Source organism: Gilliamella apicola (assembly GCF_003202655.1).
Lineage (GTDB): Bacteria > Pseudomonadota > Gammaproteobacteria > Enterobacterales > Orbaceae > Gilliamella > Gilliamella apicola_R.
In genome coordinates, this window is the sequence record NZ_QGLR01000007.1 from 115,343 (window position 1) to 230,685 (window position 115,343).

The window sequence follows — 115,343 nt, forward strand, 5'->3', positions numbered from 1 at the left end:
CAATTGCTTTCTCTAATGTTTTGGTTTGATCAAGTAACTGTTCTATTCTTGATAAAACAGCTGATTTATCACTTTTAACCAATAAGCCAATTTGGTTTAATAAATTGGATTCATGGTGGATATATTCCATCGCATTTTGACCTGATGTAGCTTCAATACGACGTACTCCTGATGCAATACTTGACTCAGAAATAATTTTAAATAAACCTATATCTCCAGTTCTATCAACATGGGTACCACCACAAAGCTCTATAGAGAAATCGCCCATGGTTAATACTCTAACAATATCTTCGTATTTTTCACCAAATAGTGCCATAGCACCTCTGTTTTTAGCCTCATCAATAGGCATTAATTCTATGTCTACTGGTAAGTTTCGTCGAATTTGCTGATTAACTAAATTTTCTATTTCGACAATTTGTTCTGGTGTAATGGCTTGATTGTGTGAAAAGTCAAACCGAAGATAACTGTCGTTTACTAAAGAACCTTTTTGATGTACATGGTTACCTAAAATAGTTTGTAAAGCTGCTTGTAATAGATGTGTTGCTGAATGATTACGACGAATACGTTCGCGTATTTCAACATCAATTGCAGCGGTTACTACATCTCCAACTTTTAATGTACCTTTGGTAACTTTACCTATGTGACCAATACTTTTGCCATATTTTTGGCTGTCAGTGACGTCAAATACTAAATCAGCAGAAGTTAGAACACCTTTATCACCAACTTGGCCACCAGACTCACCATAAAATGGTGTTTTATCTAGAATAACAACAGCGTCGTCACCCGCATTGATCGCCTCTACTTTATTGCCATTTTGGAAAATAGCAATCACTTTTCCTGAGGCTTCATTAGATTGATAACCTAAAAATTCAGTTTTATCATCAAGTTTAATCATATTGCTATAATCAACACTAAATGAACTGGATTCACGAGCTCGTTTTCGTTGTTCTTCCATGCATTGATTAAAACCATTTTCATCAATAGTGATATTTTTCTCACGGCAGACATCAGCGGTTAAATCTAATGGAAAGCCATAAGTATCATAAAGTTTAAATGCAATATCACCTGGTAATACGTTGTCAGTAATTTTACTTAACTCTTGATCAAGTAAGAATAGACCTCGTTCCAATGTTTTTAAGAACTGCTCTTCTTCAATCTTAAGCGTATCTTCAACTAATTTTTGGTTAGTTGCTAATTCATTAGCGGCACTTCCCATTACTTCAATTAATGGTTTAACCAATTTATAGAAGAATATATCTTTAGCGCCTAACATATGTCCATGACGTACTGCGCGACGAATAATTCGACGTAATACATAACCTCGTCCTTCGTTTGAAGGTAGGACGCCGTCAGCCACTAAAAAAGCACAAGAACGAATATGGTCAGCAATAACTCTCAATGATTTACTTTCTAAATCTTTGGTTTGAATGATTTCAGCAGCATTTTTTATTAGTTTCTTAAATAGGTCAATATCATAGTTAGAATTGACGTGTTGTAAGACTGCTGCTATCCGTTCAAGCCCCATACCCGTATCAACAGACGGTTTAGGTAAAGGTTCCATTGTACCATCAGCGAGACGATTAAATTGCATAAAGACGAGGTTCCAAATTTCAATAAATCGATCGCCATCTTCCTCGGCACTTCCTGGAGGCCCACCCCAAATATGATCGCCATGGTCATAAAAAATTTCTGTACAAGGCCCACAAGGTCCAGTATCACCCATTTGCCAAAAATTATCAGAGGCATATGGGGCTCCTTTATTATCACCTATGCGGATAATACGCTCTTTAGGAATACCAATTTCATTTTCCCAAATAGCGAAAGCCTCATCATCTGTTGCATAAACAGTAACCGTTAATCGATCTTTAGGAAGATTAAACCATTTTTCACTGGTTAATAATTCCCAAGCAAAATGAATCGCATCACGTTTAAAATAGTCGCCAAAACTGAAATTACCTAACATTTCGAAAAAGGTATGATGCCGAGCAGTATAACCTACATTGTCAAGGTCATTGTGTTTTCCACCAGCTCTCACACAACGTTGAGATGTGGTTGCTCTGGTATAAGGTCTTTTATCAATACCAAGAAACACATCTTTAAACTGATTCATCCCTGCATTTGTAAATAAAAGTGTTGGATCATTATGTGGAACAAGGGAACTACTGGCAACGATTTCGTGTCCTTTGCTATGGAAAAAGTCAAGAAAACTTTGACGAATTTCTGTAGTGCTTTTCATTTATGCTTCCATATTAAACGATAAATTTTTAGACATAGTAATATACCCGTTACAACTTAAGTTGAAAAGTAAATATTCTTAAAACAGCGATTGATCTAGTTACTATTAATAAAGTAATAAGGAATAAAATTAAAAGATCTTGAGAGCTTATTATATAATGGGCATTTTTAATTCATATTGTAGGGACTATAGTAGTTTAAGTCAACATACTATATACAGTTTTTATGTCAAATTGTGTAAATCCTTTGGCAATCAAAAATTGTTTTACTTTTTGTTTTTGTTGATTATCACAAGGGTCGATAAATTTAAACTTTTTTAACAATTGTTGATGCGCAATTTCTGACCAATTGATATCCGCTGTATTTAATAGTTCTCGACTAAGATCAGATGACAATCCTCGTTGCTTTAATTCTAAACTAATTTTGTATTTTCCATAACCTTTATTAGCACGCATAGCAATATATTTTTCAATATATTGTTTATCATCCATCCAACGTTGATTAGTACAATAGGTGATGACATCTGCTATTTCTGTTTTTAATTGGCTTAATTGCTCTGGAAAATCATCTTCTGAGCAGGTTATTTTTTTGCTGAAAAACAAAGTTAGTTTTCTGGTTAGCTCACATGATGAGTGATCACGCTGTGCAAGTAATTGCACAGCTTTATTTAAGATTAATTTATTTAGTTTTTTTTCCATTACTCAAAACTTTCATCTTCTGTTGAAATATCTTCATCATCAGCAGAGAAAACCGCAGGACTATTTAATAATAAATCGCGTAATTTAGTTTCAAGCTCTTTGGCGATTTCTGGATGTTCTTGTAAAAACTTAATTGAATTCGCTTTACCTTGACCTACTTTTTCGCCATTGTAGCTGTACCATGCTCCGGCTTTATCTACTAATTTATGTTTAACACCTAAATCGATCAATTCGCTTTCTTTAGAGATACCGCATCCGTAAAGAATTTGGAATTCTGCTTGTCTAAATGGTGCGGCTACTTTGTTTTTAACTACTTTAACTCGAGTATCGCTTCCAATAACATCTTCACCTTCTTTTACTGCACCAATACGACGGATATCTAAACGCACAGATGCATAGAATTTTAAGGCGTTACCACCGGTAGTTGTTTCTGGATTACCAAACATCACACCTATTTTCATACGAATTTGGTTAATGAAAACAACAAGGCAATTGGCATTTTTGATATTAGCGGTTAATTTACGTAAAGCTTGGGACATTAAACGTGCTTGTAATCCCATATGAGAATCGCCCATTTCTCCTTCAATTTCTGCTTTTGGTGTTAATGCCGCAACCGAATCGACAATAATCACATCAACAGCACCAGAACGAACTAATGCATCACAAATTTCAAGTGCTTGTTCACCAGTATCAGGCTGAGAAACTAATAAATCATCAACTTGTACGCCTAACTTGGCTGCATAGATTGGATCTAAGGCATGTTCAGCATCGATAAATGCACAGGTTTTACCTTCTTTTTGTGCTTGCGCAATAACTGATAATGTTAATGTTGTTTTACCTGATGACTCTGGTCCAAAGATTTCAACGATTCTTCCCATTGGTAAGCCACCGATACCTAAAGCAATGTCTAACCCTAAAGAACCTGTTGAAACTGCGTCAACATCTAACGTTTGAGTATCGCCTAAACGCATGATTGAACCTTTACCAAATTGTTTTTCGATTTGGCTTAATGCTGCAGAAAGTGCTCGTTGTTTGTTTTCATTCATATAATAAAATTCCAATAAGTAAGGATATTGGATGACATTATACTGTATTGTTATACAGTATCAAGTTTTTTTTATAAACATTTATAAAATTGTTAATTCTGTGAAATTGTTCACAAAATTTATTAATTCTTTTCAGTAATTCCTTATTATCCAGAAGAAAAAACTATTTTCTTATTTAAAAAAAAAGGATTATAAAAGAACTGCTTTAAGAGGAGAGCTTAATCAAATTAAGCTAATTTAAAGAGGTAATACTTTCATAAAAAAAGACCATTTGATATGATGAACATCAAAAGTAAATTATAGTCATTATTGGTGTATCAAATTAATTGCCTCACAATATAACTTTACCATCATTGACAGTTTTCGATATCAAAATATTATGCTAATCATAAATATCTTTACCGCTTAGAATATAATCAAACGAAGGAATATAATGATCACCGATAAACAAGATTATGTACTATGTTCTCATTGTGATTTGGTCATCGAATTAGCTGATGTGGCAATCGGCCACAAAGCTATTTGTCCTCGCTGTAATACGACATTATTTAAAAATAATATCAATATGAAGTTTAGAGCAGCAATGTATGCGTGTTGCTCGATAATTATGTTGATTGTTGCTTGTGGTGTGGTTTTTATTGATATTAATTTAGTGGGTAATGTCAATGGGGTAAGTGTGTTAGATATCCCCAAAATCCTTTTTTTTGATAATTATAGTTATATTTCGGCGCTATTTGTTTTATTTGTACTAATCTTTCCATTGCTCAATTTGTCTATTATTGCTTTACTCTGTTCAAAGATTAAGTTAACCAAATACCGAAAACGAGATTTACTGATTGTTTATGAAAAATTTCAACATTGGTGTATGCCTGAAATATTCTTAACCGGTGTATTAGTTAGTTTCGTAAAACTAATGAGTTATGGCAGTATTGGTGTGACTAGCACATTTTGGGCATTTTGTTTATTCGTATTCTTCTATATTAAAGCCTTAGTTATATTTACACCTGGCAAAATTTGGAATGAAATTCATCGAAATAATTTTGCACTAAAACCATTAGAAGTTGCCATGACGGGGATTAGTCAAAATATAAAATTATGTCATTGTTGCCATGCAATTGTTCCCGTTGAGTATACTAAATGCCCAAGATGTAAACAAAAAAGTCAAGTAAGAGAGCGGGATAAAATACAGTGGACCATTGCACTTTTAGTGACGTCATTAATTATTTATATTCCAGCTAATTTATTTGGAATCATGATAACAGTGGTATTTGGCTCAGCGTCAACTTCGACTATTATGGATGGCGTTATTTATATGTGGCAAGCAGGTGATGTACCAGTCGCGTTAGTTATTTTTGCAGCAAGTGTAGTTATCCCAATTTTAAAAATAATTTCACTTAGCTGGCTGTGTTATTTTGCGTTAGCTGTAAAAGATAAGAATAAACATAATTGTTTAAAAATGAAGAAATTATATAATGCGGTAGAATTTATTGGTAAATGGTCAATGATAGATATCTTTGTGGTTTCTGTAGTTTGTTCTTTAGTTAGAAATCAACAAATGATGGGAGTTTACCCAGATATTGGCGTGTGTTTTTTTGCCACTGTCGTTATCATTACGATGATTGCATCCCAAAAATTTGATCCACGATTGCTTTGGGACAGAACGCCAACTCGAAAATGAAATATAGGAATATTATGGCAAACTCAAGTAAAATAGCAAAAATAATTAAAATCAGAGCAATCTCTGCAATATGGATTATTCCTATAATTACAGCTATTGTTGGCTTATGGATAATCTATGCCCATTTTGCAGATCGCGGCACTACCTTTACTTTAATTGCCAATGATGCAAATGGCATTATTGCGGGTAAAACAGTAATAAAAAATCGTAGCGTAGATGTCGGTATTGTTGATGAAGTGACATTATCTGATGATTACCAAAAAGTTGTCATAAAAGGTCGTATCTATAATGATATGGAACCATTATTAAAAAATGATTCAATATTTTGGGTGGTTAAACCCGAAATTGGCCGGGATGGCGTAACTGGTCTTGGTACCATTTTATCTGGGGTATATATTGAATTGGCCTCAGGCAATGATACCCATAGTTTTAAAAACAATCCATTTATTCTATCTGATAATCCTCCGTTATCTGATCCGAGTATCAAAGGAATTCGTTTAAACTTAGAAAGTGATCAAAGTGGTGTTGTTCCTCGTGGCGCCAAAGTGATGTTTCGTGGTTATCATGTAGGTAATGTTGAAACATCGCAATTTAATGTTGATGCTCGTAAAATGAAGTATCAAGTTTTTATTACCAAACCTTATGATGCTTTAGTTACCGAAAATGTGCGGTTTTGGAAAGAGGGGGGGATCAATTTATCATTATCTTCGCGGGGTGCAAGCCTTGATGTTCCTTCTTTAGATGTCTTAATGTCAGGAGGAATAAGTTTTGATTTACCGGATGGCGCTAAATTAGGTCAACCAGCCAAGCAACATGATGTCTATAAATTATATGAAGATAAAAAATCGATTCAAGATTCACAATATACTGAATATAAAGAATTCTTAATTATGATTACTGACTCAATTTCGGGATTAATCGAAGGAGCACCAGTTGAATATCATGGCATAAGATTAGGTACAGTAAGTAAAGTACCGTTTTACACTGCCGAAATGTTAAAAGAAAAATCAATACTAAATCAAAAAGTACCAATATTAATTAGAATTGAGCCTGACCGTTTATCTGAATTAGTTGACGATAAGATCGATATCGCGGCTTTAATAATGGAAGAGCAAAAAAATGGCTTAAGGGCATCATTAAAAACATCAAATCTGTTTACTGGGGCGTTATTTATTGATTTAGATTTCTATCCGGAATTAAAGTCTAAATATGATAAAAAATTGGCTAATCAATACGGTTATAATATTATCCAAACTACATCAACAGGATTTGCACAAATACAAGCAAAAATCCTGCAGTTATTAGATAATTTTAATAATCTGCCGTTGAATAGTACTATAACCCAATTTAATAAATCTTTAGAATCAAGTGAACGATTAATGCAATCTTTAAATCAAATTATGGCAAGTAAAGAGATGCAAAATATGCCCAAAGATTTACAGAAAGCTATTCGTTCTTTAAACGAGACTATGAAAGGATTACAACCGGGTTCACAACTGAATACTCAAATGAATGAAAGCTTACAAAAAATTCAGCAAATGATGGATGAATTGACCCCTTTACTTAATACACTAAATAATAAGAGTAATGCATTGATCTTTTCAGCGCCAAATAAAAAAGATCAAGAACCAAAAGCCAGAGGTAATAAATAATGTTTAAATTAATTCAAAGCCTACAAATTATGCTATTGATGACATTATTCAGTGCAATAATTGGTTGTTCATCTGATGTACCGAATAAAAGCTATTTTCAATTGACCAGTAATTTGGCTAACCATGGTTCAACGATGACGCAATCTACTCATTATTTTATTTGGATTGAGTCGATTGAAGTGGCCGATTTTTTAAATAAATCAGGAATTGTTTTGCAAACCGATGATATAAAATATACCACGGCAACTAATCATCTATGGGTATCGGCATTATCTCAACAACTTGCCGAACGATTATCACAAGATTTAACGCAAATTATGCCTAATTATCTGGTATCGACAAATTCAATTACCACGCCATCATTAACGGTTAAACTTTTTATTGATGGTTTCCATGGCAATTATAATGGTGATGCGATAATAACCGGTCGTTGGGTTATGACAGATAAGAGCGGTAAAATTGTTACTAAAGTTATTAAACGGCAAATTCCGCTTACAACAAATGGTTATGATGCTTTGGTAAAAGCCCTGTCCCAAGGCTGGCAAGATGAAGAGCTAGACTTTGCAAATTCAATTAAACATTAATTGTTATTAAACATTCCGTCAAAAGAGTGACGGAATGTTCTCGGTGCTCAATTGCAGATCACAATAACTGTTGTTTCAATTTATTCAATAACTGATTTTCAATCTCAACCCAACCTCGTACACTATTAATAAACGCTATTTTATCGGCTTGTAAAATATCTTTTTTGATAATCTTTTTCTCGATGAGTTGGTGATTATTCAAATAATGCTGTCGCATCGTACCAGCAAGCAATCCAGAGGTAATCGCTGGTGTTAGCCACTTATCATTAATGAGTAATGCAATATTACCATTTACAAACTCGGTAATTTCATCATATTGATTATAATTGATATATTCTTGACCTGCGGCTAATTGAGGAAAATGTTGGCGATTAGTTGTTTTATGATAAAGAAAAACATTTTCCTTATCGACACATGTTGCTGCCCAAGCAAGTTTATCAATTACTATTGGATTGGTAAGTAAATCGATACTAATTTCCGGTTGTCCATTTTTAGGTTGTAGCAATCTAATTTTATATTTTCCTGAAAAATGAGTTTTTGCCAAATCGGTTAACTTCTGTTTGATGGCTTGAACATTACATGCAAAATCAAAATAGGTTGCTGAAGCCAATAATCTGTCTAAATGCATATCCAGTAGAACCAACTTGCCATCTTCAAGTAATAACGTTTCAATAATATATTTAGGTATAGATAACGTTCTATTTAAGATAGCTGTTTTGGCTATAATCTCATTATATTCATCATCGGCGGTTGAATCCCATGTAATGCCACCCCCGACGCCATAATTCAACTGTTGATTATGGATAGTCAAAGTACGTATTGGAATATTAAAAACTGCCTTTTTCATAGATGGTTCAACATAACCAATTGTGCCACAATAAACACCGCGCGTTGAGTTTTCAATATTACTAATAATTTGCATGGTACTTGATTTAGGAGCACCAGTAATTGAACCGCATGGAAAAAGCGCTTGAAATATTTGATATAAATTCACATTTTCTTTTAAGTTTCCTTGAATAGTCGAGGTGAGCTGCCAAACTGTTGGATATTTTTCTGCGGTAAATAAATGTGGAACAGTTACCGAACCGGGCTTTGAAATTTTGCTTAAATCATTACGAAGTAAATCAACAATCATCATATTTTCAGCCAGATTTTTCTCTGACATTAACAACTTTATTTGTTGTTTATCTTGGTTGGTATTTAAGCCTCGAGTTACTGTTCCTTTCATCGGTTTAGTCGAGATAGTTCTATCTTCTAATTTAAAAAATAATTCCGGAGAGATAGATAAAATATGATAATTTTCAAATTCAATATAAGCACAGTAATTAGCTCGATTATTTTTTTGTAGAAAATGATAATAATCTTTAGGATTGCCATTAAATGGTGCATTGAATTGAATGGTAAAGTTGGTTTGATAAGTATTACCTGATTCGATTTGGGCGCGAATATAACTAATTTTTTGTTGATATTCATCAATATTGGTGTCGCTAGACAACTTCAAAGATTGCGGTATATATTGTTCATTATTGGATATCGTCGTATAGTCTTCAAAAATACCAAATAACAGCAAAGGTAAATCCTGATTTGACGTTGGGAGTATTTTGGTTTTATTTGACTCGTTAAAGCCCATAGCGCTTTCATAAGCAAGGTAACCGCAAGCGTAGTAACCTTGTTGTATGAATGCTTCTATCTCCTCAATATCTTTTTTTATTGTGCAATGATCAGATGACTTTATAATTTTTATTGGATCACAAAAATATTTATGTTGCCCTTCAAAATCAAAATAAATTTTCATGTTCACTACTCGCTAACAAAATTGCTAATCATTTTTAAACCAAACTCTGTTTTAATTGCTTCAGGATGGAATTGCACTGATTCAATCGGAAGTGTCATATGACGCAATCCCATAATTAATCCTTGCTTATTAGTCGCGGTGACTATTAATGGTGATTGCTTTGCTGAATTTTCTACAATTAACGAATGATATCTTACAACCGACAAAGGATTTTTAATTCCAGCAAATAATCCTTGCTCATCATGAATAATTTCATCAACTTTGCCATGCATTGGTATAGGTGCTTTAACTATTTTGCAGCCAAAATATTGCGCAATCGCTTGATGGCCTAAACAGATCCCTAGTATTGGACAATGCTTCGCAAAGGTTTGAATCGCTGACAACGATATTCCAGCATTTTCTGGCCGGCCTGGTCCCGGAGAAATTACCATTTTAGAGAATGATAATTGCTTTAGTTCATCAATAGATTTTTCATCATTTTTGATGACCATAACATCGGCACCAGTACGGCAAAGGTAGTCATAGATATTAAAAGTAAAAGAATCGTAATTATCAATTAGTAGAATCAAAATTATATCCAATCTTATTCTTTAAAAGCAGTCTAGATGAGAAATGTGACCGATGATTCTATTATAAAAAGGCATAGCACATAAAGTAATTTATACCTAGGGTGTCAAAAACCTTACTCCCCAACTTTTTTAAATTTTGCGAAATTGGCTTTTTGAAGATAAGTTAAGCAAAAAATTTAATTTTAGGGATCGAAATTATAAATAAAACTGGATATACTTGTATGGCAGATTAATTATAATTATTTTTTGTTACCTAATATATAAGAGAAATTCAATGAAAATCGTAAAAGCGGAAGTTTTCGTGTGTAGTCCAGGAAGGAACTTTGTCACATTAAAAATCACTACAGATTCAGGCGTATATGGAGTTGGTGATGCGACACTCAACGGACGAGAGTTATCTGTCGCATCATACCTCAAAGATCATCTTTGCCCACAACTAATCGGTCGAGATGCTAGTCAAATAGAAGATATCTTTCAATATTTTTATAAAGGAGCTTATTGGCGTCGTGGGCCGGTGACTATGTCGGCGATATCGGCCATCGATATGGCGCTATGGGATATCAAAGGCAAAGTCGCCAATATGCCACTTTATCAATTATTGGGTGGAGCTTCACGTACAGGTGTGATGGTTTATTGCCATACTACCGGTAAGGATATTGAAGAAGCGCTAGATGATTATGCTAAACATAAAGAGATGGGCTTCAAAGCCATTCGCGTTCAATGTGGTATACCGGGAATGAAGACCACATACGGTCAAAGTAAAGGTAAAAATTTAGCTTATGAGCCGGCTACTCGAGGTAACTATCCAGAAGAGCAATTTTGGGCAACCGACAAATATCTTGATTTCACACCAAAATTATTTGAGGCAGTAAGAAATAAATTTGGTTTTAACGAGCATTTATTACATGACATGCACCACCGTTTAACGCCAATTGAAGCTGCGCGTTTTGGTAAAAGTATCGAAGATTATCGTCTATTTTGGATGGAAGACCCAACACCAGCGGAAAACCAAGAGTGCTTCCGTTTAATTCGCCAACATACCGTCACGCCAATAGCGGTTGGTGAAGTATTTAACAGTATTTGGGACTGTAAACAGTTAATTGAAGAGCAACTTATTGATTACATCCGAACCACCATAACCCATGCAGGTGGCATCACGCATATGCGTCGAATTGCCGATTTTGCCGCACTTTATCAAGTTAGAACCGGCTCACACGGGCCATCAGATTTATCACCAATCTGTCATGCAGCGGCACTTCACTTTGATATGTGGGTACCTAACTTCGGGGTGCAAGAGTTTATGGGTTATTCCGAACAGATGTTAGAAGTTTTCTCGCCTAACTGGACCTTCACTGATGGTTATATGCATCCAAGTGATAAACCAGGTTTAGGAATCGATTTTGATGAAAAACTGGCAGCAAAATATCCATATAACCCTGCTTATTTGCCAATCGCGCGTTTAGAAGATGGCACTTTGTGGAATTGGTAAAATTTGCTAAAACAAATATTGCTTTAAACTAATAGATATAGATAACCGTTTTACATGTGTAATGTAAAACGGTTATTTTTTTCACTTGATCATTGTTTTCTTAATCTTGTGGTAGATTAAAACTACCTGAGGGAATAAACAATTATATCCAATGTTGGTGTAACTATTTATAACTATGGACGATATCAAACTGTCAGCTGTTTTTATGTCCATTATCTACTTTTAACTCTCTAGTGATCAACAACATATAAGCTTACTGCAAATTAAGTAATTTATACGATTTTATTTTTAATTCTACAATTATTAATACCTTTTCTAGTAAAAGTGTCGTGTTGATTCAATACGACACTTTTTTATCTATAACCGTCACATCAATATTAATCTTGATAAATTTATTTAAGGTTAATTCAATAACATTATGATAATTATTAATTTTATTAGATTGTTTGTCATTTTTGCCATCTATGTCGAGAACATCGGCTAATCCGTAATTTTTTGCGATATTTTTTGGTAATGTGATCTTACTCACAAAAACATACTAATCTACTTGTATGGTAGTATTTAATCGTTTAATTTGATGCCGCATAAATCATAAATGAGGTATTCAATGAAAATCGTAAAAGCAGAAGTTTTTGTGTGTAGTCCAGGAAGGAACTTTGTCACATTAAAAATCACTACAGATTCAGGCGTATATGGAGTTGGTGATGCGACACTCAACGGACGAGAGTTATCTGTCGCATCATATCTCAAAGATCATCTTTGCCCACAACTAATCGGTCGAGATGCTAGTCAAATAGAAGATATCTTTCAATATTTTTATAAAGGAGCTTATTGGCGTCGTGGCCCGGTGACCATGTCGGCGATATCGGCCATCGATATGGCGCTATGGGATATCAAAGGCAAAGTCGCCAATATGCCACTTTATCAATTATTGGGTGGAGCTTCACGTACCGGTGTGATGGTTTATTGCCATACTACCGGTAAGGATATTGAAGAAGCGCTAGATGATTATGCTAAACATAAAGAGATGGGCTTCAAAGCCATTCGCGTTCAATGTGGTATACCGGGAATGAAGACCACATACGGTCAAAGTAAAGGTAAAAATTTAGCTTACGAACCGGCTACTCGAGGTAACTATCCAGAAGAGCAATTTTGGGCAACGGATAAATATCTTGATTTCACACCCAAATTATTTGAGGCAGTAAGAAATAAATTTGGTTTTAACGAGCATTTATTGCATGACATGCACCACCGTTTAACGCCAATTGAAGCAGCGCGTTTTGGTAAAAGTATCGAAGATTATCGCCTATTTTGGATGGAAGACCCAACACCAGCGGAAAACCAAGAGTGCTTCCGTTTAATTCGCCAACATACCGTCACGCCAATAGCGGTTGGTGAAGTATTTAACAGTATTTGGGACTGTAAACAGTTAATTGAAGAGCAACTTATTGATTACATCCGAACCACCATAACCCATGCAGGTGGCATCACGCATATGCGTCGAATTGCCGATTTTGCCGCACTTTATCAAGTTAGAACCGGCTCACACGGGCCATCAGATTTATCACCAATCTGTCATGCAGCGGCACTTCACTTTGATATGTGGGTACCTAACTTTGGGGTGCAAGAGTTTATGGGTTATTCCGAACAGATGTTAGAAGTTTTCTCGCCTAACTGGACCTTCACTGATGGTTATATGCATCCAAGTGATAAACCAGGTTTAGGAATCGATTTTGATGAAAAACTGGCAGCAAAATATCCATATAACCCTGCTTATTTGCCAATCGCGCGTTTAGAAGATGGCACTTTGTGGAATTGGTAAATTATTAAAGGAGCATATATGAAAAGTATCGTTGTTAAAAAACCAAATGAACTAGTAATCGAAGAACGTGAAGTTCCTCAACCAGCCAAAGGCGAAGTCAGAGTCAAAGTAAAACTAGCTGGTATATGTGGTTCAGATAGTCATATCTATCGTGGACATAATCCATTTGCAAAATATCCAAGAGTAATTGGACATGAATTTTTTGGCATTATTGACGAGGTTGGTGAAGGCGTCGATCGTTCAAGAATTGGTGAACGGGTTTCGATTGATCCGGTAATTAGCTGTGGATGTTGTTACCCTTGTTCGGTGGGTCGACCTAATGTTTGTTCATCGCTAACTGTTTTGGGGGTTCATCGTGATGGTGGCTTTAGTCAATATACAACAGTCCCAAGTAACAATGCCTATACAATTCCTGATGACATCTGTGATGAATTTGCTGTAATGATTGAACCATTCACTATCGCCGCTAATGCAACAGGTCACCTAAAACCGACAACAGATGATATTGCATTAATTTATGGTGCAGGTCCAATGGGGCTAACGTCGGTACAAGCACTAAAAGGTGTTTATCAAGTAAAACAAGTTATTGTTGTCGATCGGATTGATGAGCGTTTAGCTATGGCACAAACAAGCGGTGCAGATCTCGTCATCAATAATTCACAACTTTCATTAAAGGATGAATTAGAAAAACGCAATATTAAACCAACGATTATTATCGATGCGGCATGTCATCCAACAATTTTATCAGAAGCAATTGCTATTGCCTCTCCGGCGGCAAGAATCCTGATAATGGGCTTTTCTAGTGATCCTTGTCAAATTACCCAACAAGGAATAACCAGTAAAGAGTTATCTATTTTTTCTTCCCGATTAAATGCCAATAAATTTCCAGTGGTTATCGAATGGTTGAAGAAAAAAATGATCGACCCACAAAAGTTAATCACACATCAATTTGATTATACACAAGTAGTTCAAGCCATTGAAACCTTTGAAAAAGATCAGAAACAGTGTTGTAAGGTTCTATTAACCTTTAGTTAACACAGAATAAATCTGGTGAATAACTTTTTAGATAAAATATTAAAAGAGAGAAAAGTATGAATGTTATAGGAAATAAGAATGAAAGGGATACTTCGGATTTAGTTAAAGCCGCAGTATCTGGCTGGCTGGGAACCGCTTTAGAATTTATGGATTTTCAATTGTACTCTTTAGGGGCGGCATTAGTTTTCCATGAAATTTTCTTTCCAGAACAATCAGCAATTATGGCATTGATTTTAGCTATGGGGACTTATGGTGCCGGTTATGTGGCTCGAATCGTTGGCGCTTTTGTTTTTGGTCGCATGGGTGATGCAATTGGTCGTAAAAAAGTACTATTTATTACTATCACTATGATGGGGATATGTACCACGCTTATTGGTGTATTACCAACTTATGCGCAAGTAGGAATTTTGGCACCATTGATGTTGGTTGTTTTACGTATCATCCAAGGATTAGGAGCTGGTGCTGAAATTTCAGGGGCAGGAACGATGCTTGCTGAATATGCACCAAAAGGCAAAAGGGGAATAATTTCTTCATTAGTCGCAATGGGGACTAACTGTGGCACACTAAGTGCAACAGCAATATGGGCATTTATGTTCTTTTTATTAGATAAAGATCAATTAGTTGCCTGGGGATGGCGTGTTCCATTTATTGCAAGCGTGGTGGTTATGATTTTTGCAATTTGGTTACGAATGAATTTAAAAGAAAGCCCAGTATTTGATGAAGTCAATGATACGGATGAGCCAAAAAATAATAATAAAGCCACAAAACATATCTCATTAATTGAAATGTTTAAAAGTAAATCATTTTGGTTAGCCACCGGATTACGGTTTGGTCAAGCTGGAAACTCTGGTTTAATCCAAACTTTTTTAGCGGGATATTTAGTACAAGCATTATTATTCAATAAAAGTATTCCGACCGATGCAATCATGTTTAGCTCAATTGTTGGGTTCTTAACAATTCCTTTTTTAGGTTGGTTATCTGATAAGATCGGTCGAAGAATTCCTTATATTGTATTGACTTTGTCGGCAATTGTACTTGCCTATCCAATGTTATCTATCATTGTCGATATAAATCATTCTGTAAATACTATTACATTATGTTTGATTCTCATTCATAATATTGCCGTTTTAGGTTTATTTGCCCTTGAAAACATTACTATGGCCGAAATGTTCGGTGCTCGTAATCGATTCACGCAAATGGCAATATCTAAAGAAGCAGGAGGTTTAATTGCAGTAGGATTTGGCCCAATTTTGGCTGGAATTTTCTGTAAAATGGTTGATGATTGGTGGCCAATTGTGGCTATGATTATTGTTTACTCTTGTATTGGTCTTGTTTCGGCGATTCTTATGCCGGAGGTAAAAGACCGTGATTTAGCTGACCTAAATGACGCAGCAGATAGTAAAAATTAAACGGAAAAAATAATGAGATTATCAAATCAAACTTTATCACAACTACCTAAAGAGGTAGTTGTTCCAACTTATGATAGAAGCAAAATTAAAACCAAAATTGTCCATCTTGGTTTTGGGGCATTTCATCGTGCTCATCAAGCAGTCTTTGCAGATGTATTGGCTGAAGAGCATGATAGCGATTGGGGATATTGTGAAGTTAATTTGATTGGTGGTGAAGCACAAATCCAAGATTTAAAAGAACAAGATTGTTTATTCAGTGTATGTGAAATGTCCTATGATAACTGGAATACTCGTGTTGTAGGCGTTGCAAAAGAAGCATTACATGCAGATATTGATGGAATACAAAAAGTCTTAGATGTGATGACCCGTCCAGAAATTGCGATTGTGTCAATAACGGTAACCGAAAAAGGCTATTGTTATCTGCCATCGACTGCATCAATTGATACCAATAATCCATTAATTAGTCATGATATTGCCAATCCTCATGCGCCTAAATCCGTTCCGGGTGTCATTGTTGAGGCGTTACGTTTACGTAAAGAGCAGGGATTAAAACCTTTCACGGTTATGTCTTGTGACAATATGCCTGAAAATGGCCATGTTACTCGTAATGTTGTTTTAGCACTGGCTAAACAGCGAGATCCTAATCTAGCTCAATGGATTGAAGATAATGTGACTTTTCCATCAACGATGGTTGATCGAATTGTCCCTGCGGCAACGCCTGAAACGATGGTTAAAATAAAAAAACAACTTGGTGGAATTGATGATCCAGCAGGTATTGCCGGTGAACCATTTAGACAATGGGTGATTGAAGACAATTTTGTGGCTGGTCGACCTCAATGGCAGAAAGCTGGGGCAGAACTCGTTGGTGATGTTTTGCCTTATGAAGAGATGAAATTACGCATGTTAAATGGTAGTCATTCATTTTTTGCTTATTTAGGTTATTTAGCCGGTTATTTGCATATTGATGAATGTATGCAGGATCCCAATTATGTTAAAGCAGCTAGACATTTAATGTTAAATGAACAAGCAACTACCTTACGAGTAAAAGATGTTGATTTGTCTGCTTATGCAGATTCATTACTCGATCGTTATCGAAACACCGGTTTAAAACATCGTACATGGCAAATCGCCATGGATGGTACTTTAAAATTGCCACAACGTATGCTTGATTCTATTCGTTATCACTTAGCTGACAATACCTCATTTGATTGTCTTGCTTTAGGGGTAGCTGCTTGGATGCGTTATGTTAGTGGGGTAGATGACGCGGGTAATTCAATTGATGTTAGCGATCCATCAATCAGCAAAATAAAAGAGCTGGTTGCTAATAGTGCCGATGACGAAAATAGAGTAAAAGCACTATTATCTCTAACTCATGTATTTGGTAATGAGTTAGCAAATAATCCGCTTTTCGTTGAAAAGGTTACGACAGCGTATCTTTCTTTACGAGATGTCGGCGCTAAAAAGACAGTTGAAAAATTAATTCAACTTTTTTAAAGCTATCAAGATAATTTAGTATAGTTAATAACCAAGGTGTAATAGTGCTATTTAGCAATTACACCTTTTATACGCCCTATTGACGTTATTTGATATATAGACTATTTTTTAAAAATACTTTTCTTATATTTAAAAATCACCTACTATTCACATCAATACAATTGATTATACAAGAATAGGATATGTTTAAACTTATCGAATTAAATATTTCAGAGCCCGTTAATCAACAAGTTTATCGTACATTAAGAAGAGCGATTATTACTTGTCAGGTTTTGCCTGGCATTTTACTTTCTGAAAAAGATATTTCTACGCAATTTAATGTATCACGCCAACCAGTTCGTGAAGCCTTTATCAAATTAGCTGAAGCCGGGTTGGTTAAAATTCTTCCGCAACGAGGGACATTTGTAACCAAAATATCGGTTAAAAAAGTGATTGATGGTCAGTTTATTCGTGAAGCAGTTGAATGTGCAATTATTAAACGTGCTGCACAAGAAATTAGTGATGCTGATCTGTTATTGCTCGAACAAAATCTCAAAGAACAGATTGATGCTAATAAGCGTAAAGATATTCGTTATTTTCTAGAAAAAGATGATGAATTCCACCAAATTTTAATGAATGTTGTTGATTGTCCAATGGCGTGGGAAACCGTCGAAAATATTAAAGCAATGATGGATAGAGTGAGATATTTAACTTTAGAAGATATTTCTCCTCCCGAAGACTTGGTTAAACAACATGAAAAAATCGTTATCGCACTAAAAAAACATGATCCTGAAATGGCTGCTCTTGCGCTTCATGAGCATTTATCGACAATTTTAAAAACGATAAAATTAGTCTCTCAGCAACATAATGAGTGGTTTGTTGATTAACTTATAACCAATCAAAGCAAACTTATTAACGAATTTATTTTGTAACATCAAATTTAATCAATTTAAATCAATTAATTGCGTTTTTAATTTGAATAAACAAAATAAAGGGGCGAAAAACAGGCTATTTTCAAGGTCGAGACTTTCGTTTTTTTGCCATCAACATGCTGATAAACAAGCATCAATAAGTAATGTTAAAAATAAAAATGATGTTGAGGTTAAGTTAGTCGTTAAGCAGAAAATTGATTAAATTATTTATATACAATATGTTAGTAGATTATTGTTTATATAATCACAAATCATTTCTAACATTACTTTTAATAGCAAAGTTAAGGGAATAAGATAATTAATTTGTTAATTTGCAACTGATTCAATTTTTCATCAAATTTAATTAATTCTTTTTTATATTCATCTAGCCTTGTATTGCAAAAAAATTTAATCGATTAAAGTGAAACTACATTTTTTAGTTGATAGTTATTCCTTTACAGTACAGGTAAAAAATAATAGTAAATAGTGATTTGTAGTTGTAGGCGTTTCAGTTTTATTGAATTTATTAGAGCACATCAAACTTTTTAAATGTCATAACAAATTTTAAATGTAACCATTTATCACTAATCAAGCATTTTTATAATTGAGCTATTGTCATTTAATTTTAGCGAAATTATTTACTCACCCAAAATAGTTACTTCGACTCTCAAAAAATCAATTTGACTTAACGAATCTTTACAGACTAAATCCTATAATTGAACTACTATATAGCTGTTTAGAAGTTCAATATAATAATGGTAAATAAAATGATGTATGTCAGAAGGTTATCAGTTATTGTAGTAAGCTTTATCATTCCAGTAAAAGTAATCGCAAGCGGATTACAACCTACTGAGCAGGACAAAAAAATCAGTAATCAACAATTGATTTATCAACAAGAACGACTAAAAGCAACTGAAGATGTGTTATCGTCTAAAATGCCTAATGTTAGTTTATGGTCAGCAACTAAAAAAATAAAAAATATTGAATTTCCTCAAGAAGAGATTTGTTTTCCAATTTATAAAGTGGATTTATTAAAAAGAGAGGATTTTCCTTTTTTTGTGCCACTCAATTCATTGGCTAAGCAAGCTGAAGGACTTTGTTTAGGGAGTCAAGGTTTAAATTTATTAATGATTGAATTGCAAAATCAATTAATAAGTTTTGGATATATTACATCTAGAGTAGTTGCCCCAGATCAGGACCTTTCAACTGGAATATTTTCTTTAGTATTACTGAAAGGTACAGTCGGTAAGATTTGTTATTCACAAGATAGTGATACCCATTCAAGCCTCGCGACTAACATACCGTTAAAAAAAGGAGATTTATTAAATTTACGTTCTTTAGAACAGGGGCTCGAAAATTTACAACGTGTTTCAAGTTCTGTTGCCAATATCGAGTTAGTTGCTACGGAAAAAGAAGGGGAAACCGATGTTATCATTAAACGACAACAATCGAAGTATTGGCGTTTATCGGCTTCTATTGATGATTCAGGTACTAAAGATACTGGACGGTACCAAGGTGGATTGACCTTTTTTTTAGACAATCCACTAGGCTTGAGTGATTCATTTTATCTTTCTGGTGGCCATGATTTAGAAGGTAAATCAAAATACGGATCTAGAAACTATCTTTTCTCCTATTCAGTTCCATATGGTTACTGGCTAGTTAATGCGTCAATCTACGGAAATACTTATCATCAAAAGATAGCCGGTATTTATGACTATCAATATAAGGGGCGCAGTAAATATTATAATTTCCAAGTAAGTCGAGTGATACATCGCAATGAATCACAAAAAACGCTACTGAGTTATGGTATTAATACTCGAGAATCACGTAACTACTTAAATGATATCGAACTTGAAATACAACATAGAAAAACAACTAATTGGCAGCTTGGCTTACAACATAGCCACAACATTAATGATACAAACCTTGATATTGGTATTTGGTATCAAAAAGGAGTGCGTTGGTTTAATGCTGAAAAAGCTCCTGAAGAACATGCGAATATTGGAAGTGCCTTGACGGATATTTTTAATTTTGATCTATCTCTTTATGCACCATTTAATTTAAAAGAACAGAATTTTGCTTATAGTTTTGATCTTCGAGGACAATTAACACGTAAAAATAAATTAACCGCTCCTGACCGTTTTTCTATTGGTAGTCGTTGGACTGTTCGTGGATTCGATGGTGAGGAGATGCTAAGTGCCGATAATGGCTGGTACATACGTAATGAATTAGATTGGCAAATACCGACAAATCAACAATTATATCTCGGATTAGATGCCGGACAGGTTTCAGGAGGAAATTCAGAAATGCTATTGGGCAAAAGATTAATAGGTTCAGCTTTGGGAATACGAGGTAAGCAACTTGGCATTTACTATGATTTATTTGCCGGTGTACCTTTACATAAACCCGATAAATTCGAAACAAATCATTTAACATTAGGTTTTTATTTAAATTGGACTTATTAGTTACTTGATAAATAAAGTCAAATAGATATTAGGTAATGGAGATTCTATCTATTTGTTTTACTCTAGTTTTTATAATAATAGTTATATTTTTATTTAAAAATATACATTATTCGCAAAAATTTATAGGAAAAGTAACATTTTATATTCAATAATTGATGATTAATAATTAATCCTGTCATTGAATTAAAGTTTAATAGTAAGTGGCTTTTGGTAGTTTTTAATATTTATTAGTATCGCGAAGTTTATACAATTGAACAGAATGATTTTTATATTATAAATGATATAAAAAGGGCGCTATTAAGTTCAAACATATCTGTATTAACAATATGTTTAAATTAATAAACCAAAAAAGGAAGCTATGTTTTATCTTTATTCTGACAGGAAGTTAAGTATATTTAATTATACATCACGCCTTTTTATTATTATTCAAATCATTAGCAAAAAACTTCACCTTAAATATAAATGCCAAGTCATGACAGTGAATCAACAATAATCTATCAAAATGAGCATAATAATATCGGTATAAAGCATTACGATTATTTTATTAATTAGCAATCAATTTTGAATTTTATTAATGATTTTAATTTGTTGTAAATCAGTAGTGGTATTAAATGAAGTAATTAATAAGTATTGAACTTTACTCCTTAAAGAGTAAGAACTAATGAAAGGTAAAAACTATGAATAAAAATTTATATCGAATTATATTTAATAAAGCTCGTGGGTTATTAGTTGTTGTTTCAGAAAAAGCTAAATCTCATCATATGATTTCTAGTAGTAATCAAAAAATAAAAGGTGATAAGGTTTTACATAGCAAGAAGACAGGCACATTAAAGCAGTTAGTTTTTCTAACCTATGTTGCTCTAGGTATGATTAGTGTAGTTGAAACCAGTTTTGCTGGTGGAATAGTTGTTGATCAAAGTAGCAATCAAAATCAACGCCCGACTATTCATGAGTTAGGAAACGGTACAACCCAAGTTGATATTGCCTCACCAACCAGAGGTGGTGTTTCTCATAATAAATTTACCCAATTTGATGTTGCAAAAGATGGCGTTATTCTTAACAACTCCGCTTCAAGCTCAAACACTCAGCTAGCAGGCAACATTAAAGGTAACCAATACCTGCAAAGTAGTGCTAAAGTCATTTTGAATGAAGTTAACTCTAAAAATCCAAGCCAATTAAATGGTTATATTGAAGTTGCCGGACAAAAAGCTCAAGTTGTTGTCGCTAATGCAGCTGGCATCACTTGTAATGGCTGTGGGTTTATTAATGCCAATCGTGCCACATTAACGACCGGTAAACCGATTATTGAAAATGGTGAGTTAAAAGGTTATGAAGTACAGAATGGAAAGATCGAAATTGCAGGTAGAGGTTACCGCAGTTCTGAACAAAATTATACCGATTTAATTGCTCGTACTGTATCGATTAATGCCGGTTTATGGACAGATAATGATTTAAATATTGTAACAGGTAAAAATAAAGTCAATGTTGATTTAACCAGAATTGAAAAAAACGGTGCGGATAGTGTTTCTGGTCGCCCCGAATTTGGTTTAGATGTATCTGCGTTAGGTGGTATGTATGCAGGAAAAATAAAAATGGTTGGTACGGAATTAGGCGTAGGTGTTCGTAACCAAGGAAAGATATGGACAAATGCTGGAGCAATTCAAATTTCATCTGAAGGGAAAATTTCTAACCACAATTCAATAAGTTCTGTAAATGATATTGTGATTAAAAGTGAAAACGGTATTGAAAATCACGGCAATATTGAAAGCAAAAAAAATATTACATTTACAAGCCGAAAAGAAACGAAAAATGTTGGATCGATAAAAGCTAAAGATGATATTAGTTTTAGTGCTGGTGAGTGGACAGGTAATGATGGCCAAATCACGGCTGATAAAACTATTTATGCTACAGGTGAAAATTTTACCAATGGCGCAACAGGTAAAGTTTATGCTCGTGATATGAATTTAAAAACGAACTTAGTTCGAAACCAAGGTAATTTAACCGCAACTAATAATATTGATATTAAATCTAGAACAGTTTCTAATTTATCGACCATGTCTGCCGGTGAAAATATCAAAATTCAAAGTGAGTTATTAGATAATAGTTTTAATCCAGGCACAATTATTGAAGCTAAAAATATTACTTTAGACGGTGATTATTTTAAAAATTATGGTGAGGTAAATGCAACAGATAATTTAATTGTTCGTCAAACTAAGGTTGCAAACTACAATCGTCTTGCAAGTGTTAATAAACTGGAAGTTAATGCTAAAGAAATTTACAACAGTTATGGTTCTAATGATGGAAGTCGAAAAGGCGGTGTCATTAGTAGTAATGATGTCAGCGTTAAAACCGATAAGCTAGAAAATGGCAATATTATAAATGCAAATAAACAACTAGATATTGTTTCTCACTATGTTGAAAACTATAAGAATCTAACTGCTGGAGAACAATTAAATTTAAATGTTGAATCATTAAATAATGATTGGAATGGAGAAATCATAGCTAAAGATATTAATATTCAATCTATTGATATTAAAAATGATGGGAAATTGCATAGTCGTAATCAACAAAAAATTGATGCTGGTAAGCTTATAAATCAAGGAATAGTAACATCTGATAATAATTTTATTGCTAACATTGATAATCTTGAAAATCGTAATAACGCTATTATTCAAGCTAAAAATGTTTCCTTAAAAGGCGATAACTTAATCAATACGGCAGAAATTTCTGCCAACGATTTACTCAGTATAAATGTCAAATTAATATCGAACCAAAAGACATTGTCAAGTTCTCGCACTGTTGATATCAACAGTGATACCTTAAAAAATGACCTAAGTGCAGAAATTCTTTCTGATAATTTAATCGTTCTTAGAGGTAATTACATTACTAATTTAGGTGATATAAAATCTAAAAATGTTATCAAAATTAATGCTGACAAGGAATTTTATAATCGTGGTTGGAATGTAGTAAATAGTGTAGTTACTGGCCTAGTGCAAGGTGAAGATGTGAATATTATTGCTGCCAAAGTAAGTAATGAAGGACAGCTAACTGGTTGGAATTACATTAGAATAAAGGATGATTATTTTATCAATAATTGGAATGGTAAAATAAATGGTAATAACATTAATATAAATAGTTACAGTTTTGATAATTATGGTTTGGTCAAAGCTAAAGATAATGTGAATATTGATGCAACTAACGTATATAATGCTACTTCAATGATATCTGATTATCTTTTTACATTAAACGCTCTTGGTACTTTCAAGAACGATACCAATGCGCAAATAGTTGCTAATTGGCAAGCTGATTTTAGTGGTACCAATATTGATAATTTTGGCAAAATAACAACAGGTCACGCGATAAATATCAATGCTACGAAAATCTATAATAATGGGCTATTGTCGTCAAACATACATTTAAGATTAACTGGTGATAAATTTACTAATGATTATGCTGGTACCGTATCTACTGAAACCGTGACGGCCAATGTTGGTTATTTTAACAATTTAGGAAATATTCGTGGCACGATAGTAAATCCATAATAATAAATATTGTTATATTAATTTAAACATTAATTGTTAATAACTATTTGTACTGTTAAAAGATTCTAACTTTTATCATGATCAGTGATGAAATGTTTAGAATCTTTTTTATTTTTAAATTTATCATCATTAATTTGATTCTTTTAATTAAGCATTTAATGTACTATTAATTTAATTATAGAATAAATGAAGGTATTAAATATGCTAAAGCAGCTGCAAATCAATGTTAGTGGCGTTGTACAAGGTGTAGGTTTTCGTTTTTTTACCTATCAGCAGGCAAATAAATTAGGTTTAGTCGGTACGGTAAAAAATTTGTCTAATGGTGATGTTGAAATTATTGTTCAAGGTGAAGATATTGCGTTAGAGAAAATGTTGCACTGGTTAGAAGCGGGAGGACCGCGATCTGCAACTATTACTCATATTCGCGTTAATCAAGTAGTTATTGATACTAATTTAACCTCTTTCAATATTGGATATTGATCTAAACAATAGATTAATTTCAGCAAAATTATCATAATAAAGCTAAGCTATTCAAACTAAAATTGAACTGGCAGGTTAATATCTATCTATAATATTAGTTAAATGAAAATTTAACGTTTACGCAAATAACCTAACACCCGAAAAGAATCGATTTTCCATCCTCCATCTCTAAATATTAATGGAAAGGTCGCGCGACTTCTGGCTGTTGGACCAGGATTTTGCTGGATGATCTCAATTTCATTGTCAGTAACTTTACTGATAATGGCAACGTGGCCATATTTAGACCAATCAAAAACAATAATATCATCAACTTGAGGTTTGGTGGGGGATCCATTATGAAACTGAAGTAAATTTCGTTTAGGATTGAGACTTCCATCTGGTATTGAATCATCAAAAAAATCTTTAGCATGCCCATAACTGTCAGGCATTTTATGATTAAAACGTTCATAGTAATAACGTTTAATAAATTCAACACATTGATACTTTAGCCCTAAATTATAACCATCTTTTGCAACATTCCTACCACTTACATTACTTATTGAACCATTATAATAAACTTTAACACCATTAAACTCATCAACAACCATGCCAATTTTACTTTTATCAACATCTAAAGCAGCATAAACAAAATGACAAAAACCATAACCTAATAATATTAATGAAATAATTATTGAGAAAATAATCCTTCTAGAGCTTAAAAACATTTGGGGATCCTACTACATATCTTTTTTCATTAATCTGATTAGATAATTTTGATTAAATCTATATCTTAAAAGCAAAGAGTGTTTTAATTCGTAAAACTATTGTTTATATTAATCAATAAATGTTATCTATTTTATAGTAAAGAGGAAAATTTTTAAGTAAATTATTGATGTTTTCAATTATTATTTTATCGTTACTTAACTTCTTTTAATGTCAGATATTAATTTATTAAAAAATAAAGTAAAATAAGATAATTTTTGGGTGATTAGTAATAAAGGTCCATTTTATTAATGATTAATCTTACTCACGTAATTAACGTAAACTATGAATAAAAAAAATTTAATCTGTATCATTCTGCTTATTTTGATAATTGGTATTTATTACCGTTACCAAATAGACGATAACGCTTCTATCGCGTCATCAAACACAAATTCGCCTGATACACCTATTTATCAAAGTGATGATATGATAACCAATGTTTATGATTTATCAGGCAACATGGTATATAAGATTGAATCAAGCAAAGTAAGACATTTTGATAATACGGAAAATACTGATTTTGATTTACCTAATGTGACACTTTACGATCAGGATCATGTGGCTACTTGGCATATTAAAGCAAAACGTGCAACCTTGACTAATGATAAATTAATCTACCTTTATCAAGATGTTGTGTTAACAAATTTAACCCCTGATTCGCAATTACAACAAGTGTTAACCGATAATGCTGTAGTTGATTTAAAAACACAACTGGTAACGTCTGATGATCCAGTAAAAATTAAAGGAGTAGGCTTTTTTTCGACGGGCATCGGTTTAATCGGTGATTTAAGAGAAAAAACGGCAAATATACTTGAAAATATAAAAACCTTCTATAATACTGAGGCGCAATAAAAAATGAAATTAAAAAAACAAGCAACTTATCTATTGTATTTTTTATTCTGTTTATCATTTGCTTGTTTTGCAGATGAAGCCACTTTGGAATCTTCTTCCTCGCAAAAAGACCAGAAGATGTTTGCTAGTGACAAGCCTATTATGATTGATGCTGACAATCAGCAAATTGATATTGAAAAAAATATTATCACCTTCACTGGTAATGTTCAGATTGTTCAAGAAGGTTTAACAATATGGGCTGATAAAGTTGTTATGACCGATATGCAAGACTCAACAAAACAAAAAATTACCGGATATGGTAATCCGGTAAAATATAAACAGATTATGCCGCAAAATAACAAAATTGTGACCGGGCACTCATCGCAGGTTATCTATGATGTGAAGGATAGCAACATCATATTGCAAGGGGATGCGGAGCTAGTTCAGGATGATAATCGCATTAAAAGTTCGCTTATTACTTATGATTTAAAAAGACAACGAATATTTGCACAACCGGGTAGAAATGAACGAGTAAAAACTACTATCATCCCAAATCAAGTTAAAGAGATGAACAAATAATATGTCAATTTTAAAAGCCGAAAACCTCGCTAAAGTTTATAAAAAGCGACGTGTTGTTGAAGATGTAAGTTTAACAGTCAATTCTGGTGAAATAGTTGGTCTGCTTGGTCCTAATGGTGCGGGTAAAACCACGACTTTTTATATGGTAGTTGGCATAGTCACTTTAAATGCCGGAAAAATCTATCTCGATGATCATGATATTAGTATCTTACCATTACATGAGCGCGCTCAAAAAGGTATTGGCTATTTACCGCAAGAAGCCTCGATATTTAGAAAATTATCGGTTATTGATAATATTTTGGCTATATTAGAAACGCGTAAAGATATTGATAAAAATGAAAAATTAAATCGAGCAGAAGAGCTACTTGAAGAATTCCATATTACGCATATACGAAACAATATTGGTCAATCTTTATCAGGTGGTGAAAGACGAAGAGTTGAAATTGCTAGAGCCTTAGCTGCTAATCCAAAATTTATTTTACTCGATGAACCTTTTGCTGGGGTCGATCCGATCTCAGTTATTGATATCAAAAATATCATTAAACATCTACGCGATCGTGGATTAGGTGTACTAATTACCGATCATAATGTCCGTGAAACGCTTGATGTTTGTGAACGCGCCTATATAGTAAATAAAGGACATTTAATTGCTGAAGGTACACCTGATAGTATATTAAATAATGAATATGTTAAACGCGTTTATTTAGGACATGAATTCAGATTATAGATTATGATGAAACAAGGCTTACAACTGAAGATTTCTCAACAGTTGTCAATGACGCCACAATTGCAACTCGCAATTCGCATGTTGCAATTGTCGACTCTAGAGTTAAGACAAGAAATTCAAACTGCACTTGAAAATAATCCACTATTGGAAATTGCTGATCAATATGATGAAATTAATGTTGAGCAGCAAGATCTTGGCGAAAATATTGATACGCGTGAAGCATTAGATAGTCAAGAAATTCCAGAGGATATCCCTTTAGATGCATCTTTAGATGATATTTATACTGCGGGTACACCATCAGGAACCTATTCAGATTATCGTACTGATGAATTACCCATCTATCAAGGTGAAACACACGAAACCTTACATGACTATTTAAATTGGCAATTGGATTTAACGCCTTTTAGTGATATTGATCGTGCAATTGCGTTATCGATTATTGAAGCAATTGATGATAGAGGTTACCTAACCGTTTCTAGTGAAGAAATTTTAGATGAACAAGGTAATAATGAAATTGAACTCGACGAAGTTGAAGCGGTATTAAAGCGAATTTGGCATTTTGATCCAATTGGCGTTGGAGCAAGAACTTTACAAGAATGTTTGACTATTCAAATTCAACACTTAACGCCACCAGCGTTAGTCAAAGAGATCATCGATAACTATCTAGATTTATTAGCAAGCCACGATTATAGAACTCTTAAAAAACGGTTAAATGCTTCTGATGAGCAGTTAAAAGAGGCGATTGATTTTATTCAGCATTTACAACCTTATCCTGGTGACTCGGTTAATACTACGCCACCGGATTATGTTATTCCAGACGTTGTGGTTAAAAAAATTGCCGGTAAATGGATAGCGGAATTGAACAGTGATACAGTTCCAACGCTACGCATCAATCAACAATATGCAGCGATGGAAAAGATAAGTAATGAAAGTGATAGCCAATATATTCGCTCAAATTTACAAGAAGCCAATTGGTTTATTAAAAGCGTCGAAAATCGTAACGAGACTTTATTAAAAGTTAGTCAATTTATTGTTGAGCACCAACAAGCTTTTTTTGAAAATGGTGCTGAATATATGAAACCAATGATTTTGTCTGATATTGCCGCTGCGATTGATATGCATGAATCGACTATCTCGCGAGTGACTACACAAAAGTATTTACAATGCCCAACCGGCATCTTCGAGTTAAAATTCTTTTTCTCAAGCCATGTTAATACGGAATCAGGTGGAGAAGCCTCGTCCACTGCCATTCGGGCATTAATTAAAAAATATATTTCAGAGGAAGATGCTAAAAAGCCTTTGAGTGATAGCAAATTAGTTTCAATCCTTGAAAATCAGGGCATCATTATTGCTCGGCGAACGGTTGCAAAATATCGTGAGGCATTGTCGATACCACCTTCAAATCAACGAAAACAGCTTTGATATTGGATTGCTGTTTTCGTTTTTTGCTATTAATTTCTAAATCACTTTTTGCGTTTCAATAATCATCATATCAGAGGTAAAAGATCCATCTGATTGTAATTCGAAGTAAGATTTTGTATCTTGAGATGCACTTATTTGATAAATCCTTATCGCATCCACTAAATTATTCGGTGTACGCATACGTTTTATCCAACTATCAAAAATCAAGGGTAAACGATGGCGTTGAATCTTATCAATAGTAAATCCAGCTTCGCTTAAAAATGTCAGCCATTCGCCAGGCGTATAGTCGCGTACGTGAGAAGTATCACGTAGTGCTTCAATCGTTTGTAACCAAATATCTAAAACAGGTTGACCAGGCGAAACGACATCCATAATAATTAATTTACCATTTGGTTTGGTAATTCGATGCAGTTCACGCAAACTTTTACCCACATCCTGCCAATGATGGGCAGAATAACGACTTACGACAATATCAAAATAGTTATCGTCAAATGGTTGATGCTCAGCATAACCTTGTACGGTGGTAATATTTTTTAAGTTACGTTCATCCGCAGTTTGTTCAACCACTGCTAACATTTGCTCCGATAGATCGTAAGCTGTGACATGTTTAACCTGTTTTGCTGCAATAAAACTGACATGGCCTGCGCCACATCCCATATCTAAAAATTCAGCATTAGGATAATTAGTTAAAAAGCTGGCTAGATATTCAAGATCAGCACCTTGAGCATGAACTTTACTGGTTAAGTAGGCGTTAGCTTGCTGGCCGAACTGTTGATTTACTTTATCGTGATGGGTTGTCATTAATTATTCCTATACAAGGCGCTTGCGCGCCTAAATAAATTAATTTAAGAATGTAGGAATTTTATGCTCAAAAGAGCTGATAGCATCTTCATGTTGCAGGGTTAAGCCAATATTGTCTAAACCATTTAATAAACAGTGGCGTTTGAAGGCATCAATTTTAAATGAATATTGTTTATCACCGGCGATCACGACTTCATTTACTAAGTCGATAGTGAATTCAATTCCCTCATTGGCTTCAACCAATTTAAACAACTCATCTACTTCTTCTTCTGATAAGTTAACTAATAATAGTTGATTATTAAATGAGTTATTATAGAAAATATCAGCAAAGCTTGAACCAATGATAGTTTTAAAACCATAGTCGGTTAATGCCCATGGCGCGTGTTCACGCGATGATCCACAACCAAAGTTTTCACGAGCTAATAAAATACTCGCGCCTTTATAACGAGGTTTATTTAATACAAATTCTGGATTAGGTTGTTTGCCAGCATCATCTAAAAATCGCCATTCATGAAATGCATGTTGCCCAAATCCGGTACGAGTAACTTTCTGTAAAAATTGTTTAGGAATAATCGCATCGGTATCGACGTTCGCGGCATCTAAAGGCACGACTAATCCAGTATGTGTAGTAAATTTTGCCATGACAAGTCTCCTTAAAATGGTTTGCGAATATCAGTAAAATGACCAGTAATGGCCGCCGCAGCTGCCATTGCCGGGCTAACTAAATGCGTTCTGGCATCACGGCCTTGGCGTCCTTCAAAATTACGGTTACTGGTTGATGCACAGCGATCACCTGGTGCTAATTTATCATCATTCATCGCTAGACACATTGAACATCCTGGTAAACGCCACTCAAAACCGGCATCGATAAAAATCTTATCTAATCCTTCAGCCTCTGCCTGTTCACGCACCGGACCGGAACCCGGAACGACTAAAGCTTGAACACCATCGGCGACTTTACGACCTTTGGCAACTTCAGCAGCGGCACGCAGATCTTCGATACGGGAATTAGTACAAGATCCTATAAACACTTTATTGATCTTAATATCAGACATTTTAGTTCCCGCGGTTAACCCCATATAGGCTAATGCGCGTTCAGCTGAATGTTTTTCAATTGGATCGGAAAAATCTTGAGGATTTGGTACTTGAGAATCAATAGCGGTTACTTGACCAGGATTAGTTCCCCAAGTTACTTGCGGAGCAATATCTTTTGCTTCTAAAGTCACAATCGTATCGAAATGTGCTCCTTCATCTGTTTTTAAGGTTTTCCAGTAAGCAACAGCTTGCTCAAAATCTTCTCCTTTAGGTGAGAATTGACGACCTTTTAAATATTCAAATGTGGTTTCATCTGGTGCAACTAATCCAGCTTTGGCACCCATTTCAATGGCCATATTACATAATGTCATTCGGCCTTCCATTGACAAAGAAGTAATGGCTTCGCCACAAAACTCAACTACATGACCTGTACCACCAGCACTGGTTGTTTTACCAATGATCGCTAGAATAATATCTTTGGCGGTAATGCCATCAGCGACTTTGCCTTTGACCTCGATTTTCATCGTTTTAGCGCGACCTTGTTTCAATGTTTGGGTGGCTAAAACGTGTTCAACTTCCGATGTCCCAATCCCAAAAGCTAATGCACCAAAAGCGCCATGTGTTGCGGTGTGTGAGTCACCACAAACTATTGTCATACCCGGTAATGTCATCCCTTGCTCAGGGCCAACAACATGAACGATACCACGTAATGGACTTTGTAAACCGTATAAAGAGACGCCAAACTCTTCTGCATTTTTAGCTAATTCGGTTAGCTGAATTCGTGCCATCTCACTACAAGCGCTTAAATCATTACTTTTTGTTGAGGTGTTGTGATCCATTGTGGCGAAGGTTTTATGCGGTTGTCGGACTTTACGATTCATTGCGCGTAAACCATCAAAGGCTTGAGGAGAGGTGACTTCATGAACCAAATGGCGGTCGATATACAAAATAGGGGTTTCATTTGGAGCTTCATAGACAACATGTGCATCATATAATTTTTGATACAATGTTTTTGGTTTTGTAGACATTGCTTATATTCCTTTAATATTCTTTAAAAGGGTTAATATAATTTATTAACCCTTGCTCTAAAAATTAAATTAAACGACAAATGGTATCACCCATTTCATCGGTTGAAACATAACTACCACCACGAGCAAGATCGATAGTGCGTACGCCTTGTTGTAAAGCATTATTCACGGCATTTTCAATAGCTTTGGCGATATCATCACGTTTTAAACTATAACGAACCAATAGTGCTAATGATAAAATTTGTGCCGCAGGATTGGCGATATTTTTACCGGCAATATCTGGTGCACTACCACCAGCAGGCTCGTATAAACCAAAGCCATCTTCATTTAGGCTAGCAGAAGGTAGCATTCCCATTGATCCAGTAATCATGGCGCATTCATCAGATAGAATATCACCAAATAAATTAGAACATAATAATACATCAAATTGAGCAGGATCTTTAACAAGTTGCATCGTCGCATTATCAATATACATATGTTCAAGTGAGACATCAGGATACTGTTTGGCAACTTCGCTCACGACTTCACGCCACAAAATGGAGGTTTGTAATACATTGGCTTTATCAACAGAAGTAACTTTTTTACGACGAATTTTTGCTGCTTCAAATGCCATACGGGCAATTCGTTCAATTTCAAAACGGTGATAAACTTCAGTATCAAAAGCACGCTCTTGAGGACCAGAACCTTCACGACCTTTTGGCAAACCAAAATAGATACCGCCAGTTAACTCACGCATACACAAAATATCAAAACCACGGTTAGCAATATCTTCACGTAAAGGACATAACTCTTCTAAACCTTGATACAAACTAGCAGGGCGCATATTAGCAAATAATTTAAAATGTTTACGTAATGGTAAAAGTGCTCCGCGTTCAGGTTGTTGATCGGGGGGTAAATTGGTCCATTTTGGTCCACCAACCGAACCAAACAAAATAGCATCAGCTTTTTCACACCCTTCAAGTGTCTCTTTTGGTAATGGGCAACCATGAATATCAATTGCTGCACCGCCAACATCATATTCACTTGTTGTAATTGCAAGATTGTATTTTTGACGAATAACCTCTAGTACTTTATAAGCCTGTTTCATCACTTCTGGACCAATTCCGTCACCGGGTAGTACTGCAATATGGTAATTTTGAGACATATCTATTCCTTATAATTAATTTAAGTATTTCGTTATTGAATGACGAAATAGCAACTATTTGTTAATCATGGTGCAATTTTTGTTTTTGCTCAGCAACTTGATTCGCTCTATAAACATTATTTAATACATTAATTAATGCTAATGCTGATGAATGTACAATATCAGTCGCAAGCCCAACACCGTGGAATTTGCGCCCTTTATATTCGGCAACGATATCAACTTGACCTAAGGCATTTTCGCCCTGTCCTTTAGAAGCTAATTGATATTTTACAATTGAAATCGGTTCGCCAGTGATGCGATGTATCGCTTGATAAACTGCATCAACAGGACCATTACCGGTTGCTGCATCTGAATATTTTTGATCGCCAATGGTCAAACTCACAGAAGCCGTTGAAACGACAGTGGAACCCGACTGAACATTGAAATAATCCAATACATAATGTTCTTGATCGTCTTTAAGTTGATTAATAAAGATCAACGCTTCTAAATCATAATCAAAAACTTGGCCTTTTTTATCGGCAAGCTCTAAAAAGGCACTATATACTTGATCTAAATTATAATCGCCATCGTGGTAACCTAACTCTTCTAAACGATGTTTAACCGCCGCTCGACCTGAACGCGAAGTTAAATTTAATTGGATTTGATTTAAACCGATTGACTCAGGGGTCATAATTTCGTAGGTTTCGCGATTTTTTAATACGCCATCTTGATGGATACCCGATGAGTGCGCAAAGGCATTACTACCAATAACCGCCTTGTTAGACGGTATTGGTGTATTGGTAATTTGGCTGACAATTTGGCTGGTACGATAGATTTCTTGATGATTGATATTGGTGTGCACGTTTAAGATATTTTGACGGACTTTGATCGCCATAATGACTTCTTCTAAAGCCGTATTGCCCGCACGTTCACCTAAACCATTCATCGCGCCTTCAATCTGCCGAGCACCTTCTTGAATCGCGCTAATCGAGTTAGCCACCGACATACCCAAGTCATCATGACAATGAACAGAGATAATCGCTTTATCAATGTTCGGGACACGTTCAAATAAGGTACGAATAATGCCACCAAATTGATAAGGGACAGTATAACCGACAGTATCTGGTATATTGATCGTCTTCGCCCCTGCTTGAATTGCTGCTTCAACAATCCGACATAAGTTATCAATTGGGGTACGGCCTGCATCTTCACAAGAAAACTCCACATCATCTGTATAATTACGTGCACGTTTAACACAGTGCACCGCCTTTTCGACAACATCTTCAAATGTCATCTTTAATTTATCTTTAACATGTAAGGTCGATGTCGCCATAAAAGTATGGATACGAAATTGATCGGCTACTTTTAGCGCTTCGGCGGCAACATCAATATCCTTATCTATACAACGAGACAACGCACATACACGACTATTTTTAATGGTTTTAGCAATAGTTTGTACAGATTCAAAATCACCAGGAGATGAGATAGGAAAACCAACTTCCATCACATCCACTCGCATTCTTTCTAATGCTAAAGCTATTTGTAATTTTTCTTTAACATTTAAACTTGCTTGTAACGCTTGCTCACCATCACGTAATGTTGTGTCAAAAATAATAATCTGATCGCTCATTGTTATTTCCTTTATATTTTAGCGCTATCACGGTATTTCAAGTTGAGAAAACAAAAAACCCGCACTTTAGCGCGGGTTCTTGTTAATCTGTCGAGTTAATTATTAAATTACTTTTACTCCACACACAAGCTATCCGCGCAAACTGATGCGAGGAGGAGGCTGAGTAGGAGGTTAGTATATTTAATCATTAACTGCTCAATTTTATTTATAAATTATTGGTGATATTTTTATCAAATGATCATTGCTCTGTCAATGATTATTTGAATATTAATTGCTCATTATGCTAAATATCACCAATAAATATATAGAAATTACAATACTATTAGAGTTCTTGAGGAATTTCTATTGTTTCTAATTTTTTAATTACAAATATGTGTGCTAAAGCGCCGATTAAAGAAACCGCTGAAATATAACACATTGCATAAGCAAAACTGTTTGTATATTGTAGAATTAACCCCATGATAATTGGTGTAATTATACCTGCACAGTTTCCGGCAATATTGAAGAAACCACCAACAGTCCCCATGACTTTTGCCGGCACAATATCACTCAGTAAAACCCAACCAATATTGGCAAAGGCATTTGCAAAAAATGCAAAAGATAATAGTCCAATGGCTATAGCGGGATAATCTTCAAAGAAGTTAGCCAAACACATAACTCCAGCGAAGCCTAATCCTAAAATTGATGGTAATTTTCGAGAAAAAGTTCTGCTTTTTCCTCTTTTCATTAATGCATCACTTACAAATCCACTGCATAGTAATCCAATCATCGCCATAATATACGGGAACATTGCCCCAATACCTGCTTTAGAGATTGATAAATGTAAGCCTTTTTCAAGGTAGACAATGAACCAAGTAAGGAAGAAATAAAGGGTTGAATTTAGGGCAAATTGAGCAATACATAACCCTAAAAAATTGCGTTGTTTTAATACATAACTAATCTCTTTCCATTCGACTTTTTCTTGTTTTTTCTTGGCTTGTCCTAGTCCGCCACCTTGCTTTATATAATCAATTTCTAGTTGATTCGTCCGGTTACTATCTAAAGGATCACGGTAACGGATTAACCAATAAATACCAAAGAGAATACCCACAACACCACAAACATAAAATGACATTTCCCAACCATAATTAGCGACAACAAAAGCTAAAATTGGCGTTAAGCCCGCAAGGCCAATGTACTGCGCACAAGCATAAAGTGCAGTTGCACTGGCTCTCTCTTGTGTTGGAAACCAAGTGGATATAATTTTAGTGTTCGCAGGAAAAGAAGGCGCTTCCGCTACGCCTATCAATGATCTACAGAGTAATAAAAATAGGAATGATGATGCAGCTGTTGTGAAAATATGATTTGAAGCAATACCCATGAGTAACGTGAATATACTCCATAAAATAATTGCACAGCCATATAATTTTCTTACTCCAATACGATCAAGTATATAGCCAACTGGTATTTGACTTAAAACGTACGCCCAAGTAAACATTGAAAAAAGAAGACCAAGTTGTGCCGGAGTTAACGAAAACTCGGCTTGAATACTAGTACCGGCTACGGATAAATTTGCTCTGTCCATATAGTTGATTGCTGTTACAATAAAAAGTAACACCAATACAAAATATCGAGATTTTGTTGCTTTCATTTTTGTTCCTTGTTAATTATAAATATTGTCCATTAGTTAAACAGTTACAATGGCTCATGATTTCTTTCGTTGTTTGATAGGCCTGTGAAATTATCCATTCAGGTGTTTTTTCCCAATATTCAGGTCTAAAGGTTTCAATTGAAACCATTCCTGTGTATCCCATCTCTTTTAAGGTGATTAGAAAATTGTTTAAATTGAGTACTCCTTCATCGCAAAAGCGGCGTAGTGCTTGAGACAACTGTTCTTCGGGAGCATCGTCCCCATTATTTATATGAACGGCAAAAATTTTATTAACAGGAATTTGTTTTATTACTGAAAAATCATTCAAACGGTTGTATAAATAAAGATTAAAAGAATCGATAACCAATCCAACATTGTCTTTGTTTACGGTTTTTACTATTTGCCAAGCTTGTTCAACAGTTCTTACCGAACTGCGATTAAAACCAACCAATTCGAAGCAAAGTTTAATTCCATAAGGTTCGGCTAAATTTGATAAGTGAGATAAGATTCTTACTGAATTTTTGTAATTATCTTCCCATGAACCAATAAATGGTCCTCCATTGGGATCTCTTTGTAATGGTGGAACTATAATAAAATATTCAGATCCAATTACTTGTGCTATTTCGCATCCCCAGATAAACTCGGCAACTAAGTCTTGTTCTTGTTGGCTTTGCGTGCCATCAAATAGAGTTGGAAATGTATAAAGGGCATTTAATGCATGCGGTTTTAAGTTATTTTTTTCAAAAAAATGCTTTAATTCGTTTACATCATGTTCTTTCAAATATTCATGAAGCATATCTAATCTTAGTTCGATAAAATCAAAGCCATTTTTTTCACATAGGACTAAGTCTTTATCTACACTAGAACATTTCATGGCATTTGATTGATTATATCCAATTTTCACAATAGCACCCTTAATCTAGTGGAAACTTAATAACTTTATTACTTTGGGTGCTACGATAAATTGCTTCAATCAACTCAACTGTTTTTAAACCAGCGAGTCCATCAATTAAAGGGGGAGTATCGTTTATTAATGAATCAAGAAAATCTTCAATTTGAAGTTGATGATAATAGTACATTGAATCTACACTATTAAAAAAGTCACAATCTTCTTTTTTCCATATTGGTAATTGATCTTCTTCTCCTTGAATCGTCCATAAGTCATTATATGGCGGCTCAGTAATTGAAGACACCCCAGCAATAAACATTGCACCGCCGTCGGTTTGTACTCCAATAGAAGCGCCATTTTCTCCATGAACATGCACTTTTCCATAGAGTGCAGGATTTTGAGAATTACTTACTAACACATTACCTATACCGCCATTTTTAAATTTAATGATGGCAACAGCTGTATCTTCAACTTCGATATAGGGATGATTTAGGTTTTTCCATAATCCATAAACCTCTTCAACTTCACCCATGTACCATAAAAGTAAATCAAGTTGATGAGGAGCTTGATTGACTAGAACGCCTCCGCCTTCACCTTGCCATGTTCCTCTCCAAGGATCGCTTTCGTAATAAGCTTTATCACGCCAACCTAACATGGTTACGGTGCCAATTATTGGCTTGCCAATTTTTCCATCATCAATCGCTTGTTTCATTCTTAAACATGGTCTATAAAAACGACGTTGGCACACGGTGCCTATTTTGGCGTTACCTTTTTGGGCCGCAGATAATATTGCCTGAGAATCAGCTAAATTTGATGCTAAAGGTTTCTCGACTAAAATATGGCATCCCAAATTGGTTGCTGCTATGGCAACAGATGCATGGATAGGGTGAGGAGTACAAATACTAAGCATCTCAATCCCTTCATTTATAATCATTTGCTCAACATTATCATAGGCTTTAACACCATATTGTTTTGCAAACTCTTGCGCTCGTGCCAGATTTTGATCACAGACAGCTATAAATTTAGATTGTTTTAAATTCATCAATGCTTTTGCGTGAAAGTGTCCTACTTTTCCACAACCAACAAGAGCTGTTTTTAAGTTTTCCATTTAATAAAATCCTCTAATGTTACTGGTAACTAATTAAGTCATAAAAATGAATTAATTTTCTTCATTATAAGGTTAATCAGATAATAAATTATTTGATACCGGTCACATTTTCAGAACAATTATTTTTAGAACAATTATTGCTTATTTCGCAGATTAGAGATTAAAGGGTAATCTATAAGCTATTATTTTTTCTCTTTAAAGAGAATAAAAATACCTCAATGACCAATCATTAATTATCAACAATCTCTAAAAAAGAAACAGAAAAAATAAATTGAAAAATAGTTGAAGAATATGCAGAATGGTTAGCGTTTAGGGCATAAGTGATAAATTGCCTGATAAGTAGTTTCTCTAGATTCAAAATAATCATTTCAATAATAAGAATGTTCATTATTTATGTATCCATTTCTACTCTAAAAAGAGATTTACCCAAGTAACGCTATTTCAACATTAATTATCATTGATTGGAGCCATTATGAATATCGTCGAAATTTCGCAAAAACGTTATACAACTAAACATTATGATAAAAGTAAAAAGATTCCTAAAGATAAAATTGAACAGTTACTAACTGTATTAAGAAATAGTCCTTCGTCGGTAAATTCACAGCCTTGGCATTTTTATATTATTGATAATGATGCCGCTAAAAATAAAATTTTACCGGCCATTGCTGAGTTCAATCAACCGCGAGTGACCGATTCTTCGCATACTATTTTATTTTGTATTAAAGCGCCTTTAGAAGATGCGCATTTAGTTAACCTACTTAATCAAGAAGAGAAAGATGGCAGATTACCATCATCTGAGCTTAAGCAAACTCAGGATGAATCAAGGCGTTATTTTGTCACTAAAAATAGCAAAACCGTTGAGTCTCAACAATGTTGGGAAGGTAAACAGACTTACTTGGCTTTAGGGCAATTACTTTTTGCTGCCGCGGCAATTGGTGTTGATTCAACGCCTATCGAAGGATTTGATTGTGATAAAATGGATGAGATTTTAGATTTAAAACGCAAAGGGTTAAAAAGCTTAGTCATTGCGACATTAGGTTATCGCTCTGAAAATGATGGCAATGCCCATCGACCAAAATCACGGTTACCAAAAGAACAGATTTTTACATTTTTATAAAATCACAAACAATATTCTCCATATTAAATCAATATGGAGAATATCCACACAGACTTTATTGCAACATCTTTTCGGCTAGATGAGCCAATCATTGCACTTGAATTGATAAGTTTTTTTAAACTAATAAGCTAGAAAATTCATCAAATGAAGTAACTAGGGTTGTTTCTTCGAACGTTTCTAAATCTTCCTCTTTTAATAAATCCATACATTTTTTATTGGCCGTCATTAGTGGAAAATCTGAACAAGTAAAAATCATTGGATATTGGTGAATAAGTAAATAAATGGCTTTTTCTAATTCAATATGATCACAAGGACGTAAAATATCGATTGATGAAACTATACTTTCATCCTCTTCGTCAAAAGAGAAAATTAAGGTACAAGAGTTAGATATAATTTTGTCATCATAAATCTCATCCCCATAGTCTAATGAATATTCTTCATCATTTACTTTCGTGCAATACGGACTAAATGCATTTAAAACCATGTTTTACCGAACAGAGTTATCCATTGCAATAATGCCATATTCAATTCCCATACTATTTCTTCCTTAAATACGTATAATTGAGGTGAAAATCAATAATTATCAGTATAGAACCATAAAGAAAGATAATAAATAGTGATACCCAAAATTAGAACGGAAATCAAATGGGTTAAGACTGATAGTTTAATTAATTTTTCAATCATTCATTATTAATTAGTGAATTGAAATATAATAAATTCATTACATTCTTATAAATAACGCTAGACCAAGCTTTCAGAATCATTACAATATACGCCATCAATCATCTAGTAATATCATTGAGTTGCTAGTTTTAATCAATTAAACGGATAATGTTTTATGGCGCAATATGTCTATACCATGAACCGCGTGGGGAAGATTGTTCCTCCTAAACGCTATATTTTGAAAGATATCTCTTTAAGTTTTTTTCCGGGAGCTAAAATAGGTGTTCTTGGCTTAAATGGAGCAGGTAAGTCTACATTACTACGCATTATGGCCGGAGTAGATACCGAGATTGAAGGTGAAGCTCGTCCACAACCGGGTATTAAAATCGGTTATTTACCTCAAGAACCTAAACTTGATCCTAAACAGACTGTACGTGAAGCAATTGAACAGGCTGTTGGCGATGCTAAAAACGCTTTGGCTAGGTTAGATGAAGTCTATGCGGCTTATGCCGATCCTGATGCTGATTTTGATAAATTAGCTAAAGAACAAGCCGAGCTTGAAGCAATAATTCAATCGCAAGATGCCCACAATCTTGATAACCAATTAGAGCGTGCAGCTGATGCCTTACGTTTACCTGATTGGGATGCGAAAATTGAAAATTTATCTGGTGGTGAACGTCGCCGCGTTGCTATCTGTCAATTATTGCTTGAAAAACCAGATATGTTATTAATTGACGAACCAACCAACCATTTGGATGCTGAATCGGTTGCTTGGTTAGAGCGTTTTTTACATGATTATGAAGGTACAGTGGTTGCTGTTACCCATGACCGTTACTTCTTAGATAATGTTGCCGGTTGGATTTTAGAACTTGACCGTGGTGAAGGGATCCCATGGGAAGGAAATTACTCATCTTGGCTTGAACAGAAAGATCAGCGATTAGCTCAAGAAGCGGCAACCGAATCGGCGCGTCGTAAATCAATTGAAAAAGAATTAGAGTGGGTACGGCAAAATCCAAAAGGTCGTCAAGCAAAAAGCAAAGCACGGTTAGCGCGTTTTGAAGAATTAAATAGCAATGATTACCAAAAACGTAATGAAACCAATGAGCTCTTCATTCCACCTGGGCAACGTTTAGGTGATAAAGTTATCGAAGTGGCTAATTTAACCAAATCATATGGTGATCGCGTATTAATTGATAATCTTTCTTTTAGCATTCCTAAAGGAGCAATCGTTGGTATTATTGGGCCTAATGGTGCCGGTAAATCAACGCTATTTAGAATGTTGTCAGGTAAAGAGCAGCCAGATTCAGGTACTATTACCTTAGGTGATACAGTACAATTAGCCTCGGTTGATCAGTTCCGCGATAGTATGGATGATAAAAAAACCGTTTGGGATGAAATTTCTAATGGTCAAGATATCATGCGTATTGGTAATTTTGAGATCCCAAGTCGTGCATATGTAGGACGTTTTAATTTTAAAGGGGTCGATCAGCAAAAACGTGTGGGTGAACTATCAGGCGGTGAACGCGGACGTGTGCATTTAGCTAAATTATTACAAGTTGGTGGTAATGTACTATTACTTGATGAACCGACCAATGATCTTGATGTCGAAACCTTGCGTGCGCTGGAAAATGCCTTATTAGAGTTTCCGGGCTGTGCGTTAGTCATTTCGCATGACCGTTGGTTCTTAGACCGCATCGCCACTCATATTTTAGATTACCAAGACGAAGGGCATGTTGAGTTCTTTGAAGGTAACTTTACCGAATATGAAGAGTGGAAAAAACGCACTTTAGGGGCAGAAGCACTTGAACCTAAACGTGCTAAATATAAACGAATTGCCAAATAACTTTATAAGAAAATTCCGCCGATAATTATCGGCGGTTTTTTTATTACTAAATAAAAAAAATTTACAGCAAGGATTTGGATGTCTTAACCAACTTAGCGAAAGTATCGGTTAATAATCGAGGAATTGCTGTGGCACCACGCGCTTTAGCATCATCACAAACCGCAATCGCTAAATCGGGCTTTGAACTTTTGTGGATCGCTTTTTGAATAATTTTCGGTACTGACATATCAATATGGGCAACAGTATTATAAGCAGCTAACTTGTATACGTGACTAAAACCATGTTTAAATAGAAAGTTTTCAATGTCACGGGCTGGCAATACGGTGATATAATCATTTAAACTTTCACCTGGTTCACATTGTGATTGTACCGTTTGAGCATATTTTTTACCTGCCATATCACCATCGGTGATTACATACCAACGAATACCCATTCTATTCGCATAGTGAATTAATGGTTTTAAACCACACTGTGCAAATTCCAACAACTGAATTCCTTCCGAACTTAAGTGATAGCCGCTTTGTTCGGCAAGCTCTCTAAGTAACCAAACTTCAGTTTCACCTTCAACCAACAACCAACAACGGGCAAATAGTGCAGTAGGGCGTCGATAAAGTACATGGAATAAAATGCGTCGACTATCGCCAACACTTAACGAATGAGGGGCAATATACTTACTGACAATTTGTTCGGGTTGGCGAATTAATCGGTAAATACTCTCTAAAGGAAACAGAGAGACTAAATCACTTGAGTTGGAAGTAATAATTTTTTGCGAAGGTAAATTTTTTAATAAACGAAAGCCAACCGAGAGAATAATTGGATGTAACTGACTTTCGGGTTCTTCTAAAACTAAAATTGGTACTGAACTGTGAGAGAGAGGATTATCACCTTTAGCATTAACAATCGAACCAAATATACCTAAAAGTGCGGTACGAAGATAATCATTATCTAAATCATCTAAGACATTATTGATTCGTTCGAGCGAATTCCAATCTTCGGTTTTTGGACTACTTTTTTGTGCTAATTTTTTATAGTTAGATCGTTGTTGAGAATCAACAAAATAGTATGCTAATAATGAACGTGCTGCTTGTAATCCCCGATTAAGCTCATCCTGACTTAATTGTGCCGAATGTGCTTTTAATTGTTCAGATAGTTGATCAATAAAGTATTGAGATAATGGCTCATTAGTGACAGGTAAATCCTTGGCATTAACTGAATTTTTAAGCGGCATGACTGGATTTAAATTAATTAAAATAGCGATCAATAATTTGACATTATCCAGTTTCAACGGTTGCTCATATTCATTCAACAAATTATGCGCGGTGATAATATTGTCACTACTTTTTTCAGCACTGATTTGATAAGCAATTCGATATAAACCATCGGAAGGTGAACGATAACTAGCGACTTGCAATGGTTGATAGGCTTGCTCATTTAATTGATTTACATAAGATTCACAATAGACAACATTTATTGAGATATGATTACCATCATCATTATCATGATAGAAATCTGATTCGACAAATTGATAAAATTTATTATCGAGTGTAAGCAGCTTTAAAGCGCTAAGTAAGCTTGATTTACCCCATTGATTTTCACCAATCAGCACGCTAGATTTAGCATTAAGTTTCAATGAAAGCTGCTTAATTCCTCTAAATCCTTTGATATCAATTTGTTCAATAAACATGTCATGTCCTTATGGTTAAAGATGATACTTTTCAGTTCGTTTTGCAATACGCTCAGCTTTATGTTTAGCACTTGCAATTAATTCATCTTCATCTCGCAAAATGGCTTTAATCGGTTTCTTAAAATAGGCTCTTAAAAAACGCCAAATATCTCGCTGAGTTAATCCAATATTGATTGATGAAAAGTAAAGTCCAATTAAATCTTTATCACGCCAACGGGTAGGAACTTTATCGCGTGTTTGTGCTCGATGGAGATCAATCACTGAAAGTTTGATTTGCTGGTTATCTTCCAGTAGAGGTAAATCCAACAAGAAATGACACAAATAACAATCACGATGATTAACCCCCGCGCCATGCATTTTAGCTGTCATATCAGCTAAATAAATAGTTAACGCTCGTTTTAAATGATAACTAGGTGGATTAGTTAACCATGACCTAGTGAAATCTTCTAAACTGATAGTAGGATTAAGATCTTTGGTAATAATAAAAGAGTGTCTGGTCAGAGGATTTAATCCTTTGCGTCCAAATGCTCGGCCGTCCATCGTATTCACGCCAGCTTGCTCTAAACGATGAATCGCATCCCACTCTTGTTTCGCATCTAAAACCGGTAAGCGTAGCGAAATCAGATTTTTTACAATTTCTTTAACCGTTGTGCCACGATGAATTTTAATAAAATAGGATTGGCCATCTAATTGAAAATTTAGAGTTTTGCGTTGTTTAACAGCACGATAAACTTTACCTGAAATCAATTCAACTTCGGTGAAGGGATCTTTACCTTGCCATAATTCTTTGAATGGTGATTTAAGTTTTACTTCATTCATAATGACATCCTAAAATAATGTCAGCTGCACGCTGTGCTAGATGATATAAATCTTCACTATTACCATAAGCAATAGCATTATTATGCCAAGTAATCCATTGCGTTTTATCAATAATTGTTTGCGCTAACACGTGATTTAATGCGTATTGATCATAAGGTTCTGGCAATACTATACCGGCATTAGCTTGGCTAATATGGTAAGCATATCCCGAAATACCGGAAACAATCACCGGCACGCCTGCGGCTAATGCTTCAATCAATACCATGCCTGCGGCTTCTTGTCTAGCCGGATGCAACAATAGATCGGCGGAAAATAAAAAATCAGGAATATCATTACGACCAGAAAAGAAACGCACCTGTTTAGCAATAGCTAACTCATCGGCCAATTTTTGATATGGCTCAGGTTTATCTTGGCCAACCACCAAATAGGTAACTTTTTGCTTGAGGTCGTTAGGTAAAGCCGCAATTGCTTTCAATGTGCGATCAACGCCTTTACGTTTAAAATCTGAGCCAATTTGCACAATCACAAAATCATCAAGACTAATTTGATTAGCTAATCGAAATTGTTGACGTTTTTGAGGCGAATCAACACTATATTTTCGATCTAAAGCAATGCCAGGTGGCAATAGAAAGAACCGCTCATCTTGAGTATGGTAATGATTTTTAAAATCTTGAATTTGTTGCTTAGTTAACACCATGATTTTGGTGGATGAACTAGGAGCAAATACCGCTTGTTCAAATGCTAAATAGTGTTTACAACGTTTTGATAGTTTATAAAAAAAGCCTTTATGGGCAGCTTTTTCAGCAAAACAAGTATCGCCGGCAAAATAGACATCCAAGCCCGGCATTTTGTTAAAACCAACCACACAATTGACTGGATTAGCTTGTAAGTGGCTCTTCACCCAATGATAATAGGCTTGATTACGACTATGGTTAGATAATCCTTTTTTCGGAACGATAATAATATCAAAGCCAGCCGGTCTATCGCCTTGCCAGTCCAATACATAAACACGGATCTGATGACCTCGAGCTTGGCAAGCAGTAGCAATTTGTAAAAAATCGCGTTGCAAACCACCAAAAGGGAAAAATTTATAAATACAAAAAGCCAGTTGCATGCAGATTATCTCAAGTTAGAAAACATCATTATATACTTGTTGATAAAAAGGGGCAAAAATACCCTGAATAAATTTATCGCAAAACTAATATATTGTTTTATAAATAATTAAATTAAAAAACAATTAATTTAAATAGCGAATTACTGAAAAAATAGAAACCATATCTTAATTTTTTATTTTCGATTAAAAACAGAGCCAAAATAAATGGAATTAAAAAGTAGATAAATGTAACATGATCATCATTATTACCACTTAATTGACAAAGTGGGCTTAGCCCTTAAAACGGCTATTCATCGATACTTATTGATTACCAATATATTTATAGCGAATAACAGCAATAATTAGCTAATTAACCTTAGCATAAAGCTTATTTTGTTCATCATAAATGATCTATTGTAATAGATATGTTTAATTTCTCTAAACACAATCCATTAAGTTGATAAGGTCAATATCTGGATAGTAAGATAAAAAATTTTGAGGCATGTTTTTTTAGCTAAATCATTTACTTTTTAGCTATCAATTTCAAATATAATTGTGCTTATTAATAGTTAAAATATACGTTCCTCAATCTTTTTTCCATATTGTTTTCAATTTATTATTCAAAATAATAAGGATCACCAATGGCGCTACCTTGAGCGCCAAATTGGCGTAAATTATTATCAACCGCATTCATTGATTGCCAATGATTTTCACACCAATCCGGTGCCAGTAACGTTGGTTTTCTCGCATTGGCTGAGATTCGATGATATAAAATATTGGCAGGCGTTTGTCGAATAATATCTCCGGCAATATCGACATACTCTTCTAAAGATAACACCGCAATTCGCCCGGCTCGCCATGCTTTAGCCATAATACTGCCTTCAACGATATGTAACGGATGAATTTTTAAGCCATCAACGCCACTGTCTAACACGCGGTTAAGGGTGATAAGATTGTCATGTTTATTCTCTTTAGGTAGACCAATAATAAGATGGGTACAAACTTTTATACCTAATTGTCGCGCTTTTTGTACTGTTTGATGATAGTCATCAAACGTGTGCCCTCGATTAATATGGTGTAATGTTTTGTCGTGAGCGGTTTGTAAACCGAGTTCTAACCAAACTTCGTAACCTTGATTCTGATAATCAGCAAGCAAATCTAATGCTTCTTTGGGTACACAATCTGGACGTGTACCAACACAAAGACCAACAATGTCGGCACTGTTTAGCGCTTCTTGATACATATTTTTAAGAATTTCGACTTCAGCATAGGTACTGGTATAGGCCTGAAAATAAGAAAGATAACGTTTAGATTTTTTCATTTGCTTGGCTTGCGATAGCAATTGATCTGATATTGATTTAATCTGAATTGATTCATCAATGATGGATGCCACATTACAAAAGGTACAACCACCTTGCCCTATAGTACCGTCACGATTGGGGCAGCTAAAACCACCATGTAAAGTGAGCTTATAGATTTTTTCGCCATAGCGACGTTGCAAATCTGAACCGAAGGTATTGACCACTAAATGAAGTTGCATAATAAACCAAACAAAATTTTTGGCTATTTTACCAAGATATGTAAGATACTCAATGGCTATTAAGCTAAGGGAAACAACTAATCAAATGGTTAGTTTTGTAAGATATAATCTTCGTCTTCACCGTTTGGGTAATTTTTATAAATATGCAGTAACTTGATTTGCTCTCCTTTTTTAGCATCATTTAAACTATATTCGTCTCTTAAACTGACCGTTATTTTGTAAGGTTGGTTGTTAGGCAAAGCGCATAGGCTATCAGCTCTCGTTTCAGTAATATTTGCAGCCGTGACTAACACCTCTAATTCAACATTATTATATTCTCGTTCTGGTAGAGTTTTACCATTATCATCGCTAGGCGAGAATGACATAATGGCGATTTGTGGATCTGCAAGAAGTGTACCGGTTAATAAACAAATATTAACCTGACTAGCATTAACCGATAGGCTAAAAAAATAGCTAATAGATAAAACCACAGACAAAATTATTTTTTTCATTTAGATGTAATTAAATAGCCAAATCTATTTTTGCTAGATTTTATACTTAATGATAAATATATCAATTAGATTATAAATATTTTGTAATCGATAGTTTTATTTGCATTTATATTAAAGAAAATATTTTTAGTTAAAATTTAGCTTCACGCTTTAAAAGGTGAAAAATCAACGCTAAATGGTGAAACTATAGAGAGTTGACGAGCGTTTTTTGTCGGCTTAAATTTGGCTAATTTAGCTAATGAAGTTAATTAACAACTTAATAATATATAAATATTATTTATAACATCAAAAAAAGATTGAAATTCAACGCTGATTAAGTGACGATAATGTAATATTTTTTATACTAATCAAGTACTGTAACGAGCCGTTAGGCTGACGTAATTGCTTACAAGGAGCCAATATGTTTAGTAAACAAATGACCATTGCCGATTATGATCAAGAATTGTGGAATGCTATTAAAGGTGAAGAACAACGCCAAGAAGATCACTTAGAACTTATCGCATCGGAAAACTATACCAGCCCAAGAGTGATGCAGGCACAAGGTACGCAATTAACTAACAAATATGCTGAAGGTTATCCAGGTAAGCGTTATTACGGTGGTTGTGAATATGTTGATATTGTTGAGCAATTAGCGATTGAACGGGCTAAAGAGTTATTTGGTGCAGATTATGCTAATGTGCAACCACACTCAGGCTCACAAGCCAATTTTGCAGTCTATATGGCATTACTAAAACCGGGTGATACTGTGCTAGGCATGAATTTGTCTCAAGGTGGGCATTTAACTCATGGTTCACCAGTTAGCTTTTCTGGTAAGCTCTATAATGTGGTTGCTTATGGTGTTGACGAAACTGGACATATTGATTATGACCAATTAGCCCAGATAGCCTTAGATTCAAAACCAAAAATGATCATTGGTGGTTTTTCTGCTTATTCAGGGGTAGTTGATTGGCAACGGATGCGCGAAATAGCGGATAGTGTTGGTGCTTTCTTATTTGTGGATATGGCGCATGTGGCTGGTTTAGTGGCAGCCGGTGTTTATCCAAACCCTGTACCATTTGCTCATGTCGTGACAACAACAACGCATAAAACCCTTGGTGGGCCACGTGGTGGTCTTATTTTGGCCAAAGGTGGCAGTGAAGATCTTTACAAAAAATTAAATTCTGCTGTCTTTCCTGGGGCGCAAGGTGGTCCGTTAATGCATGTCATTGCTGCCAAAGCCGTTGCCTTAAAAGAGGCGATGGAACCCGCTTATAAAGAGTACCAAAAACAAGTTGTTAAAAATGCTCAAGCGATGGTTGATGTGATCATCAAACGTGGCTACAAAGTCGTGTCAGGCGAAACTCAAAATCATCTATTCCTAATTGATTTGGTTGATAAAAAGATAACAGGTAAAGAGGCGGATGCCGCTTTAGGTAGTGCGAATATCACCGTCAATAAAAATAGCGTACCAAACGATCCTCAAAGCCCATTTGTGACATCTGGAGTGCGAATTGGTACCCCAGCTGTGACTCGTCGAGGTTTTAAAGAAGAAGAGTCTCGTGAATTAGCTAACTGGATTTGTGACGTGTTAGATAACATTGATGATGAACAAGCTATTCAAGCCGTTAAACAAAAAGTATTGGCAATTTGCCATCGATTACCGGTTTATCAACATTAATAAGAAAATTTCGCCGACGTAATGTCGGCGAAAAATATTATAGCCTATTAGTTTTTCTGTTCGTTTTGAGTTTGACTTTGGCTTTGGATTAACTGCTGTTGCTGTTGTTTAAAATAATCGGCAATATCATTTTTAAACCATAAAGCAGTGCCAACCAGAACTACCCCAACTAAGATTGCTGACCAGAATATTATCCGTGCTTTTTTATTGCGTTTTCTTAAAGGGTCAGTTAAATTTCGTTTAGCATTGGCGGGTAATTCCGCTTTACTGGTAAGTAATCCACCTAATAGTAAATTGATTTTTACTTGACCATTAATCGCCCAACCTGAAGCTTCCAGTAATGGACCAAGTGTTCTCCTGCGTAATTTTAACCAAGCTAATATTACTGATGGCCCAGATATAATTAAGAACAAACCTAAAATCACTAATGGAAATTGCCACCAAGTGAGAGAGAAGATAGCCTGAAAAATGGTTGCCAGTGCAGTACCAATAGCGCCGATCGCTAGACCAATAGCTGCGAAGATACCAACACTCTTACCAATATCAAATTTATTTTCTGGATTTTGGATTGCTTGGGTACTGGTCTTTTCTATATCGGCGTCTTTACTGCTCGCCCATTTATTAATTTGTTCGGTAATTAAGCGGCCAATTCGTTGATAAGGGGCCCAAATTGCTTGTTGTATGCTAATTGGTTTAGTTATCATTTTAACCACATTGGCATCCCAATCATTGCCCTCATTATCAATAAATACCCCATTACGCCCTTCCATTAGTAAATCACCTTGTCCGGCGGTAATCGCGGCAACAATCGTCTGTTTTTGACCGTGCCTTGTACATTCACAATAAAGTAAACAAAGTTCTGAATAATCAGCCATAGTCGAATGTTTAGCGATGTTATCAACGGCAACACAAAGCGTAGCACAACGACCATCAATATAAAGTTTGCCTAATTGAAAAGCAGCATAATGGTCAAGTGAGAAGAATTCCGCAAATGAAGCAAAATTAATCAATAAACGATAAAAATGTTTTTGAAATAGCACTAGTTTTTCTAACACAAAAACATCTGATGCTGAAATTGGTGTTTTATTATCTTGGTCAACCATTTTTTCAAATTCGCTTAATAAATTACCATTGGTAAAATTGGCGATCTGATTGCTAGGAATATCCTCAATACTCGCAGTAGGTTTAGTTGCTACGTTTAATTGTTGCATATCTGGTTTAGAACTAATTAACGTGGCATAGGCATTAAGACCCGTTTGAATATCTTGCCACTCTTGTGATGTTAATTGGTTAGGATCGGTTAAATGGGATGCCACTAAAGCCCTAAATCGAATAATTTTACTTTTCCAAAGTGGATTAAGACCGTTAACCAGATCTAATGAATTATTGCTATCAATTTTAGATAACGGCAGTTCAGCTAGGGCTTGATCTGACAGTAAGCCATTTTGCGTTGGAACAATATATTTCTCATCAACGTTGAGTGCATTTTGTGCTTGAGGAGCATATTGCGCTAATTCAACCCGCAGAAAATAGTCATCAATTTTCGGTTTTAATTCTTGAACCAACTTCCATATTTCAGAACGATTTTCCCCAAAAGGGGTCTGAGTATTACTGATATCGGTTTGCCATGCTTGCCAGCTTTTTAGATTTTTTACAAAGGTTTGCGCAATTTCTAGATTTATGCCATCTTGCCCGCTCATATCTTTTTGGGCGCCGGTCGTTTTAATTGCTGTTTGAATAAAGTTCTGCATTTCTGGTGATAATTCGCCAGAGGGTGGAAAAATTAAATCGCCATTGTAGAGTTTGCTAGCATTAATTTTTAGCGATTGCTGGACATCATCTTGCGTTAAATAATCGGCTTGGCTCTTATTTAAATTCGCCAAAATACTATGCGCAGTAACTAATAATTTTTTACCTTGTTCTGTTGAATCATCAATTTGAGATAGTGGCAATGTTTCTGAGGATTGTACTATATTATCGAAAGAGACGATTTTATCTTTTGCCCAACTGATTGCATCTAAAATATCGGGAATACGAATGCGGCCATCGTTATCAGAATCTAACAATTGTAATGTTCTTTGATCAAAATCTAAACCGGTTGTCGGGCAACTAAGTGCAACCCATAATTTAGGATCTAAATTGGGTAAGTTGATAATGTCATCGGCATTTTTTAATACGACTTGATCTAATCCACCAACACGTTGAAATGTCCAAGTATGACGCATAATTACCTCCATACTGAAATATTATTAATTAATTCAATTATTAATAAGTATAGCAGTATTTTTGTTTAGAAGAGAAAAGGAATGCTCGCTGTTAAGAGCAGTTAATTGTATCTTTGATAATTGATTTTGGTTGCCAATAGCAACTTTATGATAGAATAACGCCTTATTATTTAATATCCAAATAAAAAATATGTCATTAATAAATCTTACCAATGCTTATCTGTCATTTAGTGATGCGCCACTTCTTGACCATATCGATATGTCGATTGAAATCAACGAGCGAGTCTGTCTTGTTGGTCGTAACGGTGCCGGCAAATCGACTCTGTTAAAAGTTCTTAACAAAGAAGTTCCGTTGGATGAAGGGCAGATTGTTTATGAAAACAATGTAATAGTCTCTCGATTACAGCAAGATCCACCTCGTGATATTCAAGGTAATGTATTTGACTTTGTGGCGGAAGGCTTAAAAGAACAAGCTCAACTGTTAAAAGATTATTATGCATTGTCACATCTGGTTGAAGCGGATCCCAGTGAAAGTAATTTATCGAAATTAGCTAAAATGCAAGAACAGCTTGATCACCAAAATGGTTGGCAGTTGGATAATCGGATTCGTAATGTTATTTCTTCACTGTCATTAGATGGTGATGCGTTGCTCTCATCATTATCCGGTGGTTGGCTGCGTAAAGCGGCATTAGCTAAAGCACTCGTTTGCCAGCCATCAGTACTATTGCTTGATGAACCAACTAACCATTTAGATATCGATACCATAAAATGGTTGGAAGAGTTTCTAAAAAGCTTCAATGGCAGCATTGTATTTATATCACATGACCGATCTTTTATACGCCAAATGGCGACGCGAATTATAGATTTAGATCGTGGTAAGGTTGCCTCTTGGGGTGGGGATTATGACAGTTATCTGTTAGGTAAAGAAGAAGCTCTGCGTGTTGAAGAGTTACAAAATGCCGAATTTGATAAAAAGCTCGCCCAAGAAGAAGTGTGGATCCGTCAAGGTATTAAAGCTCGTCGAACTCGTAATGAGGGTAGGGTGAGAGCATTAAAAGCGATGAGGCAAGAGTATTCACAGCGTCGTCAAGTTATGGGCAATGCAAAAATGCAGATCGAAGAAGCACTGCGTTCAGGTAAAATTGTCTTTGAGTTGGATAATGTCAGTTATCAAATAGATGATAAAGTCTTAGTCAAGGACTTCACGGTACAAGTCTTACGCGGTGATAAAATTGCTTTGATTGGTCCAAATGGTATTGGAAAAACCACATTATTAAAACTCATGCTAGGTAGTTTAGCACCGACTTCCGGCAGTGTTCATTGTGGAACTAAACTTGAAGTGGCTTATTTTGATCAGTATCGATTAGAGCTTGATCCTGAAAAAACGGTTATGGATAACCTGGCAGAAGGTAAGCAAGAGGTGATGGTAAATGGTCGCTCAAGACATGTACTTGGTTATTTGCAAGATTTCCTCTTTCCACCAAAACGCGCTAGAACGCCGGTCAGAGCGCTATCTGGTGGCGAGCGAAATCGCTTATTATTAGCAAAACTCTTTTTAAAACCAAGTAATTTATTGGTGCTTGATGAACCAACTAATGACCTTGATATTGAAACGTTGGAACTATTAGAAGAACTTGTTAACGATTATCAAGGAACGGTTTTACTTGTTAGCCATGATCGGCAATTTGTCGATAACGTAGTTACCCAATGCTGGTTTTTTGAAGAGCAGGGGCGAATTGGTATCTATGCTGGTGGTTATACCGATGCATTGCAGCAGCAACAGCAAGCTAAACCGGTTAATAAGCAAGTAGCTACTAACAATATCAATGAATCGGCTAAAACTGACACCATAAATAGCGCAAGCGCCACGCCAGTAATTAAAAAGAAGGTAAAGTTAAGCTATAACGAACAACGCGAACTTACTCAGTTACCGCATAAAATCGAGGAGCTTGAAACCGCTATTGCCGATTTACAAGCACAAATTGGCCGTAGTGACTTTTTCAATCAACCTCATGAAGTAACCAACCCAATACTGCAATCTTTAACGGATAAAGAAGCGGAACTTGAAGCCGTCTTTGAACGCTGGGAACAGCTTGAAGCATTAAGTCAATAAGCGCTCAATGTGAGCGCTTATTTACCAAGTTCTTCTGGAAAGAAGGTAAAAGAGCATTAGGGCAATAGTCACAAAAACAGAACCGACAAAGCCAATGTAATGTGTGGATAAATAAACCAATACTTGGCTACCAACAAAAGCTCCCCCTCCGATACCGATATTATAAATGCCCGAATAAACCGAGGTTGCAATATCGGCAGCGTCAGGGGCTGCATCAATGACTTTACTTTGCATCACCATACTAATGATAGTAATGGCTAGCCCCCAAACCATACCTTGTAATATTGCGGTAATTAGGCTGAAAGAACAAACATAAAGTGATAACAAGCAGGTCAATAATAATAATGCCGGAATCACAAATATTGCGATGGGATGTGAATCAGCATATTTGGCAAAAATGACACTGCCAATCATACCTGAGAAACCAACAGCTAATAACAGACTAACGACAACATGCTCACTAAAACCGCCAACATTGAGCATAAATGGCGTAATATAAGTATAAGCTGTGAAATGACCAGTTATTATAATTGCGGTTAGCAAATAGATATTTAGTAATACTGGGCGTTTGAGTACTTTAGGAATATCTTTGATTAAAATCTTATTCAAACTTGGTACTGATGGTAACAAATAAAGTAGCGACAACATGACACAAAAGGCGATAAAACCAATACATAAAAAGGTTATTCGCCAGCCAACAAGTTGTCCGATCATGGTTCCAATTGGAATCCCTAAAACAGTTGCCATAGAAGTACCAACCACGATAAAGCCCATAGCTTTAGCTTTTTTGCCATTGGGTGCTAAACGAACAGCTAAAGGTGTGGTAATGGCCCAAAATACCGCATGTGCGCAAGCAATACCAATTCTTGCCACCATTAAACTGTAAAAACTCCAAGCAAAACCTGCAAGGATATGACTACCGATAAATAGACAAAACAAAAATATCAGTAGTTTTCGCCGATCCATTTTTGAAGTTAATACCGTTAACGGTAAAGATAATAACGATACGGTCCAAGCATAAATAGTTAATAATAGCCCGGCATGTGCGACATCCATCGAAAAACTTTCAGCAATATTCGGCAGTAATCCAACGGGAACAAATTCAGTCGTATTGAAAATAAAACCTGCAAAAGCAAGGCAAAGAATTGATGACCATATTCGAGACCGTTTATTGGCATTATTCATGATTAAAGTTATAGAGGGAATAGAGATTTAATAGTGTAATTATAGCTGAATCTATTTTACTATCAAACAGCGAAGATAAATAAATAACACGATTAAATTAATTATTTTTAAATTAAATCATTCAACGATTTTGGTGCGTGAATCAATAAGAGTATATACTATTACAACCTATAATAAATCGTTCGATTAACTATTATGAATCAACTTCTCATTACAGTTTGTCTACTTACTTGTAGTAATATTTTTATGACGTTCGCTTGGTACGGACATTTGCGTTTTATGCATAATCAAGTTTGGATTTTAGCGGTGCTTATTAGTTGGGGGATTGCCTTTTTTGAGTATTTGCTACAAGTGCCGGCAAACCGTATCGGCTTTCAAGTTGCCAGCGCAGGGCAATTAAAAATTATTCAAGAAGTGATCAGCTTGTCAGTATTTATTCCCTTTTCAATTTACATCTTAAAAGAACCGTTCAAAACCGATTATATTTGGGCTGGACTATGTTTACTCGGTGCAGTTTTTTTTATGTTTAAAGATAAAATTATTGCCTAACATAAATATTCAGTTTATGAACTTATTATATTTTACCCATTCAACCAATAATTATTTTTCCTAAAAAACAATAGTTTTTAAATATTATTGTGAGGTTAATCATAGAATAATAAATAGGTTTTTGGTCAGTAGTCATAACTGTTTTATTATGAACTAAATTAACATTTATAGATTACTGATAAATAAATTATACGTGCCAGAACTTGTAATTTCTTTATTTGCTCTATTTAGTGAAATTGTTTTTGTTGTTTACAATAGTATTTAAGGAGGCGTATATGTGTAACAAGTTTCTCAGCTCGTTTTTTATATCTATATTATTTTGCTTTAGTACTTATGCGATTGAAGCTAAAGATGTTACTACCGATCCAAACGATTTTTATCTTAAACTAGAACAGGCGCCGGACAGTTTGCTGTTGTTACCTCCACCACCAGCCTTTAATAGTGTCGATTTTTTAAAAGATAAAGCCATGTATGATTGGGGAAAATCGATGCGTAATACTGAACGGGGCAAACAAGCTTATCTTGATGCTGATTCGAGTAAAGATAATATTACCAAGCAATTTTCTCCTGCTTTTGGGTATGAAATTTCGGTTAGTAATTCACCAGAAATTTATAAACTTATTACCACAATGAAAGAAGATGCCGGTGATCTTGCTACCCGCTCTGCAAAACAGCATTATAATCGAATCAGACCATTTTCATTTTTTAATGAACCAACTTGCCGACCTGAGGACGAAAAAACACTATCCACTAATGGTTCATATCCTTCAGGTCACACTACAATGGGATTTGCTATAGCTTTGGTCTTAGCTGAGATCAACCCTGCGCGTCAAAATCAAATTTTGAAACGAGGTTATGACATTGGCGAAAGTCGAGTTATCTGTGGTTATCATTGGCAAAGTGATGTGGATGCTGCAAAAGTGATGGCAGCAGCAGTTGTTGCCCAATTACATACTAATTCAGCATTTATCGCACAATTAGCCAAAGCAAAAGCTGAGTTGAAAAAATTTAAGTAATTATAGATTTAATTACTCTATATTCAATAACCACAGATTTAGTAACCACAGAGCAATAATGTAGAACTTGCCAACTTAATTATATTGGTTGTTAAATCTTAACAACCAATATAGATCTGCACTATAAAGTTTTAAACGAAATATCAGGTAAAATCGTTTCGCCTTGCCAATAAAGTTGGCTAGCGACTTGAGCTGCAATTTTATAGTATAATTGGGTGAATTCGCTATCAGGATGGTTAATAACCGTCGGTTTACCAGAATCTAAATCTTGGCGTAATAGACGGTGCAGGGGAATTTGGCCAAGTAATTGAGTTTGGTATTTTTCAGCCAAATGTTTTGCGCCATCCTCACCAAAAATCGCTTCATGATGTCCACAATTTTCACAGATATGATAACTCATGTTTTCAATAATCCCCAGAGTTGGGATATTAACTTTGTTATACATAATGATTCCCTTTTTAGCATCAATTAATGCGATATCTTGCGGAGTAGTTACAATAACTGTTGCTGTGACAGGGACGTTTTGGGCAAGCGTTAATTGAATATCTCCTGTTCCCGGTGGCATATCCATAACTAAATAATCAAGCTCTGGCCAAAGCGTATCTTCTAAAATCTGACACAATGCTTTACTAGCCATTGGTCCTCGCCACACCATCGCGCCGTCAGCATCAACTAAATAACCGATAGAATTACTAGCAAGACCATAGGCCATAATCGGAGACATATGTTTATTATCTGGCGTTAATGGTTGCTCTTTTTCGGTACCAAGCATGGTTGGAATGGACGGTCCATAAATATCCGCATCTAATATCCCAACTTTTGCACCTTGCTTTTGTAATGCTAAAGCTAAATTGACCGCTGTTGATGATTTACCAACACCACCTTTACCGGAACTCACTGCAATAATATTTTTAACATTCTTAATAGGATGATGATTATTTGCTCGCTTTAATGTGGCAATATTATATTGAATATTCCAATTAACCTTGTCAACACCGTCTAATTGAAGCAATTGGGGGGTAACTGTAGCTTTAAGGTCTTCAAAGCCGGTCTGCCAAGCAAAAGGCATAACTAAGCTTATTAGCAGTTGGTGATCTATCAGCTCACATTGAGTCACTGCGCCTAGTTCAATCAAGTTTTTTTGTAATGTTGGATGATTAAAATTCTCAAGAATTATCTTTGCTTGCATGGAAATTTGCCTTGATTATTGCTATAAATTATTTATTTTACTTCAATTTGTAATAGATATTATCAATATCTTTAATGGATAATAAATGACAAAATTACCTTTTTCGTTCAACAATCAGATATAACAGCTATAAGATTGATTGACTATATAAAGAAATTTAATCAAATTATGGCATAAATCTAGCGATAATCACACGATTGATGTACTATTTCTGCCATTATGTAATTAAAGGTAATAATTCAACATGACAACTCAACGCAAAATATTAGTGACTTGTGCGCTCCCTTATGCAAATGGTTCAATTCACTTAGGTCATATGCTTGAACATATTCAAGCTGATGTATGGGTACGCTATCAACGTATGCGCGGTTATGAGATCTATTTTATTTGTGCCGATGATGCGCATGGAACGCCGATTATGCTCAAAGCTCAGCAATTAGGGGTCACACCTGAGGAGATGATTGCTGAAGTCAAAATCGAACATCAACGCGATTTTGCCGGATTTAACATTAGTTTTGATAACTATCACTCAACCCATAGTCCTGAAAATCGTCAAATATCAGAACAAATTTATAAACGTTTAAAAGCGAATGGTTATATTAAAACTAAGGTTATTTCACAACTGTTTGACCCTGAAAAACAGATGTTTTTACCAGATCGTTTTGTAAAAGGTACTTGCCCTCGTTGTAAAGCACCAGACCAATATGGCGACAATTGTGAAGTATGTAGCGCGACTTATAATCCTACTGATCTTATTGATCCTAAATCAGTCGTTTCAGGCGCAACCCCGATTTTGAAACAATCCGAGCATTTCTTCTTTGATTTACCTGAGTTTGCCACGATGTTACAAACGTGGATACGTTCAGGCACATTACAAGAACAAGTTGCTAATAAGATGCAAGAATGGTTTGAAGCAGGTCTACAACCGTGGGATATCAGCCGTGATGCCCCTTATTTTGGTTTTGAAATTCCAGACGCACCGGGTAAATATTTTTATGTTTGGTTAGATGCACCGATTGGTTATATGGGATCTTTCCTTAACTATTGCAACAAAAATAATAAAGCGATTTTTGATGAGTTCTGGAATAAAGATTCAACGACCGAGCTTTATCATTTTATTGGTAAAGATATTGTTTATTTCCATAGTTTGTTTTGGCCAGCAATGTTAGATGGTAGTGAACATCGCAAACCATCAAATATTTTTGTACACGGTTATGTAACCGTTGATGGTGCTAAAATGTCAAAATCTCGTGGTACTTTTATTCAAGCAAGTACCTATCTAAAACATCTGGATCCAGATTGTTTACGTTACTATTATGCCGCTAAATTATCACCACATATTGATGATATTGATCTTAATCTTGAAGATTTTGTTCAAAGAGTTAATAGTGATTTGGTTAATAAAGTGGTTAATATTGCATCGCGTTCGGCTGGATTTATTAGTAAAAGATTCGACGGCAAATTATCTGATAATATTGCTGCACCTGAACTTTACGCCTTATTTGTGGAAAAATCGCAAGTTATTGCTGATGCTTTTGAAAAACGAGAGTCAGGTAAAGCGGTACGTGAAATTATGGCTTTAGCTGACGAAGCTAACCGCTACATTGATGAAAAAGCGCCGTGGGTGGTTGCTAAACAGGAAGGGCAAGATCAGCAATTACAAGATATTTGTTCAATGGGTATTCATCTATTCCGTATTTTAATGACCTATTTAAAACCTATCGTTCCGGCATTAGCTGAACGTAGTGAAGCATTTTTAAATAGTCAATTAGAATGGCATACAATTGATAAAGCCTTAACAGGTCATAAAATTAATAGTTTCAAAGCATTATTTAACCGAATTGATATGGATAAAATCACAGCTATGATTGAAGAAACTAAACAGCAAGCTGCATCAAGCACATCTGTAAAAGAAAAAGTAGCCGAACCAATAGCTGAAACCATAAATTTTGATGATTTTGCTAAAGTAGATATGCGAGTAGCTTTAATTAAAAACGCCAGTTTTGTTGAAGGCTCGGATAAATTATTGCAATTAACGCTAGATATTGGCGATGAAACCCGAAACGTCTTTTCCGGTATCAAACAATACTACCCAGATCCGCAAGTATTAATCGGGCGTTTAACCATTATGATTGCTAACTTAGCTCCGCGAAAAATGCGTTTTGGTGTTTCAGAGGGTATGGTGCTTTGTGCTAGTGGTAAAGATGACAGTGAAGGTGTTTATCTATTATCACCTGATAGTGGTGCTAAACCAGGTATGCGTATCTCTTAACGCGCTTTTCTTAATCCTTAAAAAGGGCATCTTAATAAAGCTGATATGTTAAGATGCCTATAAGAAAAGAAGATGAAAATGTTCAAAAAAACTCAATAATAGCAAAGATTAATAACAAATAGTAACTATGTAACAAGAACAGAATAAAACTTACATCTGCAAATAAATAAGTAAATCTTTGCCGATTTTGTTGAATAAACTTTCCTTAATGGTTAACCCAACCACCTGAAAAAACATCAAATAATTCACAATCCAAGTCACCTTAATTCGATTTAGCCAACATCAAAAATAATAATTATCTAATAACTGATTAATGATGGATATTTATTCAACGTGCGGTTAAAAAAACAGAAGAGTTAGTTACGAAAATTACTCCTAATGTATTTGGTAAAATGTAATTATGATTTGATAGTCCTCTTAATTTTGAGATCTAAAAAGTTTAGACATTCTCATCTTTAGGTATTTTTGTTTAGGAAAGTTAACAGTTAAGCGAAGAAAATAGGTTGTGGAGATTTTTTTCGATCTTTATACTATCCTAATATTCCTAATATTTTAAAGGAAGTTAGAGGCTATAGTTTAGTCGCCAAAGTTATAAAATATAAATTAAACATAGAGTTATTTGACAGGATCGTCAGAATGGAGTATAATTTCCACCCCCTAACATGGACAACCTATAATTTAAATTCAGCTAAGTTAAGTTTACAACCTTTATTTTTCACTCCAATTTATTTGTTATTAAAATTTTGCGGAATCGTGCGAGTTTTATCACGATCGTTAGATCGTTGTGTTTTATTTCAGCAGATCTTTTTAGGATTACTATTTGGTTTATTGTTAATAACTTCCTATTCTAGCCTTGCCTTAACCTCTAAAACTACGAATATAATTAATGGCAATGCGCCTTATTTAACCTTCGATGGTGGTCGTACCCATGCGAAAAACACCAACGGTTTGCTCGAGATATCCCTTTCTGATGGTAGCTCATTCACTCCCTCATCCCGTAATTCAAAAAACAATCCTATCGTTTTACCTGTCGCAGGTCAGAGTTTTGTGGATATTGATATGTTAGTGCCAACGAACACAGATTCTATTGCATTAAGTTCACTTATTGGTCCTCCTTATAATTATTGGGGGGATGATGATGGTGATGGTCAGGGGATTGATGGTATTAGTTCTACCGGTAGTTTAAGCTTATCCATTGTTGATAGAGATAATCAGCCAGTTGCTCGCAACACGAAGTTAGATATATGTAAAGCACCTTATCAATTAACCTTATCTACTACTAGTGGTTCATTAAAAACACGTTATGGTGTGCCTAATGAAAGTCATTTTGGTGCGAGTAAGGTCACTTATTATATTAATCCTAAGCCAGTACCAGAGATTTGTTTTATTAGACCTATCATGGGTGCTAATTTTTCAAAAGGTAAATATGCAGGTCCAGCATCCATATGGGACCCTGGTTATGGTTTTCTTCCCCAGCCAGTTACGCCATCGTCTTACGGTTTAAATTTCCCTACAACGGGAGCTAATAATTTATATTTTGATTTAAATATAGGCGGTGTAGCTCAGCCTTTAACGTGGAAAGCGGTTTCAGCTAATGGTGATATTAAGGTAACGATGACCAATTCAAAACGGGATAGTGTTCGGATCACATTAACTGGTCCAGTCGCAAAAGACTCGCAATGGAGTTTAGATAACCCGGGTAATATCGATAAACCATCTTTACCTCAGGTAATTGAGTTAGTTGGTCTTGACAGTAATAATAATGAAGTCCTTAAGTATGGTTTTGTGTTAAAGCAGTGGTTTGTGAATCGCGGTAATAGAATGTACACTTATGCTAGTATGTCATCTTGGTGTACTAATATTGGTTACCGTTTGTCTAAGATTAAAGATTTAACTAATGCTAATTATAATAATTTAGGTGCTACACCTTCATCATTGGGCAATCATCTTCAGCGTACCATTGGAGCCGGGTTCTTCTCAGAGTGGCCCACTCCCGCTTCTTACAAGGGTGGCAACTTCGTCAACTATTACTATTGGGCGAGTGATCCAACGAATTTGCGCGTTGTAGCGCATACAGGTCAAGTGTCGAAGTTTACGGCGACTAACGGAAGCTTTCACGGGGTTTGCGTTTATCCTTAGCGCTTATTTCTTAGTCCTTGGGTAAAGGCTCTGAGGATAGGAAAAATCGAGTTAGTTAGCTATAGAATAATTGCCTTTTAAAGACAATGGGTTAACGAAGTGAGCGATAAAAAGCGATTTATAAACGTTAGCATGAACCATCCGTTCTAATCGGGCGGATTTATTTTTGAGGAAAGGTGTTTTTTGGTGAAAATTTTTAATCAATAAACATCGGCTGACGGTATAGGGTTTTTGACTATTTTTATAAAAAGATATCCTATTTTATAAATTGCAAAATGAATGTAATTAACAACAACTTTTTATTACCCCTTTATTTAAAAAATGACTATATTGGCGAAGTTGTTTGAACTTATTAACTCTATATTATTCCTAAATTAATACAGATTGCTGGTCTAGGTTACCTGATTATTTCTACAAAAAGATAATTTTTTTTATTAAGTACATAATGACTGTAGTCAACAAAAATCTGTTATAGCTTTTTATGTAAAATAGTTACTGTAAGGGATAGTATTCCGGTTATTTAACCTAAATCCATAGAATAAATTGTACCCCTTAAATTCAGTTATATGAATGATTTAGACATTTCTATCTTTTAGTAAACTCTTTACGAAAGTTAACAATAAAAAATAAAAAAATGTTGCATCGCGTTTTTCCAGTCACTATACTTTTTTAACCGTTTAATGTAAACGGTTAAAATCCAATTGGTGTTGTAAAATTGGAAATAAATCAAAATATTACTTAATGGATTGTCGAGATGTATTCTAATATTAAACAAGCAGCATGGACAACCTATAATTTAACTTGGTCAGCGATAAGGATATGCTCACAACCTCTATTTTTTAGAAAAATTTGTTTTTTATCGAAGTTCCGTGGAATTACGAGAGTTTTATCGCAATCCTGGCATCATTCTTTTTTATTACGGCGAATCTTTTTAGGGGTATCATTTGTCTTGTCGTTAATAATTTCCCATTCTAGCCAGGCATTAACTTCTAAAACTTCGAATATCATTCATGGTAATGCGCCTTATCTAACCTTCGACGGTGGTATCACACATGCAACAAACACTGACGCTCTACTCGGGATATCCCTTTCGAATGGAGATAAATTTACCCCTACAAGAAATAATTCAAGTTTTGAAAGCCCAATTACGTTACCTGAACTTGATCAGAGTTTTGCAGATATTGGTATGTTGATACCAACTGATAAAAATTCAATCGAATTAAATTCTCTTATTGCACCACCCTATAATTATTGGGGGGATGATGATGGTGATGGTCAAGGGGTTAATGGTATAACAGCTACAGGTAGTTTAAGGTTATCTATTGTTGATAAAAATAATCAAGTCGTTACCCGTAATGAGGTACTGTCTATTTGTAACGCTCCTTATAAACTAACGTTATCTAATACTAACGGTACATTAAAGACAAGTTATGGCGTTCCTAATGAAAGTCGTTTTAATGCGAGTAGTGCAACCTACTATATTAATCCTAAAGCAGCGCCAGTGATTTGTTTTGCAAAACCTAACTTGAATAACGGTATTGGTGATCATGCCGGCCCTGCTACAATATGGGACTCTAGGAATGGCTTTCTTCGCCAGTCTAGTACACCTTCATCTTATGGTTCGAACTTTCCAACTACTGGCGCTAATGGTTTATATTTTGATTTAGATATAGGCGGTAGTAATCAAGTGTTAAATTGGGAACCAGTCTCTCTCGGTGGTATAACGGCTACTATGACGCCTTCAACCAATAATAGTGTTCGTGTCACTCTAACAGGCCCGGTCGCTGTCGAATCGCAATGGAGTATAGATAATCCGGGTAATATTCTTATCCCCTCTTTGCCTCAGGTATTTGAGTTAGTTGGTCGTGATAGTCGGGGTAATGCCGTCGTCAAATATGGTTTTAAGTTAAAACAATGGTTTGTCAACCGTGGTTCTGATAGGTACGACTATTCTAATACATCATCTTGGTGTACCAATATTGGATATCGTATAACTGAAGTTAGCGATTTAACTAATGCCTCTTGTCAAGGAGCAGGTTCGGGTCCTAGCTGTGAAGGTGCTGTTGGTGCTACACCTTCGTCACCTCATAATTATTATCAGCGTCAAATTGGTGCGGGGTTCTTTACGGAGTGGGGCTCAGTGAGCGATTACTATAATACCGATTTTATCAACCATTATTATTGGGCAAAAGTTGTAACGAATAGTAGCCAGTTTATTGTTGACTCGGACTCGGGTTTAATAGCTCAAAGTATTTCCGACTTTTACGGGCTTTGCGTCTATCCTTAACGTTAATTTCTTTGCGCTTTTTTGTGGAGTTAAACAGCTGGAGATAGGAAAAATAACCTTAGGAGACTAAAGAAAAAGGCAATAGCACTAATGTATTCAGCGATAAAAAGCGATTTTGTGAAGTTAACGAGAAGCATCCGCTCTAATTGGGGCGGATTTATTTTTGCGGAATGGTGCTTTTTTCGGTAAATATTATTAAACAATAGACATCAATTTACGGTATAGACTGCTTAATTATTTTTACAAAATTTAATCTATTTCATAAGACGGCAATAAATCTATTTAACGACAATCGTGTATTGCTGTTCATTAGGAATAGCTGCTGTATTGGTGATGTGCTTTGGTATATTTAATTTCAATAGCATTAAATATGCCGTTATCATTTAATTTAATGGTATAAAAAATTTTGATATTTAAGCTTTTTAGTAAGTTCTTTACGAAAGTTAACAATTAAAATAAAAAAAATGTTGCTTCGTGTTTTTTCTGTCACTATACTTTTTTAACCGTTTAATGTAAACGGTTAAAAATTAAGTAACAAGCGTAAAACTAAAAATAAATCAACATATTAATTGACAGGATTGTCTAAATGGATTATAATGTTAAACACGCAACACGCAACACGCAACATGGACAACCTATAATTTAACTTCGCTAAAATTAAGTTCCTATCGTTCATCTTTTACCAGAGTTTGTTTTTTACCGAAATTACACAAAATTCCGCGAATTTTATCGCGATCCTTGTGTCGTCTCTTTTTAGCGTTTGGGCTAATAGCTTCCTATACTTGTCACGCTTTAACGTCTAAAACCTCAAATATAATTAACGGTAATGCGCCTTTCTTAACCTTCGATGGAGGTCGCACCCGTGTGACTAATACTGAAGGTCTACTCGGGATATCCCTTTCGAATGGAGATAAATTTACCCCTACAAGAAATAATTCAAGTTTTGAAAGCCCTATTACGTTACCTGAACCTGATCAGAGTTTTGCAGATATTGGTATGTTGATACCAACTGATAAAAATTTAATCGAATTAAATTCTCTTATTGCATCACCCTATAATTATTGGGGGGATGATGATGGTGATGGTCAAGGGGTTAATGGTATAACGGCTACGGGTAGTTTAAGGTTATCTATTGTTGATAAAAATAATCAAGTCGTTAGCCGAAATGAAGTGCTGTCTATTTGTAAAGCACCTTATAAACTAACGTTATCTAATACTAACGGTACATTAAAGACAAGTTATGGTGCACCTAATGAAAGTCGTTTTAGTGCCAGTAATGTCACTTATTATATTAATCCTAAGGCAACGTCAGTAATTTGTTTTGCTAAACCTAGCTTGACTTATGGTACAGGTGATTATGCCGGCCCTGCTACAATATGGGACTCTAGTAAGGGTTTTCTTCTCCAATCTAGTACACCTTCTTCTTATGGTTTGAATTTCCCAACTACTGGCGCTAATGGTTTATATTTTGATTTAGATATAGGCGGTAGTAATCAAGTGTTAAATTGGCAACCAGTCTCTCATGGTGGCGTTACGGCTACTATGACATATTCAACAAATACCAGTGTTCGTGTCACCCTAACTGGTCCTGCCGTTACAGACTCTTGGCAATGGAGTTCTAATAATCCACGTAGTATCGATAGGCCATCTTTGCCACAGGTATTTGAGTTAGTTGGTCGTGATAGTCGGGGTAATGTCATCGTCAAGTATGGTTTTGTGTTAAAGCAGTGGTTTGTCAACCGTGGTACTGAATATTCAAGTTATCCTAGTACATTAGCTTGGTGTACAAAAATTGGTGGTTATCGTCTGTCTAAGGTTAAGGATTTAACTAACGCGACTTGTCGGGGAGTTAATTCAGATTCTCGCTGTCTTGGAGCTGTTGGTGCTACACCCTCGTCACCTAATAATAAATACCAGCGGCAAATTGGTGCAGGGTTCTTCACAGAGTGGGGAGACATGTCCAATTATCCCAGTGCCAACTTTAACGCCTTCCCCTACAATCATTTTTGGACGAGCGATGCTACGGGTAGTAACCAATTTATCGTTAGTTCTTACCATGGCTATGTGACTCGCAGTGTTGTGAACGACTATGGGCTTTGCGTCTATCCTTAGTTATTATTTATTAGCTCTTAATTCATCTGGTAAGGAAGCAGGGATTAGGAAAAAGAGAGTTTGTTTGCTAAAGAATAATAGCTTTACAAAGGCAATAGTGTTGACGAAGTGAGTAGTAAAAAGTCATTTTGTGGCATTAACAAAAAAATGCGCGACCTACAATATCAAAAGTGGTGGCGCAGAGAGTTAAATATTAATGGAGTATATAAAATGAATCTTGAAGACACACTATTATTAAGTAAAAAAGTTAACTTTATTGCTGAAGGTCGTTTTTTTACTCTATAATCAATCGTTAAATGTCGTTAAGTAGTTAATAGGGTTTAATTTAAAAGCGACAGCTTAATATACAAATAAATCACCCAGATTATTACAAGTTGGGGTAGATTATTTAGCATCTTCGGAGTTAGCTAACAACTGAAAAGTGTTATGTGTGTTTGGCAGGGTTATTCTGAAACAAATAATCGCTAATGTGTTTAGACTGAACCAGTGAAAAAGCAAGTCATACCGTGACGATTTTGCCAGAGCACCGCAGGTGTCTGCAAAGTGTGTTCGCGCAAACCCAGTTATTGGGTTATTTACGCTTTAAATGCTATCTTGAAAAGATAGCACCATGAAAGCGTAAAACGTTGGTCCACCCATGAAAATAAAAATTACGCATAAAAAGTAAGGAATGGGGTTTTTCAAGCCCCAAGATTCCTTTAATCAACAATATTTAACTGTTTATTTCTGATTTTCTGCGGGGTTTCCAGAATAAGGAAATATACTATCTTTTAAAGTGAAAGAGAAATCCTTCGTGCTAATCTCTCCAATGATTTTATCGCTATCATAAAGCGCTAATAAAAACTCGGCCATTTGTTCGGCAGAATGATATTTGGCAAAGCTCTTATCATAATCATATTCATCAACATTATTGGCTTTTTTTCCAAATTCAGTTTGGGTTGCGGCTGGGGCTAGAACTTTGGCTCGTAACTGAGCTTTAGCTTGTATCAGTTCTTGCGCTAATCCTTCAGTAAAGGCATTAACGTAAAATTTGGTTGCGCAATATGTGACTGCATTGGGAACGATAGTATATCCCCCCCTTGATGAGATATTGATAAGTTGCGTATCTGAATGGTTCTGGTATTTACGCACATAGAGCGTTGATAGAATGGTTAATGCTTCAATGTTGAGATGCAACATGGATTCTATTTTATTTAAATCTTGCTCACCAACACTACCATAATGGCCAAAACCAGCGTTATTGATCCAAGTTTCAATAAAATATGGCTCTAAATCTGTAAAAAGTGAATGCACATTGCTGGAGGAAGACAAGTCACATATTTTTATAATGACATCTAATTGTGGATTAAAATCGGCAATTTTTTGTTTTAGTAGGGTTAACTGCTCTTGCCGTCTAGCAATAATAATTAATGGTTTGTTACGTTTAGCAAATGCGATTGCCGTTGCATAACCTATGCCAGAGCTTGCGCCAGTAATGACTGTATATCTTTGTTCGGTTTTTACCATTTTCTAATTACCTTTAAAATTGTTGTTTGAATTTCAATAAATCACAATATTAATTGAGACTGTTCATAAATCATTAAGCAATTCGTCTCTGTCTTCAGCCTTAGCTAATACTTGTTTAATTGTTCCAGATTAGCTGGAACGCAATAAGCAGATTTAGTACGCTCAAAGCGCCAACTATCGGATAATTTTTCTATATCAACATAATCAAATCCGACTTGATCAATTAGCTCATATCCTGTTGCTTTCATCAAATCATCATTACCTATAACGGAGAGTACTCTTTGATTGGTTTTATCATTGTTTTTTGCACCTTTGAAAATTTCTTTCACAAAAATAGTGTTAGATATTTTAACTATGTTTGAATTATAAAGATGTTTACCGGCTAATTTAATGATAATAGTTTGATAGCTATCTAATAATTCCATATATTCATCATGATTAAGATAGTAATTGATTGCATCAAACACGATCCGATTATTGAGAAGCATCGTTGGCAATTGTTAATAATTGATAACTGATAGTTGGGATAGGACCAAGAATGATATCACTTTAATCAATTATCTCTTCTTGACTGCCAATTTCAAATCTAAACCGCTTGCTATACTAAATAATGTTTTTCTCTTGTGAACTGCATAACCTGATTTGATATTTAGTCTGGATAAATAATTTAGCGCAAGCCTAATCAACTAACTTCGTCGCTACAATACCAATTTTTTAATCTAGTCATTCCGTTGTAAAAGATAAATTTGTTATATTATTATCTTAAAATAAAAGATGATAAATGGTATCAAAATTGAATTATTAACAACTAAGGGTTGGTAATATGGATCTATTAAGAAGTATGGAAGCTTTCGTGTTGACAGTAAAAACCGGCTCATTTGTCGCGTCAGCAACTTCATTAAATACATCACCACAAATGATCGCTAAATATGTGGTATTTTTAGAAGATTATTTAGGCTTAAAGTTATTGAATCGAACAACAAGATCGCAAAGGCTAACCGAGTTTGGTAAACAATATTATGAAAGATGTGTGTTCATCTTGAGTGAAGTTAAAAACACCAAAGCATTAGCACAACAATTTTGTCAAGAGCCTAAAGGAAGATTAAGAATTAGTGCGCCTGTGAGTTATGGTCAATTCAATTTGCTTCCTGTTATAAGTCGTTTTATGAAATGTTACCCTAAATTAAATATCGATATTCAATTAAGTGATCGTTATGTTGATCTAGTGAAAGATGATTTTGATGCGGTATTTCGAATTGGTACATTAAATGATTCCGGTTTAATTGCTCGTAAACTTAATAAGTTACAGCTTATTTTCGCGGCATCGCCAAGTTATTTAGCTAAGTATGGAGTGCCATCTGTACCGAATGATTTGAAAAATCATCAATGCTTAATTTATCAATATGCCAATCCTACCAAAAAAGATAATTTCTGGCCTTTTACTGTAAATGGTGAGTTAATTAATATAGCTATTACTGGGGCATTTCAAAGTAATAATACTTCAATATTAGCAGCAGCTGCAGTTGAAGGTTTAGGGATCACAATGTTACCAGAATCAGTGTTGAATGAATCTATTAAACAAAGTAAATTGATCACGGTGCTTCAGGATTTTTTACCGCCAGCAAGAGAAGTTCATCTACTTTATAAATCTGATAAACAGCAACTACCTAAACTTAAGATGTTTATTGAATTTATCACTAATTCAATGTGATAAATAGAATATTTTTTTCAATTTTTAAATTAGTTTAAAAATTCAGACTTGCTTTATTTAGATACTCAATAAAGTCAACAAGAATAAAAAAGGCGATAAAATCGCCTTTTTATATGAGAGATTATTCTATGGTAGCTAAAGTACTAACTTCTTTACCTAGCATATTATTTAAATAAATTAAATCATCTGCCGTTAAAGTACCAACAGAATACTTCAACTGTAATAGACTGGTTAAATAACCATATTTTGCGTCAGATAAATTTCGTTTTGAACTATAAAGTTGAGTTGTTGCATTAAGTACATCAACGATAGTTCGAGTACCTACTTGATAACCAGAAGATGTAGCTTCTAATGAACTTTGTGCAGAAACCACCGCTTGTTGATAAGCCTTAATTGCACTGATTGAAGATGAGATATTGTTATAAGACGAACGAACTTGATTAATCACACTGCGATTGGTACTTTCAAGCTTTTCACTGAAACTAACAAAATTTTGTTGTGCTTGTTGCACTTGAGATACAGTAGCTCCGCCAGAGAATAGTGGTAAACTTACACTAACGCCAATCCTATTATCGCCAGAATATCTTTTACCAGCAGCATGACGTTCATAATAGTAATCACCATAAGGTTCCGATTTATTTAGATTGGTTGATGCCTGTAAACTAGCGGTAGGCATGAAGCCAGAATAAGCCATTTTAATTTGATCACGTGCAATCTCTTGATTTAACTTCATTGTTAATAAGTTAAGGTTAGTTTTTTCAGATTGTTTTAGTAAAGTGGTGATTTGGGTTGGTTCTTGCGTTTTAAACGTATTGGTATCAACGCTAGCTAAGTTAGAGTAAAAACGACCACTTACTTGGCGTAATGCTTCAAGCGCGTTATTCAGATCATTCAACGCATTAACCTGTTGCGCTACAGTTAAATCATAATTCGCTTGTGCATTTTGTACGTCAGTTATTGCAACTAAGCCAACTTTATGTTGCTGACGAGTTTGATCTAATTGACGACCAATTGCTTTTTTCTGCGCATCAATAAAGCTTAATGCATCAAGACATTTAAGTACGTTAAAGTAAGCTACAGAAGTATTTAGAATTAACGTCTGACCTTGATATTGATAAGAAATATCAGCAATAGTTGCTTGTTTTTTACTGATATCTAAGGCTTTCCAACTGGAAAAATTAAAAATACTTTGTGATAGGGCAACTTGATATAAGTTACCGCTTTTAGTATTCCTCCCGCGATCATCCCGACGTCCATGTGTTACATCATAAGAAGCACTAAGGCCAACTTGCGGAAGTAAACTTGCACGAGAACCTGAAATGGCTGAGTAAGCTTTATCTTTTTCAGCCAATGAACTGCGAAGATCTGGGTTAGTATCTTTTGCTTGTTCATAAACCTGAACTAAGTTTTCAGCAAAAACAGATTGACTTAATGCTAAGCCAATTAAAAAAGTTAAAGTTTTTTTCATCAATCTTCTCTTTAAAAGCAATAAAATAGAATAATATTTCCAATTGCATAATTTTAACAGATAATTAGCATATAGAAAGTATCCTAATTCGTGATTCGCACTTTTTAATAAAATTTAGCCCAAAGTCGAGAAACTGATATGAAATATAGACCTACACCAATAGTTTTTAACAAAAAAGATGTTTTTAATTTAACTAAACGAATTTTATATAAAGGCTTTTTTTCATTATATGAATATCGTTTTCAATACCGTAAATTTGATGGTTCGGTTAGCGACGCTGTCACTCGAGAAATTTTAGATCGAGGTCACGCGGTGGTACTGTTAGCATATGATGATAAACGTGATGAAGTGGTTCTAATTGAACAAATTCGGATAGCCGCGATTGATACACAAGATACTCCGTGGATGCTAGAACTTATCGCTGGAATGATGGATCACGATAATGAATCAAGCGAAGAAGTGGCAAAACGAGAAGCGATGGAAGAAGCGGGCATTATAGTTGGACAATGTAAGCCAATTATTAGTTATTTAGCTTCACCCGGTGGTTTAACCGAGCAATTGCATATTTTGGTTGGTCAAGTTGATTCTTCGACAGCAAGAGGAGTACACGGTCTGGCTGAAGAAAACGAAGATATTAAGGTTCATGTGGTAAGTCGTGAGCAAGCATACCAATGGGTGGAAGAAGGAATAATTAACAATGCAGCATCAATTATCGCCTTGCAATGGTTACAACTTAACCATCAATCATTAAAGGATGAATGGAAATAAGCTATTTTTGTTAAAAAGAAAATTATTTCTTTCCTAAAGATAGAATTTATTTTACAATTTGATATAACATCATGATTTAAAAATAAAAAATTGTGATGTTGATCACAATATCAATTCTATTGCTGAAATAATTTCATTTAATAACTAATAGAGGTAAATTTTGGAGTCACTTTTAACGCTTCAAATACAAAATAAGCATTGTGCAAAAATTTTGCATATTACTGATACACATCTGTTTTCTGATAATGCTGGCTCATTATTAGGCGTTAAGTCGAATGCGAGTTTTTTATCGGTTATTAATGAAATTAAGCATACTAATAAGCAGTATGATTTAATTGTGGCCACAGGAGATTTTGTGCAAGATGGTTCGAAAAAATCCTATGCGCGTTTTGCTGAGCAGATCAAGCAATTTGATACACCATGTGTCTGGTTAGCTGGTAACCATGATAACTTTAGTTATATGCAAGAAGTGTTTTCAAATTATCAGTTGGTGGATAATAAAGCAATATTACTTGGCGAGAATTGGCTGATATTGTTGTTAAATAGCCAAGTAGTTGGTCAAGCTTATGGTATGTTATCTGAAAAGGAATTGCAGTTTCTTGAAGAGACATTGTTAGTTCATGCAGATAAAAACGCACTGCTATTTTTACATCATCATCCTATTAATTCGGGGTGCCATTGGTTAGATGAGCATATTTTGAAAAATAGTGATCAACTTGAGAAGATCATTAAAAAATTTCCGGCAATTAAAGGTCTAGGTTGGGGACATATTCACCAACAACAAGATCATATCTGGCATAATTGTCATGCGTTTTCAACACCTTCTACCTGTTTTCAATTTAAGCCTAATTGCTATGATTTTCAATTATCTAATGAGGATGCTCCAGGTTGGCGGGAAATTATTCTTGATGAAGATGGAACGCTAAAATCTAGTGTTTTTCGTATTGCAGATAACCGATTTTTACCGGATATTTCGCAAAAAGGTTATTAACTTTAACTTATTCAAAATTAAGCATAATTTATCAGTCTGATTGGTATTTTGACTTTTTGAGTTAATCGATTAGAGTAAAGGCGCAAAGAAGTAGAATAATCGTTCAACAACTCGTTGCCAGATTGGTCGTTTTTTCCATTTTGCTATAGCAATTTTATCTGATTGTGATAAATATTGTTCCAATAATGCAGATAATGATTTGGCAAACTGTGCATCATCAATTACCGTAGTAATTTCAAAATTTAGCCATAAACTCCGCATATCTAAATTAACCGTACCAACCAAACTAAGTTGATTATCGATTAGTACGCTTTTGGTATGTAGTAAATTATCATTGAACTGATAAAGCTTAACGCCACCGTTTAATAATTCTGAAAAGAAGGCTCGACTAGCCCATTTAACCATTAACGAATCATTCTTTTTAGGCACGATGATGATAACTTCAACTCCTCGCTGAGCCGCGGTACATACAGCATGTAAAATATCATCACTTGGCACTAAATAAGGCGTTGTGAAAATAATTTGTTCTTGAGCAGAGTAAATTGCAGTTAATAATACTTGATGTATCATATTTTCGGTATAACCCGGACCAGAAGCAATAAGTTGCATAATGTGTTTTTCTTCTTCCGGAGGCTCTGCAAAATCGGTAATCTGAGGAAGGGCTAAATATTTACCTGTTTCAAGTTCCCAATCACTGGCATATATAGCACCCATTAAGGTGGTTACTGGACCACACATTCTGATCATTATGTCAACCCATTCACCAACATGCTTATTTTGTTTAAAGAATCGAGGGTCAACTATATTCATGCTACCGGTATATGAGATATAGTTATCGATAATGGCGACTTTGCGGTGTTGACGTAAATCAAGACGTCTAAACATGAATCTTAATAGATTCACTTGTAACGCTTCAACGATAACAATACCAGCATCACGCATTCTTTGGCAGGCCTTTGAGCGAATAAAATGTCGACTACCAGCTGAGTCAATCATTAAACGACAAATGACACCTCGCTGCGTGGCTTGAATAAGTGCTTGTTCAACATCATCAGCTTTACCACCTTCATTCCAGATGTAAAAAACCATTTCTATATTCGATTTGGCTTGGTTGATATCAGCAATTAATCGATCGAAAATGGCATCAGTATTACTTAACAATTCAATGTGATTTCCTCTGATTCCATCAAGACCTGTTTGATGTTTACAAAGTTGAAAAATGGGTTTACTAACTTGACTAACTTTAGTAGTAAATATGTCAGGAAATGCACTTATTCTATTAATAAATTTGCTTATAGTAGGGCGCATTTTTTGCGCACGCTTCGCTCTTTGTTGACCAAGGTGAGCTTCGCCAAGTGCAAAATAGAGGATGACACCAATAATCGGTAAAATATAAATAACTAACATCCATGCAATGACGTAAGTGGTTGGTCGTCTTTTAAAGACAATACGTAACGTGGTCGATACAATAAGCAACCAGTAAACAAGAAAAATTAATGTACTTACTAATGCATGAAATGAAGTAAATTGCATATTTATCAGCTATAACTTAAATTTAGTTTACTAATAGGGTCTTTAGTACAGTCATAATTTTGGAATATTTCTGGTAACGGCTTCGGATTATTATGTTTATCGACTGAAACATAGGTAAATGTTGCATCGGTAATACAGAAGCGTTGCATCATATTGTCAGCATCTGTTATTTTTTTTATCCAGACTTCGATTCCGATAGTAATCGATGTTTTACCAGTTTTTATACAATGTGCATAACAACAAACTACATCCCCTACCATTGCCGGTTTATAGAAGGTGATACTACTTGCATTAACGGTTACCACTCTTCTCTTGGCAATTTCTTTCGCCAAAATACCTCCGGCTAAATCCATTTGAGACATGATCCAGCCACCAAAAATATGTCCATGAGGATTAGTGTCTGCCGGCATGGCTAAAGTTCGTAAAACCAATTGTCCTTTTGGGTTATTTTCGTTTTGTGTCATGTTAAAAATACTCCTACTTATATAATTTTATCCGTTTTCAGTCGTTTTATTCATATGACGATAAATATAAATTCCAGAAATCAAAGACATTACTAATGATGCACCCGGTAAAATAAATACCTTAAAGATCCAGAAGAAATCACTTGATGCATAATATGTTGCAACTAAACTGAAGGAACCGCAAATAATAAAAAAAACTATCCATATCAAATTCAGTTTATTCCAAATAGCTATATCAAGCTGTATTTCTTTACCTAACATTTTTTGTAGTAAGTTTTTTTTGAAACCGAACTGACTAATAGCTAACGCAGCAGCGAATAAGAAATTTATAATGGTCACTTTCCATTTAATAATATCTTGATTTTGTGTATAAAGTGTCACTCCACCAAAAATCATTATCATCATATAAGATATCAGTTCAACTTTATCAAGTTTTTTATACAAAACAAGAATGATCAAAAATGATACTGTTGAAGCAATCATTAATGCTTTAACACCGACAAAAATATCGTAAAATGTTAAAAATATAAAAAAGACGATAAGTGGAATAAAATTTAAAAGCTGCTTCATTTAATTATTAACCTGAAAGATGAAAGTAAGTATTCGTATTACCGATAAGTAAAAAGCCTATGATATAGGCTTATTTTTTTGTATGAAGTTCTGGATGAGCTTTACAGTTACCTGATTTACAATGTCCATAAAGATATAAACTATGAAAGGTTAAGGTAACACCATATTGTTCTGCGATTTCTTTCTGACGTTGATTAATAATTTCATCACGGAATTCAAAAACTTCACCACAATCTAAACAAATTAAATGGTCATGATGTTTTTGTGAGGCAAGTTCGAAAACCGCTCTTCCTCCTTCAAAATTATGACGAGTCACAATACCCGCGTCATCAAATTGATTTAATACACGATAAACCGTAGCAAGACCAATTTCTTCGCCCATATCAATTAATTTCTTATAAAGATCTTCGACAGTAATGTGTTGGCATGAAGGGTCTCGCAATAATTCTAAAATTTTTAAACGAGGTAACGTAACCTTTAAGCCGGCACTTTTGAGCGCTGCATTATTATCTTTATCATGATTTGTCATATTACATTCCAGTTTAGTTAATTAGTTAATCATATTATAAAAATATGAACGGAAAATAAAATAAATCACTTCAATAGATCAAATATTCATTTCGCTTTTTACTTGATTTACCCAATTATTAATACGTTCTTGTGTTAATTCAGGTTGACGATCTTCATCGATGGCTAAACCGACAAAATGGTTGTCATCAATTAAACTTTTAGAAGCTTCAAAGCTGTAACCTTCTGTTGACCAATGACCAACAATTTTAGCGCCTTTAGGTTCAATAATATCGCGGAGAGTTCCCATGGCATCACAAAAATACTCAGCATAATCTTCTTGGTCACCACAACCAAAAATTGCTACTGTTTTTCCATTGAAATCAACTTGTTCTAGATTAGGAAAAAAATCATCCCAATCAGCTTGAGATTCACCATAGTACCAAGTCGGAATACCAAAAAATAAAAAATCATATTTTTCAATATGTTCTTTTGTTGTTTTTGCGATATCAAAAAGATCAGCTTTATCTGTACCTAAAATTTGTTGGATTTGTTTAGCTACATTTTCTGTATTACCGGTGTCACTACCAAAAAAAATTCCAACTTGTGCCATATTTTTACCTTTACTGTTTTTACAATATAAATATATGTTTTGAGTATATCACTGTCGGTAGTTATCAGCAATAATTCTCAATTACTATAAACATAAGTAATTATTTACTACACAATTTTTTCTACTTGCATTAAAATTAGCCACTATTTTGTGGCAATCGAAGTATCGGGATTTTTTTATGAACCTGCATGAGTATCAATCAAAACACCTTTTTAAACAATATAATTTGCCTGTACCGGAAGGTTACGTCTGTAATTCAATTGATGAAATACAAGATACATTATCTCAACTTTCATCTCAATCTAATGCTTGGGTAGCAAAATGCCAAGTACATGCGGGCGGTCGTGGTAAATCAGGTGGTGTAATTTGCACTAAAGATTTTAATGAAATAAAACTATTTGCTGAAAAATGGTTGGGTCAGTATTTGGTGACTTACCAAACAACGGCTAAAGGGCAACCAGTTAATAAAATTTTAATTGAAAAAGCCTCTAATATCGCCAAAGAACTTTATTTGGGGGCGGTCGTCGATCGTAGTAGCAAGCGTATTGTGATTATGGCATCAACCGAAGGTGGTGTTGAAATTGAGAAGGTTGCTGAACAATCACCACATTTAATTCATAAAATATCGCTTGATCCTTTAACTGGACCATGCGGTTATCAAGGTCGTGAGCTAGCATTTAAACTTGGCTTAAGCGGTAAATTAGTCAATCAATTCGCTAAATTATTCGTTAATTTTGCTAATCTTTTTATTGAAAAAGATGTTTCTTTAGCAGAAGTAAATCCGTTAGTTATTACTGATTCACAAGAGTTAATCTGTTTAGATGCTAAAGTTGTGTTAGATGATAATGCTATGTTTAGACATCCTGATTTAGTCATATTAAGAGATACCACACAAGAAGATGAACGCGAATCGATTGCGGCTAAACAAGGTATTAGTTATGTTTCTCTAGACGGGAACATAGGTTGTATGGTTAATGGTGCCGGCCTTGCTATGGCTACCATGGATATGATTAAACTTTACGGTGGTGAACCAGCCAATTTCTTAGATGTTGGTGGTGGTACGACTAAAGAACGCGTTGCCGAAGCTTTCAAGTTGATACTTTCAGATAAAAATGTAAAAGCGATATTAGTTAATATTTTTGGTGGTATTGTTCGCTGCGATCTTATTGCCAATGGTATTATTGATGCAATTAAGGAAATAGGTCTGACTGTTCCTGTTGTTGTACGTCTTGAAGGTAATAATGCAGAACTTGCAAGAGAGATTCTAGCTAAAAGTAAATTAAATGTTATTACCGCAAAAAGTTTGGTCGATGCAGCTCAACAGATCGTCAGTGTTGCACAATAATAGAGTGGATGGAGAATAATTACTATGTCAATTTTGATTAATAAAGATACGAAAGTTATTTGTCAGGGCTTTACTGGTAGCCAAGGTACATTCCATTCTGAACAAGCGCTTGCTTATGGTACAAAATTAGTCGGAGGTGTGACGCCCGGTAAAGGTGGTACGACACATTTAGGTTTACCTGTTTTTAATACAGTTAAAGAAGCCGTTGAAGCAACAGGTGCAACGGCAACCGTTATTTATGTTCCCGCAGCATTTGGTAAAGATTCAATTTTAGAAGCTATTGATGCCGGCATCCAACTCATCGTTTGTATAACAGAAGGCATTCCTACATTAGATATGCTTATCGTTAAACAAAAATTAATCCAACATGATGTTGTTATGATTGGGCCAAACTGCCCAGGTATTATTGTACCTGATGAGTGTAAAATTGGTATCATGCCAGGCCATATTCATTTAGCCGGTAAAGTAGGTATTGTTTCTCGTTCGGGTACATTAACTTATGAAGCCGTAAAACAGACAACCGATATTGGATTAGGTCAATCTGTTTGTGTTGGAATAGGGGGAGACCCTATCCCGGGTAGTGATTTTATTTCAATCTTAAAGTTACTTGAGCAAGATCCTAAAACAGAAGCTATTGTTATGATTGGTGAAATTGGTGGTAGCGCAGAAGAAGAAGCGGCTAACTATATCAAACATAATGTTAGCAAACCTGTTGTTGCTTATATAGCAGGCGTATCAGCACCATCTGGTAAACGTATGGGGCATGCAGGCGCTATCATTTCAGGTAATAAAGGTACAGCGGCAGAGAAAACTAAAGCATTACAAGCCGCAGGTATTACAGTGGTTAGTAGTTTAGCTCAAATTGGTGAGGCAATAAAAAAACACTTTTAAGTTTTATTTTTTTGACATTAATCAATTCTTATTCTTTAAATTATGTTGTACAATATTAATAAATAACGTTACAAAATATGTGGGCATTTAAGGATAAGGGAGCACTTTATGTTTGATATAGTAGAACTGTCACGCCTCCAGTTTGCACTCACAGCAATGTATCATTTTATTTTTGTACCATTAACGCTAGGTATGGCGTTTATGCTTGCAATTATGGAAACCGTGTACGTTGTTAGTGGTAAGCAAGTCTGGAAAGATATGACTAAATTCTGGGGGAAATTATTTGGTATCAACTTCGCCGTTGGGGTTGCAACAGGTTTAACCATGGAATTCCAATTTGGCACCAACTGGTCTTATTATTCGCATTATGTGGGTGATATATTTGGTGCACCTCTGGCGATTGAAGGGCTAATGGCATTTTTCTTGGAATCAACGATGGTTGGTTTATTCTTCTTTGGATGGGATAGATTAAGCCGTGGCAAACATTTGATGGTTACTTGGTGTGTGGCTTTTGGATCTAACCTTTCAGCACTTTGGATTTTAGTTGCTAATGGTTGGATGCAATTCCCGGTCGGTTCTGACTTTAACCCGATTAACTCAAGAATGGAAATGCAAAGTTTTTTTGAGCTAATTACCAACACGGTTGCTCAATATAAATTTGTCCACACAGTAGCAGCAGGTTATCTAACTGGTGCTATTTTTGTCTTAAGCATTAGTTCTTATTATTTACTCAAGAAACGTGATTTACCATTTGCTAAACGCTCTTTTGCTGTAGCTGCTGTATTTGGTTTTATTATGTCCATTGTTGTTGCTATTATGGGTGATGAAGCTGGTCATGAAATCACCACAGTGCAACCTGTCAAATTAGCGGCAATTGAAGGTGAATGGGAAACTCAACCTGCACCAGCATCATTCAATGTTATTGCTTTCCCGTCACAAGAGAAAAAAGAAAACTTGTTTGCCATTGAAATTCCTTATGTTATGGGGATTATGACAACTCGTTCATTGGATACTCAAGTGACCGGTTTAAAAGATATTTTAGCTTCTAATGAGACTCGAATTCGCAATGGGATTTTAGCTTATTCTAACTTAGAAAAAATTCAAAAAGGTGATAAAGATCCGGCGGTTTTGAAAGCCTTTGAAGATAATAAAGTTGATTTAGGTTATGGCTATTTAGTTAAACGTTTCACTGATAAAGATAATTTAACCATTCCAGAAGCTACTGAAGAACACATTAAAGCAGCGACTGAAGATTCAATTCCTTCAGTATGGCCATTATTCTGGGCATTTAGAGGAATGGTTGGTCTTGGTTTATTAATGATCTTAGGAACGGGTCTTGCTTTGTGGTCAACCTATAAAAATAAAATTGGTGAAAAACGTTGGTTATGTCGTTTACTTCTTTTATCTTTACCATTTCCATGGCTTGCATGTGAATGTGGTTGGTTTGTTGCCGAATATGGTCGTCAACCTTGGGCAATTCAAGATATATTACCAACAGGTGTAGCTAATTCATCATTAACTCCAGGTGAAGTATTATTTACTATGGTACTTATTTGTGGACTTTACACATTGTTCTTAATTGCTGAAATGTTCTTAATGTTTAAATTTGCTCGATTAGGGCCAAGTTCTTTAGGCACTGGCAAATATCATTATGAAAAAACACCATCAATAGCAGATTGAGGCATAGGGAGTATATACAATGATTGATTATGAAATTGTACGAGTCATCTGGTGGGTGCTAATTAGTGTTGTTTTAATTGCTTTTGTTGTCACCGATGGTTTTGATATGGGGGTTGGTATCTTATTACCATTTATTGGTAAAACCGATACTGAACGTCGTATTATGATAAATGCAATAGCACCACATTGGGATGGTAACCAAGTTTGGTTAATTACAGGTGGTGCAGGTATTTTTGCTGCATGGCCTATGGCTTACGCGGTCTCTTTTTCTGGTTTTTATATCGCAATGGTTTTAGTGTTATGTGCACTATTTTTTAGACCAATCGGCTTTGATTATCGCAGTAAACTGGAAAATTCTAAATGGCGTAATATGTGGGACTTGGCCATTTTCTTAGGTAGTTTTGTTCCAGCACTTGTTTTTGGCGTTGCATTTGGCAACTTATTAGAAGGTGTCCCATTTAGATTTGATAATGGTTATCGTCCTTTTTATGATGGTTCGTTCTTTGCTTTACTCAATCCGTTTGCAATATTGGCTGGCGTTGTTAGTTTAATGTTAATAGTTGCTCATGGCGGAGCTTGGTTGCAAATGAAAACCTCTGGTGAACTTTACTTAAGAGCTAGAAAAGCAACGCAAATAGCAAGTTTGATTATGTTGATTGCTTTTGTATTGGCTGGTGTTTGGGTAGCTTACGGTATTCATGGTTATGAAGTGACTAGCGCTATTGATCCTAATGGGGTTTCAAATCCATTAAGTAAAACAGTATCAACAGATGTATCATGGTTAAAAAATTATATAAACTATCCTATATTATGGATTATACCGGCATTAGGTGTGTTACTACCGATATTAACGATTTGCTTCTCGGGTCTTAATAAAAATGGATTAGTATTTTTAACATCTACATTAACTATTGTATGTGTATTGTTCACATATGGTGTGGCGACATTCCCTTTTATTATTCCTTCAAGCATTATGCCAAATGCCAGTTTGACAATTTGGGACGCAACTTCTAGCCAATTAACACTTAATATTATGTTTGGCGTAGTGTTAATATTTTTACCGATTGTTCTTTTCTACACTATTTGGAGTTACATTAAGATGTTTGGTCGCTTAGATAAAAACCATATTGAAAATAATAAACATTCACTTTATTAAGGATTAATTATGTATTACGTATTATGGTTTATTGGATTAATTGCAGCCTGTATGCTGGCTGTAGTTACCGGGCTTTGGGTTGAAAATTCTAATAACGACAAAGAGACTGATCAATAACAATATAAAATTTAGGTGGCAATTTGCCACCTTTTTAGTTAGAAGCTTAGATACTAAGATAAATAATTTATAAATGATAATTGTTTTCATTTAACTTATTTTATATCATAGTGCAGCGAATTTTATAATCATATATAATAGCGCAAATTTTTTGTGTAAATTATAAAATATGAAACAATTTAATTGGAATGCAAGAGTCTATTATGAAGACACAGATGCTGGCGGCGTAGTTTACCATGCTAGGTATCTTGCCTTTTTTGAACGAGCTAGAACGGAGATGCTAAGGGATCTTGATATTAGTCAACAAAAGTTATTACAAGAAGGTATTGCATTTGTTGTCAAAAAGATGGATATTAGCTACGACTTTCCAGCCCGTTTAGATGACATGCTAACTATCAGCACTAAGGTTGAGCAAATTCGTAAGGCGTCTATTATTTTTAAACAGACAATTTCAAACCAAAATGAGCAAATTATCAGCAGCGCTGATGTCGTTATTGCTTGTGTCAATATGACTAAAATGAAGCCATGTGCGCTTCCCAAGTTATTAGTTTTGGAGTTTATTTAAGTGGATAATCTGAATATTATTGATCTATTTTTACAAGCAGGACTTTTAGTGCAAAGTGTTATGGTATTACTACTAACATTTTCTGTAATGTCTTGGGCTATTATCTTTCAACGCAGTAAAATTTTAAGCAAAGCTAAAAAACAAGTCGAACAGTTCGACGATACTTTTTGGTCTGCTAATGACTTAAATGTGCTCTTTGATAAGGCAAAATTTAACAAAGAAGAGATCTGTGGTACTGAGCATATTTTTTATTCGGGATTTAAGGAATTTTCTCGTTTATATCAAATTAACCCAAATATGCCGAAAGCTGCATTAGAAGGAGCATCGCGTTCTATGCGTTTAGCAATGAATCGTGAATTGGATAATTTAGAGTTACATATACCATTTCTAGGTACTGTTGGTTCTATTAGTCCATATATTGGTTTATTTGGTACTGTGTGGGGGATCATGCACGCCTTTATTTCATTAGGTGCGGTTAAACAAGCAACCTTGCAAATGGTTGCCCCAGGTATTGCCGAAGCATTAATTGCAACTGCTATAGGTTTGTTTGCAGCGATTCCAGCAGTGCTGGCTTATAACCGATTATCATTAAGTGTAAGTCGCATTGAACAAAACTATTTGAACTTTATTGATGAGTTTTCTTCAATTTTACAACGTCAAGCAGTCGCTGTTAGGAAATAATTATGAGCCGACGTTCACGCTATACAACCAAATCAGAGATCAATATAGTACCGTTACTTGACGTATTACTGGTATTGGTATTGATTTTTATGGCGACAGCTCCAATAATTAGCCAGAGTGTTGAAGTTGATCTGCCAGAAGCGACAGAATCAAAAACTGTTTCTCCAGCCGATAATAAACCTATTATAATTGAAGTTTCAGGCGTAGGTGTTTATGCAATAATTATTGATCAGAACCGCCAATCGGATATACCTCAAGAACAAATTGTTGCAGAAGTTAAGCAGCAACTATCACTAAATGATAAAGCTGTTTTCTTAGTCGGTGGAGCTAAACAAGTTCCTTATGAAGAGATCATTAAGGCTTTAAATCTGCTCCAATCTGCTGGGGTAAAATCTGTTGGTTTGATGACTCAACCAATTTAAACTGATAATTATAAAAAAATGTCAGCAATGTCTAGTAAGTTAAACTCAAAATTAAGTTTATCGTTTATTATATCCATTATTTTACATGGCTTATTGATTTTTGTTTTAGCCTATCAATTTGTGCCTAATGATAATGGTCAAAACTACGGTAACATTAATGGTAATTCTATTGATGCAGTCATGATTGATCCGTCAGTTATGACTGAAGATTTTCAAAGACAATTGCAGTCACAAATTAATCAGAAAAAAGAAGAACAGCTGCGTCAAGCTAAAGAATTAGCAGAAAAAGCAGCTGCAGAAAAAGCTGCCGCTGAGAAAGCCGCTGCAGAAAAAGCTGCCGCTGAGAAAGCCGCTGCAGAAAAAGCCGCCGCTGAGAAAGCAGCAGCAGAAAAAGCAGCTGCAGAAAAAGCTGCCGCTGAGAAAGCAGCAGCAGAAAAAGCCGCCGCTGAGAAAGCAGCAGCAGAAAAAGCCGCCGCTGAGAAAGCAGCAGCAGAAAAAGCAGCTGCAGAAAAAGCTGCCGCTGAGAAAGCTGCTGCAGAAAAAGCCGCTGCAGAAAAAGCCGCCGCTGAGAAAGCTGCGGCTGAGAAAGCCGCTGCAGAGAAGGCTGCAGCGGAAAAAGTCGCCGCTGAGAAAGCTGCTGCAGAGAAGGCAGCCGCTGAGAAAGCCGCGGCAGAAAAAGCTGCCGCTGAGAAAGCTGCAGCGGAAAAAGTCGCCGCTGAGAAAGCTGCTGCAGAGAAGGCAGCCGCTGAGAAAGCCGCGGCAGAAAAAGCCGCTGCCGAGAAAACTGCGGCAGAAAAAGCAGCCGCTGAGAAAGCTGCGGCGGAAAAAGCCGCTGCCGCTAAAAAAGCTGCTTTAGCAAAAAAAGCTGAACAGGCCAAAAAAGATAAAGCTCTTGATGATCTTTTAGGCGGGCTTATCTCAGGTTCAGAAAGTACATCTGGAGGATCTGCTAGCCGTAAAGGTGTTTCGGATGGAGAATTAAATAAATATAGATCATTAGTACAAAATGCAATAAGTAATAAATTTGTCAATCCACCAAATGTTTATCGTGGAAAAACTTGTGAATTACAAATCCAGATAGCGCCTGACGGATTATTACTTAATGTTATCCAAAAAGGTGGTGATGCCGATTTATGTCGAGAAGCACTAGCCGCAACTAAATTAGCAGCTATACCGAAACCAGCTAGTAATTTATATAGTGAAGTAAAAACGATGAGTATCGACTTCAAACCCTAATAGGTTATAGCTGAGTTATCTGATTTTTATAATATCTTGATACGATGTTCATCCATTAATGAAATAATATTCGTCATCTTGATAATCTAATGTTGAAAATTCACTAAATACCCCAATATATGTTCTATTCATTCCGAATTAAGTTTTTATGTAAGAGAAGGAGCAGAATATGACAACAATTGTCAGTGTCCGTCGTGAAGGTCAAGTTGTTATTGGTGGCGATGGGCAAGTCACATTAGGTGAACGCATTATCATGAAAGGTAATGCGCGAAAAGTTCGCCGATTATATAACAATAAGGTGATAGCTGGATTTGCTGGCGGTACAGCAGATGCCTTCACACTATTTGAATTATTTGAACGAAAATTAGAAATGCACCAAGGGCATTTAACTAAAGCAGCGGTTGAATTAGCCAAAGATTGGCGAACCGATAGAATGTTGCGTAAATTAGAAGCATTACTTGCCGTTGCTGATGAAAGCGCATCATTGATTATCACAGGAACTGGTGATGTTATTCAACCAGAAGATGACCTGATTGCGATTGGATCGGGTGGACCTTATGCACAGGCTGCCGCAAGAGCTTTATTAGATAATACTTCATTATCCGCTCATGATATTGTACAAAAATCGCTATCAATAGCAGGTGACATTTGTGTCTATACAAATAATTTCCAAACTATTGAAGAGCTTAATTACTAATTAAAACTGATTTAAGAGAAATATTATTATGTCTGAAATGACTCCTCGCGAAATTGTAAGCGAATTAAACCAACATATTATTGGACAAGATAAAGCAAAACGTTCCGTTGCTATTGCTTTACGTAATCGCTGGCGTCGTATGCAACTTGATGAAGCATTACGTCATGAAGTTACCCCCAAAAACATTCTTATGATCGGCCCAACAGGGGTTGGTAAAACAGAAATCGCTAGACGACTAGCTAAATTGGCTCACGCACCATTTATTAAAGTAGAAGCGACAAAATTTACCGAAGTAGGTTATGTAGGTAAAGAAGTTGATTCCATCATTCGTGATCTTACCGACTCTGCTGTTAAGATGATACGCCAAGAGGCAATTGAAAAAAATCGTAATAGAGCGGAAGAGTTAGCTGAAGAACGTATTTTGGATGTGCTAGTTCCACCAGCAAAAGATGGTTGGGGACAAGTTGAAAGCAATAATGATTCAACAGCTAGACAAGCATTTAGAAAAAAATTACGGGAAGGTGCGCTTGACGATAAAGAAATTGAAATTGAAGTAGCTGGTATGAATATTGGTGTTGAAATTATGGCACCACCGGGTATGGAAGAGATGACCAGCCAACTGCAGTCAATGTTTCAAAATTTAGGCGGTCAAAAGACCAAAGCGCGTAAAATGAAGATTAAAGATGCCTTTAAACAGCTAATTGAAGAAGAAGCTGCAAAATTGGTTAATCCGGATGATCTTAAGCAAGAAGCAATTGAAGCGGTTGAACAAAATGGGATTGTCTTTATCGACGAAATTGATAAAGTGTGTAAACGCGGTAATTCATCTGGACCTGATGTATCACGCGAAGGTGTTCAGCGTGATCTATTACCACTTGTTGAAGGTTGTACTGTTTCAACAAAACATGGTTCAGTAAAAACTGATCATATTTTGTTTATTGCATCAGGTGCGTTCCAAACAGCTAATCCATCTGATTTAATTCCAGAACTACAAGGGCGTTTGCCAATTCGAGTTGAATTACAAGCGTTAACTAGTGAAGATTTTGAACGAATTTTAACTGAACCAAACGCGTCATTAACTGTGCAATATAAAGCATTAATGGCAACCGAAGGTGTAAATATCGACTTTACCCCTGATGGAATTCGTAAAATTGCAGAATCAGCTTGGCAAGTTAATGAACAAAATGAAAATATCGGCGCTCGCCGTTTGCATACTGTTCTGGAACGTTTGATGGAAGATGTCTCTTTTGAAGCTAGTGAATTGGGTGGTCAAACCATTACAATTGATGCTAAATATGTGAGTGATCATCTTGATAAACTTGTTGCCGATGAAGATTTAAGTAAATTCATTTTATAATTGACTGATATTATATAAATAAAAAGGTGAGTTATTTAACTCACCTTTTTTGCTTTTCATTATGTTATTTAAAAGTTACTTTTTGAGTAATTCACCTAAAATATCAAGTGCTTTATGTTTATTCTTTGATTTATCATTATTTTTATCTTCATTTTTAGAATCATTATTTTCTAATTTATCACGCAGCTTATCTAAGCGCTTTTGTAGTTTATCACTAAATACATCAGAAAGTATTTTAGCGATATCTAATTGATAATGTAATTTAGAAAATTGACCATATATGCGTAGTGGTATGGTAACTTTTTGTAACTTCGCAATAGTGTCACTTTTGCTGTTCCAACCGCCAAGTATTTTTATATTTAAATTAACATCCAAATCATGATTAACCATTCCCACTTTTCCTGAACCATCGATAACATCTAACGTTTCAGAATTTGCATTGAGTGTATTAAGTTGAATATCACCTTGGTTTATAAAAGCGCCTGCTGTAATTTTATGAAACTCAGTATATTTTTTCTGATTTTCAGGATTTATATTACCATTACCATATTTGGCCGCGGCAGATTCGATAATATTCTGGATGTTGATATTATTTAATCTAGCGTTAGTAATAGTGATATTCGCATTACCTTTCACATTTTGTAATAATTTAGCAGTTGATAAAGTATTGGTTTCTAATACTCCAGAAGCATTGAATACCCCATCAAGGTCATAAGCCATATTCATTTGGGTAAAAAATGAATTTAAATTGATATTATTTACTTTAGTATTTAACTTAACTTGAGGTGTCTTTTGTTTACCATTAGCTATACCCGTCGCTGCTATCTGTCCATTAGCAAAGTTAAAACTTAAATCTTTTAAAGTCGCAATACCGTCTTGATTAACAACATCAACATTCATATTGTTGAGGATAATTTTGTTGGCTTTAATTTCTTTAATATTTATCTTTGCTTTGCCATCAAATGTATTTAGAACACTTAACTCATTGTTAATTTTAGAAACATTTGAAACAACTGGTGAAGTTTGTTGAACAGGGGTATTTTTAGTTGATTTTTCACTTGTTTGTAAAAAAGGTGTTAAATCTAATTTATTAGCATTTAATTGGAAATTGACGTTTGGTTTATTATCAAAACGTACATTGATATTACTAGTGAAACTATTATCGTTAATTGAAAAAGCTAGATTTTGGCTATTTAATTGCATTGGACTATTTTGGTAATTAATTAAGCCAGTTGCGCTACCTTTTAGCTCATTTCCTCTATTAGCTATGCTATTATAAGTGTAATCTAATTTTTTTAAATCAATAACGGCTTTTTCCGGAAATTGGCTTAAATCGATATTGGCATTTAATGAATAAAATAAGTCTTGTTGGTTTTTGTTGATATTGCCGTTGAATACAAGAGAAAGATTTTTCTCGTTATTTTTTTCTAATAACAGATTAATATTTCTAAAATTTATCAAATCACGATCGTGTTGGAAAGCTACTGTACTATCAGCTATTTCAAATTTATTTAAGCTAAATTTCCAATTGGATGGATTTTTTTGGTCTTCATTTTTATCTTCAGTGGTTGTTGGCTGCTGTGGTGAAGAGTTAGTTATAGCTTTAGTACTATTCTTGGCATTCTCCCCCTTGCTCTCATCAGTAATATTGATTATCGCCGATTTAATAAACACATTTTTGATGGCTAAATTTTTCGAAAATAATGGCATAAGTTCAACATCAAGCCGCATATTGTCAGCGGTTATTAAAGGTTTTTTTGCGCCAGTATCTGATAATTTAACTGAATCCGTTAATATACTAACTTGGGGCCAAATATGCCAACGTAGATCACCTTCGATAGTCAATTCATAACCCGTTTTATCTTTTACCGTTTGTGAGATATAACCACGAAAATTATTAGGATCAACAAATACAATAAGAGAAACAATGCTAATAACGATAACCAGAATTACGATAAATAGCATTACCAATATTTTTTTTAACATATTAATGTTCCTTTATTAAGGTTATAAGCGGCATTAGTCTTTATCAATACGACTAGCAACAGCGCCATGTTGATCTTTATATTTTGCATCTTGTCTTTGATTATATGGTCTAGCAGCTGGGCCACTGAGAGTTTCAAAACTTAAGGCGCCAATAGTCATACCAGGTCTAAGCGCAACAGGTATTTTTCCCGAATTATAAAATTCTAAAACAATTTGCCCGTGCCAACCAGGATCGATGCGATGAGCGGTAACATGTACCATAAGTCCTAAGCGCGCTAATGATGAACGGCCATCTAACCAACCGACTAAATCATTAGGGATTGTAACTGATTCGAGTGTTACTGCTAAGGCAAGTTCCCCTGGGTGTAAATAAAAGGCATCATCTTCAGTTAATATCATTTCTTCACTCATGACACGATCGAGAACCGCCGCAACTTCTTCTTTTGGACCACTCAAATCAATGTAAGGTGTAGTATGTTCTTTAAAAGTACGAAATTGATTACCTAATCGAACGTCAACAGTGGCGCCATTAATACAACTTAAAGCAGGTTGTGGCGTAATTTTTAATTTACCACTATTTAAATACGCTTCAATATCACGATCACATAATCTCATAAGTTATCCTTAATTCTGCTATTAATTATATTTTAACAGTTTCTTTAGTTGGCGTCGATGTCGATAGATTAAGGTTTTATCAACCAAGCGCGACCAAAATGATTATAATAACCAGCTTGTTCACCGGCTTTATCGCCAATACCTAAGTATAGATCAAAGTGATGTCCTTTTATTGCTCCACCAACGTCAAGAGCGACCATCAAACGCACTTCTCGCCTGCCACGATATTGACCGTCACTATCAAGGAGTGGGACGTCAACTAATATAACTGATCCGGTTGGGATTAATGACTTATCTGATGCAACCGATGCATTGGCAACTAATGGTACCGCAGCAGCACCTTTTACCTCGGCATTATATTGCGGTTTAAAAAAAACAAAAGATCGGTTTTGAATTAATAGTTCTTTGATTTGTTTTTCACTTTTATTTTTAGCCCAATTTTTTATGGCTTGAATAGACATATCTTCCTTGGCTATCTCACCTTGTTCAACCAGTATACGTCCGATGCTTGAATAACTATGGCCATTTTTACCAGCATAACTAAAAAAAACTAAAGGAAGACCATCTTCAAAATCAAGATAAGCACTACCTTGCACTTCCATAATAAAATTGTCCAATAAAGAGTTACTATAAGCAATCTCAAGGCCTTTATTCACAAGCGCACCATTATAGATTTGTTCACGGCTAGGTAATTTTCTTTTCTTTTGAGTTGGCATTTTGTAAATTGGATATTTAAATTCACCCGTTGGTTGGTGTCTGGCCTTTATAATTGGCGTATAGTAACCAGTAATATGTACGTTACCATATCCATCACTGCCTGCCATTTCATAACTTTTTAAGCCAACTTTGGCTAACTCCTTTGATTTTAATGACTTCTTTATCCATACATCTATCGCTTCATAGATATGTTGGTTTTTATAATAAAGCGAAGGTGATGTATTTTTAAGTTTTTCTATTTGAATGTTATAATCAGTAACATTAACCGGCGTAGCCAAATGTGGATAGCTAACATTTAAATCATATGGCAACTTTCCGTCTTTAAATTGTTTACTGCGGGAATTGGAATTACCTTGACAACTAGTAAGCAGTGACAAAATAAATACAACAAGTAATGTATAAATATGAAGTTGAAGTTTATTTTCTTTCATCTTGATAATTTATTGTAATTAGTTAAGTATTATTGCCGGCTATGCTACACAATTCTATTATAAGAAACTACCAATAATTATTAGATTGTCATAAAAAGTTTTCATAACGATTCAGCTTGCGATTTAAAGCTATAGACTTTATAGTTTTTTACTCTTTATAAAATCGAAAAATTGTAAAAACGACAGGTAATCTACACGATGAATAGTACGTCTTCAAATAATGATCTTAAACGAAATCTCTCCAGCAGACACATCCAATTAATAGCAATAAGTGGTGCAATTGGTACGGGATTATTTATGGGTTCAGGAAAGACGATTAGTCTTGCTGGACCATCTATTATTTTTGTGTACATGATTATTGGGTTTGTTTTATTTTTTGTTATGCGAGCAATGGGTGAAATTTTATTATCCAATCTTAATTATAAATCATTCAGTGATTTCGCTAACGATTTATTAGGTCCTTGGGCCGGTTTTTTCACTGGTTGGACTTATTGGTTTTGTTGGGTAATTACTGGTATTGCTGATGTTGTGGCTATTGCTGGATATGCACAGCACTGGTTTCCCGAGTTACAAGCATGGATACCAATGCTACTGACGGTTATCGTGCTTTTAACATTGAATTTGTTGACGGTGCGTATGTTTGGCGAGACTGAATTTTGGTTTTCGATGATCAAAATTGTCGCAATTTTAGCCTTAATTGCTATTGGCCTTGTGTTAGTTTTCACTGCTTATCATTCAGAACTAACTAATACTACAGCAACGTTTTCGAATCTCTGGAATTACGGTGGATTCTTCCCTCATGGTACTATGGGTTTTTTTGCTGGTTTCCAAATCGCAATCTTTGCCTTTGTTGGGATTGAGCTTGTTGGCACAACAGCAGCTGAAACACTAGATCCGAATAAAAATTTACCGCGGGCAATTAATTCAGTACCAGTACGAATTATCTTTTTCTACGTTTTTGCTTTGATTATTATCATGAGTGTAACACCGTGGGAATTTATTTCACCGAATAAAAGTCCATTTGTTGAACTCTTTACGCTAATTGGCTTACCTGCGGCAGCCAGTATTATCAATTTTGTAGTTCTTACCTCTGCGGCATCTTCGGCAAATAGTGGTATTTACTCAACCAGTAGAATGTTATTTGGTCTCGCAAAAAAACAAGATGCACCGGAACAATTTGGTAAATTATCCAAACGTTCAGTTCCTGCTAATGGTTTATTATTTTCCTGTATTTGCCTATTAGGTGGCGTAGTATTGATTTATTTAGTGCCTAATGTGATGGAAGCATTTACTATTGTAACGACTATTTCAGCTATTTTATTTATGTTTATTTGGTCGATGATTTTGATTTCTTACATTGCTTACCGCGGTAAAAAAGCTAAATTACATCAAGCTTCACAATTTAAAATGCCGGGTGGTATCGTTATGTGTTTTGTATGCTTGGTATTTTTTGCTTTTGTGATTGTGTTGTTAACCTTTGAAAAAGATACTTGCCAAGCCTTGATTGCAACGCCAATATGGTTTGTTATTTTGGGAATCAGTTACTTTATTCGTTCATTAAAACGTCAATAATTACTCTATTCAATCGGCAGGTATACTGCCGATATTTATTACATTATTATTTTTGATGTTTATTTGGCCAAATAAAACTTGCAATAATGCCTAAAAATAAAGTGCTTAATTTTACATAAAGGCTGACTATCGGGCCATACCCAAATAAATGTTCACTAGCATACAAAGCAAGTTTTACTGCGATTAAAAAATAATAGGCAAACTACAGCTTTACCAAGATGTACTAGATGTTGTTGCATCGGCTCTAAAACGAAATACATATTTCTTAGCCCCAAAATAGCGAAGATCATTGCACAATAAATAATCAGTGGTTATTGATTGATGGCAATAACAGCAGGAAAAGAATCAAATGCAAACATCACTTAACTCAACTCAATTACCACACACATAAAAATAGTGGGGTTGCATATAAAACACTTTTTGACATTTTATGAATAATATCGCTGTTTTCTGACTTAGCTAACTCAACGTCTTATTGTTTTTTGGTTAATAAAAAAATGATGATCAACTATTTTGGGATAAGAAGGAAAACTACGTTTAGCGATATGATAAGCAAAATGTTCTGAATAATCTTGTTTTCATCATGACTTTGATTGTTTAGCATCATAAATTTGTAAAAGTTACAACAATAGAAAAAATAGCCCATCCAAGTTCCTAAAGATAATAAACTGATACCTATCACAACAAAAATAGCACGGAAAATAATAGCACCAATTACCCTCAATGAAGTAATTGATGTCGATAGTTATTAGAGAAAGCAAGCCATGAAAATAGCGCCATTATGACGAATAAATTATCAACTGAATGCGCTTTTTCAAGCACATAACCAGTAATAAATAGACTTGCTATCTGATTTCCATGGTGAAAATAGAGATAAATGCAAAATCTAAAGCAACAATAATCCAAAATAAAGACCATATTATTTAACTAGTTAGACTACTGGGTTTATCGTTATGGTGAGCGTATGAATCAATTATAATTGTCGTTAAAGCCAAAATGATAAACATCAGAACGGTTTTAATTGGCAAGCCTAATGAATGAAGAATGATAGCTTTGTCACCTATATTTAATTCACTTTTGAAAGAAATTCAAAAGTACTACAATTAATGACATTTAGAATATAATATTAAAAGTGATTGAGTATATTGATAGGCTTATCAAAAAAAGATATATTGGTTATCTCTCATTAACTAATCACATTTAATAATCCTTTGAGCATAAACTCATGACAAATATAAGGTTATCTTTTTTATTAATCGTTACTTTTTTTTCATGCTTAGTACAAGCGCAATCGGTTGAGCCATATATTTCAACGTTACCTAAAGGTAGTGATCTATCCATTTTAGTGCAAACCGTTGATGGTAGACCCAAAACATTAGCAAAATACAAAAGTGATCAATTTAAACACCCGGCAAGCACGCAAAAAGTGATAACCGCATTAGCAGCACAACTTGAACTGGGCAGTGATTTTCGGTTTGTTACAGCAATGTACACTAATGGCTCTGTCAGTAATAAGCAACTTAATGGCGATCTTATTATCAAATTGAGTGGTGACCCAACTTTTAGTCGGGAAACATTAAAAAATATGATTAGCACCCTTCGCCAAAAAGGGGTAGAGAAAATTTCAGGCGATGTTATTTTAGATACCTCCATTTTTGCTAGTCATGATAAAGCAGAAGGGTGGTCATGGAATAATTTAACCGCTTGTTATAATGCTCCAGCATCGGCTGCAACAATTGATAGCAACTGCTTTTATGCGATGATTAAACCAGGAAAGGTTGGTGGTAGAGCTTCAGTTTCTGTTTCATCTAGTATTCCGGTTATGGTCTCAGGTGACGTTAGAACGATTGCGGCTAATAGTAAGGATATAAATGATAGATATTGTCAGTTGGATGTCACTGCCGATAAAAATCGTTACTATTTATCCGGATGTATTGCTTCTAATGCTAATAAAACGCCATTAAAGTTTGCGGTTATGGATCCAACCGAGTACTTTACTACAGTGTTAAAAAACGAGCTAAAAGCACAAAAAGTATCCTACAAAGGACGTATTTTTGAAAGAAAACAAAAATCAACCGGCTCATTGACACTATTAACATCAAATCAATCGGCACCACTTTCTGATTTATTAACGGTTATGTTAAAAAAATCAAATAACTTATATGCTGATATTATCTTTAGGACATTAGGTGCACATTATTATAATACTTCAGGAACATGGCGTAATGGTGGTGATGCGGTTAAACAGATTTTACGTAAAAAAGCAGGAATTGATTTAGAAAATTTAGTGATTGCTGACGGTTCTGGTTTATCACGTCTCAATCTCGTTAGCGCCAATAAATTAATGGAAATATTACAATATATTTCAGCAAATAATAACCAATTAGCTTTTATTGAAAAATTACCGATTGCTGGCGTTGATGGAACTTTACAAAATCGTAAAAGCTTCAATCAATTCCCATTTAAACAAGTGATTATGGCCAAAACTGGCTATATACAAGGCTGTTATAATTTAGCAGGGTTTATTCAAAAATCAGACGGCGGTTATGTTGCTTTTGTACAGTTGTTATCAGGTTATCGAGCCGATAGTCAAGGTGAACCTAAAAATAGTGCAGTTATGCGATTTGAAACTGAATTTTATAAAAACTTTATTAATTAATATCTAGTATCTTGATCTAGGATAAGGGCAATGTATCTAACATCGCCCTTATGTTTTTAGTTAGAAATTATCAGCTAAGAAACCACCACTTTGATGTTTCCAAAGTTGCGCATAAAGCCCGTCTTTACTCAGCAACTCTTGATGAGTTCCTTGTTCAATAATTTTTCCTTGATCTAATACAATTAATCTATCCATTGCCGCAATCGTCGATAATCGATGGGCGATAGCTATAACAGTTTTACCTTCCATTAATGTATATAAGCTTTCTTGGATGGCTTGCTCAATTTCAGAATCAAGTGCACTCGTCGCTTCATCTAATAACAGAATTGGTGCATTTTTCAGGATGACTCGAGCAATAGCAATGCGTTGACGTTGTCCACCTGATAATTTTACGCCACGCTCACCAACAAAAGCATCATAACCAGTTCTTCCATTTGCATCGACTAAACCTTCAATAAAACTGTCTGCATGGGCTTTTTTGGCAGCGATTATCATCTCTTGTTCAGTAGCATGATTATTACCGTATAATAAATTATCTCTTACTGAACGATGTAATAGAGAAGTATCTTGGGTCACCATACCAATTTGTGCACGTAAGCTTTCTTGATTGACTTTGGTGATATCTTGACCGTCAATAAAAATCTGTCCATTTTGTAAATCATAAAATCGTAATAATAAATTAATTAAGGTTGATTTTCCGGCGCCAGATCTGCCGACTAAGCCGATCTTTTCACCCGGTTGAATGGTCAAATTTAAGTTATCAATAATGGCATTTTTTAATTTGGCATCATAACTGAAATTTATCTGTTTAAATTCGATTTTGCCGTTGGTCACTTTAAGTGATGGTGCATCAGGTTGATCGACCACGGTTTTAGCGACCGAGAAGGTGTTAATACCATCTTTAACCACACCAATATTTTCAAATAATGCCGCCATTTCCCACATAATCCAGTGTGAAAAACCATTTAATCTAAGGGCTACAGCGGTCGTGGTGGCAATAGCACCTACACCAATTAAAGCATTGCTCCATAACCACAAAGATAAGCCTGTAGTGCCAAGTACCAAGAAAATAGACAATAAATGATTAACTATTTCAAAGCTACTGACTAAACGCATCTGTTTATTAACGGTAACTAAAAATTCATCCATCGATTCTTGTGCATATTTAGCTTCATTACCGGCATGAGAAAACAGCTTGACTGTCATAATATTTGTATATGCGTCTGTCACACGACCAGTCATAGTTGAACGGGCATCTGCTTGCATACTTGCCACTTTACTTAAGCGTGGAATAAAGTAATACATCGCAATGCCATAAACCAAACACCAAATCATAAACGGAACTAATAACCAAAGATCTAACTGACCTATGATTGTGGCCATGGTAATGAACGAAATCAGAACATAGATAAAAATATCTGCCACTAAAAAGCAGGTATCCCTTACCGCAAGTGCGGTCTGCATGACTTTTGCTGAAATTCTACCGGCAAATTCATCTTGAAAGAAACTCATGCTTTGATTTAGCACTAATCTATGAAGATTCCAGCGCAATCGCATTGGAAAGTTTCCTGCCAGACACTGATGTTTAATAATGGTTTGTAAGGCAATAATAATCGTGCTAGCTAATATAATTATCGTGAACACGATTAAGGTAGATTTTTCTTGTTGCCAAAATTGCTCGGCTGAAACAGCCGCCAGCCAATCAACAACTTTACCAAGGGCAGCATATAAAAAAGCTTCAAAAGCACCAGCTAGGGCACTTAATATGATTAATAGTAGCAAGAAAAAACGTGTTCCTTGCGTGGATTGCCAAATAAAGCTGAAAAAACTTTTAGCCATCGGCTGTGGTTCATCTTTTGGATAAGGTGATACCAATTTTTCAAAAAATCGATACATAATTGACCTAATTAGTTAAAAGGTTACTCATTGATAGATTTATCAATGATATAAAAAAGTGAGGGCAAATAAATCTCACGTTAAGCGTTATGACACAAAACGTAACTATAAAATAGCTGAATTAAAATCACTTGAATATATACCTATTAAACTGATGTAATGAAAAGTAAAAAAGAGGAAAGTTATTTTTGCTTTCCTAATAGCAAATTATATATTGAAAAGTACTAGATTACTAATAAATGTATTAAAATCCTCTTTGATGATGGCTACAATTCGCTTAACGATATGGTATCTTTCAAAACAGGCTTAAAGTACCTCAATAGTAAGTTAATCATCATTATTGCAAATTGAAATCCAATTTCCAGATGTTAGCTATATTTTTTGCTATAAAAATTTGTTCTTTTAATCAATAAATTATACTTTCAGTTATTTTATTCACCTGAGTTTTTTAAAATAAATTCATTACTATTTTGCCTGACGAGTGCTATTCAACTATTTTTAAACCAATAAACGCGTCTTTGGGGCTAAAAATGGTTTGGTAATTGATTAAATAAGCTAATATTTGTTTAAAACAAAAAAAATTTTGACGCAAAATATCAGATTGTGTACTTCGCTATTTGATCTGTTTAGGATTAATTTATTGGTTAGTGTTATCTAACACTATTTTTATTTACTCATTTTTTTTAAATATTTAACGATATATTTTTATTGATTTTTTTTATGATTAAATATGCTCCGATTAATTGATATAAAGGGGTTAAATCTAATTAAAACATTGACTAAAACACGAAAAAATGGATAATAGAACCAATAAGGATTTTTCATTGTTTTCTTTCCTTATATTCCTTATATTTCATGTTGGCCCACATATTTTATGCGGGTCTTTTTTTTATCTAAAGCTAACTTATCATGAAATCCCAGTATAAAAAGGGTATAATTATTTCCATTATTTTATAATCTATTTGTTGAAGTTAATTGTTCAAATAGCGATATATCTTTAAATGAGGTTTTAATTATGTCATTTAGCATTCCCCATCTTTTAGTATTTCTTGCCGTGGTGGTTCTCATTTTTGGAACTAAAAAATTACGTAATCTAGGCTCCGATCTTGGTTCAGCGCTAAAAGGGTTTAAAAAAGCGATGAATGATGATGAAGTTGAAAATGATAACAAGCTTGATAAGCAATAACCCAAATTATTGATATGAAAACGCAATTTGATGTCGCCATAGTTGGTGGTGGATTAGTTGGTTTGGCAACCGCATGTGCGCTTAGTCAGTACAATATAACAGTAGCAATTGTCGATGCTAAAGTTAATGAGCATCAAAACTTTGCCTATGACGAAATAGGTATCAGAGCTTCGGCGATTAATGGCGCAAGTCAGCAATATTTTTCTCAGATTGGTATTTGGAATGATTTGTGTGCTAGCGAACGCGTTCATGCCTTTAGTGAGATCGGTGTTTGGGAAAAAAACGGTCTAGCTCATCTTGGCGCACATGCCAAAGATTATGGTTACCCAAATCTTGGTTATATCATCGAAAATAATCTGATCTCACACTATCTTTATCAACATGCGCAAGCAAACCCTAACATTGCTATTTTCAATCTTGCCGCTATCGATAATAATTGTACTCAAGATGACGCCTTTTTAACTTTAGCGGATAATACTCGGTTACAAGCCAAACTGATTATTGGAGCGGATGGCGCTCACTCTTGGCTGCGTAGACATGAAAAAATTTCTCTGCTTGAACGTAATTATCTTCACCATGCGGTGATTACAACAGTTGAAACACAATATCCTCATCAAGCATGTGCCAGACAGATTTTTTATCCCAATGGTATTGTTGCCTTTTTACCGCTTTGGCAAGCCAATAAAAGCTGTTTGGTATGGTCGACTAAACCTGAACAAGCTGCAATTTTAACCTCTTTGACTGAATCTGACTTTTGCCAAGAACTGTTTAAATTAACTGGTGATAAAGTAGGGCAATGTCAGTTAGTTAATCCTAGGATGGTATTTCCTTTAAAAGCCCGCTTCGCTAAACAATTTGTCAAACATCGGTTAGCACTAATAGGTGATGCCGCGCATACTATTCATCCATTAGCTGGACAAGGAGTTAATTTAGGATTTCAAGATTCTGCATTATTGGTGGCAACTATTAGAAAACTTATTGAAGAACAGAAAGATATCGGTTTACTGGAAAACCTAAAATCATTTCAATTTACTCGTCGTAAAGATGCTTTAGTTATGTTAACTGCCATGCGAACTATTCAAGATATGTTTAATGGTAACAATGCCCTTAAAAAGATGGTCAGAACGGTTGGCATGAACGCTATTGATAAATTTTCACCATTAAAGAAACAGTTGATCAAATACGCCATGCAGATTTAATCTGTTTATTAATCCTGTAGCTGTCGCTACAGGATAATCATTAAATCAACTTATTTAAAAGCGATTTGATAAGATGATGGTATAAATGGTGATGTTGGAATTCGCAACGGCCAATAAGGATCCTTTAATAAACCCCGACCAATCGCAACTAAATCAGCATCGCCTGTGCTTAGTACATAATCAGCAACATAAGGATCTTCTAGCATACCAACGGTGATGATCGGCAAATTAGTAACTTGTCTAATTGCTCGTGCTAAATAAACTTGGTACCCAGCATGGAATTCTGGCGAATGGTTTGGATCTAACAGACCGTCACCACCGCCACTGACGTCTAACACATCGGCACCAGCTTGCGCAAAACGTTTGGCAATTTGGCAGCCGTAATTAACATCGTAACCATTAGCGCCATATTCTTGGGCGGAAAAACGAACTATCAGTGGCATATCTTTTGGCATAACTGATTTTACTGCCTTGATCACCTGTTCACCAAATAATAATTTATCCTGACCATATTCATCGGTTCTTAAATTGCTTTTTGGTGAACTAAATTGATGGATTAAATAACCATGTGCGCCATGGATTTCAATGGCATCAAAACCGGCCTCCACGGCACGTTTGGTTGATTGTCTGAATTTTTCGATAATATCAGCAATTTCATCTTTGCTTAATTCTCTAGGCGTTTGATATTGCCATTTTGGATTAGCTTCGACGTTGCCATCATAACGAATAGGGGAGCAGGAAACGACATCAGATTCGCCTAACGCTTTTCGACCTGCATGGGCAATTTGAATTGCGATTTTACCATTTTGTGCGTGAACTCCATCGACGATACGTTTAAGCTGATCGCGTTGTTCATCATTCCATAATCCCAAACAATTTGGTGAGATTCGACCATTTGGAGCAACATTGGTCATCTCTAAAATAATTAAGCCTACACCACCAATCGCCCGCGAGACATAATGAACAAAGTGCCAATCATTAGCTAACCCCTCTTTTGCTTGATATTGACACATAGGTGGCATCACAATGCGATTTTTGAGTGATAAATTTTTTACGTTAAATGGCGTATTAAGATAGGAAATTTTGGCCATAGCTGACTCCTGTTTTCAATAATGGTGCAAATTCTTATATTGCCTGATAAATAGAATATGGTGTTTAAAATCGCAAAATTAAAGAGAGTAAATCTTAAAAAAACTCGTTCCTCATTTTTTTAGTGATTAAACCGTTTTAGCGTGACGAACTGATTTAAGGTAATGTAACCAACATAACAAACCTAATGATCCTAAAACCGTTCCTGAAATAATTATCGCCAACCAACCGTAATTACTATACAAATACGTCGAAGCAATAGAGCCCAACATGCCACCGATAAAATAACTTACCATATAACCGGTATTCATCCGGCTGCGGGCTTCTGGTCGAATTTGATAGATGGCGTTCATATTTGATACATGAGTAACTTGTACCGCAAAATCTAATAAAATTACGCCTAAAATTAAAGCAAAAAGAGAATACTCGGCAAGAGAAAGTGGTAGCCAAGAGGCTAGGAGTAGGATTAAGCCAATGGTGGTCGCTAAAAAGCCTTTTCCTTTGTCAGATAACCTACCAACAATAGGCGAACCGAGTGCCCCTGCTGCACCCGCTAAGCCGAATAATCCGATTATAAAATCGGAATAATGATAAGGTGTATTACTTAATACAAAAGCGAGTGGTGTCCATAATAATGAAAATAGTGCAAAGGAGATAATTGCCAATAATGATCGAATGCGCAATACGGGTTCTTGTTGATATAACGATCCAATCGAGAATAGCAGTTGAAAATAATTAATATTAATCGTATTTTTATAACTAGGTAACGATAAGTAAAGTAACAAAGTGACAATAGTCATGATTGACGCGGCGATCCAATACACATAATGCCAATCAGTCATTGAGGAAACCAAACCAGCGAATGCTCGGCCTAATAAAATACCAAGCAACATCCCACTCATTAATGTTCCGACAATTTTACCCCGATGCTCAGGACTTGATAGTGTCGCCGCGAACGGAATGAGTACTTGGGCAACAGTAGAAAATAACCCGGTCATAGCTGTGCCTAGCATAAGCATCCACAAACTTTTTGATGTTGCACTAATCAGCAAACCACAAGTAGATAATATCATCAAGATTAGTATTAACCGTTTACGTTCCATTTTATCGCCCAGTGGGGTGATAAATAATAACCCTATAGCATAACTAAATTGTGCTGCCATGATGATAAAACCAGCATGTTTCACCGCAATATGTAAATCATCAGTTATTGAGTGCAATAGTGGTTGAGCATAATAATTACTTGCGACGGTTATCCCAATGGCAAAAGCCATCAGGAATACTAACCATGCCGATAGACCTTGCGCCTGTTTGCTATTCATAATAAAAAGTTAACTAATAAATGATGGTTAATTATATATCAAAAGATCATTGGATACTGATAGATTGTAATGGTTAACGAGATTGATTTAATAAATTATATACAGGTGTAGCTAAGCCGATTTTCGCATTCTCTGAATTGAGCTTATACCAATAACCGTTTGACTCATCCAAACACTTAGTGTTGTTTGTTATCTCACAGTAAATGGGCACAATATCTAAATGAAAATGGCTAAAGGTATGTCGAAATGCAACTAATTGTCTGGGTTTACTGGTTTTAATACCATGGTTATCTAGCCAGTCTGTTAAGGCATGCTCGCTGGTAAATTGCGGTAAGCAATATAATCCCCCCCAAATACCGGCAGGTGGTCTTTTTTCTAGCCAAATCTTATTGTCCTGTTCCAACATTAGAAAATAGGCGGTTTTTTCAGGAATGGTCTTTTTCGGTTTTTTCGTTGGATATTGTTGCCAACTATCACTCTTATATGCGACACATAATTGATGCAAAGGGCATAGACTACATTTAGGCTTAGAACGAGTACAAACCATGGCGCCAATGTCCATCATGGCTTGATTAAATTTTGCAACCTCATGATCAGGGGTAACTTGCTCACTTAATTGCCAAAGTTGATTTTCAACATTTTTATTACCCGGCCAGCCTTCGATAGCAAAAGATCGGGTTAACACACGTTTAACGTTACCATCTAATATTGGATAATGTTGATTTTGCGACAAAGATAAAATAGCCCCGGCGGTTGAACGACCAACTCCTGGTAAAGCGATAACATCGTCAAATTTGGTGGGAAATTTACCATCAAATTTGTCGGCGATAACCTGTGCTGCTTTATGTAAATTGCGAGCCCGAGCATAGTAACCAAGCCCCGTCCAAAGATGTAAGATATCGTCAATTGGGGCCTTAGCTAAATCAGTAATTTTCGGAAACTGCTTAATAAAGCGCTTAAAGTATGGAATAACAGTAGCGACCTGTGTTTGCTGTAACATCACTTCTGATAACCACACATGATAAGGACTTTTTTCAATTTGCCATGGTAGTGATTTTCTGCCGTACTGCTCATACCAGTTAAGTACCGCATTTGAAAAACTGTTTGTCATGCTAATCATTACATAATAGCAGTAATAGAATCACTCGGATAACAGCCAAGTACTTTAGTATATAAAGTGATAGCAGCTAATTCTTTAAGCGCAATTTGCATTTCGTAATCGTGAATATTGCCCTGTAAATCAATATAAAACATCTCTTCCCACGGGGTGCCATGAATAGGCCGTGATTCAAGTTTAGTCATGACAATATTATGATTGCGTAAAACCGATAGGGCATCAACCAGAGCACCTGCTTGCTGGCCAGTTTTCATTAAGATTGTGGTTTTAGCAGGAATTTGGTCGGATACTTCAATCGGCTCACGCGCTAACACAATAAAACGAGTAATATTCTCTTTTTGATTAGCAAAATTGTGCTCAAGAACTTGTAGGCCATATAATTCCCCACCATCTTTATTACCCATAGCGGCAATATTTGGTTGATTTAATTTCGCGACAGTTTCCATGGCCGATGAAGTGCTGTCGCAATAAACGATTTTCCAATGCGGATAATTTTCTAAGAAATTACTGCATTGTTGGAATGGTTGTGGATGGCTATAAATAGTATCTATCTGTTCTAGTTTGACATTAGGAATAGCTAAAACGCAGTGATCAATCGGTAAGGATAGTTCGCCAATAATATGTAAATTGGTTTTTTGCAACAAATCATACACTTCATTGATAGATCCTGAACTGGAGTTTTCAATCGGTAAAATTCCATAATCAACAACTTGTAATTCAACTTTTTCAAAAATATCTTTAAAAGTATTACAGCTTGATTCAGTCAACTGGTCAAAGTGTGCAATTGCATAACGACGAGCCGCTGAATGGGAATAGGATCCTTTTGGTCCTAAAAACGCAATTTTGGCTGAAGAGAGAGCGCCTTGATTCAGTTTTTCTTGTAGAAATTTCTGTTGCAGCAGAACAGAATCTTCAATAATAATTTGATATAAACGCCTAATTAAAAGGTCATCAAGATGATATTGTTTACCTTGTTCGATTAGTGCCTTAATCAGTGAGCGTTCACGCGCTAAATCGCGCAAAGGGATGTTTGCTGCTATTTTTGCTTGAATTACTTCGCTTGAAACTTGACGTCTTTCGGCTATGATTTCAATCAATTTTTGATCGAGTTGGTTAATTTTGTCGCGTAAAGGCAATAAAGGATTGGTAGTCATATTCATTAATAGATTAAAAATTAGATGGGCAATATTATAGCAAGCAAAAAAATAAAGGCACTAGTAAAGTGCCTTTTTATTAAATTATAACAATAAATTATTATTCTTCTTCAATTACTGCATTTTTAATACTGTCAAATGCACGGCGTGATTCGCCTTTATGTTGAAGTTTATTTAGCTGTTTTTCAAGTTTAGCAATTAAATCATTAATAGCTGCATACATGTCAATGTGTTTAGCGGAAGCAACGAGTGGCGAACCTTTGGTTGCAATAGTTGCATCAACAATAAATCCATCGGGCTCTTTAGATAAAATAAAGTGAGGGTTGATTAGTAAAGCTCTCCATTTATCTAGTTTCGAGAACTTATCTTCAAGATAGCTACGAATTGCAGGGGTAATATCCATTTGTTTACTGGTAATACTTAAAGTCATAATTGACCTCCACTATGTTTACTTTCTAATTGAGCTTATATAATTATTCTATTGATTACATTGACAAATTTTTTACCTTTCGTCAATAGATAATTTTGTTTTGCATAAACTTTTTGTGAGTTTTGTCTAAAATAATTATCACTATTTGTTATTAAAGTGGGCTAAACTGCTGTTAAACTAATTTTTATTATATACTGTGGCTTATTGAAATTAATTTAATAGATAAGTTCAATTGTTTAATGAGGAAAATGTGAGTTATTTAGATAATATTAAGATTGTTTTAGTGGAAACTTCTCATACTGGTAATATGGGATCAGCTGCTAGGGCAATGAAAACCATGGGATTAACCAATCTATGTTTAGTTAATCCAATAATAAAACCAGATTCCCAATCAATTTCACTGGCAGCCGGCGCGAGTGATATTATCAAACAAGCTCAAATTTTCTCATCTCTTGAAGCAGCGGTTGCCGATTGTTCGTTGGTTATTGGTACCAGTGCGCGTGCGCGAAGTTTGCAATGGCCCAATTTAACGCCGAAAGAGTGTGGGGACAAAATTATTGCTGAAGCTTGTCGTCATGCTCAAGTTGCTTTGGTTTTTGGTCGTGAACGAGTAGGGCTAACCAACGATGAATTACAAAAATGCCACTTTCATGTTAGTATTCCGGCTAATCCTGACTATAGCTCTTTGAATTTAGCGATGTCAGTTCAAGTCCTTAGTTATGAAATTCGCATGTCGCTGTTGTCTGCTCAAGAGGCATCAATAAAATTAGATGAAAAGGATATCAATGAAGTTCATTACCCTAAAGATGAAGATATTGAACGTTTTTATCAACATTTAGAGCAGACATTATTACATACTGGCTTTATTAACCCTCACCATCCAGGGCAAATTATGGGGCGTTTACGGCGATTATTTACTCGAGCTCGTATCGAACAGCAAGAACTCAATATTTTACGGGGAATTTTAACCTCCATAGACAAAAAACAGTAAGATTTATCCCCTAGCTTATTACTAATCTAGGGGGATTTTAACTTACTGCATTAACTCTTTTTACGCCATGTTGTGCCGTTAGCACCATCCTCAAGAATAATATTCATTTGATTAAGTTTATCTCGAGCTTCATCAGCTAAAGCCCAATTCTTACTTGCACGCGCATCGTTACGTTGTTTGATCAAGGCTTCAATCAGTTGTGTATCCTCATCATCTTGGCTATTACCTTGTAAAAATTTAACAGGATCTTGTTCAAGCAAGCCTAGTACCGACGATAAAGCGCGTAGCTCAGCGGCAAGTTCATTGGCTAATGGCATATCATTTTCAGCTTTAGCTTTATTAATCTCTCTAGCCAAGTCAAATAATGTTGAATAGGCTTCAGGCGTGTTGAAATCATCATCCATCGCCTGACAAAATTGTCGATGATAATCACTATCCGGTGTGTTGTGTGGATAGTTTGCATCGGTATCTCTTAAAGCGGTATAAAGCCTTTCTAAAGCGGTACGAGCTTGTTTAAGATTCTCTTCACTATAGTTAAGTTGGCTACGATAATGGCCTGATAATAAAAAGTAGCGCACAGTTTCAGCATCATAATGTTTTAGCACATCACGGATAGTGAAAAAATTATTTAGTGATTTCGACATTTTTTCTTGGTCAATCATTACCATGCCCGAGTGCATCCAATAATTTACATATTGGCCGTTATGGGCACAGGTAGATTGGGCTATCTCATTTTCATGATGAGGGAACATTAAATCAGAACCGCCACCATGAATATCAAAATGGTGGCCCAATTGATGGCTATTCATTGCAGAGCATTCAATATGCCAACCAGGTCGGCCTTTACCCCATGGCGAATCCCAACTCGGTTCGTTAGGTTTTGACATCTTCCAGAGTACAAAGTCCATTGGGTTACGTTTAACTTCCACCACATCAACTCGAGCACCGGCTTGTAACTGCTCTAAATTTTGCCGTGATAAGATACCGTAATTAGGATCACTATCGACAGAAAACATCACATCACCATTATCAGCAATATAAGCATGATCTTTTTTAAGCAATTCTTCAACTAGCTCGATAATTTGTGACATATGACGAGTGGCACGCGGTTCAACATCAGGTCGTTTGATATTCAGTGCATCAAAATCGGCATACATCTCTGTCAACATACGATCGGTTAACTGATCACAAGTTTCACCATTTTCAAGTGCACGTTTAATGATCTTGTCATCAACATCAGTAATATTGCGAACATAGGTAAGATCGTAGCCCAAAAAGCGTAAATAACGAGTAACCACATCAAATGCTACAAAAGTACGCCCATGGCCGATATGGCAAAGGTCATAGATAGTGACACCACAAACATATAGCCCAACTTTGTTAGGAGTAATTGGTTGAAAGACTTCTTTTTCTCGAGTTAGTGTATTGAATATTTTTAGCATTATTATCGGCTGCTCATATCAAATTGCGATTAGCGCTTAATATAACAAAAATCTGAGTATGGCGGAATGGCTTATTCTACTCTTCAAGATTAAAAACAGTACAAATAACAATAAATTTTCGATTAATGAAAAATTAAAGAGTTGTTAGCCATTAATAACAAAAAGCGAACATTCAATTTGATAAAAAATGACGAGCAAATTAGCTCGCCATTTTATGCAGAGAAGTTATTTGATTAGTCGGTAAAGGTAAATAAGTAAAATTGACCCAAGCACAGAGATAAACAAACTCGGGAAGTTAAAACCAGTCACACTACCCCAACCGAAGAAGGTACTGATATAACCACCGACCAATGCGCCAGCTACACCAAGTAGGATAGTTTTGAGTACACCCACTTGTCCTAATGGCATAAAAAACTTAGCGATCCATCCAGCAATTAATCCTAGAATAATCCAGCTTAAAATACCCATGATAATTTCCTTCGTTTAATTAAGTTAAAAGTTACTTTTTGTAAAGCTTAAAACCTATTGAAGATGACAATAAGCGTTGTGAAAGATATAACTTATTAATAAAACGTAAAATTTACAGCTTTAAAAAATTTGTTATCTAAAAATGAAGAAAAATGATTAATACTTAGATCTGTGTGTAGCGATAGATGTATGTCATGGCATTACAGATAACCTTACATACAAATATTGCATGTAGTTTACAATTATTTTTTCAAATATTCTAGGAATTTTTGGTGTTGCTTAAGTGAAGATTTATATCATTATTTGTAAGGAGCGATGGTAGAATCGCTCCCATTAAGTAATTATTCAAAAATCGTTTTATGTAAAACTTTTATCACCTCTTCTGCATCGTTACTTCTTGCCAGCAGACAAAGATTATGTGTACTAGCACCATAACAGCAAAGTCGAATAATAAAGTCATCTAAAGCGCCAAAGACTTCCTTAGCAATCCCTTTGGTTGTAGTTAAATTGTTACCAATTATGGCAATCAATGCTAAATCTTCTTCAACTTCGACATGACAAACTGTTGATAATTCATCGAATAACGCTTTAGTTAATAAGCTATTACCATTGGTATTGGTGCCAGTGGTGTCAATGGTTAATGCAATACTAACTTCAGAGGTGGTGACTAAATCAACCGATATATTGTGTTTAGCCAATATGGTAAATACATTAGCTAAAAAACCTTGTGCATGCAGCATATTTAAGCTGGTTAAGGTTAATAATGTCTGTTTACGGCGCAGTGCTAACGCTCTAAAAGAAGGTAATGCAGATTTAATGCTGTGGGTATTATAAACAATGGTGCCACCTTCTTGTGGAGCTTTACTGGAACCAACAAATACTGGAATATTGCTACGTACCGCCGGCACGAGTGTTGCCGGATGTAAGACTTTGGCACCAAAAGTGGCCATTTCGGCTGCTTCAGCAAACGATATTTCATCAATACGTTTCGCACCAGAAGTGATGCGAGGGTCGGTGGTATAAATGCCAGCAACATCAGTCCAGATATCGATTTGTGTCGCATTTAATGCTTCGCCAAGCAGGGCGGCGGTATAATCACTACCACCACGGCCTAACGTGGTAGTTTTGCCGGTACTTTCACTACCAATGAAACCTTGAGTAACCACGATAGTTTCTGGATTTAATGATTTTAAATGGGCGCAACAAAGTTGTTTAATTTCGTCAATTTTCGGTACTGCTTTACCAAATTTATCATCGGTGCGCATCACTTTTCGTACATCAAACCAAATGGCATTTTTTTGTTTTTCTTTTAATATTTCGACAAATAGTTTTGATGACATGATTTCGCCATAACTGACTAATTCATCCGTCAGCGCAGGGGAGGTGGCTAAACTTGCTGCTTCTGATAATGAAGCGATATTGGCAATTATTTGGTCAATTTCAGCACGTAAGGCTGGATTTTCAGGTAAATTTTCTAAAATGCTATATTGAATCGATTGAATTTTAGCGATATGTTTTGATCTAATATTGATATCGCGACCTTCGGCTAAGGCTACCAATAAATTGGTTATTCCCGCAGAAGCAGACAACACAACGACTTTGACGTTAGGATTAGCTATGACAATATTGGCACTATTAACCATTGCGGGATAATCTGCAACGCTAGTACCGCCGAATTTAGCAATTATAAATGATGTTTCCATGAATTCCTCATATTAAAAATTTTTATTTTTAACAGAGACAGAGCGGGCATGTCCTATTACAGCAAAAAATACATACCGTGAAGCGCTCCACCTGTTAGGGTGACAACCCAAGGGATTCAGCCCTTGCAGTCGATTTAATTGTTTTCTGGATTAACAATCAAACCTCGGCATTACACCCCCTCAATTATTTATTAACGGTTCCAGCACCTAAAATAATCTACCTGAGTAATGCGCCTCTTCTTTTCGTAATTTTAATTACAAAATCAGTGCTATATAGGATTAACGATTTTACCAAGTGTGTCAATAGGTTAAATATTAAAAAAAATTATTAGGTTTCGCTAAAATAGCCCCTTTATTTATAAGCTTCGTTCAAATAATTCAATAATGGTTTGATATAATTTTTTTACCGAACACTCCTTAGTTGGTGTACTAAAAATCGTATCATCGCCGGCAATTGATCCTAAAATCCCTTCAGATTTACCAATTGAATCTAACAATCTAGCAATCAGTTGCGCAGCTCCCGGACTGGTACGAATAACCACCATTGAACTATTGTAATCGATGTCCAATACTAAATTTTTTAAAGGACTACTTGTGGTTGGTACACTCATTTCGGCCGGTAAGCAATAAACCATTTCAGATTTTGCGTTGCGAGTTCTTACTGCGCCAAATTTGGTTAACATTCTGGATACTTTGGATTGATTGATATTATCAAATCCTTGCTCTTGTAAGGCTTGTACGATACCTATCTGAGAACTAAACTTTTCCTGTAAAAGCATTTCTTTAAAAGTTTTAGTGAGATCGTTTTGTTTCATACTGTTCCTTTAAATTTAATTTATGACCAATTAACTCAATTGAATTAATTAGCCATATCAGCTGATTAACTAAAATTACACGATTTCAGTGAGTAATTCTGTGATGATTGATAATTAATGTAGTGTGCCTATTAATCTTACTATCTTGAGTGTGAATATAACTTACATAATTATGCATGATATTTGCATAAAATTAAAGATTAGATTTGCTGGCATTTTTCGGTCGAAAAGCTTTAACTATGTGATCATGGGTTTCGATATAGGGACCTTCCAATAAATCAATACAGTATGGAACACTGGCAAAAATACCAGTAACTATAGTGTTACCTTGGCTATCTTTAACACCTTCAAGTGTTTCTTTAATTGATTTTGGTCGACCCGGTAAATTTAAAATTAAACATTGCTTACGAATGACACCAACTTGTCTGGACAAGATTGCAGTTGGCACAAAATGCAAACTAATTTGTCGCATTTGTTCACCAAAACCTGGCATCAATCGATCGGCAACAGCTAAAGTTGCATCAGGAGTCACATCTCTAATTGCCGGACCTGTTCCGCCAGTGGTTAAAATAAGATTACATTGCAAATCATCAACCAATTGGCACAGCGTTTTTTCAATGATCGGTTGTTCATCCGGGATAATGCGTTGTTCGGTAATGAATGTGGTTTTCAATGCACTTTGTAACCATGATAGCAACGCGGGAATACCTTCATCTTGATAAACGCCTTGCGATGCCCTATCTGACACTGAAACTAATCCAATTTTGACCATAACATTCAATCCTCAATCCTATATTTACCTAAAATTCATATTGTCAGTTTTATTCATTGAATAAATATTAAAATTATAACAATATTGCCGATTGGTTAAACATGATATCATATTATACAAATAGCAAATTATGGAATTAGGATTCATTTATGTCATCGACGCCAGCACTAGAACTCATAGCGCTTAAGAAAATATATAAAAATGGTGTAGAAGCATTAAAAGGAATTAACTTAACCGTACAAGCTGGGGATTTTTATGCCTTGCTTGGGCCAAATGGTGCAGGAAAGTCAACCACCATTGGTATAATTAGTTCATTAGTTACTAAAACATCAGGTGAAGTTAAAATCTTTGGATATGACTTAGACACCGATGTGGTTAATGCCAAAAGGCAATTAGGGCTTGTCCCTCAGGAGTTTAATTTTAACCAATTTGAAGAAGTACTCCAGATCGTTACCAATCAAGGTGGTTATTATGGTTTGCCTCGCAAATTAGCCTTACAACGAGCTGAAAAGTATCTGCGTATTTTAGATTTGTGGGATAAAAGACATAGTCGAGCTAATATGTTATCAGGCGGAATGAAAAGACGACTAATGATCGCCAGAGCGCTGGTTCATGAACCAAAATTATTAATTCTAGATGAGCCTACCGCCGGGGTTGACATAGAATTACGTCGTTCTATGTGGGAATTTCTCCGCAAAATTAATCAACAAGGCATTACTATTATATTAACCACCCACTATTTGGAAGAAGCCGAAATGCTCTGCCGTCATATCGGTATTATTCAGCATGGAGAATTAATCGCTAACTCATCAATGCGTGATCTGCTAGCAAAAAGTCAATCTGAAACAATCATCATTGATTTTGTACCAACAGCTACACCAATCTCTCTTCAAGGTTATCATTATACCGAGGTCGAATCGGGCATGTTAGAAGTCAGTGTAGATAAACAACATGGATTAAATCAGTTGTTTGAACAACTCAATCAACAAAACATAAAAGTAATTAGTGTTCGTAATAAAGCTAATCGATTAGAAGAATTATTTGTAGATTTGGTGCGCAATGATACTAAAGGAGCTATTGATGAATAATTTATATTGGATTGCCTTAAAAAGTATTTGGCGTAAAGAAGTTACTCGATTTTTAAGAATTTGGCTGCAAACATTGATTCCTCCTGTTATTACCATGTCACTCTATTTTATTATTTTTGGTAATCTAATCGGCTCACGTGTTGGTGACATGGGTGGCTTTAGTTATATGGCATTTATTGTCCCCGGTCTAATTATGATGTCGGTTATTACCAATTCATATACTAATGTCTGCTCTTCATTTTTTAGTGCAAAATTCCAACGTAATATTGAAGAAATACTTGTTGCTCCGGTTCCTACTCATATTATTATTTGGGGATATGTAGGTGGCGGTGTCATGCGCGGCATATTGACAGGTATATTGGTCACAATTGTGTCGTTATTCTTTGTTCGATACCAAGTTTATTCATGGCCATTTGTTATTTTTACCTTATTATTAACCTCAATTTTATTTTCCTTAGCCGGCTTGTTAAATGCCGTATTTGCAAAATCATTTGATGATATAAGTATTATTCCCACCTTTGTATTAACACCGTTAACTTATTTAGGTGGAGTTTTTTATTCAATCACTATGTTACCCACTTTTTGGCAATGGGTTTCTAAACTCAATCCAATTGTCTATATGATTAATGGCTTTCGTTATGGTTTTTTAGGCACTAGTGATGTCTCTTTAGTGATCACTTTTTCAATGCTGTTACTTTTTGTGGCTACCTTATATTTTATCGCGTGGCGAGTTATAGAAAGTGGAAGAGGGCTTAGGAGTTAGATTAATTTGAATAAAGCTAAACCGCCGACCAATGTCGGCGGTAAAGTAAAACCTATTTTGCACCGGCAACGGCTTCTTTTGCCATTTCAGTAATTTTAGCAAAATCACCTTTAGCAATCGCATCAGTAGGGATAAACCAAGTTCCACCTACACAAAGGACATTATCAAGTGCTAAATAGTCACGATAGTTTTTCGGATTCACACCGCCAGTTGGGCAGAATTTCATATAACCACAAGGACCAGCAAACGCTTTTAACGCAGCAACCCCGCCATTTATTTCAGCTGGGAAGAATTTCAATGCTGTTAAGCCATATTCTTGGGCAGTTAATAATTCTGAAATAGTTGCAATCCCAGGAATAACCGGCACAGTACCTTCAACTGCTGCTTTTAAAATAGAATCAGTAATACCCGGAGTGATGATAAATTCCACGCCTGCTTCAGTGGCTTGTTTAAGTTGCTCAACACTGGTTACTGTACCCGCACCCACTACCGCCTCAGGTACTTCTTTAATAATTTTCTTAATTGCGTCAAGTGCACAAGCTGTTCTTAAAGTGACTTCAAGTACTTTTACACCGCCAGCAATTAACGCTTTAGCTAAAGGAACTGCATCTTCTAAACGCTCGATAACAATAACCGGTACTACTGGACCCAATGTTAAAATATCTTCTGCGCTTTTTTTCCAATTTTTCATATGTATTACCTATACTTTATTTACTTCTATACAGCAATAAGCCCTCAAACTATAGAGGGCTTATTTTTACTCATAAATACCTAGTTTCTTCTCTAGATAGTGAATGTTGGTACCACCTTTTATGAAACCTTCATCATTCAAAATTTCTAGATGAAGTTCAATATTGGTTTTTATACCATCAATAACCAGTTCTGCTAATGCATTTTTCATGCGAGCAATGGCAACTTCACGAGTTTCACCATAGGCGATTAATTTACCGATCATTGAATCATAATATGGTGGCACAGTATAACCAGCATATATATGTGATTCCCAACGAATACCAAATCCTCCCGGCGCATGGAAGCGACTAATTTTCCCCGGCGAAGGCATAAAGGTTTTGGGATCTTCGGCATTAATTCGACACTCTATTGCATGACCTTTAATTTTAATATCATTTTGATCAATTGATAAAGGTTGGCCTGCGGCAATCAAAATTTGCTCACGAATAAGATCAATACCGGTAACCATTTCAGTAACTGGATGTTCTACTTGAATACGGGTATTCATTTCGATGAAATAAAATTCGCCATTTTCAAATAAAAATTCAAAAGTACCAGCACCACGATAGCCGATTTCGATACAGGCATTAACACAACGTTCACCGATGAATTTACGCATTTTTGGCGTAATACCAACTGCTGGCGCTTCTTCAAGCACTTTTTGGTGACGTCGTTGCATTGAACAATCACGTTCACCCAAATAAACGGCATGACCTTGACCATCAGACAAAACCTGAATTTCGATATGACGAGGGTTTTCAAGGAATTTTTCCATGTAAACCATGTCATTATTAAATGCAGTTTTGGCTTCAAGCTTAGTCATTTTGATTGATTGCTCAAGATCTTTTTCTTCTCGAACAATTCGCATTCCGCGACCACCGCCGCCGCCAGATGCTTTAATAATAACTGGATAGCCAATTTTTTTCGCAATTTGCTTATTGGTCTCCATATTGCTACCCAGTGGACCATCAGAACCTGGAACACAAGGTACACCTGCTTTTTTCATTGCTTCAATAGCAGATACTTTGTCACCCATTAAGCGAATAGTATCTGGTTTTGGGCCAATAAATATAAAGCCTGAACGTTCAACTTGTTCAGCAAAATCTGCATTTTCTGATAAAAATCCATATCCAGGATGAATAGCTGCGGCGCCGGTTACCTCGGCGGCAGAGATTAATGCAGGGATATTAAGATAGCTTTTGGCAGAAGCTGCTGGACCTATACAAACGGTTTCGTCTGCAAGTAACACATGTTTTAAATCTTTATCTGCCGAAGAGTGAACAGCGACAGTTTTTATTCCAAGTTCTTTACATGCTCGCAAGATGCGAAGAGCGATCTCTCCGCGGTTAGCAATAAGAATTTTATCAAGCATATTCAATCTCTTAATCGTTTAAGTTAATAAATAATTCTGATTATTCAATAATGAATAGCGGTTGATCGAATTCAACTGGTTGACCATTTTCAACTAAAATAGCTTTGATAGTCCCTGCTTTTTCTGATTCAATTTGGTTCATCATTTTCATTGCTTCAACAATACAAAGCACATCACCAACATTTACACTTTGGCCGACTTCAACAAACGCTTTTGATTCAGGGCTCGGTGTACGATAAAACGTTCCCACCATTGGCGATTTAATCGTTGTACCACTATTGCTGTCTGCGATGACTTCTGCCTCAACTGTAGGCGCAACCGCTACTACAGCAGGAGCTGGTTGTGGGATTTGAATATTTTGCACTGGAGCGGAGTAGTTTGTTGCAGGTATTGACCGACTAATTCGAACCGATTCTTCACCTTCAGAAATCTCAAGCTCAGAAATACCTGACTCTTCTACTAATTCAATTAACTTTTTAATTTTGCGTATATCCATGAATTACACCGTGTTTATTTGATATAAATAACAATTATTTTAATGTATCTTTAATATCTTAAAAATGATCTTTTAATTTGATACTAAAAATAGTAACTCAATATTAACGCGGAAGGATACACTGTAAATATTAATTTGTCATTATATATCTCCTTTACACTCACTTGTTATACTATTTTCTAGGTATTATTTTCAAATTGCGATACAATAGTAATCCTTAATTATTATTGAGGCTGGCTGTGGTTTTTATTCGCTAAATAATCTATTATTTGTCGGATAAAATTAAAAATATATATTTTGTAGACGCCTAAGTTTGCTTCTAATACTCAAATATATTTAAACAAGATTAATTCTAGGAAGAGTTTTTATTATGTTCAAAAAAGTTCGCGGCTTGTTTTCAAATGATTTATCGATTGATTTAGGTACAGCTAACACCCTCATTTATGTTAAAGGGCAAGGTATTGTGCTTAACGAACCTTCAGTTGTTGCCATTCGTCAAGATCGCTCAGGGACACCCAAAAGTGTTGCTGCCGTTGGGCATGCTGCGAAACAGATGCTAGGGCGTACGCCAGGTAATATTGCGGCGATTAGACCAATGAAAGATGGTGTAATAGCCGACTTTTCCGTAA

The 115,343-nt window shown here is 35.3% G+C and carries 98 protein-coding genes, 1 pseudogene and 1 riboswitch (2 of these 100 running past the window's edge); of the genes and pseudogenes, 49 read left to right on the forward strand and 50 right to left on the reverse strand.

Annotation, left to right across the window (positions count from 1 at the left end):
* The 3 genes from alaS to recA all read right to left on the reverse strand — a co-directional run.
* Positions 1–2,236: the 5' portion of an alanine--tRNA ligase gene (alaS, locus tag DKK70_RS03425; RefSeq protein WP_110432740.1), read on the reverse strand. 398 nt of this gene lie to the left of the window's left edge; 2,236 of the gene's 2,634 nt are visible here — the first part of the coding sequence; the start codon lies at positions 2,234–2,236; its stop codon lies beyond the left edge, outside the window.
* A gap of 196 nt (positions 2,237–2,432) precedes the next feature.
* Complete coding sequence (locus DKK70_RS03430; protein WP_110432741.1) at positions 2,433–2,933, reverse strand: regulatory protein RecX; 501 nt, start codon at positions 2,931–2,933, stop codon at positions 2,433–2,435.
* Entirely contained in the window at positions 2,933–3,979 is a 1,047-nt protein-coding gene (gene recA, locus DKK70_RS03435; RefSeq protein ID WP_110422730.1) for a recombinase RecA, read from the reverse strand. Before recA ends, DKK70_RS03430 begins: the two co-directional genes overlap by 1 nt.
* Positions 3,980–4,412: 433 nt before the next feature.
* Between recA and DKK70_RS03440 the strand changes: the two genes are divergently transcribed.
* The 3 genes from DKK70_RS03440 to DKK70_RS03450 are packed head-to-tail and all read left to right on the forward strand — an operon-like array spanning position 4,413 to position 7,893.
* Positions 4,413–5,657 (forward strand): PqiA/YebS family transporter subunit, encoded by a 1,245-nt coding sequence (locus DKK70_RS03440; RefSeq protein WP_110432742.1) that lies wholly within the window; start codon positions 4,413–4,415, stop codon positions 5,655–5,657.
* A gap of 14 nt (positions 5,658–5,671) precedes the next feature.
* Positions 5,672–7,309: an intermembrane transport protein PqiB gene (pqiB, locus tag DKK70_RS03445; RefSeq protein ID WP_110432743.1), complete on the forward strand. Its 1,638-nt coding sequence runs from the start codon at positions 5,672–5,674 to the stop codon at positions 7,307–7,309.
* Entirely contained in the window at positions 7,309–7,893 is a 585-nt protein-coding gene (locus tag DKK70_RS03450; RefSeq protein ID WP_110432744.1) for an ABC-type transport auxiliary lipoprotein family protein, read from the forward strand. Before pqiB ends, DKK70_RS03450 begins: the two co-directional genes overlap by 1 nt.
* Positions 7,894–7,951: 58 nt before the next feature.
* On the opposite strand, the gene pabB is transcribed toward DKK70_RS03450, so the two are convergent.
* Both pabB and DKK70_RS03460 read right to left on the reverse strand, forming a co-directional pair.
* Positions 7,952–9,688, reverse strand: coding sequence for an aminodeoxychorismate synthase component I (gene pabB, locus DKK70_RS03455; protein WP_110432745.1), 1,737 nt, complete (start codon positions 9,686–9,688; stop codon positions 7,952–7,954).
* A 5-nt stretch (positions 9,689–9,693) separates the two neighbouring features.
* Positions 9,694–10,257, reverse strand: coding sequence for an anthranilate synthase component II (locus tag DKK70_RS03460; RefSeq protein ID WP_110432746.1), 564 nt, complete (start codon positions 10,255–10,257; stop codon positions 9,694–9,696).
* 274 nt (positions 10,258–10,531) lie between these two features.
* On the opposite strand from DKK70_RS03460, the gene manD (DKK70_RS03465) reads away from it, so the two are divergent.
* Positions 10,532–11,746: a D-mannonate dehydratase ManD gene (gene manD / locus DKK70_RS03465; protein ID WP_110432747.1), complete on the forward strand. Its 1,215-nt coding sequence runs from the start codon at positions 10,532–10,534 to the stop codon at positions 11,744–11,746.
* A 337-nt stretch (positions 11,747–12,083) separates the two neighbouring features.
* On the opposite strand, the gene DKK70_RS03470 is transcribed toward manD (DKK70_RS03465), so the two are convergent.
* On the reverse strand, positions 12,084–12,275 hold the full coding sequence (locus DKK70_RS03470) for a hypothetical protein (RefSeq protein WP_110432748.1): 192 nt from the start codon (positions 12,273–12,275) through the stop codon (positions 12,084–12,086).
* A 78-nt stretch (positions 12,276–12,353) separates the two neighbouring features.
* Between DKK70_RS03470 and manD (DKK70_RS03475) the strand changes: the two genes are divergently transcribed.
* From manD (DKK70_RS03475) to yccX, 8 genes are all read left to right on the forward strand, one after another.
* Complete coding sequence (manD, locus tag DKK70_RS03475; protein ID WP_110432747.1) at positions 12,354–13,568, forward strand: D-mannonate dehydratase ManD; 1,215 nt, start codon at positions 12,354–12,356, stop codon at positions 13,566–13,568.
* A gap of 18 nt (positions 13,569–13,586) precedes the next feature.
* Positions 13,587–14,603: a Zn-dependent oxidoreductase gene (locus DKK70_RS03480; protein ID WP_110432749.1), complete on the forward strand. Its 1,017-nt coding sequence runs from the start codon at positions 13,587–13,589 to the stop codon at positions 14,601–14,603.
* Between the two features lie 56 nt (positions 14,604–14,659).
* Positions 14,660–16,012, forward strand: coding sequence for an MFS transporter (locus DKK70_RS03485; protein WP_110432750.1), 1,353 nt, complete (start codon positions 14,660–14,662; stop codon positions 16,010–16,012).
* Between the two features lie 12 nt (positions 16,013–16,024).
* Positions 16,025–17,506, forward strand: coding sequence for a mannitol dehydrogenase family protein (locus DKK70_RS03490; RefSeq protein ID WP_110432751.1), 1,482 nt, complete (start codon positions 16,025–16,027; stop codon positions 17,504–17,506).
* Positions 17,507–17,688: 182 nt separating this feature from the next.
* A complete protein-coding gene (locus DKK70_RS03495; RefSeq protein ID WP_110432752.1) occupies positions 17,689–18,372 on the forward strand; it encodes a GntR family transcriptional regulator in 684 nt (227 codons plus the stop codon).
* 791 nt (positions 18,373–19,163) lie between these two features.
* Positions 19,164–20,861: a ShlB/FhaC/HecB family hemolysin secretion/activation protein gene (locus DKK70_RS03500; RefSeq protein ID WP_181415898.1), complete on the forward strand. Its 1,698-nt coding sequence runs from the start codon at positions 19,164–19,166 to the stop codon at positions 20,859–20,861.
* Positions 20,862–21,538: 677 nt separating this feature from the next.
* The gene (locus DKK70_RS03505) at positions 21,539–24,403 is read left to right on the forward strand and encodes a two-partner secretion domain-containing protein (RefSeq protein ID WP_110432837.1); all 2,865 of its coding nucleotides are present in this window, start codon (positions 21,539–21,541) and stop codon (positions 24,401–24,403) included.
* Between the two features lie 201 nt (positions 24,404–24,604).
* On the forward strand, positions 24,605–24,883 hold the full coding sequence (gene yccX / locus DKK70_RS03510; RefSeq protein WP_110432754.1) for an acylphosphatase: 279 nt from the start codon (positions 24,605–24,607) through the stop codon (positions 24,881–24,883).
* Between the two features lie 110 nt (positions 24,884–24,993).
* On the opposite strand, the gene DKK70_RS03515 is transcribed toward yccX, so the two are convergent.
* The gene (locus DKK70_RS03515) at positions 24,994–25,587 is read right to left on the reverse strand and encodes a CHAP domain-containing protein (RefSeq protein WP_110432755.1); all 594 of its coding nucleotides are present in this window, start codon (positions 25,585–25,587) and stop codon (positions 24,994–24,996) included.
* A gap of 322 nt (positions 25,588–25,909) precedes the next feature.
* Between DKK70_RS03515 and lptC the strand changes: the two genes are divergently transcribed.
* The 4 genes from lptC to DKK70_RS03535 are packed head-to-tail and all read left to right on the forward strand — an operon-like array spanning position 25,910 to position 29,183.
* A complete protein-coding gene (gene lptC / locus DKK70_RS03520) occupies positions 25,910–26,476 on the forward strand; it encodes an LPS export ABC transporter periplasmic protein LptC (protein WP_110432756.1) in 567 nt (188 codons plus the stop codon).
* Positions 26,477–26,479: 3 nt separating this feature from the next.
* Complete coding sequence (lptA, locus tag DKK70_RS03525) at positions 26,480–27,034, forward strand: lipopolysaccharide transport periplasmic protein LptA (protein WP_110432757.1); 555 nt, start codon at positions 26,480–26,482, stop codon at positions 27,032–27,034.
* 1 nt (position 27,035) lies between these two features.
* Positions 27,036–27,761: an LPS export ABC transporter ATP-binding protein gene (lptB, locus tag DKK70_RS03530; protein ID WP_034884243.1), complete on the forward strand. Its 726-nt coding sequence runs from the start codon at positions 27,036–27,038 to the stop codon at positions 27,759–27,761.
* Between the two features lie 6 nt (positions 27,762–27,767).
* Positions 27,768–29,183, forward strand: a complete 1,416-nt coding sequence (locus DKK70_RS03535; RefSeq protein ID WP_110432758.1) for an RNA polymerase factor sigma-54 — start codon at positions 27,768–27,770, stop codon at positions 29,181–29,183.
* Positions 29,184–29,219: 36 nt separating this feature from the next.
* On the opposite strand, the gene DKK70_RS03540 is transcribed toward DKK70_RS03535, so the two are convergent.
* The 8 genes from DKK70_RS03540 to DKK70_RS03575 form a co-directional block, all read right to left on the reverse strand.
* Positions 29,220–29,984 carry a class I SAM-dependent methyltransferase gene (locus DKK70_RS03540; RefSeq protein ID WP_110432759.1) on the reverse strand — a complete coding sequence of 255 codons (765 nt, stop codon included), beginning with the start codon at positions 29,982–29,984 and terminating at the stop codon, positions 29,220–29,222.
* A 39-nt stretch (positions 29,985–30,023) separates the two neighbouring features.
* Entirely contained in the window at positions 30,024–30,626 is a 603-nt protein-coding gene (leuD, locus tag DKK70_RS03545) for a 3-isopropylmalate dehydratase small subunit (protein WP_034884245.1), read from the reverse strand.
* Between the two features lie 11 nt (positions 30,627–30,637).
* A complete protein-coding gene (gene leuC, locus DKK70_RS03550) occupies positions 30,638–32,047 on the reverse strand; it encodes a 3-isopropylmalate dehydratase large subunit (protein ID WP_034884246.1) in 1,410 nt (469 codons plus the stop codon).
* A 64-nt stretch (positions 32,048–32,111) separates the two neighbouring features.
* Complete coding sequence (leuB, locus tag DKK70_RS03555; RefSeq protein ID WP_110422746.1) at positions 32,112–33,191, reverse strand: 3-isopropylmalate dehydrogenase; 1,080 nt, start codon at positions 33,189–33,191, stop codon at positions 32,112–32,114.
* 61 nt (positions 33,192–33,252) lie between these two features.
* On the reverse strand, positions 33,253–34,800 hold the full coding sequence (gene leuA / locus DKK70_RS03560; protein WP_034884249.1) for a 2-isopropylmalate synthase: 1,548 nt from the start codon (positions 34,798–34,800) through the stop codon (positions 33,253–33,255).
* Positions 34,801–35,122: 322 nt separating this feature from the next.
* Positions 35,123–36,430: an MFS transporter gene (locus tag DKK70_RS03565; RefSeq protein WP_110432760.1), complete on the reverse strand. Its 1,308-nt coding sequence runs from the start codon at positions 36,428–36,430 to the stop codon at positions 35,123–35,125.
* A 16-nt stretch (positions 36,431–36,446) separates the two neighbouring features.
* Complete coding sequence (locus DKK70_RS03570; protein ID WP_110432761.1) at positions 36,447–37,334, reverse strand: sugar phosphate isomerase/epimerase family protein; 888 nt, start codon at positions 37,332–37,334, stop codon at positions 36,447–36,449.
* 10 nt (positions 37,335–37,344) lie between these two features.
* Entirely contained in the window at positions 37,345–38,427 is a 1,083-nt protein-coding gene (locus tag DKK70_RS03575; RefSeq protein WP_034884544.1) for a Gfo/Idh/MocA family protein, read from the reverse strand.
* A 472-nt stretch (positions 38,428–38,899) separates the two neighbouring features.
* Here DKK70_RS03575 and nfsB point away from each other — a divergent pair, with 472 nt between their 5' ends.
* On the forward strand, positions 38,900–39,544 hold the full coding sequence (nfsB, locus tag DKK70_RS03580; protein ID WP_110432762.1) for an oxygen-insensitive NAD(P)H nitroreductase: 645 nt from the start codon (positions 38,900–38,902) through the stop codon (positions 39,542–39,544).
* 115 nt (positions 39,545–39,659) lie between these two features.
* Here the strand turns inward: nfsB and DKK70_RS03585 are convergent, their stop codons facing one another.
* Complete coding sequence (locus DKK70_RS03585; protein WP_110432763.1) at positions 39,660–40,028, reverse strand: hypothetical protein; 369 nt, start codon at positions 40,026–40,028, stop codon at positions 39,660–39,662.
* A gap of 354 nt (positions 40,029–40,382) precedes the next feature.
* Here DKK70_RS03585 and ettA point away from each other — a divergent pair, with 354 nt between their 5' ends.
* Complete coding sequence (gene ettA, locus DKK70_RS03590) at positions 40,383–42,050, forward strand: energy-dependent translational throttle protein EttA (protein ID WP_034902677.1); 1,668 nt, start codon at positions 40,383–40,385, stop codon at positions 42,048–42,050.
* 61 nt (positions 42,051–42,111) lie between these two features.
* Here the strand turns inward: ettA and DKK70_RS03595 are convergent, their stop codons facing one another.
* From DKK70_RS03595 to DKK70_RS03615, 5 genes are all read right to left on the reverse strand, one after another.
* Positions 42,112–43,734, reverse strand: a complete 1,623-nt coding sequence (locus tag DKK70_RS03595) for a DUF2813 domain-containing protein (protein ID WP_110432764.1) — start codon at positions 43,732–43,734, stop codon at positions 42,112–42,114.
* A gap of 15 nt (positions 43,735–43,749) precedes the next feature.
* Positions 43,750–44,553 carry a lipopolysaccharide core heptose(I) kinase RfaP gene (rfaP, locus tag DKK70_RS03600; RefSeq protein ID WP_110432765.1) on the reverse strand — a complete coding sequence of 268 codons (804 nt, stop codon included), beginning with the start codon at positions 44,551–44,553 and terminating at the stop codon, positions 43,750–43,752.
* The gene (locus DKK70_RS03605) at positions 44,546–45,667 is read right to left on the reverse strand and encodes a glycosyltransferase family 4 protein (protein ID WP_110432766.1); all 1,122 of its coding nucleotides are present in this window, start codon (positions 45,665–45,667) and stop codon (positions 44,546–44,548) included. Before DKK70_RS03605 ends, rfaP begins: the two co-directional genes overlap by 8 nt.
* A 595-nt stretch (positions 45,668–46,262) precedes the next feature.
* Positions 46,263–47,186, reverse strand: a complete 924-nt coding sequence (locus tag DKK70_RS03610) for a TIGR01212 family radical SAM protein (RefSeq protein WP_110432767.1) — start codon at positions 47,184–47,186, stop codon at positions 46,263–46,265.
* Positions 47,187–47,275: 89 nt separating this feature from the next.
* Positions 47,276–47,677, reverse strand: a complete 402-nt coding sequence (locus tag DKK70_RS03615; RefSeq protein WP_110432768.1) for a hypothetical protein — start codon at positions 47,675–47,677, stop codon at positions 47,276–47,278.
* Between the two features lie 400 nt (positions 47,678–48,077).
* Here DKK70_RS03615 and glyA point away from each other — a divergent pair, with 400 nt between their 5' ends.
* Complete coding sequence (gene glyA / locus DKK70_RS03620) at positions 48,078–49,334, forward strand: serine hydroxymethyltransferase (RefSeq protein WP_110432769.1); 1,257 nt, start codon at positions 48,078–48,080, stop codon at positions 49,332–49,334.
* A gap of 47 nt (positions 49,335–49,381) precedes the next feature.
* On the opposite strand, the gene DKK70_RS03625 is transcribed toward glyA, so the two are convergent.
* Entirely contained in the window at positions 49,382–51,559 is a 2,178-nt protein-coding gene (locus DKK70_RS03625) for a phage holin family protein (protein ID WP_110432770.1), read from the reverse strand.
* Between the two features lie 190 nt (positions 51,560–51,749).
* Here DKK70_RS03625 and DKK70_RS03630 point away from each other — a divergent pair, with 190 nt between their 5' ends.
* Positions 51,750–53,672, forward strand: a complete 1,923-nt coding sequence (locus DKK70_RS03630; protein ID WP_110432771.1) for an ABC transporter ATP-binding protein — start codon at positions 51,750–51,752, stop codon at positions 53,670–53,672.
* A gap of 21 nt (positions 53,673–53,693) precedes the next feature.
* Here the strand turns inward: DKK70_RS03630 and DKK70_RS03635 are convergent, their stop codons facing one another.
* Complete coding sequence (locus DKK70_RS03635; RefSeq protein ID WP_375334967.1) at positions 53,694–54,860, reverse strand: sugar transporter; 1,167 nt, start codon at positions 54,858–54,860, stop codon at positions 53,694–53,696.
* A 192-nt stretch (positions 54,861–55,052) separates the two neighbouring features.
* Here DKK70_RS03635 and DKK70_RS03640 point away from each other — a divergent pair, with 192 nt between their 5' ends.
* Both DKK70_RS03640 and DKK70_RS03645 read left to right on the forward strand, forming a co-directional pair.
* Positions 55,053–55,406, forward strand: a complete 354-nt coding sequence (locus tag DKK70_RS03640) for a DMT family protein (RefSeq protein WP_034884659.1) — start codon at positions 55,053–55,055, stop codon at positions 55,404–55,406.
* Positions 55,407–55,681: 275 nt separating this feature from the next.
* Positions 55,682–56,422 (forward strand): acid phosphatase, encoded by a 741-nt coding sequence (locus tag DKK70_RS03645; RefSeq protein WP_110432773.1) that lies wholly within the window; start codon positions 55,682–55,684, stop codon positions 56,420–56,422.
* A 121-nt stretch (positions 56,423–56,543) separates the two neighbouring features.
* Here DKK70_RS03645 and apbC read toward each other — a convergent pair whose 3' ends face one another.
* Positions 56,544–57,611, reverse strand: coding sequence for an iron-sulfur cluster carrier protein ApbC (gene apbC / locus DKK70_RS03650; protein WP_110432774.1), 1,068 nt, complete (start codon positions 57,609–57,611; stop codon positions 56,544–56,546).
* A 244-nt stretch (positions 57,612–57,855) separates the two neighbouring features.
* Between apbC and metG the strand changes: the two genes are divergently transcribed.
* The 5 genes from metG to DKK70_RS16670 all read left to right on the forward strand — a co-directional run bounded on the left by metG (position 57,856) and on the right by DKK70_RS16670 (position 66,706).
* On the forward strand, positions 57,856–59,883 hold the full coding sequence (metG, locus tag DKK70_RS03655; RefSeq protein ID WP_110432775.1) for a methionine--tRNA ligase: 2,028 nt from the start codon (positions 57,856–57,858) through the stop codon (positions 59,881–59,883).
* Between the two features lie 636 nt (positions 59,884–60,519).
* On the forward strand, positions 60,520–62,022 hold the full coding sequence (locus tag DKK70_RS03660; RefSeq protein WP_110432776.1) for a hypothetical protein: 1,503 nt from the start codon (positions 60,520–60,522) through the stop codon (positions 62,020–62,022).
* A 754-nt stretch (positions 62,023–62,776) separates the two neighbouring features.
* On the forward strand, positions 62,777–64,309 hold the full coding sequence (locus DKK70_RS03665) for a hypothetical protein (protein WP_110432777.1): 1,533 nt from the start codon (positions 62,777–62,779) through the stop codon (positions 64,307–64,309).
* Positions 64,310–65,047: 738 nt separating this feature from the next.
* On the forward strand, positions 65,048–66,421 hold the full coding sequence (locus tag DKK70_RS03670) for a hypothetical protein (protein ID WP_181415899.1): 1,374 nt from the start codon (positions 65,048–65,050) through the stop codon (positions 66,419–66,421).
* Positions 66,422–66,529: 108 nt separating this feature from the next.
* Positions 66,530–66,706 (forward strand): hypothetical protein, encoded by a 177-nt coding sequence (locus tag DKK70_RS16670; protein ID WP_181415900.1) that lies wholly within the window; start codon positions 66,530–66,532, stop codon positions 66,704–66,706.
* A gap of 435 nt (positions 66,707–67,141) precedes the next feature.
* On the opposite strand, the gene DKK70_RS03675 is transcribed toward DKK70_RS16670, so the two are convergent.
* Together DKK70_RS03675 and DKK70_RS03680 are read right to left on the reverse strand one after the other, a co-directional pair.
* Positions 67,142–67,927 carry an SDR family NAD(P)-dependent oxidoreductase gene (locus DKK70_RS03675; protein WP_110432779.1) on the reverse strand — a complete coding sequence of 262 codons (786 nt, stop codon included), beginning with the start codon at positions 67,925–67,927 and terminating at the stop codon, positions 67,142–67,144.
* Positions 67,928–68,031: 104 nt separating this feature from the next.
* The gene (locus DKK70_RS03680) at positions 68,032–68,352 is read right to left on the reverse strand and encodes an NADP oxidoreductase coenzyme F420-dependent family protein (protein WP_110432780.1); all 321 of its coding nucleotides are present in this window, start codon (positions 68,350–68,352) and stop codon (positions 68,032–68,034) included.
* A gap of 398 nt (positions 68,353–68,750) precedes the next feature.
* Between DKK70_RS03680 and DKK70_RS03685 the strand changes: the two genes are divergently transcribed.
* Positions 68,751–69,638 carry a LysR family transcriptional regulator gene (locus DKK70_RS03685; RefSeq protein ID WP_110432781.1) on the forward strand — a complete coding sequence of 296 codons (888 nt, stop codon included), beginning with the start codon at positions 68,751–68,753 and terminating at the stop codon, positions 69,636–69,638.
* A gap of 121 nt (positions 69,639–69,759) precedes the next feature.
* Here the strand turns inward: DKK70_RS03685 and tolC are convergent, their stop codons facing one another.
* Positions 69,760–71,106 (reverse strand): outer membrane channel protein TolC, encoded by a 1,347-nt coding sequence (gene tolC, locus DKK70_RS03690; RefSeq protein WP_110432782.1) that lies wholly within the window; start codon positions 71,104–71,106, stop codon positions 69,760–69,762.
* 138 nt (positions 71,107–71,244) lie between these two features.
* Here tolC and nudF point away from each other — a divergent pair, with 138 nt between their 5' ends.
* Positions 71,245–71,874, forward strand: a complete 630-nt coding sequence (nudF, locus tag DKK70_RS03695; protein WP_110432783.1) for an ADP-ribose diphosphatase — start codon at positions 71,245–71,247, stop codon at positions 71,872–71,874.
* A gap of 160 nt (positions 71,875–72,034) precedes the next feature.
* Entirely contained in the window at positions 72,035–72,865 is an 831-nt protein-coding gene (gene cpdA / locus DKK70_RS03700; RefSeq protein WP_181415901.1) for a 3',5'-cyclic-AMP phosphodiesterase, read from the forward strand.
* A 69-nt stretch (positions 72,866–72,934) separates the two neighbouring features.
* Here the strand turns inward: cpdA and cls are convergent, their stop codons facing one another.
* The 5 genes from cls to fldA form a co-directional block, all read right to left on the reverse strand.
* Positions 72,935–74,398, reverse strand: a complete 1,464-nt coding sequence (cls, locus tag DKK70_RS03705; protein WP_110422769.1) for a cardiolipin synthase — start codon at positions 74,396–74,398, stop codon at positions 72,935–72,937.
* A 5-nt stretch (positions 74,399–74,403) separates the two neighbouring features.
* The gene (yciA, locus tag DKK70_RS03710) at positions 74,404–74,862 is read right to left on the reverse strand and encodes an acyl-CoA thioester hydrolase YciA (protein ID WP_034884025.1); all 459 of its coding nucleotides are present in this window, start codon (positions 74,860–74,862) and stop codon (positions 74,404–74,406) included.
* Between the two features lie 27 nt (positions 74,863–74,889).
* Complete coding sequence (locus DKK70_RS03715) at positions 74,890–75,432, reverse strand: inner membrane-spanning protein YciB (protein ID WP_110422770.1); 543 nt, start codon at positions 75,430–75,432, stop codon at positions 74,890–74,892.
* Between the two features lie 70 nt (positions 75,433–75,502).
* The gene (gene fur / locus DKK70_RS03720; RefSeq protein ID WP_034884029.1) at positions 75,503–75,961 is read right to left on the reverse strand and encodes a ferric iron uptake transcriptional regulator; all 459 of its coding nucleotides are present in this window, start codon (positions 75,959–75,961) and stop codon (positions 75,503–75,505) included.
* A gap of 78 nt (positions 75,962–76,039) precedes the next feature.
* Positions 76,040–76,552: a flavodoxin FldA gene (gene fldA, locus DKK70_RS03725; protein ID WP_110422771.1), complete on the reverse strand. Its 513-nt coding sequence runs from the start codon at positions 76,550–76,552 to the stop codon at positions 76,040–76,042.
* Positions 76,553–76,730: 178 nt separating this feature from the next.
* Here fldA and sucC point away from each other — a divergent pair, with 178 nt between their 5' ends.
* The 11 genes from sucC to hslU all read left to right on the forward strand — a co-directional run bounded on the left by sucC (position 76,731) and on the right by hslU (position 86,699).
* On the forward strand, positions 76,731–77,897 hold the full coding sequence (sucC, locus tag DKK70_RS03730; RefSeq protein WP_110432785.1) for an ADP-forming succinate--CoA ligase subunit beta: 1,167 nt from the start codon (positions 76,731–76,733) through the stop codon (positions 77,895–77,897).
* A gap of 24 nt (positions 77,898–77,921) precedes the next feature.
* Positions 77,922–78,788 (forward strand): succinate--CoA ligase subunit alpha, encoded by an 867-nt coding sequence (gene sucD, locus DKK70_RS03735; RefSeq protein ID WP_110432786.1) that lies wholly within the window; start codon positions 77,922–77,924, stop codon positions 78,786–78,788.
* A gap of 108 nt (positions 78,789–78,896) precedes the next feature.
* Entirely contained in the window at positions 78,897–80,468 is a 1,572-nt protein-coding gene (locus DKK70_RS03740) for a cytochrome ubiquinol oxidase subunit I (protein ID WP_110432787.1), read from the forward strand.
* 19 nt (positions 80,469–80,487) lie between these two features.
* Entirely contained in the window at positions 80,488–81,624 is a 1,137-nt protein-coding gene (cydB, locus tag DKK70_RS03745; protein WP_110432788.1) for a cytochrome d ubiquinol oxidase subunit II, read from the forward strand.
* A 9-nt stretch (positions 81,625–81,633) separates the two neighbouring features.
* Complete coding sequence (locus tag DKK70_RS03750) at positions 81,634–81,741, forward strand: cytochrome bd oxidase small subunit, CydX/CbdX family (RefSeq protein ID WP_110432789.1); 108 nt, start codon at positions 81,634–81,636, stop codon at positions 81,739–81,741.
* Positions 81,742–81,910: 169 nt separating this feature from the next.
* Positions 81,911–82,306, forward strand: coding sequence for a tol-pal system-associated acyl-CoA thioesterase (gene ybgC, locus DKK70_RS03755; RefSeq protein ID WP_110432790.1), 396 nt, complete (start codon positions 81,911–81,913; stop codon positions 82,304–82,306).
* Between the two features lie 9 nt (positions 82,307–82,315).
* Positions 82,316–82,987: a protein TolQ gene (gene tolQ, locus DKK70_RS03760; protein WP_309146308.1), complete on the forward strand. Its 672-nt coding sequence runs from the start codon at positions 82,316–82,318 to the stop codon at positions 82,985–82,987.
* A gap of 2 nt (positions 82,988–82,989) precedes the next feature.
* Positions 82,990–83,409 carry a colicin uptake protein TolR gene (gene tolR / locus DKK70_RS03765; protein ID WP_110422777.1) on the forward strand — a complete coding sequence of 140 codons (420 nt, stop codon included), beginning with the start codon at positions 82,990–82,992 and terminating at the stop codon, positions 83,407–83,409.
* A gap of 27 nt (positions 83,410–83,436) precedes the next feature.
* Positions 83,437–84,645 carry a cell envelope integrity protein TolA gene (tolA, locus tag DKK70_RS03770; protein ID WP_110432838.1) on the forward strand — a complete coding sequence of 403 codons (1,209 nt, stop codon included), beginning with the start codon at positions 83,437–83,439 and terminating at the stop codon, positions 84,643–84,645.
* Positions 84,646–84,814: 169 nt separating this feature from the next.
* Positions 84,815–85,342: an ATP-dependent protease subunit HslV gene (gene hslV / locus DKK70_RS03775; protein ID WP_025316169.1), complete on the forward strand. Its 528-nt coding sequence runs from the start codon at positions 84,815–84,817 to the stop codon at positions 85,340–85,342.
* Between the two features lie 28 nt (positions 85,343–85,370).
* Positions 85,371–86,699, forward strand: coding sequence for an HslU--HslV peptidase ATPase subunit (gene hslU, locus DKK70_RS03780; RefSeq protein WP_110432792.1), 1,329 nt, complete (start codon positions 85,371–85,373; stop codon positions 86,697–86,699).
* A 75-nt stretch (positions 86,700–86,774) separates the two neighbouring features.
* Here hslU and asmA read toward each other — a convergent pair whose 3' ends face one another.
* From asmA to mltA, 3 genes are all read right to left on the reverse strand, one after another.
* A complete protein-coding gene (asmA, locus tag DKK70_RS03785) occupies positions 86,775–88,685 on the reverse strand; it encodes an outer membrane assembly protein AsmA (protein WP_110432793.1) in 1,911 nt (636 codons plus the stop codon).
* 33 nt (positions 88,686–88,718) lie between these two features.
* Entirely contained in the window at positions 88,719–89,300 is a 582-nt protein-coding gene (gene dcd, locus DKK70_RS03790; protein ID WP_110432794.1) for a dCTP deaminase, read from the reverse strand.
* A 68-nt stretch (positions 89,301–89,368) separates the two neighbouring features.
* Positions 89,369–90,448 carry a murein transglycosylase A gene (gene mltA, locus DKK70_RS03795; RefSeq protein WP_110432795.1) on the reverse strand — a complete coding sequence of 360 codons (1,080 nt, stop codon included), beginning with the start codon at positions 90,446–90,448 and terminating at the stop codon, positions 89,369–89,371.
* A gap of 198 nt (positions 90,449–90,646) precedes the next feature.
* On the opposite strand from mltA, the gene cycA reads away from it, so the two are divergent.
* Complete coding sequence (gene cycA / locus DKK70_RS03800; RefSeq protein WP_110432796.1) at positions 90,647–92,020, forward strand: D-serine/D-alanine/glycine transporter; 1,374 nt, start codon at positions 90,647–90,649, stop codon at positions 92,018–92,020.
* Positions 92,021–92,066: 46 nt separating this feature from the next.
* On the opposite strand, the pseudogene DKK70_RS17435 reads toward cycA, so the two are convergent.
* A pseudogene (locus DKK70_RS17435) lies at positions 92,067–92,943 on the reverse strand (TerC family protein).
* Between the two features lie 302 nt (positions 92,944–93,245).
* Here DKK70_RS17435 and dacB point away from each other — a divergent pair.
* The gene (dacB, locus tag DKK70_RS03810) at positions 93,246–94,679 is read left to right on the forward strand and encodes a serine-type D-Ala-D-Ala carboxypeptidase (RefSeq protein ID WP_110432797.1); all 1,434 of its coding nucleotides are present in this window, start codon (positions 93,246–93,248) and stop codon (positions 94,677–94,679) included.
* A 60-nt stretch (positions 94,680–94,739) separates the two neighbouring features.
* Here the strand turns inward: dacB and DKK70_RS03815 are convergent, their stop codons facing one another.
* The gene (locus DKK70_RS03815) at positions 94,740–96,575 is read right to left on the reverse strand and encodes an ABC transporter ATP-binding protein (protein ID WP_146210841.1); all 1,836 of its coding nucleotides are present in this window, start codon (positions 96,573–96,575) and stop codon (positions 94,740–94,742) included.
* A 1,015-nt stretch (positions 96,576–97,590) separates the two neighbouring features.
* Here DKK70_RS03815 and tatA point away from each other — a divergent pair.
* Together tatA and DKK70_RS03825 are read left to right on the forward strand one after the other, a co-directional pair.
* On the forward strand, positions 97,591–97,761 hold the full coding sequence (tatA, locus tag DKK70_RS03820) for a Sec-independent protein translocase subunit TatA (protein WP_375334964.1): 171 nt from the start codon (positions 97,591–97,593) through the stop codon (positions 97,759–97,761).
* A 14-nt stretch (positions 97,762–97,775) separates the two neighbouring features.
* On the forward strand, positions 97,776–98,960 hold the full coding sequence (locus DKK70_RS03825; RefSeq protein WP_110432799.1) for an FAD-dependent monooxygenase: 1,185 nt from the start codon (positions 97,776–97,778) through the stop codon (positions 98,958–98,960).
* Between the two features lie 50 nt (positions 98,961–99,010).
* On the opposite strand, the gene DKK70_RS03830 is transcribed toward DKK70_RS03825, so the two are convergent.
* The 5 genes from DKK70_RS03830 to raiA all read right to left on the reverse strand — a co-directional run bounded on the left by DKK70_RS03830 (position 99,011) and on the right by raiA (position 104,072).
* Positions 99,011–100,051: an NADH:flavin oxidoreductase/NADH oxidase gene (locus DKK70_RS03830; RefSeq protein WP_110432800.1), complete on the reverse strand. Its 1,041-nt coding sequence runs from the start codon at positions 100,049–100,051 to the stop codon at positions 99,011–99,013.
* A gap of 126 nt (positions 100,052–100,177) precedes the next feature.
* Positions 100,178–101,371, reverse strand: a complete 1,194-nt coding sequence (locus tag DKK70_RS03835) for an MFS transporter (RefSeq protein ID WP_110432801.1) — start codon at positions 101,369–101,371, stop codon at positions 100,178–100,180.
* A 73-nt stretch (positions 101,372–101,444) separates the two neighbouring features.
* Positions 101,445–102,482 (reverse strand): A/G-specific adenine glycosylase, encoded by a 1,038-nt coding sequence (gene mutY, locus DKK70_RS03840; protein ID WP_110432802.1) that lies wholly within the window; start codon positions 102,480–102,482, stop codon positions 101,445–101,447.
* Positions 102,483–102,490: 8 nt separating this feature from the next.
* Entirely contained in the window at positions 102,491–103,642 is a 1,152-nt protein-coding gene (gene pheA / locus DKK70_RS03845) for a bifunctional chorismate mutase/prephenate dehydratase (protein WP_110432803.1), read from the reverse strand.
* 100 nt (positions 103,643–103,742) lie between these two features.
* Positions 103,743–104,072: a ribosome-associated translation inhibitor RaiA gene (gene raiA / locus DKK70_RS03850; RefSeq protein WP_110432804.1), complete on the reverse strand. Its 330-nt coding sequence runs from the start codon at positions 104,070–104,072 to the stop codon at positions 103,743–103,745.
* Positions 104,073–104,322: 250 nt separating this feature from the next.
* Here raiA and trmJ point away from each other — a divergent pair, with 250 nt between their 5' ends.
* Positions 104,323–105,063: a tRNA (cytosine(32)/uridine(32)-2'-O)-methyltransferase TrmJ gene (gene trmJ, locus DKK70_RS03855; RefSeq protein WP_110432805.1), complete on the forward strand. Its 741-nt coding sequence runs from the start codon at positions 104,323–104,325 to the stop codon at positions 105,061–105,063.
* 50 nt (positions 105,064–105,113) lie between these two features.
* Here the strand turns inward: trmJ and cysS are convergent, their stop codons facing one another.
* The 5 genes from cysS to mog form a co-directional block, all read right to left on the reverse strand.
* A complete protein-coding gene (gene cysS, locus DKK70_RS03860; RefSeq protein ID WP_110432806.1) occupies positions 105,114–106,505 on the reverse strand; it encodes a cysteine--tRNA ligase in 1,392 nt (463 codons plus the stop codon).
* Positions 106,506–106,730: 225 nt separating this feature from the next.
* Positions 106,731–106,973 carry a GlsB/YeaQ/YmgE family stress response membrane protein gene (locus DKK70_RS03865; RefSeq protein ID WP_110422793.1) on the reverse strand — a complete coding sequence of 81 codons (243 nt, stop codon included), beginning with the start codon at positions 106,971–106,973 and terminating at the stop codon, positions 106,731–106,733.
* 341 nt (positions 106,974–107,314) lie between these two features.
* Positions 107,315–108,676, reverse strand: a complete 1,362-nt coding sequence (lysC, locus tag DKK70_RS03870; RefSeq protein WP_110432807.1) for a lysine-sensitive aspartokinase 3 — start codon at positions 108,674–108,676, stop codon at positions 107,315–107,317.
* A 72-nt stretch (positions 108,677–108,748) separates the two neighbouring features.
* Positions 108,749–108,923, reverse strand: a riboswitch (Lysine riboswitch).
* A gap of 109 nt (positions 108,924–109,032) precedes the next feature.
* Complete coding sequence (argR, locus tag DKK70_RS03875) at positions 109,033–109,491, reverse strand: transcriptional regulator ArgR (RefSeq protein ID WP_110432808.1); 459 nt, start codon at positions 109,489–109,491, stop codon at positions 109,033–109,035.
* A gap of 193 nt (positions 109,492–109,684) precedes the next feature.
* Positions 109,685–110,263 (reverse strand): molybdopterin adenylyltransferase, encoded by a 579-nt coding sequence (mog, locus tag DKK70_RS03880; RefSeq protein ID WP_219999674.1) that lies wholly within the window; start codon positions 110,261–110,263, stop codon positions 109,685–109,687.
* Positions 110,264–110,412: 149 nt separating this feature from the next.
* Here mog and DKK70_RS03885 point away from each other — a divergent pair, with 149 nt between their 5' ends.
* Together DKK70_RS03885 and DKK70_RS03890 are read left to right on the forward strand one after the other, a co-directional pair.
* Positions 110,413–111,351 carry an ABC transporter ATP-binding protein gene (locus tag DKK70_RS03885; RefSeq protein WP_110432810.1) on the forward strand — a complete coding sequence of 313 codons (939 nt, stop codon included), beginning with the start codon at positions 110,413–110,415 and terminating at the stop codon, positions 111,349–111,351.
* Positions 111,344–112,114 carry an ABC transporter permease gene (locus DKK70_RS03890; protein ID WP_110432811.1) on the forward strand — a complete coding sequence of 257 codons (771 nt, stop codon included), beginning with the start codon at positions 111,344–111,346 and terminating at the stop codon, positions 112,112–112,114. Before DKK70_RS03885 ends, DKK70_RS03890 begins: the two co-directional genes overlap by 8 nt.
* 52 nt (positions 112,115–112,166) lie before the next feature.
* Here the strand turns inward: DKK70_RS03890 and DKK70_RS03895 are convergent, their stop codons facing one another.
* The 3 genes from DKK70_RS03895 to accB form a co-directional block, all read right to left on the reverse strand.
* On the reverse strand, positions 112,167–112,805 hold the full coding sequence (locus DKK70_RS03895) for a bifunctional 4-hydroxy-2-oxoglutarate aldolase/2-dehydro-3-deoxy-phosphogluconate aldolase (RefSeq protein WP_086358276.1): 639 nt from the start codon (positions 112,803–112,805) through the stop codon (positions 112,167–112,169).
* A gap of 66 nt (positions 112,806–112,871) precedes the next feature.
* The gene (gene accC / locus DKK70_RS03900; RefSeq protein WP_110432812.1) at positions 112,872–114,218 is read right to left on the reverse strand and encodes an acetyl-CoA carboxylase biotin carboxylase subunit; all 1,347 of its coding nucleotides are present in this window, start codon (positions 114,216–114,218) and stop codon (positions 112,872–112,874) included.
* Between the two features lie 40 nt (positions 114,219–114,258).
* Positions 114,259–114,714, reverse strand: a complete 456-nt coding sequence (gene accB, locus DKK70_RS03905) for an acetyl-CoA carboxylase biotin carboxyl carrier protein (protein ID WP_110432813.1) — start codon at positions 114,712–114,714, stop codon at positions 114,259–114,261.
* Positions 114,715–115,084: 370 nt separating this feature from the next.
* Between accB and DKK70_RS03910 the strand changes: the two genes are divergently transcribed.
* Positions 115,085–115,343, forward strand: partial view of a rod shape-determining protein gene (locus tag DKK70_RS03910; protein ID WP_065562215.1) — the 5' end (the start) only. 785 nt of this gene lie beyond the right edge of the window; only the first 259 of its 1,044 coding nucleotides appear in the window; its start codon is at positions 115,085–115,087; its stop codon lies off the right edge, out of view.

What these genes read in the sequence shown, in the direction of transcription:
- leuB (WP_110422746.1), bottom strand. Translation starts at nt 33,191, where the DNA reads ATGTCTCAAAATTACCATATTGCAGTACTACCCGGTGACGGAATTGGT.
- DKK70_RS03835 (WP_110432801.1), bottom strand. Translation starts at nt 101,371, where the DNA reads ATGAATAGCAAACAGGCGCAAGGTCTATCGGCATGGTTAGTATTCCTG.
- DKK70_RS03675 (WP_110432779.1), bottom strand. Translation starts at nt 67,927, where the DNA reads ATGGTAAAAACCGAACAAAGATATACAGTCATTACTGGCGCAAGCTCT.
- DKK70_RS03450 (WP_110432744.1), top strand. Translation starts at nt 7,309, where the DNA reads ATGTTTAAATTAATTCAAAGCCTACAAATTATGCTATTGATGACATTA.
- manD (WP_110432747.1), top strand. Translation starts at nt 12,354, where the DNA reads ATGAAAATCGTAAAAGCAGAAGTTTTTGTGTGTAGTCCAGGAAGGAAC.
- DKK70_RS03495 (WP_110432752.1), top strand. Translation starts at nt 17,689, where the DNA reads ATGTTTAAACTTATCGAATTAAATATTTCAGAGCCCGTTAATCAACAA.
- pabB (WP_110432745.1), bottom strand. Translation starts at nt 9,688, where the DNA reads ATGAAAATTTATTTTGATTTTGAAGGGCAACATAAATATTTTTGTGAT.
- yciA (WP_034884025.1), bottom strand. Translation starts at nt 74,862, where the DNA reads ATGACACAAAACGAAAATAACCCAAAAGGACAATTGGTTTTACGAACT.
- lysC (WP_110432807.1), bottom strand. Translation starts at nt 108,676, where the DNA reads ATGGAAACATCATTTATAATTGCTAAATTCGGCGGTACTAGCGTTGCA.
- cls (WP_110422769.1), bottom strand. Translation starts at nt 74,398, where the DNA reads ATGCAATTTACTTCATTTCATGCATTAGTAAGTACATTAATTTTTCTT.
- fur (WP_034884029.1), bottom strand. Translation starts at nt 75,961, where the DNA reads ATGACAAATCATGATAAAGATAATAATGCAGCGCTCAAAAGTGCCGGC.
- pqiB (WP_110432743.1), top strand. Translation starts at nt 5,672, where the DNA reads ATGGCAAACTCAAGTAAAATAGCAAAAATAATTAAAATCAGAGCAATC.
- mog (WP_219999674.1), bottom strand. Translation starts at nt 110,263, where the DNA reads ATGGTCAAAATTGGATTAGTTTCAGTGTCAGATAGGGCATCGCAAGGC.
- DKK70_RS03660 (WP_110432776.1), top strand. Translation starts at nt 60,520, where the DNA reads ATGGAGTATAATTTCCACCCCCTAACATGGACAACCTATAATTTAAAT.
- DKK70_RS03630 (WP_110432771.1), top strand. Translation starts at nt 51,750, where the DNA reads ATGTCATTAATAAATCTTACCAATGCTTATCTGTCATTTAGTGATGCG.
- cydB (WP_110432788.1), top strand. Translation starts at nt 80,488, where the DNA reads ATGATTGATTATGAAATTGTACGAGTCATCTGGTGGGTGCTAATTAGT.
- DKK70_RS03740 (WP_110432787.1), top strand. Translation starts at nt 78,897, where the DNA reads ATGTTTGATATAGTAGAACTGTCACGCCTCCAGTTTGCACTCACAGCA.
- fldA (WP_110422771.1), bottom strand. Translation starts at nt 76,552, where the DNA reads ATGGCACAAGTTGGAATTTTTTTTGGTAGTGACACCGGTAATACAGAA.
- DKK70_RS03490 (WP_110432751.1), top strand. Translation starts at nt 16,025, where the DNA reads ATGAGATTATCAAATCAAACTTTATCACAACTACCTAAAGAGGTAGTT.
- tolR (WP_110422777.1), top strand. Translation starts at nt 82,990, where the DNA reads ATGAGCCGACGTTCACGCTATACAACCAAATCAGAGATCAATATAGTA.
- DKK70_RS03645 (WP_110432773.1), top strand. Translation starts at nt 55,682, where the DNA reads ATGTGTAACAAGTTTCTCAGCTCGTTTTTTATATCTATATTATTTTGC.
- asmA (WP_110432793.1), bottom strand. Translation starts at nt 88,685, where the DNA reads ATGTTAAAAAAAATATTGGTAATGCTATTTATCGTAATTCTGGTTATC.
- DKK70_RS03515 (WP_110432755.1), bottom strand. Translation starts at nt 25,587, where the DNA reads ATGTTTTTAAGCTCTAGAAGGATTATTTTCTCAATAATTATTTCATTA.
- yccX (WP_110432754.1), top strand. Translation starts at nt 24,605, where the DNA reads ATGCTAAAGCAGCTGCAAATCAATGTTAGTGGCGTTGTACAAGGTGTA.
- DKK70_RS03715 (WP_110422770.1), bottom strand. Translation starts at nt 75,432, where the DNA reads ATGAAGCAGCTTTTAAATTTTATTCCACTTATCGTCTTTTTTATATTT.
- hslV (WP_025316169.1), top strand. Translation starts at nt 84,815, where the DNA reads ATGACAACAATTGTCAGTGTCCGTCGTGAAGGTCAAGTTGTTATTGGT.
- hslU (WP_110432792.1), top strand. Translation starts at nt 85,371, where the DNA reads ATGTCTGAAATGACTCCTCGCGAAATTGTAAGCGAATTAAACCAACAT.
- manD (WP_110432747.1), top strand. Translation starts at nt 10,532, where the DNA reads ATGAAAATCGTAAAAGCGGAAGTTTTCGTGTGTAGTCCAGGAAGGAAC.
- DKK70_RS03540 (WP_110432759.1), bottom strand. Translation starts at nt 29,984, where the DNA reads ATGACAACCCATCACGATAAAGTAAATCAACAGTTCGGCCAGCAAGCT.
- recA (WP_110422730.1), bottom strand. Translation starts at nt 3,979, where the DNA reads ATGAATGAAAACAAACAACGAGCACTTTCTGCAGCATTAAGCCAAATC.
- tatA (WP_375334964.1), top strand. Translation starts at nt 97,591, where the DNA reads ATGTCATTTAGCATTCCCCATCTTTTAGTATTTCTTGCCGTGGTGGTT.
- leuD (WP_034884245.1), bottom strand. Translation starts at nt 30,626, where the DNA reads ATGGCAAAATTTACTACACATACTGGATTAGTCGTGCCTTTAGATGCC.
- DKK70_RS03480 (WP_110432749.1), top strand. Translation starts at nt 13,587, where the DNA reads ATGAAAAGTATCGTTGTTAAAAAACCAAATGAACTAGTAATCGAAGAA.
- DKK70_RS03895 (WP_086358276.1), bottom strand. Translation starts at nt 112,805, where the DNA reads ATGAAAAATTGGAAAAAAAGCGCAGAAGATATTTTAACATTGGGTCCA.
- DKK70_RS03640 (WP_034884659.1), top strand. Translation starts at nt 55,053, where the DNA reads ATGAATCAACTTCTCATTACAGTTTGTCTACTTACTTGTAGTAATATT.
- pheA (WP_110432803.1), bottom strand. Translation starts at nt 103,642, where the DNA reads ATGACTACCAATCCTTTATTGCCTTTACGCGACAAAATTAACCAACTC.
- mltA (WP_110432795.1), bottom strand. Translation starts at nt 90,448, where the DNA reads ATGAAAGAAAATAAACTTCAACTTCATATTTATACATTACTTGTTGTA.
- lptA (WP_110432757.1), top strand. Translation starts at nt 26,480, where the DNA reads ATGAAATTAAAAAAACAAGCAACTTATCTATTGTATTTTTTATTCTGT.
- dcd (WP_110432794.1), bottom strand. Translation starts at nt 89,300, where the DNA reads ATGAGATTATGTGATCGTGATATTGAAGCGTATTTAAATAGTGGTAAA.
- apbC (WP_110432774.1), bottom strand. Translation starts at nt 57,611, where the DNA reads ATGCAAGCAAAGATAATTCTTGAGAATTTTAATCATCCAACATTACAA.
- DKK70_RS03575 (WP_034884544.1), bottom strand. Translation starts at nt 38,427, where the DNA reads ATGGAAAACTTAAAAACAGCTCTTGTTGGTTGTGGAAAAGTAGGACAC.
- leuA (WP_034884249.1), bottom strand. Translation starts at nt 34,800, where the DNA reads ATGAGCGATCAGATTATTATTTTTGACACAACATTACGTGATGGTGAG.
- nfsB (WP_110432762.1), top strand. Translation starts at nt 38,900, where the DNA reads ATGAATATCGTCGAAATTTCGCAAAAACGTTATACAACTAAACATTAT.
- DKK70_RS03680 (WP_110432780.1), bottom strand. Translation starts at nt 68,352, where the DNA reads ATGGAATTATTAGATAGCTATCAAACTATTATCATTAAATTAGCCGGT.
- lptC (WP_110432756.1), top strand. Translation starts at nt 25,910, where the DNA reads ATGAATAAAAAAAATTTAATCTGTATCATTCTGCTTATTTTGATAATT.
- ettA (WP_034902677.1), top strand. Translation starts at nt 40,383, where the DNA reads ATGGCGCAATATGTCTATACCATGAACCGCGTGGGGAAGATTGTTCCT.
- DKK70_RS03485 (WP_110432750.1), top strand. Translation starts at nt 14,660, where the DNA reads ATGAATGTTATAGGAAATAAGAATGAAAGGGATACTTCGGATTTAGTT.
- DKK70_RS03885 (WP_110432810.1), top strand. Translation starts at nt 110,413, where the DNA reads ATGTCATCGACGCCAGCACTAGAACTCATAGCGCTTAAGAAAATATAT.
- ybgC (WP_110432790.1), top strand. Translation starts at nt 81,911, where the DNA reads ATGAAACAATTTAATTGGAATGCAAGAGTCTATTATGAAGACACAGAT.
- DKK70_RS03610 (WP_110432767.1), bottom strand. Translation starts at nt 47,186, where the DNA reads ATGCAACTTCATTTAGTGGTCAATACCTTCGGTTCAGATTTGCAACGT.
- tolA (WP_110432838.1), top strand. Translation starts at nt 83,437, where the DNA reads ATGTCTAGTAAGTTAAACTCAAAATTAAGTTTATCGTTTATTATATCC.
- DKK70_RS03685 (WP_110432781.1), top strand. Translation starts at nt 68,751, where the DNA reads ATGGATCTATTAAGAAGTATGGAAGCTTTCGTGTTGACAGTAAAAACC.
- glyA (WP_110432769.1), top strand. Translation starts at nt 48,078, where the DNA reads ATGTTTAGTAAACAAATGACCATTGCCGATTATGATCAAGAATTGTGG.
- DKK70_RS03615 (WP_110432768.1), bottom strand. Translation starts at nt 47,677, where the DNA reads ATGAAAAAAATAATTTTGTCTGTGGTTTTATCTATTAGCTATTTTTTT.
- DKK70_RS03825 (WP_110432799.1), top strand. Translation starts at nt 97,776, where the DNA reads ATGAAAACGCAATTTGATGTCGCCATAGTTGGTGGTGGATTAGTTGGT.
- DKK70_RS03815 (WP_146210841.1), bottom strand. Translation starts at nt 96,575, where the DNA reads ATGTATCGATTTTTTGAAAAATTGGTATCACCTTATCCAAAAGATGAA.
- accC (WP_110432812.1), bottom strand. Translation starts at nt 114,218, where the DNA reads ATGCTTGATAAAATTCTTATTGCTAACCGCGGAGAGATCGCTCTTCGC.
- argR (WP_110432808.1), bottom strand. Translation starts at nt 109,491, where the DNA reads ATGAAACAAAACGATCTCACTAAAACTTTTAAAGAAATGCTTTTACAG.
- DKK70_RS03430 (WP_110432741.1), bottom strand. Translation starts at nt 2,933, where the DNA reads ATGGAAAAAAAACTAAATAAATTAATCTTAAATAAAGCTGTGCAATTA.
- leuC (WP_034884246.1), bottom strand. Translation starts at nt 32,047, where the DNA reads ATGTCTACAAAACCAAAAACATTGTATCAAAAATTATATGATGCACAT.
- sucD (WP_110432786.1), top strand. Translation starts at nt 77,922, where the DNA reads ATGTCAATTTTGATTAATAAAGATACGAAAGTTATTTGTCAGGGCTTT.
- mutY (WP_110432802.1), bottom strand. Translation starts at nt 102,482, where the DNA reads ATGACAAACAGTTTTTCAAATGCGGTACTTAACTGGTATGAGCAGTAC.
- DKK70_RS03830 (WP_110432800.1), bottom strand. Translation starts at nt 100,051, where the DNA reads ATGGCCAAAATTTCCTATCTTAATACGCCATTTAACGTAAAAAATTTA.
- nudF (WP_110432783.1), top strand. Translation starts at nt 71,245, where the DNA reads ATGAAATATAGACCTACACCAATAGTTTTTAACAAAAAAGATGTTTTT.
- DKK70_RS03750 (WP_110432789.1), top strand. Translation starts at nt 81,634, where the DNA reads ATGTATTACGTATTATGGTTTATTGGATTAATTGCAGCCTGTATGCTG.
- DKK70_RS03625 (WP_110432770.1), bottom strand. Translation starts at nt 51,559, where the DNA reads ATGCGTCATACTTGGACATTTCAACGTGTTGGTGGATTAGATCAAGTC.
- DKK70_RS03595 (WP_110432764.1), bottom strand. Translation starts at nt 43,734, where the DNA reads ATGTTTATTGAACAAATTGATATCAAAGGATTTAGAGGAATTAAGCAG.
- DKK70_RS03585 (WP_110432763.1), bottom strand. Translation starts at nt 40,028, where the DNA reads ATGGTTTTAAATGCATTTAGTCCGTATTGCACGAAAGTAAATGATGAA.
- cysS (WP_110432806.1), bottom strand. Translation starts at nt 106,505, where the DNA reads ATGCTAAAAATATTCAATACACTAACTCGAGAAAAAGAAGTCTTTCAA.
- metG (WP_110432775.1), top strand. Translation starts at nt 57,856, where the DNA reads ATGACAACTCAACGCAAAATATTAGTGACTTGTGCGCTCCCTTATGCA.
- DKK70_RS03665 (WP_110432777.1), top strand. Translation starts at nt 62,777, where the DNA reads ATGTATTCTAATATTAAACAAGCAGCATGGACAACCTATAATTTAACT.
- dacB (WP_110432797.1), top strand. Translation starts at nt 93,246, where the DNA reads ATGACAAATATAAGGTTATCTTTTTTATTAATCGTTACTTTTTTTTCA.
- DKK70_RS03865 (WP_110422793.1), bottom strand. Translation starts at nt 106,973, where the DNA reads ATGGGTATTTTAAGCTGGATTATTCTAGGATTAATTGCTGGATGGATC.
- DKK70_RS03605 (WP_110432766.1), bottom strand. Translation starts at nt 45,667, where the DNA reads ATGCAACTGGCTTTTTGTATTTATAAATTTTTCCCTTTTGGTGGTTTG.
- tolC (WP_110432782.1), bottom strand. Translation starts at nt 71,106, where the DNA reads ATGAAAAAAACTTTAACTTTTTTAATTGGCTTAGCATTAAGTCAATCT.
- sucC (WP_110432785.1), top strand. Translation starts at nt 76,731, where the DNA reads ATGAACCTGCATGAGTATCAATCAAAACACCTTTTTAAACAATATAAT.
- DKK70_RS03565 (WP_110432760.1), bottom strand. Translation starts at nt 36,430, where the DNA reads ATGAAAGCAACAAAATCTCGATATTTTGTATTGGTGTTACTTTTTATT.
- DKK70_RS03890 (WP_110432811.1), top strand. Translation starts at nt 111,344, where the DNA reads ATGAATAATTTATATTGGATTGCCTTAAAAAGTATTTGGCGTAAAGAA.
- DKK70_RS03535 (WP_110432758.1), top strand. Translation starts at nt 27,768, where the DNA reads ATGAAACAAGGCTTACAACTGAAGATTTCTCAACAGTTGTCAATGACG.
- rfaP (WP_110432765.1), bottom strand. Translation starts at nt 44,553, where the DNA reads ATGAATGAAGTAAAACTTAAATCACCATTCAAAGAATTATGGCAAGGT.
- DKK70_RS03440 (WP_110432742.1), top strand. Translation starts at nt 4,413, where the DNA reads ATGATCACCGATAAACAAGATTATGTACTATGTTCTCATTGTGATTTG.
- accB (WP_110432813.1), bottom strand. Translation starts at nt 114,714, where the DNA reads ATGGATATACGCAAAATTAAAAAGTTAATTGAATTAGTAGAAGAGTCA.
- DKK70_RS03500 (WP_181415898.1), top strand. Translation starts at nt 19,164, where the DNA reads ATGATGTATGTCAGAAGGTTATCAGTTATTGTAGTAAGCTTTATCATT.
- lptB (WP_034884243.1), top strand. Translation starts at nt 27,036, where the DNA reads ATGTCAATTTTAAAAGCCGAAAACCTCGCTAAAGTTTATAAAAAGCGA.
- cycA (WP_110432796.1), top strand. Translation starts at nt 90,647, where the DNA reads ATGAATAGTACGTCTTCAAATAATGATCTTAAACGAAATCTCTCCAGC.
- DKK70_RS03505 (WP_110432837.1), top strand. Translation starts at nt 21,539, where the DNA reads ATGAATAAAAATTTATATCGAATTATATTTAATAAAGCTCGTGGGTTA.
- raiA (WP_110432804.1), bottom strand. Translation starts at nt 104,072, where the DNA reads ATGACTTTAAGTATTACCAGTAAACAAATGGATATTACCCCTGCAATT.